Origin of the sequence: Microvirga pakistanensis (assembly GCF_004458765.1) — a bacterium.
In the GTDB taxonomy this organism is placed as follows: domain Bacteria; phylum Pseudomonadota; class Alphaproteobacteria; order Rhizobiales; family Beijerinckiaceae; genus Microvirga; species Microvirga pakistanensis.
Genome location: NZ_SPJX01000710.1, coordinates 286,621 through 374,687, shown reverse-complemented (window position 1 = coordinate 374,687; position 88,067 = coordinate 286,621). Strand labels below are relative to the sequence as shown.

81 protein-coding genes, 4 tRNA genes and 1 pseudogene (1 of these 86 running past the window's edge) are annotated in these 88,067 nt (G+C 66.7%); 44 read left to right on the top strand and 42 right to left on the bottom strand.

What is annotated here, in order from left to right:
* From E4K09_RS28435 to E4K09_RS28425, 3 genes are all read left to right on the top strand, one after another.
* Positions 1-3,121: tetratricopeptide repeat protein (locus E4K09_RS28435; protein ID WP_134500946.1), on the top strand; the 3,121-nt coding region annotated here is incomplete at its 5' end.
* Positions 3,122-3,123: 2 nt separating this feature from the next.
* A complete protein-coding gene (locus E4K09_RS28430; protein WP_244610736.1) occupies positions 3,124-5,100 on the top strand; it encodes a CHASE2 domain-containing protein in 1,977 nt (658 codons plus the stop codon).
* A gap of 112 nt (positions 5,101-5,212) precedes the next feature.
* Positions 5,213-6,100 (top strand): cation diffusion facilitator family transporter, encoded by an 888-nt coding sequence (locus E4K09_RS28425; protein WP_134500945.1) that lies wholly within the window; start codon positions 5,213-5,215, stop codon positions 6,098-6,100.
* Between the two features lie 630 nt (positions 6,101-6,730).
* Here E4K09_RS28425 and E4K09_RS28420 read toward each other — a convergent pair.
* From E4K09_RS28420 to hemC, 7 genes are all read right to left on the bottom strand, one after another.
* Positions 6,731-6,805: transfer RNA gene (locus tag E4K09_RS28420), tRNA-Gly, on the bottom strand.
* Between the two features lie 23 nt (positions 6,806-6,828).
* Positions 6,829-6,904 (bottom strand) — tRNA-Ala (locus E4K09_RS28415).
* A 107-nt stretch (positions 6,905-7,011) separates the two neighbouring features.
* Positions 7,012-7,087 (bottom strand) — tRNA-Thr (locus tag E4K09_RS28410).
* A gap of 82 nt (positions 7,088-7,169) precedes the next feature.
* Entirely contained in the window at positions 7,170-8,789 is a 1,620-nt protein-coding gene (locus tag E4K09_RS28405) for a heme biosynthesis protein HemY (RefSeq protein ID WP_134500944.1), read from the bottom strand.
* Positions 8,790-8,804: 15 nt separating this feature from the next.
* Positions 8,805-10,310, bottom strand: a complete 1,506-nt coding sequence (locus E4K09_RS28400; protein WP_134500943.1) for a COG4223 family protein — start codon at positions 10,308-10,310, stop codon at positions 8,805-8,807.
* Between the two features lie 191 nt (positions 10,311-10,501).
* Positions 10,502-11,200, bottom strand: coding sequence for a uroporphyrinogen-III synthase (locus E4K09_RS28395; RefSeq protein WP_134500942.1), 699 nt, complete (start codon positions 11,198-11,200; stop codon positions 10,502-10,504).
* A complete protein-coding gene (gene hemC / locus E4K09_RS28390) occupies positions 11,200-12,126 on the bottom strand; it encodes a hydroxymethylbilane synthase (RefSeq protein ID WP_134500941.1) in 927 nt (308 codons plus the stop codon). Before hemC ends, E4K09_RS28395 begins: the two co-directional genes overlap by 1 nt.
* A 125-nt stretch (positions 12,127-12,251) precedes the next feature.
* Between hemC and tsaD the strand changes: the two genes are divergently transcribed.
* The 6 genes from tsaD to E4K09_RS28360 all read left to right on the top strand — a co-directional run bounded on the left by tsaD (position 12,252) and on the right by E4K09_RS28360 (position 19,220).
* Positions 12,252-13,322 carry a tRNA (adenosine(37)-N6)-threonylcarbamoyltransferase complex transferase subunit TsaD gene (gene tsaD / locus E4K09_RS28385; protein WP_134500940.1) on the top strand — a complete coding sequence of 357 codons (1,071 nt, stop codon included), beginning with the start codon at positions 12,252-12,254 and terminating at the stop codon, positions 13,320-13,322.
* Positions 13,322-14,317, top strand: coding sequence for an NAD(P)H-dependent glycerol-3-phosphate dehydrogenase (locus E4K09_RS28380; protein ID WP_193557371.1), 996 nt, complete (start codon positions 13,322-13,324; stop codon positions 14,315-14,317). Before tsaD ends, E4K09_RS28380 begins: the two co-directional genes overlap by 1 nt.
* A gap of 14 nt (positions 14,318-14,331) precedes the next feature.
* Positions 14,332-14,745: an EVE domain-containing protein gene (locus E4K09_RS28375; RefSeq protein WP_134500939.1), complete on the top strand. Its 414-nt coding sequence runs from the start codon at positions 14,332-14,334 to the stop codon at positions 14,743-14,745.
* A gap of 453 nt (positions 14,746-15,198) precedes the next feature.
* Complete coding sequence (locus E4K09_RS28370) at positions 15,199-15,942, top strand: outer membrane protein (RefSeq protein WP_134500938.1); 744 nt, start codon at positions 15,199-15,201, stop codon at positions 15,940-15,942.
* A gap of 587 nt (positions 15,943-16,529) precedes the next feature.
* The gene (acs, locus tag E4K09_RS28365; RefSeq protein ID WP_134500937.1) at positions 16,530-18,488 is read left to right on the top strand and encodes an acetate--CoA ligase; all 1,959 of its coding nucleotides are present in this window, start codon (positions 16,530-16,532) and stop codon (positions 18,486-18,488) included.
* A 225-nt stretch (positions 18,489-18,713) separates the two neighbouring features.
* Positions 18,714-19,220 (top strand): L,D-transpeptidase, encoded by a 507-nt coding sequence (locus tag E4K09_RS28360; RefSeq protein ID WP_134500936.1) that lies wholly within the window; start codon positions 18,714-18,716, stop codon positions 19,218-19,220.
* On the opposite strand, the gene E4K09_RS28355 is transcribed toward E4K09_RS28360, so the two are convergent.
* On the bottom strand, positions 19,217-20,515 hold the full coding sequence (locus tag E4K09_RS28355) for a class I SAM-dependent methyltransferase (RefSeq protein ID WP_134500935.1): 1,299 nt from the start codon (positions 20,513-20,515) through the stop codon (positions 19,217-19,219). The two genes, E4K09_RS28360 and E4K09_RS28355, sit on opposite strands and share 4 nt — an antisense overlap.
* A gap of 87 nt (positions 20,516-20,602) precedes the next feature.
* On the bottom strand, positions 20,603-20,839 hold the full coding sequence (locus E4K09_RS28350) for a DUF1674 domain-containing protein (RefSeq protein ID WP_134500934.1): 237 nt from the start codon (positions 20,837-20,839) through the stop codon (positions 20,603-20,605).
* A 154-nt stretch (positions 20,840-20,993) separates the two neighbouring features.
* Here E4K09_RS28350 and htpX point away from each other — a divergent pair, with 154 nt between their 5' ends.
* From htpX to E4K09_RS28335, 3 genes are all read left to right on the top strand, one after another.
* The gene (gene htpX, locus E4K09_RS28345; protein ID WP_134500933.1) at positions 20,994-21,914 is read left to right on the top strand and encodes a zinc metalloprotease HtpX; all 921 of its coding nucleotides are present in this window, start codon (positions 20,994-20,996) and stop codon (positions 21,912-21,914) included.
* 2 nt (positions 21,915-21,916) lie between these two features.
* Entirely contained in the window at positions 21,917-23,230 is a 1,314-nt protein-coding gene (locus E4K09_RS28340) for an RsmB/NOP family class I SAM-dependent RNA methyltransferase (protein WP_425293893.1), read from the top strand.
* Between the two features lie 227 nt (positions 23,231-23,457).
* A complete protein-coding gene (locus E4K09_RS28335; RefSeq protein ID WP_134500932.1) occupies positions 23,458-25,218 on the top strand; it encodes a heparinase II/III family protein in 1,761 nt (586 codons plus the stop codon).
* 105 nt (positions 25,219-25,323) lie between these two features.
* Here the strand turns inward: E4K09_RS28335 and E4K09_RS28330 are convergent.
* Positions 25,324-25,719, bottom strand: a pseudogene (locus E4K09_RS28330) (YkvA family protein); the annotation flags it as partial.
* Positions 25,720-25,932: 213 nt separating this feature from the next.
* Here E4K09_RS28330 and purH point away from each other — a divergent pair.
* Together purH and E4K09_RS28320 are read left to right on the top strand one after the other, a co-directional pair.
* The gene (gene purH / locus E4K09_RS28325; protein ID WP_134500931.1) at positions 25,933-27,525 is read left to right on the top strand and encodes a bifunctional phosphoribosylaminoimidazolecarboxamide formyltransferase/IMP cyclohydrolase; all 1,593 of its coding nucleotides are present in this window, start codon (positions 25,933-25,935) and stop codon (positions 27,523-27,525) included.
* A gap of 42 nt (positions 27,526-27,567) precedes the next feature.
* The gene (locus tag E4K09_RS28320) at positions 27,568-27,888 is read left to right on the top strand and encodes a heavy metal-binding domain-containing protein (RefSeq protein WP_134500930.1); all 321 of its coding nucleotides are present in this window, start codon (positions 27,568-27,570) and stop codon (positions 27,886-27,888) included.
* 5 nt (positions 27,889-27,893) lie between these two features.
* Here the strand turns inward: E4K09_RS28320 and E4K09_RS28315 are convergent, their stop codons facing one another.
* The 3 genes from E4K09_RS28315 to E4K09_RS28305 all read right to left on the bottom strand — a co-directional run bounded on the left by E4K09_RS28315 (position 27,894) and on the right by E4K09_RS28305 (position 34,591).
* Positions 27,894-29,288, bottom strand: a complete 1,395-nt coding sequence (locus E4K09_RS28315) for an MFS transporter (RefSeq protein WP_244610742.1) — start codon at positions 29,286-29,288, stop codon at positions 27,894-27,896.
* A gap of 12 nt (positions 29,289-29,300) precedes the next feature.
* On the bottom strand, positions 29,301-34,130 hold the full coding sequence (locus E4K09_RS28310) for an NAD-glutamate dehydrogenase (protein ID WP_134500929.1): 4,830 nt from the start codon (positions 34,128-34,130) through the stop codon (positions 29,301-29,303).
* Between the two features lie 113 nt (positions 34,131-34,243).
* Positions 34,244-34,591 carry a winged helix-turn-helix transcriptional regulator gene (locus E4K09_RS28305; protein WP_134500928.1) on the bottom strand — a complete coding sequence of 116 codons (348 nt, stop codon included), beginning with the start codon at positions 34,589-34,591 and terminating at the stop codon, positions 34,244-34,246.
* 95 nt (positions 34,592-34,686) lie between these two features.
* On the opposite strand from E4K09_RS28305, the gene E4K09_RS28300 reads away from it, so the two are divergent.
* The 3 genes from E4K09_RS28300 to E4K09_RS28290 all read left to right on the top strand — a co-directional run bounded on the left by E4K09_RS28300 (position 34,687) and on the right by E4K09_RS28290 (position 37,566).
* Positions 34,687-35,703, top strand: a complete 1,017-nt coding sequence (locus tag E4K09_RS28300; RefSeq protein ID WP_134500927.1) for a zinc-binding alcohol dehydrogenase family protein — start codon at positions 34,687-34,689, stop codon at positions 35,701-35,703.
* A 285-nt stretch (positions 35,704-35,988) separates the two neighbouring features.
* The gene (locus tag E4K09_RS28295; protein WP_134500926.1) at positions 35,989-36,369 is read left to right on the top strand and encodes a DUF2794 domain-containing protein; all 381 of its coding nucleotides are present in this window, start codon (positions 35,989-35,991) and stop codon (positions 36,367-36,369) included.
* Between the two features lie 201 nt (positions 36,370-36,570).
* Positions 36,571-37,566, top strand: coding sequence for an SDR family oxidoreductase (locus E4K09_RS28290; protein ID WP_244610735.1), 996 nt, complete (start codon positions 36,571-36,573; stop codon positions 37,564-37,566).
* 66 nt (positions 37,567-37,632) lie between these two features.
* Here E4K09_RS28290 and E4K09_RS28285 read toward each other — a convergent pair whose 3' ends face one another.
* The 4 genes from E4K09_RS28285 to E4K09_RS28270 all read right to left on the bottom strand — a co-directional run bounded on the left by E4K09_RS28285 (position 37,633) and on the right by E4K09_RS28270 (position 42,569).
* A complete protein-coding gene (locus tag E4K09_RS28285; protein ID WP_134500924.1) occupies positions 37,633-38,169 on the bottom strand; it encodes a GNAT family N-acetyltransferase in 537 nt (178 codons plus the stop codon).
* Between the two features lie 97 nt (positions 38,170-38,266).
* The gene (locus tag E4K09_RS28280) at positions 38,267-39,049 is read right to left on the bottom strand and encodes a Bax inhibitor-1/YccA family protein (RefSeq protein WP_134500923.1); all 783 of its coding nucleotides are present in this window, start codon (positions 39,047-39,049) and stop codon (positions 38,267-38,269) included.
* Positions 39,050-39,278: 229 nt separating this feature from the next.
* Positions 39,279-41,864 (bottom strand): ABC transporter permease, encoded by a 2,586-nt coding sequence (locus E4K09_RS28275; protein WP_134500922.1) that lies wholly within the window; start codon positions 41,862-41,864, stop codon positions 39,279-39,281.
* A gap of 12 nt (positions 41,865-41,876) precedes the next feature.
* Entirely contained in the window at positions 41,877-42,569 is a 693-nt protein-coding gene (locus tag E4K09_RS28270; protein ID WP_134500921.1) for an ABC transporter ATP-binding protein, read from the bottom strand.
* A 72-nt stretch (positions 42,570-42,641) separates the two neighbouring features.
* Here E4K09_RS28270 and E4K09_RS28265 point away from each other — a divergent pair, with 72 nt between their 5' ends.
* The 6 genes from E4K09_RS28265 to E4K09_RS28240 all read left to right on the top strand — a co-directional run bounded on the left by E4K09_RS28265 (position 42,642) and on the right by E4K09_RS28240 (position 46,544).
* The gene (locus tag E4K09_RS28265) at positions 42,642-43,304 is read left to right on the top strand and encodes an arylesterase (protein WP_134500920.1); all 663 of its coding nucleotides are present in this window, start codon (positions 42,642-42,644) and stop codon (positions 43,302-43,304) included.
* A gap of 65 nt (positions 43,305-43,369) precedes the next feature.
* On the top strand, positions 43,370-44,413 hold the full coding sequence (locus tag E4K09_RS28260; protein ID WP_134500919.1) for an NADP(H)-dependent aldo-keto reductase: 1,044 nt from the start codon (positions 43,370-43,372) through the stop codon (positions 44,411-44,413).
* A 122-nt stretch (positions 44,414-44,535) separates the two neighbouring features.
* Positions 44,536-45,072: an RNA 2',3'-cyclic phosphodiesterase gene (thpR, locus tag E4K09_RS28255; protein ID WP_134500918.1), complete on the top strand. Its 537-nt coding sequence runs from the start codon at positions 44,536-44,538 to the stop codon at positions 45,070-45,072.
* Positions 45,073-45,111: 39 nt separating this feature from the next.
* Entirely contained in the window at positions 45,112-45,696 is a 585-nt protein-coding gene (locus E4K09_RS28250; protein WP_134500917.1) for a histidine phosphatase family protein, read from the top strand.
* Positions 45,697-45,828: 132 nt separating this feature from the next.
* Positions 45,829-46,131, top strand: coding sequence for a 4a-hydroxytetrahydrobiopterin dehydratase (locus tag E4K09_RS28245; protein ID WP_134500916.1), 303 nt, complete (start codon positions 45,829-45,831; stop codon positions 46,129-46,131).
* Positions 46,128-46,544 (top strand): GFA family protein, encoded by a 417-nt coding sequence (locus tag E4K09_RS28240; protein WP_134500915.1) that lies wholly within the window; start codon positions 46,128-46,130, stop codon positions 46,542-46,544. Before E4K09_RS28245 ends, E4K09_RS28240 begins: the two co-directional genes overlap by 4 nt.
* Before the next feature lie 138 nt (positions 46,545-46,682).
* Here the strand turns inward: E4K09_RS28240 and E4K09_RS28235 are convergent, their stop codons facing one another.
* Positions 46,683-47,468 (bottom strand): SDR family NAD(P)-dependent oxidoreductase, encoded by a 786-nt coding sequence (locus E4K09_RS28235; RefSeq protein WP_134500914.1) that lies wholly within the window; start codon positions 47,466-47,468, stop codon positions 46,683-46,685.
* Positions 47,469-47,586: 118 nt separating this feature from the next.
* Here E4K09_RS28235 and E4K09_RS28230 point away from each other — a divergent pair, with 118 nt between their 5' ends.
* From E4K09_RS28230 to E4K09_RS28215, 4 genes are all read left to right on the top strand, one after another.
* A complete protein-coding gene (locus tag E4K09_RS28230; RefSeq protein ID WP_244610740.1) occupies positions 47,587-47,937 on the top strand; it encodes a YkvA family protein in 351 nt (116 codons plus the stop codon).
* Between the two features lie 282 nt (positions 47,938-48,219).
* A complete protein-coding gene (locus E4K09_RS28225) occupies positions 48,220-48,909 on the top strand; it encodes an invasion associated locus B family protein (RefSeq protein ID WP_193557370.1) in 690 nt (229 codons plus the stop codon).
* Positions 48,910-49,056: 147 nt separating this feature from the next.
* On the top strand, positions 49,057-50,382 hold the full coding sequence (gene rlmN / locus E4K09_RS28220) for a dual-specificity RNA methyltransferase RlmN (protein ID WP_193557369.1): 1,326 nt from the start codon (positions 49,057-49,059) through the stop codon (positions 50,380-50,382).
* A 549-nt stretch (positions 50,383-50,931) separates the two neighbouring features.
* Positions 50,932-51,441 carry a hypothetical protein gene (locus E4K09_RS28215; protein ID WP_134500912.1) on the top strand — a complete coding sequence of 170 codons (510 nt, stop codon included), beginning with the start codon at positions 50,932-50,934 and terminating at the stop codon, positions 51,439-51,441.
* Here E4K09_RS28215 and E4K09_RS28210 read toward each other — a convergent pair.
* Complete coding sequence (locus E4K09_RS28210; RefSeq protein WP_134500974.1) at positions 51,413-52,054, bottom strand: LysE family translocator; 642 nt, start codon at positions 52,052-52,054, stop codon at positions 51,413-51,415. The two genes, E4K09_RS28215 and E4K09_RS28210, sit on opposite strands and share 29 nt — an antisense overlap.
* Before the next feature lie 145 nt (positions 52,055-52,199).
* On the opposite strand from E4K09_RS28210, the gene E4K09_RS28205 reads away from it, so the two are divergent.
* Genes E4K09_RS28205 through E4K09_RS28195 form a run of 3 tightly spaced genes read left to right on the top strand, consistent with a single transcriptional unit; the run spans position 52,200 to position 54,225 of the window.
* Positions 52,200-52,805, top strand: coding sequence for a LemA family protein (locus E4K09_RS28205; RefSeq protein ID WP_244610734.1), 606 nt, complete (start codon positions 52,200-52,202; stop codon positions 52,803-52,805).
* Positions 52,806-52,809: 4 nt separating this feature from the next.
* Complete coding sequence (locus E4K09_RS28200; RefSeq protein WP_134500910.1) at positions 52,810-53,616, top strand: TPM domain-containing protein; 807 nt, start codon at positions 52,810-52,812, stop codon at positions 53,614-53,616.
* Positions 53,617-54,225 (top strand): TPM domain-containing protein, encoded by a 609-nt coding sequence (locus E4K09_RS28195; RefSeq protein WP_134500909.1) that lies wholly within the window; start codon positions 53,617-53,619, stop codon positions 54,223-54,225.
* A 119-nt stretch (positions 54,226-54,344) separates the two neighbouring features.
* Here the strand turns inward: E4K09_RS28195 and E4K09_RS28190 are convergent, their stop codons facing one another.
* The 8 genes from E4K09_RS28190 to E4K09_RS28155 all read right to left on the bottom strand — a co-directional run bounded on the left by E4K09_RS28190 (position 54,345) and on the right by E4K09_RS28155 (position 61,552).
* Positions 54,345-55,082 carry a DUF1223 domain-containing protein gene (locus tag E4K09_RS28190; protein ID WP_134500908.1) on the bottom strand — a complete coding sequence of 246 codons (738 nt, stop codon included), beginning with the start codon at positions 55,080-55,082 and terminating at the stop codon, positions 54,345-54,347.
* A gap of 29 nt (positions 55,083-55,111) precedes the next feature.
* Positions 55,112-56,071: a lipid A biosynthesis lauroyl acyltransferase gene (locus E4K09_RS28185; protein ID WP_280177502.1), complete on the bottom strand. Its 960-nt coding sequence runs from the start codon at positions 56,069-56,071 to the stop codon at positions 55,112-55,114.
* 101 nt (positions 56,072-56,172) lie between these two features.
* Positions 56,173-57,195: a zinc-binding dehydrogenase gene (locus tag E4K09_RS28180; protein ID WP_134500907.1), complete on the bottom strand. Its 1,023-nt coding sequence runs from the start codon at positions 57,193-57,195 to the stop codon at positions 56,173-56,175.
* 176 nt (positions 57,196-57,371) lie between these two features.
* A complete protein-coding gene (locus E4K09_RS28175; protein ID WP_134500906.1) occupies positions 57,372-58,118 on the bottom strand; it encodes an SDR family oxidoreductase in 747 nt (248 codons plus the stop codon).
* 151 nt (positions 58,119-58,269) lie between these two features.
* The gene (locus tag E4K09_RS28170) at positions 58,270-59,544 is read right to left on the bottom strand and encodes a beta-ketoacyl-ACP synthase (RefSeq protein ID WP_134500905.1); all 1,275 of its coding nucleotides are present in this window, start codon (positions 59,542-59,544) and stop codon (positions 58,270-58,272) included.
* A 13-nt stretch (positions 59,545-59,557) separates the two neighbouring features.
* A complete protein-coding gene (locus tag E4K09_RS28165) occupies positions 59,558-60,676 on the bottom strand; it encodes a beta-ketoacyl-ACP synthase (protein WP_134500904.1) in 1,119 nt (372 codons plus the stop codon).
* Positions 60,669-61,136 (bottom strand): 3-hydroxyacyl-ACP dehydratase FabZ family protein, encoded by a 468-nt coding sequence (locus tag E4K09_RS28160; protein ID WP_134500903.1) that lies wholly within the window; start codon positions 61,134-61,136, stop codon positions 60,669-60,671. Before E4K09_RS28160 ends, E4K09_RS28165 begins: the two co-directional genes overlap by 8 nt.
* 134 nt (positions 61,137-61,270) lie before the next feature.
* Positions 61,271-61,552 carry an acyl carrier protein gene (locus tag E4K09_RS28155; protein WP_009490841.1) on the bottom strand — a complete coding sequence of 94 codons (282 nt, stop codon included), beginning with the start codon at positions 61,550-61,552 and terminating at the stop codon, positions 61,271-61,273.
* Positions 61,553-61,865: 313 nt separating this feature from the next.
* On the opposite strand from E4K09_RS28155, the gene E4K09_RS28150 reads away from it, so the two are divergent.
* The gene (locus tag E4K09_RS28150) at positions 61,866-62,588 is read left to right on the top strand and encodes a protein tyrosine phosphatase family protein (RefSeq protein ID WP_134500902.1); all 723 of its coding nucleotides are present in this window, start codon (positions 61,866-61,868) and stop codon (positions 62,586-62,588) included.
* Positions 62,589-62,626: 38 nt separating this feature from the next.
* On the opposite strand, the gene E4K09_RS28145 is transcribed toward E4K09_RS28150, so the two are convergent.
* Positions 62,627-64,411, bottom strand: coding sequence for an ABC transporter ATP-binding protein (locus E4K09_RS28145; protein WP_134500901.1), 1,785 nt, complete (start codon positions 64,409-64,411; stop codon positions 62,627-62,629).
* A 175-nt stretch (positions 64,412-64,586) separates the two neighbouring features.
* Between E4K09_RS28145 and E4K09_RS28140 the strand changes: the two genes are divergently transcribed.
* The gene (locus tag E4K09_RS28140; protein ID WP_134500900.1) at positions 64,587-65,213 is read left to right on the top strand and encodes a LysE family translocator; all 627 of its coding nucleotides are present in this window, start codon (positions 64,587-64,589) and stop codon (positions 65,211-65,213) included.
* A 9-nt stretch (positions 65,214-65,222) separates the two neighbouring features.
* On the opposite strand, the gene E4K09_RS28135 is transcribed toward E4K09_RS28140, so the two are convergent.
* From E4K09_RS28135 to E4K09_RS28125, 3 genes are all read right to left on the bottom strand, one after another.
* The gene (locus E4K09_RS28135; RefSeq protein WP_134500899.1) at positions 65,223-67,619 is read right to left on the bottom strand and encodes a transketolase-like TK C-terminal-containing protein; all 2,397 of its coding nucleotides are present in this window, start codon (positions 67,617-67,619) and stop codon (positions 65,223-65,225) included.
* A gap of 131 nt (positions 67,620-67,750) precedes the next feature.
* Positions 67,751-68,914, bottom strand: a complete 1,164-nt coding sequence (locus E4K09_RS28130; protein WP_134500898.1) for an AAA family ATPase — start codon at positions 68,912-68,914, stop codon at positions 67,751-67,753.
* A gap of 122 nt (positions 68,915-69,036) precedes the next feature.
* Positions 69,037-69,111: transfer RNA gene (locus E4K09_RS28125), tRNA-Gly, on the bottom strand.
* A gap of 151 nt (positions 69,112-69,262) precedes the next feature.
* Here E4K09_RS28125 and E4K09_RS28120 point away from each other — a divergent pair.
* Genes E4K09_RS28120 through E4K09_RS28105 form a run of 4 tightly spaced genes read left to right on the top strand, consistent with a single transcriptional unit; the run spans position 69,263 to position 71,687 of the window.
* Positions 69,263-69,790 carry a prolyl-tRNA synthetase associated domain-containing protein gene (locus E4K09_RS28120; protein WP_134500897.1) on the top strand — a complete coding sequence of 176 codons (528 nt, stop codon included), beginning with the start codon at positions 69,263-69,265 and terminating at the stop codon, positions 69,788-69,790.
* 51 nt (positions 69,791-69,841) lie between these two features.
* Positions 69,842-70,747, top strand: a complete 906-nt coding sequence (gene trxA / locus E4K09_RS28115; protein ID WP_134500896.1) for a thioredoxin — start codon at positions 69,842-69,844, stop codon at positions 70,745-70,747.
* 29 nt (positions 70,748-70,776) lie between these two features.
* On the top strand, positions 70,777-71,448 hold the full coding sequence (locus tag E4K09_RS28110; RefSeq protein WP_134500895.1) for an LON peptidase substrate-binding domain-containing protein: 672 nt from the start codon (positions 70,777-70,779) through the stop codon (positions 71,446-71,448).
* 8 nt (positions 71,449-71,456) lie between these two features.
* Positions 71,457-71,687: a Trm112 family protein gene (locus tag E4K09_RS28105; RefSeq protein ID WP_134500894.1), complete on the top strand. Its 231-nt coding sequence runs from the start codon at positions 71,457-71,459 to the stop codon at positions 71,685-71,687.
* Between the two features lie 69 nt (positions 71,688-71,756).
* Here E4K09_RS28105 and E4K09_RS28100 read toward each other — a convergent pair whose 3' ends face one another.
* Positions 71,757-72,251, bottom strand: a complete 495-nt coding sequence (locus tag E4K09_RS28100) for an HpcH/HpaI aldolase/citrate lyase family protein (protein ID WP_134500893.1) — start codon at positions 72,249-72,251, stop codon at positions 71,757-71,759.
* 102 nt (positions 72,252-72,353) lie between these two features.
* Here E4K09_RS28100 and E4K09_RS28095 point away from each other — a divergent pair, with 102 nt between their 5' ends.
* The 4 genes from E4K09_RS28095 (at position 72,354) to E4K09_RS28080 (ending at position 75,653) form a co-directional block, all read left to right on the top strand.
* On the top strand, positions 72,354-73,097 hold the full coding sequence (locus E4K09_RS28095) for a DUF429 domain-containing protein (protein WP_134500892.1): 744 nt from the start codon (positions 72,354-72,356) through the stop codon (positions 73,095-73,097).
* Positions 73,094-74,032, top strand: a complete 939-nt coding sequence (locus tag E4K09_RS28090) for a threonine/serine dehydratase (protein ID WP_134500891.1) — start codon at positions 73,094-73,096, stop codon at positions 74,030-74,032. The genes E4K09_RS28095 and E4K09_RS28090 overlap by 4 nt, the downstream gene beginning before the upstream one ends.
* Positions 74,033-74,049: 17 nt before the next feature.
* A complete protein-coding gene (locus E4K09_RS28085) occupies positions 74,050-74,730 on the top strand; it encodes a carbonic anhydrase (RefSeq protein ID WP_134500890.1) in 681 nt (226 codons plus the stop codon).
* A gap of 221 nt (positions 74,731-74,951) precedes the next feature.
* Positions 74,952-75,653 carry a hypothetical protein gene (locus E4K09_RS28080; RefSeq protein ID WP_134500889.1) on the top strand — a complete coding sequence of 234 codons (702 nt, stop codon included), beginning with the start codon at positions 74,952-74,954 and terminating at the stop codon, positions 75,651-75,653.
* Between the two features lie 77 nt (positions 75,654-75,730).
* Here E4K09_RS28080 and E4K09_RS28075 read toward each other — a convergent pair whose 3' ends face one another.
* Positions 75,731-76,762, bottom strand: coding sequence for an aspartate-semialdehyde dehydrogenase (locus tag E4K09_RS28075; RefSeq protein WP_134500888.1), 1,032 nt, complete (start codon positions 76,760-76,762; stop codon positions 75,731-75,733).
* Between the two features lie 387 nt (positions 76,763-77,149).
* Between E4K09_RS28075 and E4K09_RS28070 the strand changes: the two genes are divergently transcribed.
* Positions 77,150-77,941: a hypothetical protein gene (locus E4K09_RS28070; RefSeq protein WP_134500887.1), complete on the top strand. Its 792-nt coding sequence runs from the start codon at positions 77,150-77,152 to the stop codon at positions 77,939-77,941.
* Here E4K09_RS28070 and E4K09_RS28065 read toward each other — a convergent pair.
* Positions 77,919-79,040 carry a sulfite oxidase gene (locus E4K09_RS28065; protein WP_134500886.1) on the bottom strand — a complete coding sequence of 374 codons (1,122 nt, stop codon included), beginning with the start codon at positions 79,038-79,040 and terminating at the stop codon, positions 77,919-77,921. The two genes, E4K09_RS28070 and E4K09_RS28065, sit on opposite strands and share 23 nt — an antisense overlap.
* A gap of 139 nt (positions 79,041-79,179) precedes the next feature.
* On the opposite strand from E4K09_RS28065, the gene E4K09_RS28060 reads away from it, so the two are divergent.
* Positions 79,180-79,515 (top strand): hypothetical protein, encoded by a 336-nt coding sequence (locus E4K09_RS28060; protein WP_134500885.1) that lies wholly within the window; start codon positions 79,180-79,182, stop codon positions 79,513-79,515.
* A 62-nt stretch (positions 79,516-79,577) separates the two neighbouring features.
* Here the strand turns inward: E4K09_RS28060 and leuB are convergent, their stop codons facing one another.
* The 7 genes from leuB to E4K09_RS28025 form a co-directional block, all read right to left on the bottom strand.
* Positions 79,578-80,684, bottom strand: coding sequence for a 3-isopropylmalate dehydrogenase (leuB, locus tag E4K09_RS28055; protein WP_134500884.1), 1,107 nt, complete (start codon positions 80,682-80,684; stop codon positions 79,578-79,580).
* A 195-nt stretch (positions 80,685-80,879) separates the two neighbouring features.
* A complete protein-coding gene (locus E4K09_RS28050; protein WP_134500883.1) occupies positions 80,880-82,289 on the bottom strand; it encodes a serine/threonine protein kinase in 1,410 nt (469 codons plus the stop codon).
* Between the two features lie 2 nt (positions 82,290-82,291).
* On the bottom strand, positions 82,292-83,032 hold the full coding sequence (locus E4K09_RS28045) for a metallophosphoesterase family protein (RefSeq protein WP_134500882.1): 741 nt from the start codon (positions 83,030-83,032) through the stop codon (positions 82,292-82,294).
* Positions 83,033-83,101: 69 nt separating this feature from the next.
* On the bottom strand, positions 83,102-83,725 hold the full coding sequence (locus E4K09_RS28040) for a LysE family translocator (RefSeq protein ID WP_193557368.1): 624 nt from the start codon (positions 83,723-83,725) through the stop codon (positions 83,102-83,104).
* Between the two features lie 7 nt (positions 83,726-83,732).
* Positions 83,733-84,920, bottom strand: a complete 1,188-nt coding sequence (locus E4K09_RS28035; RefSeq protein ID WP_134500880.1) for a lytic murein transglycosylase — start codon at positions 84,918-84,920, stop codon at positions 83,733-83,735.
* A gap of 179 nt (positions 84,921-85,099) precedes the next feature.
* The gene (gene leuD / locus E4K09_RS28030) at positions 85,100-85,702 is read right to left on the bottom strand and encodes a 3-isopropylmalate dehydratase small subunit (RefSeq protein ID WP_134500879.1); all 603 of its coding nucleotides are present in this window, start codon (positions 85,700-85,702) and stop codon (positions 85,100-85,102) included.
* A 256-nt stretch (positions 85,703-85,958) separates the two neighbouring features.
* Entirely contained in the window at positions 85,959-86,906 is a 948-nt protein-coding gene (locus tag E4K09_RS28025) for a LysR family transcriptional regulator (protein WP_244610733.1), read from the bottom strand.
* A gap of 94 nt (positions 86,907-87,000) precedes the next feature.
* Between E4K09_RS28025 and E4K09_RS28020 the strand changes: the two genes are divergently transcribed.
* Positions 87,001-87,234 (top strand): hypothetical protein, encoded by a 234-nt coding sequence (locus tag E4K09_RS28020; RefSeq protein ID WP_134500878.1) that lies wholly within the window; start codon positions 87,001-87,003, stop codon positions 87,232-87,234.
* Positions 87,235-87,269: 35 nt separating this feature from the next.
* Positions 87,270-87,734, top strand: a complete 465-nt coding sequence (locus E4K09_RS28015) for a cupin domain-containing protein (protein WP_244610732.1) — start codon at positions 87,270-87,272, stop codon at positions 87,732-87,734.
* A gap of 181 nt (positions 87,735-87,915) precedes the next feature.
* On the opposite strand, the gene E4K09_RS28010 is transcribed toward E4K09_RS28015, so the two are convergent.
* Positions 87,916-88,067, bottom strand: the final stretch of a protein-coding gene (locus E4K09_RS28010) for a metallopeptidase family protein (RefSeq protein ID WP_134500876.1). Its footprint extends 253 nt past the window's final position; only the last 152 of its 405 coding nucleotides appear in the window; its start codon lies beyond the right edge, outside the window; it ends in the stop codon at positions 87,916-87,918.

Below are 88,067 nucleotides of genomic sequence, written 5' to 3'. Positions count from 1 at the left end.
GACGGTGCGTCAGGGCGAGGGCGCGGTGGCCGCCATCGGGCAGGCGCCGACCAAATTCGTGCTCGTGAGCCCGAACGACCGGGAGCAGATGCTGTTCTACATGAGCCTGCGCGACACATTCTCGTCGCTGCCGGTCTCGCCTCTGACGGGTCCGGCCCTGCGCGCCGAACGCGCACGGGTTGCCTCCCTCGCGCCGGAGAGGCGCAGCGCGGACGACTGGCTGAGCCTTGCCGAGACCGCCCTCGTCCTCGATGGCCGCCGTGTCGCCGCCCAGGCGCTCGCCGAGGCGCGCACCAGGGGCCTGAGCGCCGCGCAGCGCGCCCGCGCCAGCCTGGTGGAGGCGACCCTGCTCGGAGCGCAGCACCGCTGGTCCGAAGCGGCCGCTCTCTTTGCCAGAGCCGAGCGCGGCCTCGATGCGAAACGCCGCGTGATCGCCGGCTACGGCCGCTACATCGCCCGGTCTCTCGCCGATCCCGATCATGTCCATCCGGAGCCTAAAGGTTCTACCGACGATCCGCTCGCCGTGCTGGCTCATGCCTATGTGGTGGCCTTTCGCGAGGACCTGAAGGCCGCGGCCGAAGTCTTGAAGGGCGCGGAAAAGCGTTTCCCGAACGACGTGCGCATCGCGGTGATGTCGGCCCAGATCACCTACGCCCTGAACCGGCGCGAGGCGATGCGCGCCTCCCTGGCCCGCGCGAAGGCCATCGACCCGGAAGACCCGGAGGTGATCGCGGCCGACAGCAACATTCGCGGCGATGTCGACGGCGAAGTGAACGCCGCCGTGGAAGCCCTGCGCAAGGCAGCCGCCATCGCGCCGGGCAATGCCAACATCTGGAACAGCCTCGGGCTCTTCGAATCCGACCGCGACCGGCCTCTGGCCGCGGAGGACGCCCTGCGCCGGGCGATCGCGGAAGATCCTGGAAGCCCGGTATCCTACGCCAATCTCGCGTTCCTTCTGCTCGATCAGAACCGGGTCGAGGAGGCAGGCGCTCTCATCGACAAGGCGCTCGCCCTCGATCCCGGCTTCCACGTCGCCTTTGTCGCAAGGGGCCGCTATCTCCTGCAGAAGGGCGAGACCGACAGGGCGATCGAGGCGATTCTCGCCGGGTCTGCGGCCAATCCCGCCTGGTCCCAGGGCCTGCTGATGGCGGCTGCCGCCTATTACCAGAACGGGGACGAGGAACTCGCCGAACAGGCCCTCGACAATGCGGACCGCCTCGACCCCAACGATCCCGTCGTGTCGAGCGCGCGGACGGCCATCGCCATCGACCAATATCAGGCGGATCAGGCCGTGCTCGCCGCCCGCGAAACCCTGCGCCGCTACCGGCAGCGCGGGGGCGATTTCGCGGGGCTTGCGGTGAACAAGGACGGAGGCTCCTATCCGGCCCAGGCCTATCGTTTCCTGAACCTGAACGAGTGGTCGCGTTACTATGGCGACCGCGTGTTCGATCCGTTCAATGCCGCGAGCTATTTCGATCAGGCGGCCGTCGACCGGCCCAGCCTCTTCACGGCTCGGCCCGACATCGCCACCATCGAGACGGGCGCGAGTGCCGACCTCACGGCCCTCAACCTGACGCTCCAGGGCCTGTTCTTCGACCCGCTCGCGGTGTCCGGCCGCATCGGGCGTCTCGATCTCATCCGCCGCCCCTTCATCGACGCCGAGATCGGCGGAAGTCTGCTGGCCCGCGACGGTCATCTCGGCTGGGAGGCGGAAGCGAACGTCCAGGGCTATTCCAACGAGCCCGTTCCCACCTCCTTCTCCCTGACCGCAGGCCGGGCGCGGGCCGACAGGGGCGCCGCCATCGACCAGCAGGATGCGACCAGCGGCTCCTTCTTCGTGGGCTCCGCCCCCTCGGCGGCGGACCGCTTCGTGCTGTTCGGCGCAGCCTCGGATCAGGAACCCGGCATTGCGAGCATCCGCACGCCGACGCGGCTCTTCGACGGTGCCCAGGACGCCACCTCGATGCTCGGCGGCGCCGGATGGAGCCACAGCTTCAGCGACAGGAACGTGCTGACGGCAGCCGTTTTCGGCCAGCGCCTCGTCAACGATCAATCCTCGAACGAGGCCCTGGCGCTCTCCCCCACCCTGATCCTGGGCGGCCAGCAAAGGGAACGCATCCGAACGGAGGGCGTGGCGGCCGCCCTGGCTCACACGGTCGGGTTCAACGACTTCACCCTTCGCTACGGTTTCGAAGCCCAACGCGGACGCGTCGTCAGCAGCGCCGAGGGGCTGACCTATCTCTTCGACGCCGCCACGGGCCAGTACACCTCCACCACCATTGACGAGGAATCCGACGCCACCTTCAAGGCGAGCCGCCTCTATGCCGATCTCTTCTGGCGCCCCTCGGACTGGTTCGAGGCCCAAGCGGGAATCCAGCGGACGACGCTGGACACGGATGCGGGCGACGACAGCACAGTCTCCCCACGCCTCGGCATCGGCATCTCGCCTGTCGAAGGCCATTGGCTGCGGGCCGCCTATCGCAGCGACGGGATCGTGCCTCTCGCCTACACGCTCTCGCCCGTGACCACCGTGGGGCTGGTGCCGAACGCGCTGCCGGCCGCTCTCGGCGGAACGGTGGAGACGCTTGCCCTTCGCTGGGATGCGGAATGGTCGCCCTATCTGTTCACCGCGCTCGAGTATCAGCGGCAGGATGCGGACAACCTCGATATCGGGATTCCGAACACCTTCGACAGCATCGCGGTCGAGAAGGCGCGCATCGAACGGGTGTCGGCCACGGCCAATCTCTGGCTCACGCACGGCATCGGCGTGTTCGGCACCGTCGGCACGCAATCCTCGGAGGTGCGCGCTGGAGCCGGACGCGGAAACGACGTGCCGCTGATGGCCGAAAACTTCGCGCGTGCAGGTGTCACCCTCGTCCATCCGAGCCGGGTCAAGCTCACCATGGCGGCCACCTATGTGGGCGACTTCGCGGGTGGACTCGCAGGCGCCAGACTCGACGATTACTGGACGGCCGATGCGTTCCTGACTTGGGAAACGCCGGACCGCCGGCTCCTCGTGGAGTTGAGCGTGCTCAACATGTTCGACGAGGAGTTCGAGGTCGCGCGGGACATTCCGGGTCCGAGCCGCACCTTCGCGGCCGGCGTGAAAGCACGGTTCTGAGGGTGAGCCCGCCTGTCTCCGCCACACAGACGCAGACGGGAGAGCCGCTCTGGCGGCACTTCGTCATGGCAGGGCTGATCGCGGCTCTTCTGACACCGCTCGTCTTCTTTCAGCCGTTCACCCTCATCGAGGCGAAGCTGTTCGACATCCTGTCGATCATCGCGCCGCCACGCCCCCACGCGTCCAATGTGGAGGTGGTGGCGATCGACGAGCCCTCCTTCTCCGAGATCGGGCAGCGCTGGCCGTGGTCGCGGGAGCTCCATGCCCGGCTGGCCGAGAATCTGCGCGCGGCGGGCGCGAAGGTGATCGCCTTCGACGTCATCTTCTCCGAGCCCTCGACGGAAGAAGCCGATCAGCGTTTCGCTGCTGCCCTCGGGCCCGATGTCGTGCTCGCATCCGACGATGTGCTGACGAAGCTCGATCACGGCATTCAGATCACCCGCGTCAATCCCATCGATCCGTTTCTCGATGCGGGCGCCGTTCCGGGGCTCGCATCGGTCGCGCCGGACGGCGACGTGTATCTGCGCCGGATGCCCACGCAGCCCGACGGCTTCGCGGCTGAGATCCTGCGCCTCGCCGGAGAGCCGGCGCTCTCCCCGCCCGAAGGCGCTCTCATCCAGTATTTCGGCCCCGCTCATACCTATCCGACCGCGTCCTATTACCAGGCGCTCGACCCGGAGACGTTTCTCCAGCCGGGACGCTTCAAGGACAAGATTGTTCTCGTCGGTCTCAGCCTGAAGGCGGCGACCTCCGCCGATGCCGGCGCCCCCGACACCTTCCCCACGGCCTATACGCTGATCACGGGCGAACTCACCTCCGGCGTGGAGGTACAGGCGACGATCCTCGACAACCTGCGCAACGGCCTCTTCGTCACCCCCGTTCCGCGCCTGGCCGTCCTCGCGTTGCTCACGGCCGCCGCTCTCGGCGCCGCGGCCCTGTCCATCCGCGGCGTGACCTGGCGGACCGGATTCGCCGCCCTGTTCATGGTCGTGCTCCTCTTCACAGGCGCATGGCTCGCGCTGCGATTCGGGCGCATCTGGGCGCCACCTGCCCTGCCGGCCGCTGCGGCGCTCGCGGTGTTCGGCGCGCGCTTCGGCCTGGACTACGCCCGCGAGCGGCAGCTGCGGCACGCGGTATCCGAAGCCTTCTCGCGCTATCTCTCGCCCGATCTCGTCGCGGAGCTCGCCCGTGACCCGGGCGCGCTCAGGCTCGGCGGCGAGCGGCGCAATCTCTCCATCCTGTTCTGCGACGTGCGCGGCTTCACGAGCCTCTCGGAGAAATTGAAAGACCAGCCCGAGCGCCTGACCACGCTCATCAACCGCCTGCTCGACCCGCTCTCCGAAGCCGTGCTCGCGGAAGGCGGCACCATCGACAAGTACATGGGCGATTGCGTCATGGCGTTCTGGAACGCCCCCCTGCCGAGCCCGGACCACCCGCGCCGCGCCGTGCGCGCGGCGCTGCGCATGATGGACGCCGTCAGCGGACTTAACTCCGTCCTGCGGCAGGAGGAGGGCGACGACGCTCCGCAATTCTCGGTCGGCGTCGGCATCAACACGGGCGATTGTGTGGTGGGCAATGTGGGCTCGCGCTGGCGCTACGATTATTCGGTGCTCGGCGATGCGGTCAACCTCGCCTCGCGCTTGGAGAGCCTGTCGAAGGAATACAACGTCTCGCTGATCCTCGGTCCCGCGACGGCCGAGGCTGTGCGCGAGGATCACGTGCTGATCGAGCTCGACCGGATCGCCGTGCGCGGACGCGCGACGGAATCGGCCATCTTCACCGTCCTGGCCCCTGCCTCGCAACGCGAGGATCCGGCCCTTGCCGAACTCGCGCGGCTGCATGCCGAGGCTCTTGAGCGTTACCGCAAAGGGCAGCGGAAGGAGGCGCTCGCTCTCGTCGTGCGGTGCCGTTCGCTCGCTCCTCCTCTCGCCGGCTACTATCGCACGCTCATGCGCAAGATCGGTGAGATGCCAGGCTGAGGCGCCCGCTTTTGCGAGCGAATTGCAAGTAAAATGAAGGGCTTGCGCTCACAGGAGCAGTCACTATAACGGCGGCTCGCCCGTCTTGCCGCCCCGTTTGTCGATGCCAGCCATGAGTCGCATTCAAAAGCTTGCCATCGGCAGCATATTCATCGGAGCGCTCGTCTTCGCGCTCAAATATGCCGCCTATTATCTGACGGGCAGTATCGCGCTCTATTCGGACGCGCTGGAGAGCATCATCAATGTGGTGACGGCGATCGCGGCCTTCATGGCCATTCGCGTGAGCGCGGCGCCCGCCGACGCCAATCATCCGTACGGCCATCACAAGGTGGAGTATTTCTCCGCCGTTCTCGAAGGCGTTCTGATCATCGTGGCGGCCATGATGATCCTGCGCGAGGCCTATTTCGGAATCCTGTCGCCGCGCATGCTCGAAGCGACGGGCCTGGGCCTTGCCGCCAATGCGGCGGCGAGCGTCATCAACGGCGCCTGGTCCTGGATCCTCATCCGTCAAGGCCGCCTTCTGCGCTCTCCCGCCCTGGTGGCCGACGGGCGTCACCTGACGACGGATGTGGTCACCTCCTTCGGCGTTCTGGCGGGTCTCGTCTTCGTGCCCGTGACGGGATGGACCTGGCTCGACTCCGTTCTGGCCGCTTTCGTCGCGATCAACATCCTCTGGTCCGGATGGGGCCTGATCAAGGAAAGCGTCGGCGGCCTCATGGACGAGGCCCTGCCCGAGGCGACCCTCTCGCGGGTGCGTGAAATCATTTCCGGCAACGCGGAAGGCGCCATCGAGGCGCACGACCTGCGCACCCGGCACGCCGGCAAGATGACCTTCATCGACTTTCATCTCGTCGTGCCCGGCGCCATGAGCGTGACGGACGCGCACGACATCTGCGACCGCCTGGAGCGGGCGCTGAAGCACGAGATCGAGGATGCGCTCATTACGATCCATGTGGAGCCCGACAACAAGGCGAAGCACGCCGGGATCGTTGTTCTCTAGAGCATCGTGCGGACCCAGAGGGCCGCGTCAGCGAAAAGTGAATCCGGTTTTCCGCGCCCAACGACGCTCTTGATCTAAATGAGAGAAAGCACCGGACGTGAAAAGTGGAATCCACTTTGGGATCCGCTCCGATGCTCCACCCGTGGGAGAGCGCATCGTTCGACGCGGACCCGTAAAGCCCGGCAGCGCCCGGCTTTTTTCTTTCCCGCCACGCTGAAACAAGTTCCCCGGCAAACCTTTTTACCAGGGACAGGCCGATCTCCTCGCACAGAGGTGTGCCTGTCGTAAGCGGCGGAACGGCATGATGGCTCCCGGCGGGTTCCTAAATCAGCCGCCGACCGCGCGGATGGCCGGCCGAGCACCCGCCTCGGCCCTGAAGAGATGGAGGCTGAGATCGCGATAGCGCCTGAGCTGCACGCATCCTCCACTGTGCCCGATTGAGCATTGGTCGGGGATCCCAGCTCGACAATCTGAATTCCATGAACCGGTTGATCCGGATTGGCATCCACGATGCATGACCTGCGAGGTCACGACGGGCCCTCCGCACGATAACGAGGGCCCGTTTTCCGGCTGAATTTTACCTGGCTCAGAAAAGCAAAAAGCCGCCCGAAGGCGGCCTTTTTGAAAAATTGGAGCGGGCGAAGGGATTCGAACCCTCGACCCCAACCTTGGCAAGGTTGTGCTCTACCCCTGAGCTACACCCGCACGCTCCGTCCCGTCATCAGATTTGGTGGAGCCAGGCGGGATCGAACCGCCGACCTCTTGCATGCCATGCAAGCGCTCTCCCAGCTGAGCTATGGCCCCAAACCTGATTGGGCAGCACGTTCAAGCCGTGCCTTCCCCCGATCCCATAACGGCAACCTGCCGCGAGGGCAACCCACTTCCAAGCCCTTGAGTGTCAAGGAAGAAGATGGTGCCGCAAGAGGGATTCGAACCCCCGACCCCCTCATTACGAATGAGGTGCTCTACCAGCTGAGCTATTGCGGCGTGCCGATCATGCGATCGAAGAGGGCGACCTCATACCCTCTCCCCTGCCGCTTGGCAAGGGCAGGCGAGGGCTCAATGTCGCCTACCAGATGGAAAAAGCGCTGCGGCGTGCGGACGCTGGCTCCTCGGGCTTGGGCACGTCGGGCGGCGTCACCGGGAAAACCACCGGTCCCGCGCGCGGAGACGGCGGCTCCTCCTTGGCAGGCTCCGGCCAGGCTGCCTCGACCGCGGAGACCGGTTCCGCCGGAACGTCGGGAGCCGGAGTGGAGACGGGGGTGGGAGCCGGGGTGGGCTCGGGAGCGACCGGAGCGGCCGCGGCCGGCGCCTGCGCGGGCTCGGCGGGAGACACGGGCAGCGCCCGGGGCTCCTCGTCGAGATCGGCCGTCACGTCGTCGTGCATGCTGATTTCCGGTGCGATCAGCACATCCGGGGGCGCCTGCCACACGAAGGCGTCGAGCCGGCCGCTGACCGGAGAGATCGGCGCCCAGTGATCGGACACCACGCCATCGGCGATCCAGGCGGGATCGCGGGGCGCGCGCGTGGCGCGGGCGAGCCATTCGCGGCCCCTGCCGGTGGAGCCATGCTCCACCTGTTCGAGATCCGACATCAGCAGGCACACCCGCATGGTCGGCCGGTCCGCGAGCAGCGGCTCCAGGGCATCGCGGGCGCGGTCGAACTCGCGCGCTTCCAGAGCGGAGCGGGCGACCGCCAGACGCCCCTCGGGCGCGCCGCTCGAGAGCTTGAACAGGGTCTCGGCCCGTTTGAGCCGGTCGAGGCCCGAATCGCCCGGACGCAGGTTGAGGTAGACCTCGGCCAGATCGGGATGCGGCTGGCTGCGCCAGGCGGTCTCCACGATCTTGGCGGCCCGGCGCAGGTCGCCCCGGCGCGACAGGAGCTTGCCGGCGAGAGCGGCAGCGGGCACGAGGTCGGGAGCGAGCTTCACCGCATCCTGCGCGCTCCTGAGCGCGCCTTCGGGATCGCGCTCCGCCCGTTCCAGGGCGTCGGCCGTGAGCAGCACCGCCCGGTGGCGCCTGGCGGTCGCCTTGTCGAGGAGACCGAGCGACGTGCGCCGCTCGATGGTGTCCAGCGCCCCACGCCAGTCGCCTTCGGCGCAGCGCGCCTCCAGCACCGCGTCGCTCGCCCAGGCGGCGGAGGGGGCCAGGCGCACGGCCTCGGACGCGTATTCGCGGGCACCGCCCGCATCGCCGCGCCGGCGGGCTTCCACGAAGAGGCCGCGCAGGCCCAGAACCCGGGTTTCGTCCTCTTCCATCATCTGCCGGAAGGCGGCTTCCGCCGCTTCCCGGTTGCCGGACACCTGGGCCGCCTGGGCCTTCAGGAGAAGGGTCAGCGGTTCGCGGCCCAGAAGCCGCTCGGCCTCGTTGGCGTAGCGGCGGGCCGCGATGGTATCGCCCGCGCCCACGGCCACCATGCCCCGCGAAATCGCCTGGTATCCCCGGGAGCGGCGGCGCGCCCGGGACGCGAAGGTCAGACGCGACGGCAGCCGCAGGAGGCCGCTCACCGCCGACCAGAGAAGCGCGAGCGCAAGGGCCAGGCCGACGAGGGCGATGCTGGCCACCGCGACGGAGGTCTGCACCTCGTAGCCGCCGAAGGTGACCAGAACCGTTCCCGGCCGGTCGGCGAGCCACACCGCCCCGAAGGCCGCGACGCAGAGAAGACCGATGAAGAGTAGTGCGCGCCACATCCTGGGCTGTTCCTTTTACTGGGTCGAACGGTTGAGGGCGGCGAGAGCCTCGGTGGAGAGCTCGCGCGAGGCCTGCTGCGCCTCCGCCAGCGCCGTCACCTGCCGTCCCCACTCTTCGGAGATCCGCCGCGCGGGCTCGGGCAGCGCGGCCCAGGCAGCGGCCGCCGCCGGCATGTCGCCCGAGGCCAGGGCCTGCCGGATCCGGGCCACCGCTCCGGGAACGCCGCTCGCATCGGGTTCGTTCACCGGCCGCACGGTGACCACCTTGTCCAGCATGCGCAGCACCCGGTCGGACCATTCGTCGGAGGCCGCGCGCTCGTCCCGCAGGATCTGCGGCTCCAGGGCCTCGAAGCCTTCCAGCATCGCGGAGGCGGTCGGGGCGCCTTTCTCGGCGAAAGGCTCCAGGGGCCGCAGCCGCCCGGCCTCGGCGCCGGTTCTCCTCAAGCCCTCCAGCACATCGGCATAGGGGGCGCCGCTGCGCAGGGCGTCGTTCAAGCGTCCCGCGAGAACCACCCGCGTGCCGGTCTGGCCCGCCTGTTCGGCGGCCCTGCCGGTCTCGGCGACCTGCTGGGAGAGGGTTGCCAGACGCTGGTCCAGGCGTTGGTCGACACGCTGGCTCTGCTCGTTCAGGCGCTGGTCCAGATTCTGGTTCTGCTGGTCGAGCCGGCGGCCCAGATCCTGCACCGCGTTCGCCACCTCGGTTGCGCCCTGCGCCCTGGCCTGCACGTCGCTCTCAAGGGTTCTGACCGCCGTCTCGATGGCCGAGAGGCGGTTCGACAGATCGGCCAGCGCCGCGTCGTTCTGCGGCGGTGGGGCGGGCTGCGGAAGCGGCCGGTTGAGCGCCTCCTCGGCCATCGAGACGGCGCGGCTCGCCGTGTCAGAAAGCTCCTGGAGGCGCTGGTCGAGGGAGCCACGCGCCGTTTCGAGCGCCCGCAGCCGCTCCTCGAGGGGAGCGAGATCCACATTCTGGGGTCCCGGCTGCGCCGCCGGTCGCGGCTGGCCCAGCGCGGTCACGCGCTGTTCCAGCTGCGCGAGACGCTGATCGTCCTGGGTCGAGGGCAGCTGCTGCCAGGTTCCGAGGCCATAGACGAGGCCGGCACCCAGCAGGCCGCCCAGGAGGCCGGAACCGATGAGAGCGCCCGCCGGGATCCGGCGCTCCGGAGCCGGTGCCGGCGCGGTCGGCGCCTCCTGCGGCCCGTCCGGCTGCGGATCGGCCTGCGGTGGCAGCGGCTGATCGGGCGGCGGCACCTCGTCGGAGGCCGTGGCGGGTTCCGACGCGGCGGGCGCGATGGAATCGGCGTTGCGCCCCGAATCGAGCGTCGCTTCCGGAGCCCCGAGGGTGTCCTGCGCCGGAGCCGCGGCGTCCGGCACGATCGTGTCCTCAGGCTTCACGGCATCCCAGGCCTTGTCCTGCTGCACGCCCTCGTCGATCACGGTGGCCTTCAGATCGATGGTCGCCGGCTCGCGGGACGATTTCCGTCGGGAATTCTTGGGAGCTTTGGGATCGGATGAATTGGTCACAGGTCACTCTTGGTAGGGCCATTCGGACAATGGCAGACTGGAACGCAATTGAGGCAAGCTTGGGCGCAACACTTCGGTTCCCGGCAGGACTGGCTCCTCAGGGACAAGGAGAAATGGCGTGATCGGACCATGATCCCCTCCTCGGCAAAGATCCCTAGGCTACACCATCGTAGACGAAGCGGCGACCGGGGTCACGAAAGGCTCCGCACCAGTTCGAGAAGCGCATCCTCGTGAGGCTCACCGGCGATGCGCGTGGCGGCGCCTGCGGCCTCGAGGGGGGCCGAGACATCCGCCGACAGGCACAGATGAGGGCAGCCGAGGATTGCGGATTGAAGGCCTGCCTTCCCGGCCAGATGAACGAAAAGGTCGGCGCTCCGACGGGAATAATGGAGCACGGCCGCGATTTTGCCAGTCCGGAGGGCCTCCGCGGCGGCCTCGGGCAGACCCGGCAGGGCCTCGGCCTCGTAAGCCTCCCAGATCGGCACCGTGAACCCCGCCGCGCGCAGGGAGGCCGCGGGCTCCTCCTTGTGGTGGCGGGCGGTGACATGGAGAAGCGTGCGCGGCGGCCGGAGCGCAGTCCGGATCAGCCGGGACAGAGACCCCGCATCGCCCTGAGCCGTCTCGATGGAGGTGAAGCCCGCCGTCCGCAGCACGGCGGTCGTCCGCTCGCCGACGGAGAAGACCGCGATGCTCCTGTCCTTGAAAGTGGACAGGGCTTCCACCGCATGGGCGCTGGTGACGACGAGCGCGTCGCAGGCCCCGGCGGGCATCGGGTCGCCGGTCGGCACGATGCGGAGCACGGGCGCGATCACCGCCTCGTGGCCGAGGGCTGCGAGCTTCGTCCGCGTGCGCTCGGAATCCTCCTGCGCGCGTGTGAGGAGAATCCGCATCAGATGTCGAGAAACCCGGCCGGCATGCGGGTGCGAAGCTCGGTTCCGGCCTCGCGTCCGAGCGCCACGGCGTCATCCGGCGCTCCGCGCCGAACCGCCTCGAGGCATTCCGACCCGTCCGGGCGCAGCACGAGCCCACGGATTTCGAGCGCGCCGCCCACCAGCCGGGCATGGCCTGCGATGGGCGTGCGACAGGAGCCGTCGAGAATGGTCAGGAAAGCCCGCTCGGCGGCGAGCGCCTGGGCGGTGGCGGCGTCGAGGATCGGCCGCAGCGCCTCGCGCACCCGCTCGTCCTCGGCCCGGATGGCGATGGCGATGGCCCCCTGCCCCACGGCGGGGAGAAAATCGTCCGTGTCGAGAATCGTGGTCACGTGATCGGTCAGGCCGAGACGGCGCAGGCCCGCCATGGCGAGCAGGGTGGCGTCCACTTCCCCGCGCTCCAGCTTGGCGAGCCGGGTCTGCACGTTGCCGCGCAGCAAGGTCACCTTAAGGTCCGGCCGCAGGCGGCGAACTTGCGCCTGGCGCCGCAGGGACGCGGAGCCGACGACCGCGCCCGGCGGCAGATCGGCAAGGCTCCTGTAGCGGTGGCTGATGAAGGCGTCGCGCACATCCTCGCGAGGCAGGAAGCCCGCGATGGCGATTCCCTCCGGCAGGGTGGTCGGCAGGTCCTTGGCCGAGTGGACCGCAAGATCGATGGAGCCTTCGAGCAGGGCGATGTCGAGTTCCTTGGTGAAAAGCCCCTTTCCGCCGGCCTCGGAAAGGGGCCGGTCCTGAATGGCATCGCCTGTGGTCTTGATGATCGACAGGGGAAGAGTCTCGACCCGCCATCCATGGGCGGCGACCAGCCTGTCTTGCGTCTCGTGGGCCTGCGCCAGCGCCAGAGGGCTGCCGCGCGTGCCGATGACCAGGGTCGATGAGGAGGTCATTCCCGCTGCGTACTCCAGATTGAAGGCAATATCCGCGTTTGATCTTGTGCGGCGGAGCGGACTATAGGGGGAGGACAACCGGGCCGAAAGCCCGAAAGATCACTTGAGCCAACGGCACCCGACAGATGCGCATCCTAGGTATCGAAACCACCTGCGACGAAACCGCGGCCGCCGTGGTGGGCGTAAGCTTCGACGGACGGGGCGAAATTCTCTCCAGCGAGGTCCTGAGCCAGATCGCCGAGCATGCCGCCTATGGCGGCGTGGTGCCGGAAATCGCGGCCCGCGCCCATGTGGAGGTGCTCGACCGCCTGATCGCTCGCGCCCTCAAGAACGCCGGCTGCACGGTGAAGGACATCGACGGCATCGCGGTGGCCGCGGGTCCGGGTCTCATCGGCGGCGTCCTGGTGGGCCTCACCACCGCGAAGGCCATGGCGCTCGTCACCCGCAAGCCCCTGATGGCGGTGAACCATCTGGAGGCCCACGCGCTGACGGCGCGGCTGACCGACGGCATCGGCTTTCCTTACCTGCTCCTTCTCGCGTCGGGCGGCCACACGCAGCTCGTGGCCGTGAAGGGCGTGGGCGAATACGTGCGCATCGGCACCACCATCGACGACGCCATCGGCGAGGCGTTCGACAAGGTGGCGAAGATGCTGGGACTGCCCTATCCGGGCGGGCCCCATGTGGAGCGCGAGGCGGGACGAGGCAATCCGGAGCGCTTTGCCCTGCCCCGCCCCATGCAGGGGCGGGCGGAACCGAATTTCTCGCTCTCCGGTCTCAAGACCGCCGTGCGCATCGAGGCGGAGAAGATCGCGCCGCTCACTCAGACCGACATCGCGGACCTCTGCGCCGGCTTCCAGGCCGCCATCGTGGACGTGGTGGTGGACCGCACCCGCGTGGCGCTTCGCCGGTTCCGCGAGATCGCAGGCGCCCCGAAGGCACTCGTCGTGGCGGGCGGCGTGGCCGCGAACCAGACCATGCGCCAGGCCCTGCAGCGACTGGCCGTCGAGACCGGCCTCAAGCTCGTCGCCCCGCCCCTCGCCCTGTGCGGCGACAATGCCGCGATGATCGCCTGGGCGGGGCTCGAGCGCATGCGGCTCGGCCTGATCGACGACATCGACGCCCCCGCCCGCGCCCGCTGGCCGCTCGACACCAGCGGCCAGGCCGCGGGAGTGCAAGCCGCGGGAGTGAAGGCCTGATGGCCCGGGCGATGCGTCCCATCGGCATCGTCGGTGCCGGAGCCTGGGGGACGGCGCTCGCTAACGCCGCAGCCCTCGCGGGGAACGACGTGATCCTCTGGATGCGGTCCCCGGAGCAGGCGGCGGAGCTCGAGCGCACACGCATGAACGAGCGTTTCCTGCCCGGCGCGCGGCTCCTCGACCGCATCACGCCGACCGCCGATCTCACCCGGCTGGCCTCGTGCTGCGCCGTTCTTCTCGTGACCCCCGCCCAGACGACGCGGGGCATGACGGGAGCCCTCTCGCCCATCCTGCCGCGCGAGACTCCCCTTGTGCTCTGCGCGAAGGGTATCGAGCGCACCACCGGCGCCTTCCTCTGCGACGTGGTGGTGGAGGTTCGCCCCAGCTCTCCGGTCGCCGTGCTGTCGGGCCCGAGCTTCGCGCATGACGTCGCGCGCGGCCTGCCCACCGCCGTGACCCTGGCCTGCCGCGATGCGGCGCGGGCGGAAGACCTCGCCACCGCCCTCTCCGGCCCCACGTTCCGCGTCTATCACCGCACGGATGTGCGCGGCGTGGAAATCGGCGGCGCCGCCAAGAACGTGCTCGCCATCGCCTGCGGCGCGGTGGCGGGGCGCGGACTCGGCGAGAGCGCGAAGGCGGCGCTCATCGCGCGCGGCTTCGCGGAACTCCTGCGCTTCGCGCACGCCTATGGGGGCGAGCCGGAGACGCTGATGGGCCTGTCCGGGCTCGGCGACCTCGTGCTCACCTGCTCTTCCGCCCAATCACGCAACTTCTCGTTCGGCCTGCGCCTCGGCCAGGGGGCGACCGCCGAAGCAGCCTCCGCCGGAAAGCTGGTGGAGGGCGCCGCCACCGCCGGCGCCCTCGTGGCGCTGGCGCGGGAAAAAGGCGTCGACATGCCGATTGCCGAAGCGGTCGAGAAAATCCTGTCCGGCGCATGGACCCTCGATCATGCGGTCGCTGCGCTCATGAACCGTCCCATCAAGTCCGAACACTAAAAGCAAATCCGACAATGGCTCATTGGCTCTACAAGTCCGAACCCTCCGTCTGGTCGTGGGACCACCAGGTCGCGCAAGGCGACAAGGGCACGTTCTGGAACGGCGTCCGCAACCACGTCGCCAAGCAGAACCTGATGGCGATGAAAAAGGGCGAGCAGGGCTTCTTCTACCATTCCAACGAAGGCAAGGCCGTCGTCGGCATCGTGGAAGTGATCAAGGAATACTATCCCGACCACACGGACGAGACGGGCAAGTTCGGCATGGTGGACATCAAGGCCGTGAAGGCTTTTCCGCGGCCGGTGACGCTCGACGAGATCAAGGCCGAGCCGAGGCTCAAGGGCATGATTCTCGTCAACAATTCCCGCCTCTCGGTGCAGCCGGTGACGGACGAGGAATGGGCGATCGTCTGTCGGATGGGCGGGCTGTAGCAACTCCCGTGGCGTCGCCTGGGCTTCATTTTTCAAGGGTGCCTTAGCATCCTACCGGACGCCCTGCTTGACTGCCTCGCCTTCCAAAGCAGCAGACAGATCCGAACTTCGTGGAAATCCGTGGGTGAACGGCGTTCATAGAAGCAACTGGGTGTCAATGACACCTGCATAGATCTAGGCGGCAGCCCGACGCAAAGGCAGGTAAGAAAGGATTCCACCCCGACGGGCAGGATCTAGCGTTCTCCTCGTTGTCGGATGCGCTTCCGAAAGCACTCGTAGCTACCCATACGCCCCAGTTAGGGTAAACGCTGACACCGATTGCATCTTAGTACTTGTAATGTTATTTTAAAACTCAGATGTGATTGTCGGCTATTGTTGCAACTTGGCCATATCTTCCTTTACTACTTAACCATAGTCTGAACCAGCGAACCCCTCGCTTTTGGATTTTTTCTCATGAAACCCCGTCTTCTCGGCCTGCTGGCCGCGACTGCCCTCACCACTGCAGGTATCTCGGTGGCTTCCGCTGCCGACCTTCCTTCCCGCGCTGCTCCGGCCCCGATCATCGCTCCTGTTCCGGTCTTCACCTGGACCGGTTTCTACGTCGGTGGTCAGGTTGGTTACGCCTGGGGTGAGAGCGACACCGGTCTCTTCGTCGGCACGACCCCGGTTGTGTTCACCACTTCGGACGACTCGGACCTCGACGGCTTCGTCGGCGGCGTCCATGCTGGCTACAATGTCCAGTTCGGCTCCTTCGTGGTCGGTGTTGAGGCCGATATCGAGGCTGCTGGCATCGATAACGACGTGACCTTCACGACGGCTAACTTCTCGATTGCTCGCTCGAGCGAGATCAACTTCCAGGGCTCGCTGCGCGCTCGCGCCGGTGTCGCCTTCGATCGCGCTCTCATCTACGCAACCGGCGGTCTCGCCTTTGCGAACTTCGAGAGCAGCTACGAGATCAGCGATGCTCTCGGCGTGATCGGCACCGACTCCTTCGATGAGACGCAGTGGGGCTGGACGCTGGGTGCTGGCGTTGAGTACGCCTTCACCAATAACCTGACGGCTCGCATCGAGTACCGCTACACCCAGTTCGAGGAATTCAGCAACACCTCGACTGTTCTCGCAGACGCGGTTGCCGAGGAAGATCTCGACTTCCACACGGTACGCGTGGGCGTGAGCTACAAGTTTGGCACCTACTAAGATCCCTCATATCCGCGACAGAAATGGCCCGGGGAAACCCGGGCCTTTTGCTTGCCGAGTCGTCGATGCAGCTTTCCTCAGCCAGGGAGACCCTAAAGCTACTGCCTGAAGGCCGTGCCAGTTATCCGAATGCCGCCCTTGTCAGCTGTGAACTCGTATGACGCTGTGTGAGGCCCCTCACGGTCGAGCGTCACCTTCGCTAATCGGCCTTGGCTGCCGGCAACTTCCATGGAGAGGGCATTCCTCGACGAGGAACGGCCTACGAGAAGCCCAATCAGATGCAGAGCAAGCACAATCCGGGGCATTGGACAGGTTCCTGAGGGAAGCAACAGATGGGAGCGCGGCCATGGGGCTCTATGCGATCCAGGGGCTCAGACCGGGAAATTTCGGGTAAGGCTTTCGAAAGGGCTTAGGAAACGCGGCAGGATTCGCGGAAGCCCGCATCCCGGATGAAGCTCTCTCCTCGCTGGCCTCCAAAAGTAGCAACGACCAAAGTCCGATCCCGGCCCCGCTTGCCCGGACCCTCTCTCTTTCCGTAAACCTAGACCTAATTACCCCGGTAACGACTTGAGTTTGGGAGAAACGTCATGGAAGAGAAGATCTACGACGTGCCGTCCGAATGGACCCACCGCGCCTATCTGGACGATGCCGGCTACCGCGCGAAATACGAGGCCTCCGTGAAGGACCCGCAGGCCTTCTGGGCCGAGGAGGCCAAGCGCATCCACTGGTTCAAGGAGCCGACCCGGATCAAGAACACCCATTTCGGCCCCGGCGACGTCTCGATTCGTTGGTTCGAGGATGGCGTCACCAACGTGGCCTATAACTGCGTCGACCGGCACCTGCACACCCGCGGCGACCAGGTCGCCATCATCTGGGAAGGCGACGACCCGTCCGAGTCCAGAAAGATCACCTATCGCGAGCTTTACGCGCAGGTGAATCGCATGGCCAACATCATGCGCAACCGCGGCGTCGAGAAGGGCGACCGCGTCACGATCTACCTGCCGATGATCCCGGAAGCGGCCTATGCGATGCTCGCCTGCGCGCGCCTCGGCGCGATCCATTCCGTGGTGTTCGGCGGCTTCTCGCCGGATTCGCTCGCCAGCCGCATCCAGGACGCCAAGTCGGCCTTCATCATCACCGCCGACGAGGGCCTGCGCGGCGGCCGCAAGGTGCCGCTCAAGGTGAACGTGGACGCCGCCATCGAACGCGTCGGCGCCGGCGTCGTGGATCACGTGCTCGTCGTGCGCCGCACCGGCGGCGCGGTGAACATGGTGCCGGGCCGCGACGTCTATTACGACGAGGCCGCTGCACAAGTCTCCGACGATTGCCCCTACGAGGAGATGAACGCGGAGGATCCGCTGTTCATCCTCTACACCTCCGGCTCCACCGGCACCCCGAAGGGCGTGCTGCACACCACCGGCGGCTATCTCGTCTACGCGTCGATGACGCATGAACTTGTGTTCGACTACCACGACGGCGACATCTACTGGTGCACCGCCGACGTGGGCTGGGTCACCGGCCATTCCTACATTCTCTACGGACCGCTCGCGAACGGCGCGACCACGCTCATGTTCGAGGGCGTGCCCACCTATCCGTCGATTTCCCGCTTCTGGGAGGTTATCGACAAGCACAACGTGAACATCTTCTACACCGCCCCCACGGCGATCCGCTCGCTCATGCAGGCGGGTGAGGAGCCGGTAAAGAAGACCGCGCGCAAGTCCCTGCGCCTCTTAGGGAGCGTGGGCGAGCCGATCAATCCGGAGGCCTGGGAATGGTACCATCGCGTGGTCGGCGACAGCCGCTGCCCGATCGTCGACACCTGGTGGCAGACGGAGACCGGCGGCATCCTCATCACGCCGCTGCCCGGCGCGACGAAGCTGAAGCCCGGTTCGGCCACGCGTCCGTTCTTCGGCGTGAAGCCCGAAGTGGTGGACGCGGAAGGCAAGGTGCTGGAGGGCGCCTGCGAGGGCAATCTCGTGATCGCCGATTCCTGGCCGGGCCAGATGCGGACGGTCTATGGCGATCACGAGCGTTTCGTGCAGACCTACTTCTCCACCTATCCGGGGAAATACTTCACCGGCGACGGCTGCCGCCGCGATGCTGACGGCTATTACTGGATCACGGGCCGCGTGGACGACGTGATCAACGTCTCCGGCCACCGCATGGGCACGGCGGAGGTGGAATCGGCCCTTGTCGCGCACCCGAAGGTCTCGGAAGCCGCCGTCGTCGGCTATCCGCACGACATCAAGGGCCAGGGCATCTACGCCTACGTGACGCTCATGGCCGGCGAGCAACCGTCGGAAGAGCTGCGCAAGGAACTGGTGGCCTGGGTGCGCAAGGAAATCGGCCCCATCGCCTCGCCGGACCTGATCCAGTTCGCCCCGGGCCTGCCCAAGACCCGCTCGGGCAAGATCATGCGCCGCATCCTGCGCAAGATCGCCGAGGACGAGTTCGGCTCGCTCGGCGACACCTCGACGCTCGCGGACCCCACGGTGGTCGACGACCTCATCACCAACCGCCAGAACAAGCGCACGCAAGCGGCGTAAACATCGGCGCATCCCGGGATCTCAGACCGGAACCCGGAACGCGCTCAGAGACCTCCACGTCATGGCCGGGCTCGTCCCGGCCATCTCGCTTTGTGAGGCGCTGCACTCCCGGACGTCGAGATCACCGGCACAAGGCCGGTGATGACGTGAGCGATGTCATCCGGAACCGTAGCCTTGGCTCCTGCGTCTCACCCTCGTGGCCGTTGAAGCAGGAGGTTTTGGGACATGGGTGCGCGCGCCGCATTCGCCATTGCTGCCATCGTTGGCGTGACGCTCGGAACGAGCGCCGCATTGGCCCGCGAGGTGGTGCCGTTTCAGGACGGCGTGTCGCCCGGCACCATCGTGATCAGGACGGGCGAGCGGCGGCTCTACTACGTGCGCGGCGACGGCACGGCCCTGCGCTATCGGGTGGCGGTCGGAAAGCCGGGCAAGCAATGGTTCGGCGAGGCGCGGATCGACGGCAAATACGTGCGGCCCGCCTGGTCGCCGCCCGCGGAGATCAGGCGCGACAATCCCCGCCTGCCCGACGTGATTCCCGGCGGCGCGCCGAACAACCCCATGGGCGCGCGGGCGCTCACCCTCGATCTCGACGAATACGCCATCCACGGCACCAACCGCCCGGGCTCCATCGGCACTTACGCGTCCTACGGCTGCATCCGCATGCTCAACCAGGACATCATCGATCTCTACGATCAGGTGAGCGTGGGAACGCGGGTGGTGGTGGTGCCTTAGGCGTAAAGGTCCGCCCTTGTCGGCGGCAGGCCCGAGGGGCCGCGGATGCGCTTGGAGACGAGCGTTTGATTCACGCCCACGGCCGCGCGCTCGAAGGCCAGCGAGCAGCCGGCGAGGTAGAGGAGCCACATGCGGGTCTTCTCCTTGCCCACCATGGCCTCGGCTTCCTTCTGCCTAGCGCTCAAATTCTCCCACCACAGGCGCGTGGTGCGCTGGTAATGCTCGCGCCAGCCCTCCACGTCGTGCACCTCGAAGCCGAAGCGCTCCAGGTTGGCGATCGACATGCCGAGATGATCGAGCTCGCCGCCGGGGAAGATGTAGCGGGTGAGCGCCTTGTATTCGGGCTTGAGCTTGCGGAAGGCGCGCTCGCTCCTCTTCGCGCGCCGCGCGATGGTGTGGTGGAGATAGAGGCCGCGCGGCCTGAGCAGGCGGTGCACCGCCTGAAAGTAAGCGGGGTGGTTCCTGATGCCCACATGCTCGAACATGCCGATGGAGGAGATCTTGTCGAACTCGCCCTCCATCTGGGTGAAATCCTTCACCATGACCTCGACGCGATCCTGGAGCCCGAGCCGCGCGACCTTCTCGCGGGCGAGCCTCGCCTGCTCCTCGGCGAGGGTCACGCCGGTGGCTTTGACGCCGTAATGCTGCGCCGCGTGGCAGATCAGGGCGCCCCAGCCGCAGCCGATGTCGAGAAGGCGGTCGCCCGGCGTCAGCCGCAGCTTGCGGCAGATCATGTCGAGCTTGTCCTTCTGCGCGCGGGCCAGGTCGTCATGCCAGTCCGGCTGGAAATAGGCGCAGGTATAAACCATCTCCGGATCGAGGAAGAGGCCGTAGAACGCGTTCGAGACGTCGTAGTGGTAGGCGACGTTCTTCTTGTTCGTCTGGGGCTTGCCCTCCCGTGCGTTGGGATCCTCCTCGACCCGGCTCAAGGGGCGCGGCATGTCGGCGGGAGCGCGCAGGAAATGATAGGCCGTCTTGAGCGCCGTGAGCTTGCTGATCGTCCGAAGACGTCGCCCCGCCTTCTGCGGGCGCTGGGCCGCGAGATCGAAGAGGGTGCCGTTCCTGAGGTCGAGCAGGCCCGACACATAGGCGTTGAGGACCGTATCGAAGTTCGGGCGGCGCACGAGGCTTGCGACCACGTTCTCGTGGCGGATCACGAGGCGCATGGCATAGGAGGGAAGATCGGCGGGAACCGTGGAACCGTCCCACAGTTCGAAACCGAACGGCAGGTCGAGCACCCGATGGGCCTCCTCCAGAAGGCCCCGGAAAAGCTTCAGCCGCCCCGCTCCGTCCATTCCCCCGCAACCCTCAGCGTGCCACGTCGGCAAGGACACTAAGCGTGGGTCAGCCGGGAGACAATCCTTTTGGAAGCCGCTTGCCGTTCAGAAGTCGCTGGCGAGGCCTTTCACCTCCCAGTCCTCGTAGCGCACGGGCTCCAGGCCGCCCCGGCCCTGGTGCTCCTCCTGCCTGACGATCTCCGCGGCGCGGGCGTCGATCTCCTGCCGCCGCAGGGCCGCCTCCTCCAGGGCCCGCCGGGCTGCGGGCGAAAGGGCTTTCCCGGGCGCGGCTCCTTCGAGGGTGGGCGCCTGGGCGGTTTCAGGGGTGTCGTTGCTGCTCATGAGATGGTCTCTATCAGGTTCGAAGCCCCTGCGGGAGGGCTCGCCGAGTGGGCACAATGGGTGGCACATGGGCGCGGGCGCTCTTGGTGGCGAGCTGAACCATTCCCACATGAAGGGTCGAACGGATGAAGTCCTGCCCGAGGTGGAGACCCCGATGAACACCGTCAAGACCGGAATGCTGCTGGCCGGCCTCATGGCCCTGTTCGGCGTCGTGGGCTACCTGCTCGGAGGCGCGACCGGCATGATGATCGCGCTGGGCCTGGGTCTCGCCACCAATCTCTTCGCCTACTGGAACTCCGACCGGCTCGCGCTCGCCGCCCACCATGCCGTCGAGGTGGACGAGAGGACCGCGCCCGAGCTGGTCCGCATGGTCCGGGATCTCGCCCGCAATGCGGGCCTGCCGATGCCGAGGGTCTATCTCATCGAGAATCCGCAGCCGAACGCCTTCGCCACCGGCCGCAACCCGGAGAACGCCGCCGTGGCGGCGACCACCGGGCTCCTCGGCATGCTCTCGCCCGACGAGATCGCGGGCGTGATGGCCCACGAACTCGCGCACATCAAGAACCGCGACACCCTGATCATGACCGTGAGCGCCACCATCGCCGGCGCCATCGCGACCCTGGCGCAGTTCGGCTTCTTGTTCGGCGGGCGCGGCGACGACCGGCCCAACCCGATCGTCATGCTGGCGACTGTCCTCATCGCGCCGATCGCGGCCATGATCATCCAGATGGCGATCAGCCGCTCACGGGAGTACGACGCCGACCGGATGGGCGCCGCGATCTGCGGCCAGCCCCTGTCGCTCGCCTCGGCGCTCGCGAAGATCGCGGGCGGCGTGGCCCATGTGCCCAACATGGATGCGGAGCGCCATCCGGCCACCGCGCCGCTCTTCATCATCAACCCGCTCTCAGGGACCGGCATGGACAACCTGTTCTCCACCCACCCCGCGACGGAAAACAGGATTGCGGCGCTCCACGCTTTGGCGCAGGAGATGGGAGCGGCGCCGCGCGGCGGCTTCTTCGCGCAGAGTTCAACCAGTCCCTGGGGCCAGCCGCCCCGGCGCGGACCCTGGGGTTAAAGATCTTGGATCAATCGGACGAACAGGCGGGGCTCGGCCCCCGCCGCCTCGCCTGGACGGCGGTGACGGAAACCATGAAGCGGCGCGTGCCGCTCGACGACGTGCTGGACGAGCTCTCCCCCCAGGAGAACCTCTCCCCGCGCGACGAGGCCCTGGCCCGGGCCATCGCCATCGTGACCTTCCGCCGCCTCGGGACCCTCGGCCGCGCGCTCAACGAGCGCCTCAACCGGGAGCCGAAGGACGAGCGCCTGCTGCATCTCCTCGCCACGGGCGCGGCGCAGATCCTCTTTCTCGACGTGCCCGACCATGCCGCCGTCGACAGCGCCGTGCGGCTCGCTCAGGACGACGCGAAGCTTCATCACGCCGGCGGTTTCATCAACGCGGTCCTGCGGCGCGTCGCCCGTGAACGCGACATGATCCTCGCGCGCCAGGAGCCCTGGCTCGACACCCCGACCTGGCTCGAGGAGCGCTGGGTCGCCCAATACGGCGAGGAGCTCGCGGCGAAGATCGCGGAGGCCCATCGCTCCCTGGCTTCGGTGGATCTCTCCGTGAAGGAGGACGCCGCATCCTGGGCCGGGCGCCTCAACGGCGTTCTGCTGCCGACCGGCAGCATCCGCCTCGTCGAGCGCACCGCCATTCGCGAGCTTCCGGGGTTCGACGAGGGCGTATGGTGGGTGCAGGATGCGGCTGCCGCCCTTCCGGCGCGTCTGCTGCAGGCCAAGCCCGGCGAGCGCGTCGCCGATCTTTGCGCCGCCCCCGGCGGCAAGACGGCGCAACTGGCCGCAACGGGCGCCGATGTGCTGGCGGTCGACCGCTCGGCCAAGCGCCTGAAGCGGCTGGAGGAGAACCTCGCCCGTCTCGCCCTCAGGGCCGAAACCCGGGCCATCGATGCGGAGAAGCTCGAGGAGGCGCCGTTCGACGCCATCCTGCTCGATGCGCCGTGCTCCGCCACCGGCACGATCCGCCGCCATCCCGACGTCGCCTGGACCAAGAGCGAGGACGACATCCGCAAGCTCTCCGGCCTCCAGACGCGCCTGCTCGACAAGGCGGCAAGCCTGCTCAAACCCGGCGGACGCCTGGTCTATTGCACATGCTCCCTGGAGGCAGAGGAAGGCGAGCGGCAGGCTGCGGGCTTTCTCGCCCGTCACCCCGCATTCGCGCGCCAGCCGGTGACCGCTGACGAGATCGGCGGCCTTGCCGAGTGCCTCACCCCCGAGGGCGACGTGCGCACCCTGCCCTGCCATCTCGTCTCGCCGGAGCACGAGCGCAGGGGCCTCGACGGCTTCTTCGTCGCCCGCTTCGTCAAAGCGACCTGATGGGGCCTCCGATCCTGCCGCAGGTGCGCAGGAGCCACGGAGGCCGCGCCGCCTGTCCTGATCGGGAAGGGCGGGACGAGCCCGGCCGTGACACGGCGGCGGTTCCCGCAGGAGACAACGTCTGTTGAAAGCGATAACAAGTGCAGGCGCTTACGGGCTGTTAACCAGTCGGCAGGAACTCGCCCCTATGCTGGCGCGGCCGAGCATGACGTGAAGGAGCGCCACGGGTGGATTTCGGGCCAGATCGCTGGCGTCTGTACAAGCTTGCTTCATCCGAGGCGGGCCGCGCCATGCGTGGAGCAGCGGTCTGGAGCCTGTCGAAAGTGTTCTTCGGAACACCCGTGCCGACACGCCTGCTCTTCGCGCCGCAGGATCTTCGCACCGCCGACCCGACCATCGCAACCGATATTTATTCCGGCTTCTTCGCCTTTGCGGGCCGCGCCATCACCACCAGCGGCCGCTCGCCCTTTGCGTTCACCCCGCCGAGCCGGGCGTGGGGGGAGGCGCTCTACGGCTTCGGCTGGCTGCGTCACCTACGAGCCGCCGGGACGGCTCTCGCGCAGGCCAATGCCCGCTCCCTGGTGGACGAGTTCGTCTCCTCCAAACCTGGTGACAAGACCATCGCCTGCGAAACGCAGATCGTCGCGCGCCGTCTCATGTCGTTCATCAGCCAGTCGCCCCTGATCCTGGAAGGCGCGGATCACGCGTTCTACCAGCGCTTCCTGCGCCTCCTCGGCCAGCATGTGCGCGAGCTGGAGCGGCATGTGCGCTCCGGCGCACGGCTCCAGCAGCAGCTGATGGCTGCCATTGCGCTCTGCTATGCGGGCCTGTGCTGCGAGGGTCTCGAGCGGTCTCTGCGGCGCGCGAGCCGCCTGCTCGCGCGCGAGCTCGAACGCCAGATCCTGGCCGATGGCGGACATGCGAGCCGCAATCCGCGCATCATGGTCGAACTTCTCTTCGACCTGCTGCCGCTTCGCCAGATGTTCGCCAGCCGCGAGGTCGATACGCCCGAGGCCCTGCTCAACGCCATCGACCGCATGCTGCCCATGGTGCGCATGTTCCGGCACGGCGACGGCACGCTCTCGCATTTCAACGGCATGGGCGTGACGGCGGCGGATCATCTCGCGACGCTCCTCACCTACGACGACATGCGCAGCCAGCCGATCCAGCACGCCCCCCATACGGGCTACGAGCGGATGGAGGCCGGCCGCACCCTGCTGGTGGTCGACGTGGGCGCGCCTCCACCGACGGCGCTGTCGACGGAGGCCGGAGCGGGCTGCCTCTCCTTCGAGTTCTCCTCAGGGACGCAGCGCATCGTGGTCAATTGCGGCACCCCCCGGATCGCGGGCGAGGCCATCATCCAAGCGTCCCGCTCGACGCCGGCCCATTCCACCGCCTCGATCAACGATGTCTCGTCCTGCCAGATCCTGGGCGACAGGGGCAATTGGCTGAACCGGAGGATCGCGCGATGGCTCATGCGCCGCATCGGGCCCGTGGTGCTCTCGGGTCCCGAGCGGGTCACCTCCGAACGCAGCGAGCGCGAGCATGCGCAGATTCTCACCGCCAGCCATGACGGCTACCGCCCGCGCTTCGGCCTGACTCACGAGCGGCGGCTGCAGCTCGCGCCCAAGGGCAATCTCCTGGAAGGCGAGGACGTCTTCTGGGGCGAAGGCAGCGCCGCCGCCACGGCGGAAGCGGTCATCCGCTTCCATCTCGCCCCCGGGATCCGGGCAAGCCGCGCGCAGGGCGGGCGCGTGATCATGCTCGTGCTGCCGAACCAGGAGGCTTGGCAGTTCACGGCGATCCCAACCGAGGCCTCCCTCGAGGACAGCGTGTTCCTGGCCGCTCCCGACGGCATGCGCCGCACGGAGCAGATCGTGCTGACCATCCGCCCGGGCGAGACGCCGTCCGTCCGCTGGCGCTTCGAGCGCCTGGCCCGCACCTTCAACCCGAACCAGCCTGCCGGGACGACCGAGGAGCTGCTCTGAACGCAGGGCCGGAAGCCCGCCGGCTTCGCAGGTGTCAGGCCTCGTGCGTCGGCCTCCTTCCGTCAGGAAGCCGCGGAGTTCAGGAAGCAGGGAAGGCCAGAAGCTCCAGAGCAGAACCGCCGCCGCGACAACCCAGATCGCCACGATGATTCCGGCCGCCACGCGGCTCGTCGGGCGTTCGGACCGCCTCTGCGCCTCCGATCGGAACTCCGCCATGAGCGGTGCAGGGATCATCCGGATCGCAAGGGCGATGGCAACGGGCAGGATGATCACCTCATCGAGATAGCCGAGCACGGGGATGAAGTCGGGAATCAGGTCAATCGGGCTGAGCGCGTAGGCTGCAATTGCTGCCGCGAAGAGTTTCACGGACCAGGGCACACGGGGGTCGCGGGCGGCGATGTAGAGGGCGACGACGTCCCGCCTGAGCCGCCGGGCCCAGTCCCGCAGGCGTCCGCCCCGATCCTTTGTCGGCTGGGTTCTCGAGTCGTGGTCTTGTGTCATGCGATCACCGAAAGAGCCCCATGCATGGGCCGGGACAATGGCACGTTTCCGATCAGCCTTCGATGAAGACCACAGGGCGGAGGGGGGTGCCGGATCGTGCATCCCTGCGTTGCGTGGACGGCAGGCGGCCTGAAACCCTGGCCCGTCGGGTTCCCATCCCGGATCCATCGTGCTATCGCGCCCGCATTCTTACCCCTTCATGGAGCGGCCGCCATGCCGAGCGATCTGAAGCGCGTGTCCCGCGCTTTGCTTTCCGTATCCGACAAGACGGGTCTCGTGGACTTCGCCCGGGCGCTGTCCGAGCGGGGCATCGAGCTGGTCTCCACCGGCGGCACCCACAAGGCGCTCAGCGAGGCGGGCCTGTCCGTGAAGGACGTGAGCGATCTCACGGGCTTTCCCGAGATGATGGACGGGCGCGTGAAGACGCTTCACCCGTCCGTCCACGGCGGCCTCCTCGGCATCCGCGCCAATCCCGAGCATCAGGCGGCCATGCTCGCGCACGGCATCCAGGCCATCGACCTCCTGGTGGTGAACCTCTACCCCTTCGAGGCCACGGTCGCGGCGGGCAAGCCGTACGACGACTGCATCGAGAACATCGATATCGGGGGGCCGGCCATGATCCGCGCGGCGGCCAAGAACCACGGCGACGTGGCCGTGGTGGTGGATGGCGCCGATTATGCCGCAGTCCTCGCCGATCTTAGCCGATATGAGGGCGCGGTGACCTACACCCTGCGCCGCCGCCTCGCCCAGAAGGCCTATGCCCGCACAGCCGCCTACGACGCGGCGATCTCCAACTGGTTCGCCAGCGAACTCGGCGAGGCGACTCCGCCCTTCAGGGCCCTCGGCGGCGCGATCGCCGAGGTGATGCGCTACGGCGAGAACCCGCACCAGAGCGCCGCCTTCTACCGTACGCCCGAGCAGCGCCCCGGCGTCGCCACCGCTCGCCAGGTGCAGGGCAAGCAGCTCTCCTACAACAATATCAACGACACCGATGCGGCCTATGAGGCCGTGGCCGAGTTCAACCCCGAGCGCTCAGCTGCGGTCGTGATCGTGAAGCACGCCAATCCCTGCGGCGTCGCGGAAGGCGCAAGCCTCGTGGAGGCCTACGAGCGGGCCCTGCGCTGCGATCCCGTCTCGGCCTTCGGGGGCATCGTGGCCATGAACCGTGCGCTCGATGCGGAAGCTGCCAAGGCGATCACCGAGATCTTCACGGAGGTGATCATCGCGCCCGATGCCAGCGAGGAGGCGATCGCCATCGTGGCCGCGAAGAAGAACCTGCGCCTGCTGCTCGCAGGCGCCCTGCCCGATCCGCGCCAGCCCGGCCTGACCCTGCGCACGGTGGCGGGCGGCTTCCTGGCGCAGTCGCGCGACAACGCGGTGGTCGATGCCATGGATCTGAAGGTGGTGACGAAGCGCGCGCCCAGCGAGCGCGAGCTCGCGGACCTGCGCTTCGCCTTCCGGGTCGCCAAGCACGTGAAGTCGAACGCCATCGTCTACGCCCGGGACCTCGCCACCGTAGGCATCGGCGCGGGCCAGATGAGCCGCGTCGATTCCTCCCGCATCGCCGCCTGGAAGGCCGCGGAGGCCGCCAAGGCGGCGGGCCTGCCCGAGACGCTGGCCAAGGGTTCGGTCGTGGCCTCGGACGCATTCTTCCCCTTCGCGGACGGCCTGATGGCGGCCGCCGAGGCCGGCGCCACCGCCGTGATCCAGCCCGGCGGCTCCATGCGCGACGACGAGGTGATCAAGGCCGCCGACGAGGCGGGCCTTGCCATGGTGTTCACCGGTCACCGCCACTTCCGCCACTGAGAACCAATCCCCACATCAGGGTCTCCAGCCATGGAGACCCTGATGATCGTCACCACCACGCCTACCATCGAAGGACGCCGGATCGCCGCTTATCGCGGCATCGTCTCGGGCGAGGCCATTCTGGGCGCCAATGTGTTTCGCGATTTCTTCGCCTCGATCCGCGACGTGGTCGGGGGACGCTCCGGCTCCTATGAGCGCGTGCTGCGCGACGGGCGCGACACCGCCATTCGCGAGATGATCGAAGAGGCGCAGCGCCTCGGCGCCCATGCAGTCGTGGGCGTGCACATGGATTACGGCGCCATCGGCAAGAACGAAGGCATGATGATGGTGACGGTGAGCGGCACCGCCGTGACGCTGGAATAAGGCTTTCAAGCCTTCTTTACGCCCCTCAGCAGGGCAAAGCCCGCGAGCAGGAACAGGATCAGCACCGCCGGTCCTGCCGCTTGCGTCCGGAAGATCGCGGTGGCCGTCGCGACCGCGAGCGGGGCGAGAAAGGACGTGACTTTCCCTGAGAGCGCCAGCAGGCCGAAATAGCGCCCGGCCTCGCGGGCCGGCACGAGCCGCGCGAGCATGCTGCGCGAGGAAGCCTGCAGCGGACCCGCCACCGCGCCGATGACGAGGCCGAGCCCGACGAAGAGCTTCTCCGGCGCGCTGGCATAGAGACCTTCACCGGCAGGCGCTGTCGGAATCACGAAGAGAATGTGCTCGCGGCCCAGCGAGAGCACGCCCACGCAGACGAGGGCAAGGACGAGGATCGATCCCAGGATCACGGGCTTCGCGCCGAAACGGTCGTCGAGGCGCCCGCCGACCAGCGCCCCCAGGGTTCCGGTGATGGTGAGCAGGACGCCGAAGAGGCCGAGTTGCGTCGCCTGCCACCCGAACACCCCGGCCCCGTAGATCCCTCCGAAGGCGAAGAGCGCCACGAGCGCATCCTGATAGACCATGTTGGCGATGAGGAACCGCAGCACGCCCTCGTGCCGCCGCGCGTCCACGAGCGTGTCCCCGACTTGACGGATTCCCTGCCTCACCGCCTCGCCCAGCCGCAGCCGGGAGCGCGCGACGTCCGGCGTGAAAAGGAACAGCGGCAGCACGAAGACGAGAAACCACAGGGCCGAGAACGGACCGGTGATCCGGTCGCCTTCGCGTTGCGCGGGATCGAGCCCGAACAGAGGCGTGAGCCCCAGAACGGTCTTGCCGCTGCCCGCATCGGCGGCCAGGAAGCCGAGCACGATCACGAGCGAGACGAGCCCGCCGAGATAGCCGATGGCCCATCCGGTGCCGGACAGACGGCCGAAGCGCTCCGGCGGCACGAGATGCGGGATCATCGCGTTGTTGAACACCGCCGCCACCTCCACGGCCACCGTCGCGAAGGCGAAGCCGATCAATGCGACCGCGATCGCCTGGGGCTGGCCCGGCGCGGCATACCAGAGGGCGAAGGACGCGGCGAACAGCACGAGGCCGCAGGAGGCGATCCACGGCTTCTTCGGCCCGGTGGCATCCGCCACCGAACCAAGAACCGGCGAGAGAATCGCGAGGGCAAGCCCCGCCGCCGCGGTCGCATAGCCCCAGAGACTCTGCCCCGTCACGGGATCCGGCGCGAGCGAGGCGGCGAAATACGGCGCGAACACGAAGGTCGTGACGAGCGTGAAGAAGGGCTGGCAGGCCCAGTCGAACAGGAGCCAGCCGAGAATGGCGGGACGCGACGCCGTGGCAGGACGAACCTGCGGCCCGGACCCGCTCAACGGGCCGTCTCCGTCGACGATCCGTACCACGCCTCAGCCTGTCCTCGCCAGATCGCCGAGCAGGCTCGCCGCCACCGTGATCTTGGACAAGGTAAGGCCGGAGGACACGATGCTGTCGACCGCGCTCCTGATGCGGCTGACATCCGCGCCGCGCCTCTCGCTCCAGGCCTGGACCGCATCGGCGCCGGAGACATCCTGCGCGGCGACCTCCGCCGTCAGGCCGCGATGGGCATAAGCGATGCTGTCGATGGCGCGGTCGAGCGCGAGACGATCGAAATAATCGCTGACCGCGATCTCCTGTGCCGCGCCGATGAGCGACCCGAGACGGAAAGTTGCTTCGAGCGCGAAATGCGTGCACGCGATGTCGCCGACGGGCTTGCCCGTCTTCTGTGCGGTGAGCACGACGTCGGGAGCGGCCACAAGATCCGGCAGGGCGGCGATGCGGCGCGCCAGATCCTCGGGCGTGCCCTGATCCATCAGCGCTTTCGCGCGGGCGTTCAACGCCGCGAGCGCCTCGGGCGACAGGGTTTCGGGCAGGCTGCGCTCCACCTCGGCGATGCCGGCCCGATAGGCGCCGATGATCGTATCGAGGGAATGGCTCGAGAAATCCACGTTGCGGATGAACCAGACGATGCGGTTCATCAGCAGGTCCTGGAGCTCGCCGTAGAGTCGCAACTGCAGCTTGCCCGGCACCACGCCGTCGAGAGCATCGATGGCGACGTTCATCTCGGTCAGCCCGAAGGAATCGCGCGTGGCCGCATAGGCTGCCGCGATCGTCGGCGCGTCCGCTCCGGTCTGATCCACGAGACGGGCCACCATGGTGGGGCCGCCCCGGTTGATGATCGCGTTGGCGAGCTGCGTCGCGATGATCTCGCGGCGCAGACGATGATGGGCGATCGCATCCGGAAAGCGCTCGCGCATGGCAGCCGGGAAATAGCGCTCCAGCTCCTTGCCGAGATACGGATCGTCGGGAACGGCGCTGTCGAGCAGCTCGTCATGCAGCGAGAGCTTGGCATAGGCGAGCAGCACGGCGAGCTCCGGCCGGGTGAGCGCTTCGCCCCGGCGGGCACGCTCGGTGAGCGTCGCGTCGTCGGGCAGGTATTCCACCTTGCGGTTGAGACGCCCTTGAGCCTCCAGCATCTGCATGAGACGGCGCGCGAAGCCGAGATCGGCAAGGCCGCGCTGCTCGGAGAGCGAGAGCGCCAGGGTCTGCAGGTAATTGTTGCGCAGAACGAGGCCGGCGACCTCGTCGGTCATATCGGCGAGAAGCGCGTTGCGCGCGTCTTCGCTCAGGCGGCCGTCCCGTTCCGGGATGGTGAGCGCGATCTTGATGTTCACCTCCACGTCGGAGGTGTTGACGCCCGCCGAGTTGTCGATGGCGTCGGTGTTGAGGCGGACGCCGTGCTGCGCCGCCTCGATGCGTCCACGCTGCGTGGCGCCGAGATTGGCGCCCTCGCCGATCACCTTCGCGCGCACATCGGCACCGGTGATGCGGATGGGATCGTTCGCCCGGTCGCCCACCTGCTCGTCGGTTTCCGCCGAGGACCGGATATAGGTGCCGATGCCGCCGAACCAGAGCAGGCCCACCGGCGCTTTCAGGATCGCGGTCATCACCTCCGCCGGCGTCGCCTGGGTCTTGTCGAGACCGAGCAGCGCGCGCACTTCCGGCGAGAGCGGGATCGATTTCGCGTTGCGCGGGAACACGCCGCCGCCGGACGAGATCAGCGACTTGTCGTAATCCTGCCAGCTCGAGCGGGGCAGGTTGAACAGGCGCTCGCGCTCCCTGTACGAGTCCTCCGGATCCGGATCCGGATCGAGGAAGATGTCGCGATGGTCGAAGGCCGCCACCAGCCTGATCGACCGCGAGAGCAGCATGCCGTTGCCGAAGACGTCGCCCGACATGTCACCCACGCCCGCCACCGTCACGGGCTCCTTCTGGATGTCGATGTCCATCTCGCGGAAATGGCGTTTCACGGCCTCCCAGGCGCCGCGGGCGGTGATGCCCATCTTCTTGTGGTCATAGCCCTGGCTGCCGCCGGACGCGAAGGCGTCGCCCAGCCAATGCCCCTTCTCGATGGAAAGCGCATTCGCCGTATCCGAGAAGGTGGCCGTGCCCTTGTCGGCGGCGACCACCAGATAGGGATCGTCCGCGTCGTGGCGCACCGTATCGGCCGGCGCCACCACACGATCGCCCTCGATGTTGTCAGTGAGCTGCAGGAGCGTGCGCACGAAGATGCGATAGCTCTCGATGCCCTCCGCGAGCCAGGCCTGACGATCGCTCGCGGGCGGCAAGTGCTTGGGCACGAAGCCGCCCTTCGCACCGACCGGCACGATCACGGCGTTCTTCACCTGCTGCGCCTTCACGAGGCCCAGCACCTCGGTGCGGAAGTCCTGCGGACGGTCCGACCAGCGAAGCCCCCCGCGCGCGACCTTGCCGTAGCGCAGATGCACGCCCTCGACGCGCGGGGAATAGACGAAGATCTCGTAGAGAGGCTTGGGCAGCGGCAAGCCTTCCACCTTGGCGCATTCGAATTTGAAAGCGATGGTCTGGCGCGGCAGGCCGTTGCTTTCGAGCTGGAAGAAGTTGGTGCGCACCGCCGCTTCGATGAGGTTGATGAAGCGGCGCAGGATGCGGTCGTCATCGAGGCTCGTGACATCCTTGAGCTGCTCCTCGATGACGGCGCGAACGGCCGCCTCAGCCTCCGCCTCGCCGCCCTGACGCGGATCGAAACGCGCGTAGAAGAGCTTGACGATGGTCTTGGCGATCTCCGCATGGCGGGCCAGCGTATCGGCCAGGTAATCCTGCGCGTAAGTCACCTGGATCTGACGGAGGTATCGGCCGAGGGTGCGCACCATCGCCACGTCGCGCCAGCCGAGACCGGCTTCGAGCACGAGGCGGTTGAAGCCGTCCGATTCCGCCAAACCGCGGAACAGGGCGAGAAGCGCCGCCTCGATGAGAGCCTGGATCTCGTCGATCTCGATCGCTCCGCCCGCCGCGCGCTCCAGGGCCATGTCGTGGAGCCACACCCGGTCCATGCCGGTGACGCCGGTGGAGACCACGCGATAGGTTCGCTCGTTGACCACGCGGAAGCCGAGATTCTCGAGCAGCGGCACCCGGTCGGACAGCGGCAGCGCCGCGCTGCGCGAGAAGACCTTCAGGTTGACCCGGGTCTCGTCGTCGCCCTCGCGGCGATAGAGATCCACCGCGCGGGGACGCGCCTCGGAGAGCTGTTCCAGGAGCGCGATGTCCTTGATGGCGTGCTCGGCCCCGAAGGCCTCGCGATAGGCCGCGCTGAAGGCCTCGGCGTAGCGGGTGGCGAGCGCACGGGCGCGCGCGCCGCCAAGGGTCTCGTCGAGCCGATCGCGCAAGGAATCGCCCCAGGTGCGCACGATCGACACGATTCCCTTTTCCAGCATGTCACGGGCGACCTGCGGCGTCCGGCCTTCGTCGCGTCCGATGATGTAGTGGGTGCGCGCGAGCGGACCCTCCGGATAATCGGGGTAAGACGCCGAGATGCGCCCCTCGTAGATGCCCGCGAGGAATTGGCCGATGCGGTGACGCACGCTCGTGTCGTAGCGGTCCTTCGGCACGAAGACGAGCACCGACACGAAGCGGTCGAACTCGTCGGCCCGCGCCAGCGCCCGCACGCGCGGACGCTCGGACAGGTTCATGATGTCGATGGCGAAGCGATAGAGCGTGTCCTCGTCGATCTGGAACAGCTCGTCGCGCGGATAATTCTCGAGAACGTTGAGGAAGGAGCGGCCGGCATAGCTCGCCGGATCGAAGCCGGCCCGCGCGACCACCTTCGCCACCTTGTGGCGCAGATATGGCACCTCGGCCGTGGTGTTGGTGTAGGCGCTCGCGGTGAAGAGACCGACGATGCGCAGCTCACCTTGCAGCCTGCCGTCCATGTCGAAGAGCTTGACGCCCACATAGTCGAGATGCGCGCGGCGATGGACGCGGGACTTGACGTTGGCCTTGGTGATGATGAGCGCCTTGGGCTTTTCCAGGAAGGCCCGGATCTCCGGCGTCATCGCCACGAGCTCGTGACCGCGGCGCAGCACGCGCACGCTCGGGTCGCGCAGAAGTCCCAGGCCCGATCCCTCCACGGGGTCGGCGGCGGTGTCGGCCGCCGGCAGGCGGTATTCGCGCAATCCCAGGAACGTGAAGTTGTCGCGCGCGATCCAGTCAAGGAACGCCACCGCCTCCCGCACCTCGTCGTCCGGCAGCGGCGGCGGATTGAGGCGATAGGTCTGAACGATTTCGGCGATGCGGGCGCGCATGCCGGGCCAGTCGTGCACGGCGAGAGACACGTCCTTGTGGACGCGGCGCATCGACTCGATCAACCGGTCGCGGGTCTCGGTATCGTCGATGCGCGGCAGATGAACCTGAATGAAGCTCTCGCGCTTGACGCCATGACGGCCGGTGCCGGTGGCCTCACCCACGAGACGCACGAGACCGCCCTGGGAATCACGCTCCACCGCGAGGATCGGATGCGCCACGAGATACGGCTCGTAGCCCTGGTCGACCAGCTCGGCGAGGGTGGAATCGAGCAGGAAGGGCATGTTGTCGTTGACGATTTCCAGAACCGTCACGTCCCGGCGGCGGCCCTCGCGCTCCACTTCCAGGTCGACGAGGCGGATATCCTCGTTGCCTCCGATGCGGGGAGCCTTGAGATGCTCATAGGCCGCTGCCGCAAGCTCCGCGAGCGCCGCGGGCGAATAGGCCGCCAGATCCTCGGGCGGAACCCGCCCATAGAGGTCGCGGACGAAGGTGGGCGGAATGGCTTTGTGTCCGGCTTCCAGAACCGCAACGGCCTCGGCCGTCAGTTCGCTTCCGCTGGTCGGCGTTTCCAGCTTCATGCGCGTACCCTCTTATGATCGTTGCGGGAGCGTTGCCACAGAGTATCGGACTGCGCAACACGGCCCCGAGGTTCTTTCCGTGGCAGGGTTAAGTTTCTGCGGACACGGCAACTTTATGCCGCTTTCGCCTCCAAGGACGACAGATTCGTGTCACCCCAGTGCTTCAGGGCCATGAGGACCGGCTCCAGGCTCCGTCCACGGGCGGACAGCGAATATTCGACCCGGGGCGGAACCTGCGCGTAAACCATGCGCACGATGAGGCCGTCCGCCTCCAGCTCGCGCAGCTGGTGGGTCAGCATGCGCTGGGTCACGCCCGGAATGAGGCGGCGCAGCTCGTTGAAGCGCAAGGTTCCCCGGAGGAGCTTGTAGAGGATGACGATCTTCCACTTGCCGTCGATGAGGTTGAGCGCGCGCTCGACGGAGCACCCGGTGGAAGCCTGCTGTTTCGGAACGCGCGGCATAACGGTATCCTTTTTGACACTAGGGGCGTTTATTGTGCGTTCTTGCGATGCTAGCTCCTATGCTCAACTATGTCTTCAGCAAAAGGAGACAAGCCATGCGCGCCGTCGGGTACCAGCAATCCCTGCCCATCGATCAGGAAGGCTCCCTGTTGGATATCGAACTGTCCCGCCCCGAGCCGGGACCGCGGGACCTTCTGGTGGAGATCAAGGCGGTTTCCGTGAACCCGGTCGACACCAAGGTGCGCCGGCGCGCCGTGCCCGAGCCCGGGGGCTACAAGGTTCTGGGCTACGACGCGGCCGGCATCGTGCGGAGCGTGGGATCGGACGTGTCCCTGTTCAAGCCGGGGGACGAGGTGTTCTATGCGGGCGCCATCACGCGCTCCGGCACCAATGCGGAATTTCATACAGTCGATGAACGGCTCGTGGGCACCAAGCCCGCAAGCCTGAGCTTCGAGGAGGCGGCCGCCCTGCCGCTGACGACCCTGACCGCCTGGGAGACCCTGTTCGACCGCCTCGACATCCGCAAGCCAGTGCCGGGAGCCGCCAACGCCATCGTGATTGTCGGCGGCGCGGGCGGCGTCGGCTCGATCGCCGTTCAGCTGGCGCGACGGCTCACGGACGTCACTGTGATCGCCACCGCCTCGCGGCCCGAAACGCAGGACTGGTGCCGGACGCTCGGCGCGCATCACGTGATCGACCACACGAAACCCCTCGCCGCGCAGGTCGAGGCCCTCGGCATCGGCGCGCCCGCCTTCGTGTTCTCGATCACGCACACGGATGCCCATTTTCCGGAGATCGCGAAGGTCATCGCGCCCCAGGGCCGCTTCGGCCTGATCGACGATCCCGAGAATCCCCCCGATATCCGGCTCCTGAAGAGCAAGAGCGTGTCGATCCACTGGGAATCCATGTTCACCCGCTCGACGTTCCAGACGGCGGACATGCAGCGGCAGCACGAGATCCTCAACGAAGCCGCGCGCCTCGTGGACCAGGGCACGATCAGGACGACCCTCGCCGAGGTGATGGGACCGGTCAATGCCGCCAATCTCAAGCGCGCGCACGCCGTCGTCGAGAGCAACCGCGCCAAGGGCAAGATCGTGTTGTCGGGATTCTGACAAAAAGAAAGGCCGCCTGGAAAGGCGGCCTGTGTCTCGAGGGTTGGTGGCCCGGCTCTCCAAAAGCATGGAGGGCTGGGGGGCTGACGTGTCCAAGCCGATGGTCGAACCGGGCCGTCGAGGCAACTTGAGTATTTAGCTCAGCCAGTGGGGCGCCTTAGGGGCGCGATTGCGGCAGGAATAAGATTTGCTGAGAAAGCGGTGATTCATTTGGCCGTCACGGCTTGATCCGATCTTTCAGCGGACCCATCATCAGAGTCACATGAAGCAGTCATGGGAGTATTCATGAGCGAAGGTGACATCTCAGAGCCGCTGCGCGGCGGCTCGATGCAGGGTTCGGCTCGTATCCTGCCCTTCCCCGCCGCGCCGAAGCAGGTGTCCTTCGACCGCGCTGAACTCCAGGCCATTCTCAATCTCTACGGCCGCATGGTGGCCGCAGGCGAATGGCGCGATTACGCGATCGATTTCACCCCCGACAAAGCGGTCTTCTCGATTTACCGGCGCACATCGGAAATGCCTCTATACCGCATCGAGAAGGATCCGAAGCTCGCCAAGAAGCAGGGCGCCTATGCGGTCGTCGTGTCGACGGGTCTGATCCTCAAGCGCGGACATGAGCTCGCCCGCGTCCTGCGCGTGCTCGACAAACCTAAAGTGGTCTCGAACTGAGATCCTGCTCTCTCCGCACCGCCTGTTTCCCTGATGCTGCGCGCTCGGGAGCGCGCATCGCGCAGAAAATCAGGCCCACTTTTCACTGACGTGGCCCTACGGGTCACTGACGCGGCCCTTCGTGCCCGCACGATACGCTCTCCGGAACACCCGTCCGATCCTCGCGTTGGCGCTTGGTCATGCAGCAGCGATGAGGGTCCCATGGCACGCGAGATGGCCGGTCTTTCCGTCGTGATCACGGGCGCGTCGAGCGGCATCGGCCGCGCCGCGGCCCGTGCCTTCGCGCAGCGCGGAGCCCGTGTGGCGCTGGCCGCGCGCCGCGGGGACCTGCTCGAGGAAGTGGCCAGCGAGTGCCGGAATCTGGGTGGAGAGGCCATCGCCGTGCCCACCGACGTGACCGACGCCACGGCGATCGCCGAACTGGCGGAGGAGGCGCAGCACGCCTTCGGGCGCATCGACGTCTGGATCAACAATGCCGGCACGGGCGTGTTCGGCCCCTATCAGGATGCGGACCTCGCGCTGCACCGGCGCACGATCGAGGTGAATCTGCTCGGAGCGATGCACGGCGCCTATGTGGTCCTCCCGATCTTTCTCGATCAGGGACACGGCATTCTGATCAACACCATCTCGGTCGGTGGCTGGGCGCCGGCGCCCTTCGCGGCGGCCTACACGGCCTCGAAATTCGCCCTGCGGGGCTTTTCGGCCAGCCTGCGGCAGGAGCTGAAGGATTGCCGGGACATCCATATCTGCGGCGTGTTCCCGGCCATCGTCGACACGCCCGGCCTCGATCACGGCGCCAATGTCTCCGGCCGGCAGATCGACCCCGGCCCGATCATCTACGCGCCCGAGGACGTGGCGGAAACCTTCGTGTCGCTCGTGCACTGGCCCAGGGACGAGGTCGCGGTGGGCTGGCCCGCCCGCGCGGCGCAGATCGCCTATGCCCTGGCACCCGGCCCGACCGAGCACCTGATGGGCGCAGCCATGCGGCGCGCCTTGAAGCGCGCATCCCCCGCCCGCCGGACACGCGGAGCGCTGCTCAGGCCCGTTGCGGCGGGCCGCGACGTGAGCGGCGGATGGCGCGAGCGGAAGGGCCTGCCGTTTTCCGCGCGGCGCGCCAGCAGCATCGTCGGCATGATGGCCCTGACGGGCCTGGCCCTGCTGGCCGGGACGAAGGCGGCCGCGCGCGTGCGGCGCTAGAGCATCGTGCGGACCCAGAGGGCCGCGTCAGCGAAAAGTGGGTCCGGTGTCCCGCTCAACGATGCTCTAGACGATGGACCGCGTCGGCGGCTCGCTCATGCCGCGCCCGAGGGTCCGCTGCATGAGCACGGTGGAGAGCCAGCGACCGTGCTTGTAGCCGATCCCCTTGAGAACGCCCACGGGCTCGAAGCCGAGGCTCCTGTGCAGGGCGATTGAGCCCTTCGATTCCTCGTCGCCAATCACCGCCACCATCAGCCGGAAATCGCAGGCCTCGCATTCTGAGATCAGGGCTGTCAGCAGCACCCGTCCGACACCCTGCCCCTGGGCGGCGGGCGCGACATAGATCGAATCCTCGACCGTGGAGCGATAGGCGGGGCGGGTGCGATAGGCACCCGCATAGGCATAGCCGAGGATGTGACCGCCACGCTCCGCCACGAGATGGGGATAGCCGCCCTCGAGAATGGCCGCACGACGGCGGGTCATCTCGGCCTCGTCGGGCGCGGAGAGCTCGAACGAGGCCGTGCCGTGCAGCACCGCATGGGCATAGATGGCCGTGATGGCGGGAATGTCGGCTTCGGCCGAAGGGCGGACGAGAAGGCTCATGCGCCATTGGTAGGACGAAGCCGGGCCGTAGGCAATCGGCCCACAAAAAAAGCCCCGGCTTCGGGCCGGGGCTCGTGAGCGTCTGATCCGTTCGCTCTTACTCGTTGCGGTTGCCCAGCAACGCCAGGAGGAACTGGAACATGTTGATGAAGTCCAGGTAGAGCTGAAGCGCGCCATAGACCGAGACCTTCGCGGCAGCCTCGGTGTCGAAGTTGCCGTACAGGTACATCTCCTTCAGCTTCTGCGTGTCATAGGCGGTCAGGCCTGCGAAGATCAGCACGCCGATCACGGAAATGCCGAACTGCAGCGCGCTCGACGCGACGAAGATGTTCACGATCGAGGCAATGATCAGGCCGAAGAGACCCATGATCAGGAACGAGCCCATGCCGGACAGGCTGCGGCGGGTGGTGTAGCCCCACAGCGACAGCGCGCCGAAGGACGCCGCCGTGATGAAGAACACTTGCACGACGCTCGCGCCGGTGTAGCGCAGCAGCAGCGTCGAGAGCGAGGCGCCCATCACCGCCGCGAAGGCGAAGAAGGTGCCGCGCGCCGTGGCCGCCGACATGCGGTCCATGCGGAACGAGAAGAAGAAGATGAAGGCCAGAGGCGCCAGCGCCACAACCCACATCAGCGGCGAGCCATACAAGGCCACGCCGAACTGGGTCAGGCCGACGCCGCCCATGCGGGCGACAGCTTGAGACGGATCGCTCGTGGTGGCCAGCATGTTGATGCCGAGCGCGACCAGCGCCGAGATCGCCAGACCCAGGACCATGTTGTTGTAGACGCCGAGCATGAAGGCGCGCAGGCCCTGATCGACCTGTGCCGCCGTCCGGGCAAAGCCGGTGCCATAGGCGGTTTGGTTTTGCTCATACGGTTGCATCGGAGCCCTTTCTCGCGGTGTCCCGTGTGTTCCCTCGAAAGGCTGGGGAGTCAGCCCTCGGTCGCCACTATACCACGGCGACAGAAGAAATATGAGGGGGCGGCCCTTGCTTCGCAAGAGGCAACGCCAAGCTTCAACTTTTCGTGAAAAGCATTTCGGGGGCAGAGCAGCGCCCCCTCTCCGAATACGATATGCTCGTCCCGTCATAGCGTCGCCGTTCGGAGCAGGGTTAAAGATTTCTCAAGTATTGCGCCGGCTTTTGACTCAAGATCCGCCAGGTGCCCATCAGGCCTAGACCCACCGTCACCAGGACAGCCAAGGCCGAGGCGAGGAGCGCGCCCGATAAATCTAAGCCAAAGCTTAAGTTCATGAGGCGGGTGACGATGAAATAGGATGCGATTCCGCCGGCCAGGAGCCCGAAGAGCGCCGTGGCCAACCCGAGCAATCCGTATTCAAGGGCATAGGCCGAGAGCAGGCGGGCGCGGGTGGCGCCCAGGGTCTTGAGCACCACCGCGTCGTAGAGGCGGGCGCGATGACCCGCGGCGAGAGCCCCCGCCAGGACCAGAAGGCTTGCGATGAGGGCGATTGAGCTTGCCCCACGGATCGCCATGACGAGCTGGGAGATCACGTCGTTGACGGCCTCGAGCGCATCCTTCACCCGCACGCTCGTGACCATCGGGAAGGTCTGCGCCGAGCTTCTCAGGATCCGGGCATCGGTGGCCGCATCGGACCCGTTCGGAAACGTGACGGTGGCCAGATGCGTATGAGGGGCCCCCGCGAAGGTGTTGGGCGAGAACACCATGACGAAGTTGATGCCTAGCGAGCGCCATTCCACCTCGCGCAGATTGGCGATGGTGGCCGTGATGTTGCGGCCGAGCACATTCACGGTGATCTCGTCGCCGAGCTTGAGCCCCAGGCCTTCCGCGATCTTGCTCTCGAAGGAGACGAGCGGCTTGCCGCGATGGTCCTCGGGCCACCATTCGCCCTGAACCAGCTTCGAGCCCTCGGGCGGCGTTTTGGAATAGGTGATGCCGCGATCCCCTTCGAGCACCCAGGCAATGTCCTCGGGAGCCTTGACCTCGGAGACCGGACGGCCGCCCAGGGTGACGAGGCGCCCGCGCATCATCGGGACACGCTCGATATGCGCATCGCCTGCCTGATCCTTCAGGAAGCCCTCGAAGGCATCCGCCTGCTGGTTGGGAATATCAAGGAAGAAGAAGCTCGGCGCGCGCTCCGGCAGGCTTTGCGTCAATTGCCTGGTCAGGTTCGCGTCGATGAGCGAGAGCGTCACGAGAAGCGTGATGCCGAGCCCCAGCGAGAGCACTAGGGAGGGCGTGAGCGCTCCGGGCCGGTGGATATTGGCGAGCGCAAGGCGCGCGGCCGTGCGCCGGGGCCGCGGCAGGCGCCGGGCGAGCGCCATCAGCCCGAGCGCCACGAGGCGCAGGAGCAGGAAGGAGCCTGCCGCCGCAGCCACGAACATGAGGGCGATCCGCCGGTCATAGGCCGCGATCACCGCCAGCGCCACGAGCGCGGCCACGGAGAGCCCCAGCGCCAGGAGATAGCGGCGGCGCGGCCAGCGCCGCTCCGGATCGATCTGGTCGCGGAACAGGCCCGAGACCGGCACGTCATGCGCCCGGCCGAGCGGGGCAATGGCGAAGACGAGCGCGGTGAGCACACCGTAGAGAAGCGCGGTGCCGAGCTCCCGGAACGCGATCACCGGCTGGATCGGGATGGGCAGGAGATGGCCGAAGAGGCCCGTCACGGCGAACGGCAGGGCCGCGCCGACGGCCAAGCCGATGGCAATGGCGACGCCCGCGATCAGCATCACCTGGGTGAGGTAGAGCATCACCACCTGCCCGCCCGGCGCCCCGAGGCTCTTGAGCGTCGCGATGGAGGCCCGCTTGCGGTCCACGAAGCCGCGCACCGCATTGGCGACGCCGACGCCGCCGACCAGCAGCGCGGTGAGGCCCACAAGGGTGAGAAACTGGGTGAACCGCTCGATGTTCTTGGCGAAGCGCGGGTCCGCGTTGAGCCGCGTGCGGATTCTCCACCCCGCCTCCGGCAGCACGCGATTCGCCTCCGCCTCGATCCGTGCCAGCCCCTCCTCGTTGGACAATGAGGGCGGCAGGATCAGCCGATAGGTCCAGCGGACCAGGCTTCCTGGCTGGACGAGGCCGGTTGCGGCCAACGCCTCCTGGGAGATCATCAGGCGCGGGCCGAAGCCGATGCCATCGGCGATCTGGTCCGGCTCGGTCACGAGACGCGCGCGCAGTTCCACATTCGCGGAGCCCACCGTCACGCGGTCGCCCACCTTCAGGTCGAGCCGCGCCAGCAGCGCCGGATCCACGACCGCCCCGAATGCGCCGTCGCGCTCGGCGAAGAGATCGGCGGGCGCAAGCTGCGGGTCGGTCTCGAGGGTCCCGACCGCGGGATAGCCGGAATCGACCGCCTTCATCTCGACGAGGCCGGAGCCCTTCTCCCCGGCGACCGCCATGGCTCGAAGGGACGCGATGACGTTCACCTGCCCCTTCGAGTCGAGGAAGGCCCGCTCGGGCCCGCTCGCCTCCCGCTGGATGAGAGAGAAGGCCATGTCGCCGCCGAGGATCCTGCGGCCCTCGCGGGAGATCCCCTCGGTCAGCGAGCGCGACAGGGAGGACACGCTCGCAATCGCCGCCACTCCGAGGGCGATGCAGCCGACAAAGATGCCGAAGCCCTTCAGGCCTCCGCGCAGCTCGCGCAGGGCCAGGCGCAGAAGGAGAGGCCGGCGCGATGCGGGCGCTTGACGCCGCCGCGGCGTGGACAGGGTGCCGTGCATGAGTTTTCCCCCTTACGCGACGACCGAGGCCGCGTCGGCCTCGACCTGGCCCGAGCGCAGGCGCACCATACGGTCGCAGAGGCGGGCGAGATTGAGATCGTGGGTGACGAGCACCAGGGTCGCGCCCCGGTCGCGCTTGAGGGCGAAGAGCAGGTCGATGATGGACTGCCCCGTGGTCTCGTCGAGATTGCCGGTGGGCTCGTCCGCCACGAGAATCGCCGGATTGGGCACGATGGCGCGGGCGATGGCCACGCGCTGCTGCTCACCGCCGGAAAGCTGCGCCGGGTAATGGTGCAGGCGAGCCCCGAGGCCGACCGCCGTGAGCTCGGCCTTCGCCCGCTCGAAGGCATCGTCCTCCCCCGCCAGCTCCAGAGGCAGCGCCACGTTCTCGAGCGCCGTCATGGTGGGAACGAGATGAAAAGACTGGAACACGATGCCGATTCGCCGCCCGCGAAAGCGCGCCAGCGCGTCCTCGTCGAGGCCCGACAGATCGGTGCCGTCGACGATCACCTTGCCCGCATCGGGGCGCTCGAGGCCTGCCATGGTCATGAGAAGGGTGGATTTTCCGGAGCCCGAGGGCCCCACGAGGCCGACCGCCTCGCCTCTGGCGACGGTCAGCGAAATCCCCTTGAGGATATGCACCCGCGCGGCCCCGCGCCCGAGGCTCAAATCGACATCGTGCAGCGCGATGGCCTTGTCCTTCATGCCCGTTCACCCGATCTGTTGGAGACTTGTCAGAAACCGCTGTCTAGTCCGGCATAGATGGGAAGCCTACTGATGAAGCGCCAATCAGGCCCGTTCATGACGATCATTTTTGCGTGTGCGGCGGCTCTTGTCGCCATGATCGCCCCCTCCTCCACGCCCCTGGCACAGGAGAGGACCCTGCGCCTCGTCGCCTTGGGCGACAGCCTGACGGCCGGCTACGGCCTGCCTCAGGAGGCCGCCTTCCCGGCGGTGCTGGAGCGTGCGCTCAAGGCCAAGGGCTATCGCGTCGAGATCGCCAATGCGGGCGTCTCGGGCGACACCTCCTCCGGCGGGCTCGACCGCCTCGACTGGTCCGTTCCCGACGGGACGGACGGGGTGATCGTGGAGCTCGGCGCCAACGACATGCTGCGCGGCCTCGACCCCGCCGTCACGCGCAGGAGCCTCGAAACCATCGTGGAGCGCCTGAAGGCCCGCAACATCCCCGTGATGCTCGCCGGCATGTATGCCTCGCGAAATCTGGGTGCGGATTACATCCGCAAGTTCGATATTCTCTATTCCGACATTGCGAAGAGGCACGACCTCGTGCTCTATCCCTTCTTCCTCGACGGGGTGGCCGGCGAGCGATCCCTCAACCTGCCCGACGGCCTGCACCCGACGGTGAAGGGGGTGGAGATCATCGTCGAGCGCATTCTGCCCAGCGTCGAGGCCTTTCTTGCCCGTCTGACCCAGCGCTGATCCCTTTCGGCGCTTTGAATCCCTTCCAGCCGCGGCTGGCCTGCCCGCCGCGAGGAGCCTCGACAATGCACTATCGCCGGCTTGGCCGCACCGACCTCAACGTGAGCCTGATCTGCCTCGGCACGATGACCTGGGGCCAGCAGAACACCGAGGCCGAAGGCCATGAACAGATGGATTACGCCCTCGACCAGGGCATCAATTTCTTCGATACCGCCGAACTTTATTCCATTCCCCCGCGGCCCGAGACCCAAGGGTCCACGGAGCGGATCATCGGCTCCTGGTTCAAGGCGCGCGGCACCCGCGACAAGGTGATCCTGGCGTCGAAGGTGGTGGGCCGCTCGCAGAACACCTGGTTCCGCGACGACGGCTCTCCGGCCGAACTCTCGCGCCAGCAGATCGAGGAGGCCGTGAACAAGAGCCTCAAGCGGCTCCAGACGGACTATATCGACCTCTACCAGATTCACTGGCCCGACCGCCCCATGCCCTGGGGCGCGAACCCGACCGTCTACCGGCATCTGGACGGCGACTCGCATCCCATCGCCGAGACGGTGGAGATCATGACGGACCTGGTGAAGGCCGGAAAGATCCGCCATTTCGGCCTCTCCAATGAGAGCGCCTGGGGCACCATGACCTATCTCAGGCACGCGGAGGCCACGGGGCTCGCGCGGGTGCAATCCATTCAGAACGCCTACAACCTGCTCAACCGCACCTACGAGGTGGCGCTGGCCGAGGTCAGCATGCGCGAGAGCGTGAGCCTGCTGGCCTATTCGCCGCTCGCCCAAGGCTATCTGACGGGCAAATATCTCGACGGGGCGCGGCCGGCGGGGGCACGTACCACGCTCTTCAACCGCGGCCAGCGTTACGAGAACCCGACGGCGGAGGCGGCGATCCGCAAATACGTCGCGCTCGCCCGGGAATTCGGCCTCGATCCGGCCCAGATGGCGCTGGCCTTCGTCAACTCGCGGCCCTTCGTGACCTCCAACATCATCGGCGCCACGTCCATGGCGCAGCTGAAGACGGACATCGCCTCCGTCGAGGTGACCATTACGCCGGAGCTGGAGAAGCGTATCGACGCCATCCACGTCGAGCATTGCAATCCCTGCCCGTAGGAGCCTGTTCCTCGTCATGGCCGGAACACGTGCGGCCATGACGACGGAGCTGCGCGGCCGGAACAAAGCCCGCCGTCTGTCGTCTGTTTCGTCAAGCATCAGCAAGGCTCGGGAGGTGCCGCATGCCACGTCTTTTCACCGGCATCGAGATTCCCTCCGAGATCAGCCTTGCCCTGTCCGCTTATCGCGGCGGATTGCCGGGGGCGCGCTGGATCGATCCTGAAAACTATCACATCACCCTGCGCTTCATCGGCGACATCGATGCGCGCATGGCGGACGATGTGTGTTCGATCCTCGGCGATTCCCGCTGGCGGGAGCCTATCGCCATCACCCTCGACGGGCTCGACACGTTCGGCGGGAGCAAGCCCCGTGCGGTCTTCGCCCGCACCTCCGGCAACGGCGAGCTCACCGATCTCCAGGCCGAGCAGGAGCGCATGATGCGCCAGATCGGTCTGCCTCCCGAGACCCGCAAATTCATCCCGCACGTGACGCTGGCACGCCTGAAGAACGCCTCCCCCATCGATGTCGCGGATTACATGGCCACCCGGGGGCATTTCCCGAAGCTCACCTTCACGGCCCGGCGCTTCGTCCTCTATTCGTCGCGCGCGTCCGTGGGCGGAGGCCCTTACGTGATCGAAGCGGCCTACCCCTTAAGCTGATTTGACGGCCGAGCTTGCCCGGGTCTACGTCTGTCGATCATGACATCCCTGATTTTCCTCACCCACCCTGAGGTGGTGATCGACCCGCTCGTGCCCGTGCCGCAATGGCCCCTCAACGAGACGGGGCGCAGACGCATGGACCGGTTCGCCGCTGCCCTTGCGGGCGTTCGCCTCTCATCGGTCCATGCCAGCGCCGAGCGAAAGGCCATGGACGGAGCCGCCATCGTGGCGGAGCGTTTCGGCCTGCCCTATCGCACCCACGAGGATCTGGGCGAGAACGACCGGTCGGCGACAGGCTACATCGCGCCGCCGGAATTCTGGGAGGTGGTCGGCGAGTTCTTCGGTCGGCCGCACGAGAGCATCCGCGGCTGGGAGCGCGCCATCGACGCGCAGACGCGCATCGTGAACGCCATGAAGCGGATCGCGGCCGAGGAGACCGGCGACGCTCTCATCGTGTCCCATGGCGGGGTCGGCAGCCTGCTCATGGCGCATCTGCAGGGGGTCGAGATCGGCCGGGAAAGCCGGCCGCAGCATCCCGGCGGCGGCTGCTATCTCGTGATGGACCGGGAAACGTTCTCCCTCCGGGAGGACTGGCGCAGCATCGAGGAAGCCGCCTTCCCGTAAAGAGGCGACCCATCGGATTTCGAGAACGCTCCTTCCATCCCGCGGGGGCTTGAAACGTCGCGCTCGTGCTTCATCACTAAGTGATCACTCTTGGAATCATCCTTGGGATCACTCTTGGAGATGGCGCAGCCCATGCCCCGCTTGACCGATTCGGAACGCCAGGATCTTCTCCCCGGCCTTGAGGGCTGGGCCCTCGTGGAGGGCCGGGACGCCCTTCACAAGCGCTTCGTGTTCGACGATTTCAACGCGGCCTTCGGCTGGATGACCCGCGTGGCGCTGGTGGCCGAGCCCATGAATCACCACCCGGAATGGTTCAACGTCTACAACAAGGTGGATGTGACGCTCTCCACGCACGACGCCAAGGGGCTCACCCGCCGCGACATCGAGCTGGCGCAGCGCATGGACCAGCTGGCCGCCGGGCTGGTGAAGGCATGACCGCGGACGATACGGAGAAGACCCTCACGGGCGGCTGCGCCTGCGGTCAGCTGACCTTTCAGGTGCGCGGAGCCCCGAAGCGCGTGGGCCTGTGCCATTGCATGACGTGCCGCAAGACGAGCGGGAGCGTCTTCACCGCCTTCGCGATCTTCCCCGCCGACAGGGTGACGGTCTCGGGCGGGAGCCGGAGTTGGGAGGCGTCTCCCGGAGGCCAGAATCGCTTCTGTCCGCAATGCGGCTCGAAGGTGTTCTATTCGGACGGCGGGGACGAGATCGAGATCATGCTCGGCGCCTTCGACCGGACGGACGTTTTCAGGCCTACCTACGAGGCTTGGACCAAGCGCCGGGAATCCTGGCTCTGCACCCCGGATCTGATCGGGTATTCCGAGAACCGGGGTGAAGTGACCTCCTAGAGCATCGTGCGGACCTAGAGGGCCGCGTCAGCGAAAAGTGGTTCCGGTGTCCCGCTCAGCGATGCTCTCATTCAAGAGAGGAAGCATCGGATGGGCCCTAATAGTGCAAGTTCACATTTGGGTCCGATGCTGTAGCCCTTATTTCGGCTGCATGCGCAGGGCGCCGTCGAGGCGGATCGCTTCGCCGTTGAGCATATCGTTGGCAATGATGCTCTCGACGAGCCGGGCATATTCCTCGGGCCGCCCGAGACGTGACGGGAACGGCACATTGGCCTCCAGCGCCTTGCGGTAATCCTCCGCAATGCCCTCGAAGAGCGGCGTGTGGAAGAGCCCCGGCATAACGGTCATCACGCGGATGCCGAAGCCGGACAGATCGCGGGCGACCGGCAGGGTCATGGCCAGCACGCCGCCCTTGGAGGCGGAATAGGCGGATTGCCCGATCTGACCGTCCTGGGCCGCAACCGAGGAGGTGTTGACGATCACGCCGCGTCCGCCGTCCGGCGTGACCGGCTCGAGGGCCGCCATGGCGGCGGCGCATTTCGAGATCATCGCATAGGTGCCGACGAGGTTGATCTCCACGGTCTTGCGGAAACTCGCGAGATCGTGCGGGATGAGCTCGCCCGTCTCGCGCTTCTTCGTGACCGTGCGGCGGCCCGGCGCGACGCCCGCGCAATTGACCAGAACGCGCTCGACGCCGTTCGCTTCACGAGCCTTCACCAGGCCGGCATCGATGGAAGCTTCGTCCGTCACGTCCACTTGGGCGAACAAGGCGCCCATGTCGCGGGCAACCGCCTCGCCGCGCTCGGCGTTCATGTCGAAGATGGCGACGTTTACCCCGTGAGACGCGAGCATGCGCGCGGTGGCCTCCCCGAGGCCCGAAGCGCCTCCGGTGACGATGGCCGCCATCAATTTGTCGAGCTTCATCGGTTTTCTCCTCTTTCGAGGATGCTACTATGCGATCCTCGTGCAGGCGAACACCTAGACCATCGAGGAGTAGAAGAGCATGAGCGAGCCTGTCATCAAGCCTTTCACCAAGGCCGAGATGGACGCCATGCGTGCGGCCACCCGCGACGAGGAGAGCCTGAAGCGCCGGTTCTGGGACAAGCTCAGGCGCGTGGCGGGCAAGATCCCCTTCGCGGAGGATCTGGTGGCCGCCTTCTACTGCGCCATGGACCCCAAGACGCCGAGCCGCGTGAAACTGATTCTGCTCGGCGCCATCGCATATTTCGTCATGCCGCTGGATGCGGTGGGCGACCTCCTGCCGCTGATCGGATTTGCCGATGATGCGGCCGTGCTGGCCGCCGCCATCACGCAGGTCGCGAGCTCCATCACGGACGAGCACCGGGCCAGAGCCAGGAAATCCCTAGGGGAAGATTTTCAGCAGCAGGATTAACCCAGGCATTCCCTCTGGAATTTCTTCAGGCAAAAATGAATATAGACTTGTTGCAACATTATATTTTTTCGTTTACATAATCTGTGTTCATCAGAACACATTTTCAGTCCGCCTTTTGAACAATAAAACTTTTGGGAACGGTAACTCGATGGGCCACTCCTCCGGCCCTTTTATTTTGCCCATCCGCGATCATGCCACGTTTCGACGCATCGCCAAGCAACAGGGCTTGAGGCTACGGCATGGTGAAGACTTCTTAACCATCCGCTCTTATTCTTCGCCCCCATGACGACAGCATCTTTCCAACGCGGCCTTGCCGCGGGCATCCTTTCGGCCATTCTCATAACCGGAACCGGGCCTGCGGCTCTGGCCCAGAGCCAGCGCACGACGGGGCAGAAACCTGCTGCCGCAGCCACCTCGAAGGCGAAGCCGGCGACCGGCAAGGCCGGTGCGGCTGCAAAGCCTGCGGCAGCGGCGGCCGGCGCGGCCACGGCAACCGCCGCCAAGCCGGCGCAGGCGGCCACGGGACCGGGCGGCGCATCCCTCGTGAGTTCCTATGGCGACTGGGGCGTCTACACGGCCCAGACCGGGCGATCGAAGATCTGCTATGCGCTCAGCCAGCCCCAGGAACGCCTGCCGAAAAACCTGAATCGCGATCCCGCGTATCTCTTCGTGTCCTTCCGTCCGGCCGAGAACGTGAAGAACGAGGTCGCCCTCGTGCTGGGCTTCACGGCCAAGGAGAACGGCCTGGCTTCGGCGGCCGTCGGCAACGCCTCCTATGCGCTCATCACCAAGGCCGCCAACGCTTGGCTGAAGAACCCCGCGGAGGAGAGCCAGGCCATCGCCACCATGGCCCGCAGCGGAACCATGACCGTGAAGATGCAATCGGCCCGCGGGTCGAGCCTGACGGACCGCTATTCCCTGAGCGGCTTCAGCAAGGCCCTGGAGCAGGCCCGCAAGGAATGCGGGGTTTAGAAAAGCACCGCCGGGCCTTGCAAATCGCACCCCGAATGAGCATTTTCCGGGCCTCGCGCCCGGAATTTTGCTTTTGCGAAGCTCACGGTTTCGGCGCAATTGTGTTATAGCTCGCTGCGGCTCCCAACAACAAAGGCGTGATTTCCCATGGCGACGGCGCTCGACATCGCCAAGCGTAACCCCAATGCGGCCTCCCTGGCCGTGAGCGATGCCGCGCGCGCGGCGGGGCAGACCGCTTTGTCCATCGAAAAGACGGCCGAGACGACCGTGGTGGCAGGGGCCGCCCCCGGCGGCGCGTCGCTCATCGGCCTCACCCGCGACCAGCTGAAGGACTCGCTGGCCGCCATCGGCGTGCCCGAGCGCGAGCTCAAGATGCGCGTGGCGCAGCTCTGGCACTGGATCTATTTCCGCGGGGCCAAAGACTTCTCCGAAATGACCAACATGGGCAAGGAGCTGCGCGCCAGGCTCTCCGCCGCCTTCACGCTTGCCCGCCCGCAGGTCGTCTCCGAGCAGGTCTCGAAGGACGGCACCCGCAAGTGGCTGATCCGCATGCCCTCCACGGGCCCCCTCGACAAGGGCGCGGAGATCGAGTGCGTGTACATTCCGGAGGTCGACCGCGGCACGCTCTGCGTGTCGAGCCAGGTCGGCTGCACGCTGACCTGCTCCTTCTGCCACACGGGCACCCAGCGCCTGGTGCGCAACCTGACCTCGGCCGAGATTGTGGCGCAGCTCATCGTGGCGCGCGATTCCATCGGCGACTGGCCCGACGCCACGCCGCCGGACGGCGCCTTCGTGCCGAGCGACGGCGGACGCTTCGTGTCCAACATCGTGTTCATGGGCATGGGCGAGCCGCTCTACAACACCGACAACGTGATCGCCGCCATCGGCGTCCTGTCGGACAACGAGGGCCTCGGCCTCTCGCGCCGCCGCATCACGGTCTCGACCTCCGGCGTCGTGCCGCAGATGGAGCGTCTCGGGGCCGAAGCCAACACCATGCTGGCGATCTCGCTCCACGCCGTGCGCGATGAGTTGCGCGACGTGCTGGTGCCGATCAACCGCAAATACGACATCAAGCAGCTCCTCGACGCCTGCCGAGCTTATCCGGGCCTGTCGAACGCGCGCCGCATCACGTTCGAATACGTGATGCTGAAAGGCGTGAACGACTCGGACGCCGATGCGCGCGAGCTCGTGCGCCTGCTCAAGGGCATCCCGGCGAAGATCAACCTGATCCCGTTCAACCCCTGGCCCGGCTCGAAATACGAGTGCTCGGACTGGGAGCGGATCGAGCGCTTCTCCGAGATCGTGTTCCGCGCCGGCTACGCCTCGCCGGTGCGCACCCCGCGTGGCCGCGACATCCTTGCGGCCTGCGGCCAGCTCAAGAGCGAGACCGAGAAGCTGCGCGCCCGCGCCCGCATGATGGCCGAGCAGGGCATCGGGGCCGAAGGTGTCTATGCGGTAGGGAACGGGGAGTAGATCTCCGTCCCGGCAGCCGTCTTCAGTCGGCCGGCATCAGACTGGACTTCTTCCCCGTCGCAACGTACGTGCTATCGTTGCGGATACGCGGGGACTCTTGCTTGAAACGTCGGCTTCTGGGAGCGATCGCCTCGGCTGCGGCCTCTCCCTTTCTGATGATGTTCTTCCTAACGTGGGTTGATCTCGTGGTCCGGGGAGACGGCCAGCCGATCTGGGGCGCGGCGGGTTCGCAACCATTCCGCTGTTCGGAATACTCGCCCTTTTGCTGCTCTGGGCACCTCTTCTCCTCCTGGCAGCAATCGCGTTCGTGCTAGGCAGCATCCTGCAGCGAGCGGGTTTCAGGTCCGCAATGCGCTATGCCACCTCGGGTGCACCTATCGGATTTGTCTTCCTGTTCTTGCCGGCGACCTCTGGTCCACCTGAACCGTTTTCCACCTTTAATTGGCTTGCCTTGTTGAGTGGTGCGGCCTCGGGCACCGTATGCGGCTGGATCTACTGGCGGATTGCCATCGGGCGGACACCTGCAAACGGCCATGCTATAGAGGCGGAATGATCCGCTGGCTGCTCCTTGTCCCCTTTGCGCTCCTCATCGCCATCGGCATGAGCAGCATGTTCTTCTTCATCGCCTCGATGGTCGATCCGCTCATGGCGACGCTGACGGGGGAGACCCTGTTCGTCGGGTTCTGGAACCTGGTGGATGCGGTGTTCTCCAGCGACGACCCCGGCCCCATCGTGGCCGAGGCCATGCTCGCTGTGGGCCGCATCATGTTCACGCTGCTCGTGCTGCCGCCCCTCGTGATCGCCGTGACCGGCGAGGCGCTGAAGATGCGAAGCCTCCTCTGGTACGCGCTCGCCACCGGGGTTCTCACCGCGTCCGTGCCGTGGATCCTGCGCGGGGCGGCGCGCGTCGCCAACCCGGCCGAGCTGCACGTGAGCGCGATCCTCGGGCTCACCGGTGCGGTGGCGGGCTTCGTCTACTGGGCCATCGCGGGCCGCGACGCGGGTGGGCGCGGCGCTCCCCCGCCTTCGCCTACCGGGCCGACGCCGTCAGGATCTTGAGCGCGAAGGCGCCGAAGAGGCCCGCGAACGAATAATCGATGCCCCGCATCACCTTCGGATGGTTGCGCAGGAGCACGATCAGCCTCTCGGCGCCTAGGATCATCACGGCGCCCATGGGGGCTGTGAGGGCAATGAAGTAGAGGCCGAGGAACAGGAGCTTGTCCGAGGCGTGCGGATCGCCCGCATCGACGAATTGCGGCAGGAAGGTCACAAAGAACAGGACGATCTTCGGGTTCGTGAGATTGATGCCGACGCCCATCAGGAAGGTCTTCCAGAACGAAACCTCGACGCGACCGTCCTCCTTCAAGGAGAGCGCCGAGCCGTGGCGCACCGCCTCGAAGGCCATCCATAGAAGGTAGAGCGCGCCCACGATCTTCAGAACCGTGAACGCGGTAACGGAGGCCGCCAGCAGGGCCGAGAGGCCTAAGGCCGCAAGCAGCGTGTGAACGCAGCAGCCCGTCATGGCGCCCAGCATCGAGGCCATTCCGGCCTTGCGCCCGCCCGACAAGGTCTTGGCCAGGAACAGGCTCATGTCCGGTCCTGGCGTGATGAACAGAACGAAGCAGGCGAATGAATAGGCAAGCAGAGTGCTCAGGTCGGGCAGAAAGGTCATGGAATTGGCCTCGGTCAAGGGCTGGCGGATCATGCCCGAATCGCCCCTTCGCGGCCAGAGGAAAACGCCTTGTTGAAACGCCAGGCTTGACCCATCTCTTGAACCCGGCGACGGTGCCGGACGCTTCAATCGCGAGAGGATGCACATGACGGCTTCGCCCCTGGGGACACGGATCAGGATCGCCTTGGCCGGAATGGCTCTCGCCCTCGGCCTCTCCGCCTGCGGCATCAACAACGTGCCGACTCTCGAGGAGCAGGCCAAGGCGGCCTGGAGCGAGGTGCAGAACCAGTATCAGCGCCGGGCCGACCTGATCCCCAACCTGGTCGAGACCGTGAAGGGCTTCGCCCAGCAGGAGCGCGAGGTGCTCACCCAGGTCACCGAGGCGCGGGCCCGGGCCACGCAGGTCCAGGTCGACGCCTCCACGGTCACGGACCCGGACAAGTTCCGCCAGTTCCAGGAGGCGCAGAACCAGCTCTCCGGAGCGCTAGGCCGCCTGCTCGCCACGGTGGAGCGCTATCCGGAACTGAAATCCAACGCCAACTTCCTGGCCCTGCAATCGCAGCTGGAGGGCACGGAGAATCGCATCGCGGTGGCGCGCCGCGACTACATCACGGCGGTGCAGGCCTACAACACGGAGCTGCGCACCGTTCCCGGTCGCTGGATCGCGTCGGTCGTCTACCCGGACGCCAAGCCCATGGAGACCTTTACGGCCACCGCCGGCTCCGAGCGGCCGCCCGAGGTCAAGTTCTAAGCCGATGGCGAAGCCCGGCGCCTTTTCCTCCCGTCTCGGAGGACGGGTGCGGCTGCATCAGGCTACCGCGCTTCTTCTGGCGATTCTTGCTGTTTTCGCGCTCGCGGCCGTCGCCCAGACCTTCCCCTCCCTCACCGGACGCGTGGTCGACGCGGCCAACCTCCTCAAGCCCGAGGAGAGGGCCTCCCTCGAGGCGAAGCTCAAGGCCCATGAGGACAAGACCTCCGATCAGGTGGTGGTGGCCACCATCCGCTCCCTCGAAGGGACGAGCATCGAGGATTACGCGAACCGTCTCTTCCGGGCTTGGCAGCTCGGTCAGAAGAAGACCGACAACGGCGTTCTGCTGCTCGTCGCTCCCATTGAGCGCAAGGTGCGCATCGAGGTGGGCTACGGGCTCGAAGGCGCTCTCACCGATGCGCTCGCGAAGGTCATCACCACCACCGCGATCGCCCCGCAATTCCAGCAGGGCGACTTCGCGGGCGGCATCGATGCGGGGATCGACGCGATCCTGTCGATCCTCACGGGCGATGCGGAGGAATGGCAGCGCCGGGCCACCGTGCGCGAGGATCAGACCTCCGCCGTCGACACCCTGATCACCTTCCTGATCATCGCCTTCATCCTCTTCCAGCTCTTCCGCGCGATGCGCGGGAGCGGCAGGCCGGGCCTCCATCGCCGTCGCGGCTCGGGGCCGTGGATCATTCCCACGGGAGGCGGCTTTTCGAGAGGCGGAGGCGGCGGCTGGTCCGGGGGCGGAGGCTTCTCGGGTGGGGGCGGCTCCTCGGGCGGCGGCGGAGCCTCGGGGAGCTGGTAGATGATATCGGAACACGATCAGAACCGGATCTCGCAGGCCATCCACGAGGCCGAGACGGCCACCGCGGGCGAGATCGTCGTGGTGGTCGCGCGCCAGGCCAGCGCCTATCGGGCCTTTCCCGCTCTCCTGGGCCTCTTTCTGGCGCTCCTCGTGCCGTGGCCTCTGATCTGGCTCACCGAGCTCGGGCCTTCACGGATCTTCCTGATCCAGCTGATCGTGGCCTGCAGCCTGAACGCCGTGTTCGCCTGGCCGCCGCTGCATCTGGCGCTGATTCCGGGCACCATCAAACGGGCGCGGGCGCACGAGGCGGCCGTAAGGGAATTCGTCAGCCACGGGCTGTCACGGACGCAGGGGCGGACCGGGGTGCTGATCTATGTGGCGGCGGCGGAGCATTATGCGGAAATCATTGCCGATATCGGGGTCGCGGACCGCGCCGGCCCGGCGGTGTGGCAGGACATCGTCGCCGAGCTGATCGCTGCGATCCGCCAGGAACAAGCGGGCGACGGGCTCGTCCGGGCCGTGCGGCGTGCCGGCGCCATTCTGGCCGAGCATGCGCCGCCGGGAACGCGCAACGCGAACGAGCTGCCGAACAAGGTGGTGCTGCTTTAGGACCGCAGCCGCCCTTTTCATGAAGGCTAGAGCATTTTTCGGCGAAGTGGATCCGGTTCGCCGGCAAAAAATGCGGCACACCCCAGAAGAGAGATGATTCCACGCAAGGTGAAACAGCTCTAGAGGCCGGGGCTCTTGGCGGCTCCCAGGATCACGCTGGGCTTGTCACCCTCTTGGGCCTGAAGGAGCACCACATAGCCGTCCGCGCCGCTGCGGGCGGTCTCGGCCGACACCTCGAAGCGGGCCGGGCCGCCGCGCCATTCGCCGATGCGCTTGAGACCCCGCACCACATTGGCATAGGTGACCGTCCGGCCCTTGTTCTCGCCGCGCTCGATGGGCACGGTCTGCAACCGCAGGACAGGCAGCACCCAGACCTCGGCCTCCCGGTGCTGGACCTCCGCCATCTCCGTGAGGGAGACCGTGACCATGCCGTTCTGCTCGGCGATCGCGACATCGACCGGAAGGGTCGAGCGGCCCTTCCCGGTAGCCTGGATCGCCTTCTCGATCTGCGCCCGGTCGGACCCGATGCAGGATTTCTTCCCGTTCACGATCATCTGGGGCGTGAAGACCTGACGGTCGTTGCGGGCATGGGCATAGTTCTTCTGCCGGTTCGTGAACTCGGCATGAGCCAGGGTGTCCTTCCAGCCGAGATAATCCCAGTAATTCACCGGGAAGGAGAGCGCCACGATGTCGGGTTTCTGAGAATATTCCACCAGCAGCGCGTCCGCCGGCGGGCAGTTCGAACAGCCCTGGCTGGTGAACAGCTCCACGACGGCGCGCGGAGGTTCCGCGAAGGCAGGCTGGAGAAGGACGGCCAAGCCGGCAGCCGCCAAAAAGAGTTTCAATCGAGACGCCATGATGCCCGCCATGAAACACCAAGGCCGGTTCAATGGGAACTCACTTTACCTTGAACGTCGGTGCCGGTTTTGGCGGGAACCCGCCAGCGGCGGTGCATCCAGAGCCATTGCTCCGGGTACTCCCGGACCCAGGCTTCCACCACCGAGGTCATGGCCTGCATTGCGCCCTGGACATTCACCTGCCCATCGGGATCGCGCGGCAGGTCGAGGGGCGGCGTGAGCTGGAGGCGGAAGCGGTGGCCCGGCAGGCGGATGACGCGCACCCCATGGACCGGGCAGTCGAAGCGGCGGGCGAACTTGCCGAGAATCGGGTTCACCAGGGCCGGGCGGCCCATGAAGGTCACGATCACGCCTCGGGTGAAGTGCTGGTCGATGAGCATGCCCAGGTGCCCGCCCTTCTCCAGCGCCCCCTGCATGGCGAAGGCGGCGCCCTGGCGGGCGGCCTCCAGATTGCCCATGGTTTCGCTGCGGACCTCGTGAACGACGCGGGCGACGGCCGGGTCGTTGGGCGCGCGGAACACCGCCGTGGTGTCGAGCCCGAAGCGCGCGGCGCAGATGGCGGGCAGCTCCCAATTGGCGAGATGGGCGGAGAAGACGATGCCAGGCCTTCCATCGTCCCGAAGCGCGAGGAAGTGCTCGATGCCGTCGACCTCGGTCCGGCCCGGCACGGGGCTGTCGGGATCGAAATCGAACAACTGGCCCAAATGGGGATATTCCCCGCCCGTACGGCCGAGATTGTCCCAGGCGGCGCGCGCGAGCGCCTTCACCTCGGCTTCGGACTTGTCGGGATAGGCGGCCCGGATATTGGCGAGCGCGGTGCGGTGCGCCTTCAGGAGCGGTCCGATCGTGCGGGCCAGGGCGGCCCCGACCGCGCCGGAGCGCTCGGGGCCGATAGCCCATGCGAAGGCGAACACGCCGCGTACCACGCCCACCATCAGCGTCTCCGAAAGACGCGAGAGAAGGCTGCGGGGGCGATGGCTCTGCTGCACGATGAGGACATCCGGTGGAGAAAGGAAAAAGGCTCCGCGTGTTTTTCGCCAGGAGCCCGTTTCGTCAAGATCTATGGTCGGGAGGCGGTCCTTACCAGAGGTCAGAAGGTCACGATGACCTTGCCGAACACCTTGCGGCCCTCCAGGCGCTCCAGGCCCTTCTGGAAGTCGTCGAGGGGAAAGACCGAGTCGATCACCGGGCTCATCCCGGCCGCCATCTTCTCGAGGGATTGGCTGATGTTCTCGATCCGGCAGCCGAAGGAACCGAAGATTCGGTACTGCTGCTGGAAGAGCTGCATCAGGTTCATGGTGGTGGACACGCCGGAGGTGGAGCCGCAGGTGACGAGGCGCCCGCCGCGCTTGAGACAGAGCAGGCTGCCGTTCCAGGTCTCCGCGCCCACGTGCTCAAACACCACGTCGACGCCTTTGCGCTTGGTGAGGAGGCGCACCTCCCCCTCGAAGCGCTCCTTGCGGTAGTTGATGACGTAGTCAGCGCCGAGAGCCTTCGCCTTCTCGCCCTTTTCGTCGTCGCCCACCGTCGTATAGACCGTGCAGCCGATGGCCTTCGCCATCTTGATCGCCGCCGTGCCGATGCCCGATCCGCCCGCATGGACGAGGATCGACTCGCCCGGCTCCAGCTTGGCGTTGTCGAAGAGCATGTGCTGCACCGTGCCGAAGCCGATCGGCGCGCAGGCCGCCTGTTCGAAGGTGACGCCCTGCGGCACCGGGATCACGAGGCGCTCGGGACGGTTGATCAGCTCGCGGGCGAAGCCGTCGATATGGAAGCCCATGATGCCGGCGACGTTCTCGCAGAGATTGTCGCGGCCCTCGCGGCAGGCCTTGCAGTGGCCGCAGGTCTCGGCGCCGTACATGGTGACCGGGTCGCCCGCCTTGAACCGGGTGACGCCCTCGCCCACGGCCGCGACCTCGCCAGCCGCCTCCACCCCCACCGCCTGCGGCATCTTGCGCTTGGCGAAGGCCATGCCGCGAAAACCCCAGACGTCGAGGTAGTTCAGCCCGAGCGCCCTGACCCGGACCTGCACCTCGCCGGCGCCGGGAGGCGGAGGAGCGTCCATCTCGGTGATGCGAATGTCACGATCGCCGAAAAGCTGAAGGGAGCGCATGCGTCAAATCCTGTGCGGCGTCACTCCGGGCCGGTCCCGGGGATCCACGTTTCCGGTTCGCGGCAAGACGTGGATGGCCGGGACGAGCCCGGCCATGACGGAAAACTTTGATTGCGCGGCTTAAAGGGCGAGCGGGGGAATGGCAAGGTCCAGAGCCGATCCCGGGAGGTCGGAACTTACCGATGCACTCCGAGCATCGACGTGAGGCCGCCGTCGATGGGCAGCACTGCGCCCGTGATATAGGCGGCAGGCTCGCTCAGGAGGAAGGCGGCGAGGCCTGCGATCTCTTCCGGCCTCGCGAAGCGCCCGGCAGGGATCTGCTTTTCCATGCTGTCGCGATAGGCCGCGTAAGGGGCCATCATGTCCGTGTCGATGAAGCCCGGCGCGATCACGTTGACGGTGACGTTGCGCTTGGCGGTTTCGACGGCGAGTGTGCGGCAATAGGAGATCAGCGCGCCCTTCGAGGCGGCATAGGCCGCATTGCCCGGGTTACCCTGGAGCGCCGCCACGGAGCCGATGGCGACGATGCGGCCGGCCTTCGCGCGGATCATGCCGCGCATGAGCGACTTAGCGATGCGGGTGAGCGACCAGTAGTTCACCTGCATGGCGGCTTCGGCCTTGTCCTGCTGCATCATGGCGGCGAGCGCGTCGTAGGGCTGGCCCGCATTGTGGATGAACCCGAAGAAGCTCTCGGCCTCGAGCGTCTCGCAGAAGGAGTCCAGTGCCGTCTTGTCGGCGAGGTCGAGCTCATGCGCCCTGACGGTGCGGCCGGGGCTGGCCTGCATCAGCTCGTCGGCCAGCGCCTTGGCGGCCTCGCCCGACGAACGATAGGTGAAATCCACATCGTGTCCGGCCGCCGCGAGCGCGCGCACGATGGCCGCGCCCACGCCCTTGGCCCCCCCCGTGACGAGAACGCGCGTCATGGATGCAACTCCGATAATTCCCTCCCCCTTGTGGGGAGGGCTAGGGTGGGGGTGTAAGCGCGCCGCTCTGGGATGGTGGCGCTTGCACCCCCACCTCCATCTCCTCCCCACAAGAGTGGGGAGGGCTTTGTCGCACAATCCTCGATCAACATCACTTGGGCTCGGCCCCGAAGACGAGGCAGGTGTTCTGGCCGCCGAAGCCGAAGGAGTTCGAGAGCACGTATGTCACGTTCGCGTCGCGCGCCACGTTGGGCACCACGTCGAGCGGGATCGCGGGATCGGGCACCTGGTAGTTGATCGTCGGCGGGATCCGGCCCGTCGCGATGGTGAGCAGCGACATCACGGCCTCGACGGCGCCCGCGGCGGTGAGCGTGTGGCCGATCATCGACTTGTTCGACGAGATGGGCAGGCTTGCCATGCGCTCGCCGAACACGGCGGTGCAGCTCATGGCTTCCATCTTGTCGTTCTCAGGGGTCGATGTGCCGTGTGCGTTGATGGTGTCGACCTCGTCGGGCGTGACGCCCGCGTCGTCGAGAGCCTGACGGATCGCGGCGATCGCGGGAGAGCCGTCGGGCGAGGAGCGCGTGCGATGGAAGTTGTCGCCCTTCTCGCCGCAGCCGAGCACGAAGCCGAGAATCGTCGCGCCACGCGCCATCGCGGTCTCGGCGTTTTCGAGGACCAGCGCGGCCCCGCCCTCGCCCATCACGAAACCGTCGCGGTTCTTGGAGAACGGCTTCGATGCGCCTTCCGGGTTCTCGTTCTGCGTCGACAGCGCCGAGAGCAGGGAGAAGCGGATGAGGGATTCAGGGTTCACCGAGCCGTCGGTGCCGATGCAGAGCGCCGCGTCCGTCTCGCCGCGCCGGATCGCCTCGACGCCGAGCTGGATCGCGGTCGCGCCCGAGGAGCAGGCAGTGGAGAGCGAAATCGGCGAGCCCTTCGTGCCGAAACGGTCGGCGACGCGGTCCGCCACCGTGCCGAAGATGAAGAGATCGTGCCAGGGCTTGAACCGGCCCGTGGCCGCGGCCCTCAGCAGGTCCTTGTAGGTGACCTCGCCATCCTGCTCCGAGGCCTTCGCGAGGGCCTCGCGCTGCGGCCATTCCATTTCGACCGGCGGCACGGCGATGAAGAGCGCACCGGGGAAATCGCCCGATGCCAGCCCGGACTGGCCGACGGCCTCTTCGGCCGCCAGCACGGCGAGACGCTCGGAGAGCATCGGCGCGCAGAAGGGCTCCACATCGATGAAGTCGATAGTGCCCGCGATCGTGGTGCGCAGGCCCTCGGTGGGGAAGCGGTTGATGCGGTGAATGCCGGATCGTCCTGCAGTCAGCGCGGCCCAGGTGGCGTCCTTACCCTGGCCGAGGGAGGTGACCACGCCCATGCCGGTGACGGCAACGAGCGGACGGCCCTGTCTGTCGCGAAGCGCCATGCCGTTCTCCTGTTCAAGCCTTGATGAGCCGCAAGGCGCCTTCGCCGCGCCAGTGACCGACCGAGGTCACGAGGGCGTCGCTCGCCTTTTCCTGCGCGATGAGACCGGCCGCGAGCGCCACGCCGGCCGCCGCCTGGGCCTCCATGGCGTGGCCGATCACGTCACCGGTCGCATGGACAGGAGCCCCCGGGGCCATGTCCTTCAGGGTGGCCTGCTCTTCTTCCGTGATGCCCTTCACGCCGGTCGCCCCCGAGATCACCAGGTCGGGCTTGGCCTGGAGGCGTGCGGAAAAGCCGTGGAGCGCCTGCTCGACGCTGCCGGGCTTGCGGCGGGAGCGGTCGGAGACGACGCCCGCGAGGGCGGCGAGCGGCTTTGCGCCACGGGCCGCCGCATGCTCGCGGGATTCGAGCACCAGGAAGCAGGCGGCCGAGCCGAGGATCATGCCGCCCCCATCGGCGGGGCGGCTCCAGACCGGCTGATACGGTTTCTTCCAGAGGAAACCGCCCATTTCGTAGATCAGGAGCACGTCGGGACGCTCGGCATTGTAAGCGCCGCCGACGAGGAAGATCTCGTCCTGGCCGGACGCGATGCGTTCGCGCGCGATGCGGATCGCGTCCACGCCGCTCGATTCCTCGCCCATGAAGGTGCGCGACCCACCGGTGACGCCGTGCACGATGGAGATGTTGCCCGCGAGCAGGTTGGAGAGCTGCGCAAGGAACAGCGTCGGACGCAGGTCTCCCATCAGGCGCTCGTTGAGGAACACCCCGGGATCTTGAGCCGTGCGCAGGCCCGTGAGGATCTGGCCGTCGACCGCGTAATCGCGCTCGCCGCCGCCGGCGGACACGATGAGCTGCATGCGACCCTTGAGGTCCGCATCCTCCTTCGCTCCGGCCGAATCGAGCGCCAGACCCGCGGCATAGCAGCCGAGCCTCTGCCAGGCTTCCATCTGCCGCTGATCGGACTTCTTCGGGATCTGGCGGTCCCATTCCAGCGCTTTCGCCGGATGAACCGGATGGGGCGCGAAGGTCTCGTTGTCCGTGGGCGGCGCGCCCGACAGCGCCGCTAGATGCGCGTCGAGCCCCTCTCCCGCGCAGGAGACGATGCCAATTCCGGTGATCACGACGTCACGCATCCGCTGCCTCCCGTATCAGGCCGATGCGCTTGGCCTGGGCCCGCATCTGGCCGTCCATGCCTTCCGGAAAAGGCATGATCCTGAACCGCAGCTCAGCATCGCAGATCGGCTTGCCCTCGGCCAGGATCTTGGCCTTCGTCACCGCATAGCCCGAGCCCTCGTGCTCCAGCCGTGCCTGGATGGTGAGCACCGTGCCTGGCCCCACGAAGCTGCGGAAGCGCGCCTTGTCCACCGCCATGAGGAACGGCATGTGGGTGAAGCCCATGAGGCCGAGCACGAGGTAACCGGAGGCCTGGGCCATGGTCTCGGTGAGAAGGACGCCGGGCACGAGAGGATGACCGGGGAAATGCCCCTCGAAGACGGGGCTTTCCTGCGGAACGGCGGAGGTCGCCTCGATCCGCTTCGCATCGCGGTCGAGGGACACCACCTGGTCGATCATTTCAAAATATTCGAGGCGCATCCCGATCCTGATCTCTCTCGCTCCCGGCGGGCGGCGCAAGAGAAGAAATCCATGAGGCGGGGCTCTTGAATGGATCGCCTCTCCGGACGGGTCCCGAGAGGACCGGCCCACCGGGATGAAACTCTTTGGGTGTTTTAGGCCTGCTTGGCGGCCACGAGCGCGTCGATGCGCGCCACGAGGTTCTTGAGAACGAAGTACTCCTCGGCCGGAGCCTTACCCTCGTTCACTTCCTGGGTCCATTGTTCGAGGGGCAGCTTGATCCCGAACGCCTTGTCGATCGCGAACGCGATGTCGAGGAAGGCGAGCGAGTCGATGCCCAGATCCTCGATGGCGTGGCTCTCGGGCGTGATCTGCTCGCGCGGGATGTCGGCGGTCTCTGAAATGATGCCGGCGACGGTCTCGAAGGTAGACGACATGACGCCGCTCTCCTGAAATGATGGGCTCTCAACGATTCCGCCGCCGTCGAACCTCATCGGGCCCGGGTCCAGCCGCTCGTCTCGTCAAGGAGGGTTGTATTGGAACGCTCCCCTTACACGACGGGGGCCTCAGCGGCAACCGATTGGTTGCAATTCGGCTTCTTCCGGCCCGCCGCACGGGGAGGGGAACCTGGGCGGAGGTCAAGCGGCCGGCCCGATTGATTATTCCGCTCTCATCGTCGATAAGGGCCGACCCGACGCCACAAAGGCTACTGAATTCACCTCCAGAATACGCCTTCGAGACTGGATCAACGTGCTCAACAGGTTCCGCAGACCTGCCGTCCGTCGCGCACGACGCATGGCCCGCATCGCCAGATGGGACAAGCCCGTCCAGGGCACGTTCGGTCGCCTGGCCGCGTGGGTCAACATGCTGCTCGTCGACCACGGGGTCTTCCGGCTGGTCTACCTGAACAAGCACCGGGTGACGGACCGGCTGTGGCGCACGGCCCAGCCCGCCCCGCACCAGATCGAGGCGCTCAAGAAGGAAGGCGTGCGCACCATCGTCAACCTGCGCGGCGGGCACGAGCACGGCTCCTGGCAGCTCCAGAAGGAGGCCTGCGACCGTCTCGGCATCAATCTGGAGGAGTTCGTCATTCGCTCCCGCGGCGCCCCCGACCGGGAAACCCTGCTCAAGGCCAAGGATTTCTTCGAACATATGGAATATCCGGCCGTGATGCACTGCAAGTCCGGCGCCGACCGGGCGGGCTTCATGGCGGCGCTCTACCTCATCCTGCACGAAGGCCGCAGCGTGGACGAGGCTCAGCGGCAGCTCCACATGCGCTATGGCCATTTTCGGTTCTCGAAGACCGGGATCCTCGACGCCTTTTTCGACGCCTATCGCCGGGACGGCGAGGCCAACGGCATGCCGTTCCTGACCTGGCTCGAGACAACCTACGACGCGGAGGCTCTGGAGCGGGAATTCCGTCCCGGCTTCTGGTCGAATCTGCTCGTCGACAAGATCATGCGGCGGGAATAGCCGACGGCCGACGGGGCATCTCGAGCTGACGGCCGGGATCAGGAATTTGCCGCCCAGCTCGGCTCCAGATCGTCGGACAGCTGAAGCCGGTGCAGGCGGGCATAGGTGCCCTTCTTGGCGATAAGAGCTTCGTGCGGCCCCATCTCGATGACCCGCCCCGCCTCCATCACCACGATCTTGTCCGCATCGCGCACCGTCGAGAGGCGATGGGCGATGACGAGGGTCGTGCGTCCCTTCATGAGCTTGCCGATGGCGGCCTGCACCAGGCGCTCGGACTCCGAATCGAGGGCGCTCGTGGCCTCGTCCAGCAGCAGGATCGGGGCGTTCTTCAGGAAGGCGCGGGCCAGCGAGACGCGCTGGCGCTCGCCGCCGGACAGCCTGCCGCCGCCTGGGCCGACCACCGTGTCGTAGCCGGCCGGCTGCTTCAGGATGAAGTCATGGGCGGCCGCCGCCTTGGCGGCCTCGACGATCTCCGCCTCCGAGGCGCCGGGGCGCCCAAAGGCGATGTTGGCCCGAATGGTGTCGTCGAACAGCACCACGTCCTGGCTCACCACGGCGATGGCCTGGCGCAGGCTCGCCAGCGTCACGTGGCGGATGTCCTGGCCGTCGATGAGGATGGCGCCGCCGGTCACGTCGTAGAGGCGCGGCACCAGGGAGAGCAGGGTCGACTTGCCGGAGCCGGAGCGGCCCACCAGCGCCGTGGTGCTGCCTGCCTCCGCCACGAAGTCCACGCGGTCGAGGGCAGTCGCTTCACCGGTATAGGAGAAGGAAAGATCCGAGAAGCGGATTTCGCCGCCCTTGAGGGCCAGCGGCTTGGCATCCGGCCTGTCCTGGATCAGGGGCGGCTCGTCCATGATCGAGAAGGTGCGCTGCAGGGCGGCGGCGGCTTCCTGCACGATGGCATTGAGGTTGCCGAGCGCCCGAATCGGCTGAGCCGCCAGGAGAAGCGCGCTGACGAAGCCGGTGAAATCGCCGACCGTGCTGCTGTTGGAGAGGATACGCTGGCCGATCAGCACGAGCACCGCCGCCACCGCGACGCCGCCGCCGACCTCGAGCAGCGGATCGAGCCGCCCGCGGGCATTCGCGCCCTTCATGCGAAGGCGGCGGATCTCGTCGAAGGTATCGGCCGCCTTGTTCTTCAGGTATCCCTCCAGCCGGTAGGTCTTGGCGAAGCGGGTGCCTGCGAGGCTCTCCGTGATGAGGCCTGCCATCTGGCCGGTCTGCACCTGGGTGGAGGTGGCGACCTGGCGCAGCTTGCGGCCGATCTTCTCCACGGGATAGATGAAGAACGGCATGGTGATCCCCGCCACCAGCGTCATCATCGGGTCGATCCAGACCATCGCGCCGACCAGGGCGATTACCGTGGAGATCTCGCGCAGGAACACGGTGGAGAGGCGGGTCAGCGCCTCCTTGATGAACATGAAATCGGTGGTGAAGCGCTGGGTGAGCGCCGCCGGGCTCTCGCGTCCGATCTGGGCGAGGTCCGCCTCGATCATGTGGCCGTAGAGCTTGGTCTGCATGTCCGCCTCGATGCGCGTCACCACCCTGTTGGTCAGGATGGTGAGCGCGAGCAGGGAGAAGCCCTTCACGGACGTGACCGCGATCACGAAGAGCGGCGCGAGGTAGATCGCCGTGATATCCTTCGTGTCGAAGGCATCGAAGGCCGCCTTGATGAGCACCGGATAGAGCCCCGTCGCGCCCGAGACCAGGCCGACGAACACCAGCACGGCCACCAGCGTCTTGGAATGCGGACGCATCCAGTCGCGCCAGAGGCGCTTGACCAGGGGAAGGGTGCTGCCGCTGAGAGGGCTTTTGCGGGCCATGGTGGTGCTTGGGACTCGTGTGGTGACGCCCCGCGAGTTAGCACGTGAAGCCCCCGACCGGCAAACGCTTCCGCTGCACCGGCGCTTCCGTGTCGCGCCCGGCAGGCTCGGCCGTTGTCTCGACAGGCCGGACGATCTGTGGCTGAGTTCTGGCCTCTGGAGAGGAAAAAAACCCATGCCCTTCGAGACCTGGCTCGCCTTTACGGCTGCTGCCGCCGTGCTGCTCGTCATTCCGGGCCCGACCATTCTGCTGGTCGTGTCCTACGCCCTCGGGCAGGGCTGGCGCACCGCCCTGCCCATGGCCGTCGGCGTCGCGCTCGGCGACTTCACGGCCATGACCCTGTCTTTGCTGGGTCTCGGCGCCCTGCTGGCCGCATCGACGACGGTGTTCACGATCCTCAAATGGATCGGGGCGGCCTATCTCGTGTGGCTTGGCGTCAAGCTCTGGCGGGCCGGCAAGAACCTCGATGTCGCACCCCGCACGGATACGGCCTCATCGCTCAAGATGCTGGCTCACGCATGGCTCGTGACCGCCCTCAATCCGAAGGGGCTCGTGTTCTTCGTGGCCTTCCTGCCGCAGTTCATCGATCCGGAGCTCGCCTTCCTGCCCCAGGTCGGCCTGTGCGCCGCAACCTTCCTGATCCTGGCCTTCGCGAACGCCCTCACCTACGCGCTTGTGGCCGCCCGGGCGCGCCAGGCCGTGCGCAATCCGCGCATGATCGGCCTCGTCAACAGGACCGGCGGCACCCTTCTGATCGGCGCGGGGCTCGCGACGGTGGCCTTCAGGGCGGGGCAGCCCTGAGGCTCCGCCTCACACGGCCCGCAGGTACCGCATGGGCTTGCCGGGCGCGATCATCTCGGCGGCCGCGATGATGCCCTGCGCGTCGATGCCGAAGTGGCGGTAGAGATCCCTGATCGTGCCCGTCTGGCCGAAATGCTCCACGCCGAGCGAGCGGGTGCGGTGGCCCATGACGGAACCCATCCAGGCGAGCGTCGCCGGATGCCCGTCGATCACCGTCACCAGCCCGCAATGGGGCGGCACCTGGCCAAGCAGCCGCTCCACGTGGGATCGCGCATGGACGAGGCCGCGCTCGCGGGCGCGCTGCGCCGCCGTCCAGCCGGCGTTGAGCCGGTCCGCCGAGGTGATGGCGAGCAGCCCGATGTCGCGCCGGTCCTCGGCCATGAGGCCCACGGCCTCGATCGCCTCCGGCGCGACCGCGCCCGTATAGGCTACGACGACCTGGGCATTCGGTCCGGGCTTCCGGAGCCAATAGGCGCCCGCCATGATGTCGTCGGCCATGCCCTCCGTCATGGCGCGCTGCGGCTGCTCGAGAGTCCGGGTGGACAGGCGCAGGTAGACCGAGCCGCCGGTCTCGTCGCGCAGCCACGTGGTCTCGTTCGGCTCGCCCTCGCCGTTGCGCTGCATGTAGTCGAAGGCCCAGCGCATGATGATCGCGAGTTCGTCGACGAAGGCGGGCTCGAATGATGCCAGGCCGTCCTGTGCCAGGCCCACGAGGGGCGTGCCGATGGATTGATGCGCGCCGCCCTCCGGCGCCAGCGTCACGCCCGAGGGCGTCGCCACCAGCATGAAGCGGGCGTCCTGGTAGCAGGCATAATTCAGCGCGTCCGCGCCGCGATAGATGAACGGGTCGTAGAGCGTGCCGATGGGCAGGATGCGCTCGCCGAACAGCGAATGCGAGAGGCCCAGCGCGGAGAGCAGGATGAACAGGTTCATCTCCGCGATGCCGAGCTCGAGATGCTGGCCCTTAGGCGAGAATTCCCAATTGTAGGTCGAGGGAATCCTTTCCTTTTTGAAGGTATCGACGAGGCTGTTGCGGGCGAAGAGCCCGCGCCGGTTCACCCAGGCCCCGAGATTGGTCGAGACCGTCACGTCCGGCGCGGTGGTGACGATGCGGTCGGCCAGCGCCTGATTCGAGCGCGCCAGCTCGTTGAGGATGAGCCCGAACCCCTGCTGCGTGGACATGGCGGGATTCGCCGGGAAGGCGAGCGTGTCCGGGACCGGCACTCGCGGCGCCGAGTAGCGCCGCCGCCCCTTCTGCACGAAGGGCACCTTCCTCAGGAACTCCTCAAGCTCGGCCTGTGGGATCGTCACGCCCTCGAACTTGTCCCATTCGTGCCCCGGGCGCACGCCCTGAGCCGCGCGCCAGGTTTCCATCTGCCCAGGGGTCAGAAGGCCTGAATGGTTGTCCTTGTGGCCGGCGAGCGGTAGGCCGAAGCCCTTGATCGTGTAGGCGATGAAGCACACGGGCCGGTCGTGCTCCCGCGCCCTTTCGAAGGCTTCCAGCAGGCTCGGCAGGTCATGCCCGCCGAGATTGGACATGAGCCGCGCCAGCTCCTCGTCGCTGCGGCTCTCGATGAGGCGCGTGACGGGGCCTTGATCGCCGAGATCGTCGAGGAGGCGCCTGCGCCACGCGGCTCCGCCCTGGTAGGTGAGCGCCGAATAAAGCTGGTTCGGGCAGGTGTCGATCCAGGCCCTCAACCTGTCGCCGCCGGGCTCGGTAAAAGCCTCCTGCATGAGCGAGCCGTATTTGAGGATCACCACGTCCCAGCCGAAATTGCGGAACAGCGCCTCGAACCGCTCCCACAACCCTTCGCGGATCACGGCGTCCAGGCTCTGGCGGTTGTAGTCGACGATCCACCACGTGTTGCGCACGCCGTGCTTCCAGCCTTCGAGCAGCGCCTCGAAGATGTTGCCCTCGTCCATCTCCGCATCGCCCACCAGCGAGATCATGCGGCCCTCGGGCCGGTCCTTCGCCCAGCCGTGGGCCTTCACGTATTCCTGCACGAGGCTCGCGAAGAGCGTCTGCGCGACGCCTAAGCCCACCGAGCCCGTGGAGAAATCGACGTCGTCGCCGTCCTTGGTGCGGGAGGGATAGGATTGCGCGCCCTTGTAGCCGCGGAAGTTTTCCAGCTTCTCGCGGGTCTGGTTGCCGAAGAGATACTGGATCGCGTGGAAGATCGGGCTCGCATGGGGTTTCACCGCCACCCGGTCCTCGGGCCTCAGGCTCGCGAAGTAGAGCGCCGTCAGGATCGTGGAGAGCGACGCCGAGGACGCCTGATGCCCGCCGATCTTCAAGCCATCCTCGTTGGGGCGCAGGTGATTGGCGTTGTGGATCGTCCAGGTCGATAGCCAGAGCACCTTGCGCTCGAGTTCCTCCAGAATGCTCAGGTGCCGCGCGTCGACCATGAAATCCTCCCGGGTGGTGCCTTGATTTTAGAACCTCGCCCCATGCCTTTCGAGGCCAAGGCGAGATCGCATCGGAATTCCCGTCCTGCAAGCGTTAGCAGAGGCCTTTCGGCTGCGCCATAGGATCGCCTTCATACAGACTCTGGATCTTCCTCCACGAAATCTCCGCTCAGCCGAAGACCGTCGATCCAGGTCTCGCCCTTTCGTTTGATGACCCGCCGCGACGAGACGCCGCCATGACGCGCGATTGCCTCGGCAAGCGGCTCGGAATGGGTGACGAGCCACACCTGCGTGCGTTTCGATGCGGAGACGATCATGCGCGCGAGCGGCTCGAGCAGATCGGGATGCAGGCTCGTCTCTGGCTCGTTCAGGGCAATGAAGGGAGGCAGACGATAGGACAGGAGCGCACCGGCGAGCGCCAGGAAATGCAGCGTGCCGTCCGACAATTCGGAGGGCTGGAAAATGCGCTTCGGATAATCGGGAAAGACGACACCGAACGTGGCGAAGCGGTCGGGCTCGGGGATGACGAGCCGCGCGCCGGGGAATGCATCGTCGAAGGCCTGATCGAGATCGGTGGTATCCTCGCGGATATGAGCCAGTGTCGCGAAGACCGCTGCCAGGTTTGAACCGTCGGAGGCGAGCGTCGGCGATGTCACCGCAAGGCACGGCTGGCGCAGAGACGAACGGACATCAGTGCGGAAATCGTGAAAAAATCGCCATTCCAGCATGGTGCGCCGCGCGAGATGCAGATCGGGAAAGGCGGCGGCGTCCTGCAGAGAGTTCAGGGCGGTCTCGGAGGGCAGGATCTCGCCGCCTAGCAGTCGTTTCAGCCCCTCCTGGTCGAGGCAATGACCATGCGGGCCTTGCCGGTCGAGGAGCTTTTTTTCACGTCGAGGCCCCTCGTAGACAAGCGTCTCCGCCTTGATTTGCGGCTCCAGCAGAAAACCCGCTCCATAGATTACGCCGCCGGCGGATCTAACTAGTCCCGTTTCGACTGCATATTCGAGGTTGTAGCCGCCGTCCCCGTCCCCCGACAGGCGTACGCCCAGCCTGACCCGCACCGGTTCCTTGGCGCTGCGTTGCCCTGCCCAATAGACGGAATCGAAGCCGCCTTCGGCGGCAAGGTCGTGGGCGAGCGTACCGGCGGCGGCTGATTGCAGGAGCTGGAGCGAGCGGTAGAGGTTCGTCTTGCCCGTTCCGTTCGCTCCGACGAACACGGAGAGGGGCTCGACCGGGAAGCGGATATGCCTCAGCGAGCGGTAGCCTGCGGCGAAGACTTCATTGATGACGAGCATGGGCTGAACGGATCAGTGGGCCAGAAGGAAGGATGTGACCTTATCCACTTGAAACGTCGACCGCAAAAACGAAAAGCCCGCCTGACGGCGGGCCTTCGTGAAACTCTCAGAATTTGAGAGAATGGAGCGGGCGAAGGGATTCGAACCCTCGACCCCAACCTTGGCAAGGTTGTGCTCTACCCCTGAGCTACACCCGCGCTCCGCGATGCTCGAGGCATCGTTGCGAGGCCGCTGATTTGCCCCAAATCGATCCGCTTGGCAAGGGGTTTGCGCCAAACTTTTTGACGCGGCGCTTGAGCCCGGGTGCCAGGGTGGGTAGAAGCCAGCCATCAGTTGGAGTTGTCAGTCTTGGCCCATTTCTCCCCCAAAGAGCTCCTGGACCGCCTGGATGCGCTGGGCATCCCGTCCGAGACGATCGAGCACGCGCCGGTCTTCACGGTGGCCGAATCGAAAGCCGTCAAGGACAGCATTCCGGGTGCCCATTCCAAGAACCTGTTCGTGAAGGACAAGAAGGGGCGCTTCTTCCTGATCTCCGCCAAGCACGACACCGCCATCGACCTGAAGCGAACCCATGAGGTTCTCGGCGCCTCCGGCCGCCTCTCCTTCGGCTCCGCCGAGCAGCTTAAGGAGCTGCTCGGGGTCGAGCCGGGCTCGGTCACGGCGTTTGCGGTGGTGAACGACCCGCAGGGCAAGGTCACGATGGTGCTCGACGCCAACCTCATGGACCACGAGCGGGTGAACTTCCATCCCCTGGTGAACTCCATGACCACCGGCGTGTCCCGGGAGGACCTGTTGAAGTTCCTGCGCGCCACCGGCCACGACCCGCTGATCCTGAAGCTGCCGGAACCGCCCCCGGAATTGCCAGACAACGGTTAAGCTCCCATCTAGGGAACAATCTTCTTCTCACGCTCACCCTTCGAGGATCGCATGTTGACCGATAACCCCTCCCCCGGAATGCCATCCGACGATCTCGTGAAGGACACCACCACGGCCGGTTTCCGCCAGGACGTTCTGGCCGAATCGATGAACCAGCCGGTTCTGGTCGATTTCTGGGCCCCCTGGTGCGGCCCCTGCAAGCAGCTCACCCCCGTCCTGGAGAAGGTGGTGCGCGCTGCGGGCGGCAAGGTGAAGCTCGTGAAGATGAACATCGACGAGCATCCGCAGATCGCGGGCCAGCTCGGCGTGCAATCGATCCCCGCCGTCTTCGCCTTCCAGCGGGGTCAGCCGGTCGACGGCTTCATGGGCGCACTGCCGGAAAGCCAGCTGAAGGGCTTCATCGAGCGCCTCGTCGGCCCCTTGGGCCCTGGCGCGGTGGAGGAGCTGCTCGCGGAGGCGGACCAGCTCGTGGCCGCCGGCGACATGGGAGGCGCGGCCGAACTCTATGCCGGGGTCCTGTCGCAGGAGCCCGACAACGCGGCGGCCCTGGCCGCCCTCGTGAAGCTCCACGTGGAGGTGGGCGACCTGGAGGGGGCGAAGCGTTTCCTGGCCATGGCGCCGGCCACCAAGGCCAACGATCCGGCGATCGCCGGCGCGCGGGCGGCCGTGGAGCTCGCCGAGCAGGCCGGTTCGCTCGGCGATGCGGCCGAGCTTCAGCGCAGGGTCCAGGCCGATCCGCTCGATCATCAGGCGCGCTTCGATCTGGCGATCGCGCTCAACGCGCGGGGAAAGCGCGAGGAAGCGGTCGATCACCTCCTTGAAATCGTTCGGCGCGACCGCAATTGGAACGACGACGGCGCGCGCAAGCAGCTCGTCCAGTTCTTCGAGGCCTGGGGCCCGATGGACGAGATGACCATCGCGGGAAGGCGGAGGCTTTCCTCGCTCCTGTTTGCCTGACGCCTCTCGACGTCAACGGGGAGATCGGCATGGGAATGAACGCGGTATACCGGGGGCCGGACGATTGCCCATCGGTCATCCCGGTCTTTCCCCTGCCCGGCGCGCTGCTGCTGCCGCGCGGACAGATGCCGCTCAACATCTTCGAGCCGCGCTACCTCTCCATGGTGGACGAGGCGCTCAAGACCGACCGCGTCATCGGCATGATCCAGCCGGATGCGGACAGCGATCCCCATTCCGTCATTCCGAAGCTCTATTCCGTCGGCTGCGCGGGCCGGATCACGCAATTCGGCGAGACCGGCGACGGGCGCTATCTCATCACGCTGACCGGCATCGCGCGTTTCCGCGTGGAAGAGGAGCTGCCGCCCGTCGATCTCTTCCGCCGCTGTCGCGTGAGTTTCGAACCCTTCACGGACGACTTCACCGCCCGCGCGGGCGAGAACGAGGTCAACCGGGAAGGCGTCGTGAAGGCGTTGCGCGATTTCGTCGATGCGGCGCATGTGAAGGTGGATTGGCGCGGCATCGAGGAAGCGCCCAACGAGGCGCTGGTGAACGCGCTGTGCATGATGAGCCCCTTCGGCGTCCGCGAGAAGCAGGCTCTCCTCGAAGCGCCGACCCTGAAAACCCGCGCGGAAGTGCTCATCGCGCTCACGGAGATCGAGCTCGCCCGCGGCGGCATCAGCTCCGATTCGACGCTGCAATAGGATTGGACATGTCTGCAGAAACCACCGTTCCACACCAGCCTGACGCTCCCCAGCCCGTCGAGGCGACCCGCATCGACCCGAAGCTCCTGGAGCTTCTCGTCTGCCCGCTCACCAAGGAAACACTGGAATACGACGCCGCGCGCCAGGAGCTCGTCAGCCGCCGCGCGAAGCTCGCCTATCCGATCCGCGACGGCATCCCCATCATGCTGCCGGAGGAGGCGCGGCAGCTGACGGATTGAGGGTCGGGTTCTCTTGAAGCGGCTTGTCATGGCCGGGCCTGTTCCGGCCATCCCGATGGAAAGAGCGATTCACCGGCTCAAGGCCGGTGATGACGAAGAAGCCGCAATCGCCTCGGCCAGCGCCAATGTCCGTTTGGCCATCTGCGCATGAAGCCGCTCGACCATGCGGCCGTTGTGGCTGACCGCGCCCTTGGCCAGGTTCTCCGGCTGCTCGAACAGCGCCGCGATGGCGCGGGCGCTTTCCACCTCCTCTGCCGAGGGCGCGAAGACCTCGTTCGCCACCGCGATCTGGCTCGGGTGGATCAGCGTCTTGCCGTCGAAGCCGTAATCGCGTCCCTCGATGCACTCCGTGCGAAAGCCCGCCTCGCCCCAGGCCGTGTCGAGCCCGTTGATGCGGATCACGCGCTCGCGCCTGCCGTAAACGCCCGTCTTAACGGCCGCGCAGACGGCATCGCGGGCCTCGGCCTTCGCCTCGGGCGCGACCGCATCCTCCAGGTCGAAGATCACCGCATCGGCCGGAAGGGTCTTGGCCTTCTCGATCGCGCGGGCATGGGAGCCCGGCATGTAGAGAGCGCTGCGGGGGGGCGGATCGCGATCATGATGGTTCCTCGACGGCTCGACCGGTTTTAATCAGACGCGGGACATCAAGCAAAGGAGAGCGAGGCCATGTGGGTTGCGGGCGTGGACGGCTGCCGGGCCGGGTGGATCGCGGCGCTCATGAAGGTGGGTAATCCGGCTTCCGGCCGGATCGCGGTCGTGCCGGATCTTGCCGCCATCGTCGATGCCCCGGAGCGACCCGCCATCGTCGCCGTCGACATTCCCATCGGGCTGCCCGACCGGACAAGAGGCTCCGGCCGCGTCCCCGAACAGCTCGTGCGTCCGCTTCTCGGGCAGCGGCAATCCTCCGTCTTCGCCATTCCGTCGCGACGGGCGGTGTATGCGGCCGATTACGGGCAGGCCTGCGCCCTGGCGCTCGCCACGTCCGACCCGCCGCGAAAAGTGTCGCGGCAGGGCTTCGGTCTCTTTCCGAAGATCCGGGAGGCCGATGCGCTGCTGCGGGCAAGGCCCGCGCTGATCGAGAGGGTCGTCGAGGTGCATCCCGAGCTCGCCTTCTGGGCGCTCAACGGCGGACGGGCCCTCGACCTGCCCAAGAAGGTGAAGGGTACGCCCTACGAGCCCGGCATGCGCCTGCGCCGGGCGCTCCTGAAACATTCGGGGCTCCTGGCGGATTCGCTCATCGCCTCCCCTCCTCCCAAGGGCGCGGCGGGCGACGACCTTCTCGATGCGTTGGCGGGGTTGACCGTGGCGCTCGATCTCGCGACAGGTGGAGGGCAATCCTTTCCCCACCCGCCCGGCCGTGACGCCCACGGCCTGCCGGTCGCCATCTGGACGCTCGGAAGCCCGCCATGACCATCACCCGCGCCGATATCGAAGAAGCCCATGCCCGAATCGCTCCCCATATCCGCCGGACCCCGGTGATGAACCTTCAGGGGGCCTTCGGCCACGCAGGACCGGTGAGCCTGAAGCTGGAATTCCTGCAGCACGCGGGCTCCTTCAAGTCCCGCGGCGCCTTCAACACGCTCCTGTCGAATCCCGTCCCGGCCGCCGGCGTCGCGGCCGCCTCGGGGGGCAATCACGGGGCGGCGGTGGCCTATGCGGCCCGCCAGCTCGGCGTGAAGGCCCGCATCTTCGTTCCCGAGATTTCAAGCCCCGCGAAGATCGCCGTCATCCGCTCCCACGGGGCCGAGGTGGTGATCGGCGGCGCGCGCTACGCGGATGCGCAGGAGGCCTGCGACCGCCATGTGGCCGAGACCGGGGCGCTACGCATCCACCCCTTCGCGGCCGAGAGCACCATGACCGGCCAGGGCACGGTGGGCCTCGAATGGGAGCAGGATGCTCCCGATCTCGACACGGTTCTCGTGGCGGTCGGCGGCGGCGGCCTCATCAGCGGTATCGCGAGCTGGTGGGCGAACCGCGTGAAGGTCGTGGGCGTGGAGCCGGAAGGCTCGCGCGCCCTGCATGCGGCGCTGCAGGCCGGACGGCCCGTCGACGTGGAGGTCGATTCTGTGGCGGCGGATTCGCTCGGCGCCCGCAACACGGGGGATCTCGTTCACGCCATCTGCAGCCGGAATGTCGACCATGTGGCCCTCGTCACCGATGCCTCCATCCGCGAGGCGCAGGCGATGCTCTGGCGCGACTACCGCATCGCCACGGAGCCCGGGGGCGCCGCCGCACTGGCGGCTTTGATCTCGAGCGCCTATAAACCCCAGCGTGGCGAGAGGGTCGGCATTCTCCTGTGCGGGGCCAATGTCGAACTCGCCAAGCTCGCCCAACTGACGCATTGACAGCGAAGGAACCACGCATGTTTCCCCAGCGCCTGACCGACGGCTACCGCTCCTTTCTCGACGACCGCTTCCCGCGCGAGAAGAACCGCTTCGAGGCCCTTGCGGAGAAGGGTCAATCCCCTGAGGTGATGGTGATCGGCTGCTGCGACAGCCGCGTCTCGCCGGAGGTGATCTTCGATGCGAGCCCGGGCGAGCTGTTCGTGGTGCGCAACGTGGCCAACCTCGTGCCGCCCTTCGAGACCGGCGGCGATTATCACGGCACCTCGGCGGCGCTCGAATTCGCCGTGCAGGCGCTTCGCGTGAAGCACATCGTGGTGCTGGGCCATGCCCGCTGCGGCGGCGTGCGCGCCTTTGCGGACGAGACCGCTCCCCTCTCGCCGGGCGATTTCATCGGCCGTTGGATGAGCCTGATCAAACCCGCGGGCGAGCGCCTCGGGCCGCACGACGGCAATCTCGACGCGTATCTGCCGCGCCTCGAACTGGCGGCCATCGAGAACAGCCTGAAGAACCTGATGACCTTCCCGTGCGTGCGCATCCTGGTGGAGCGCGGCAAGCTCCAGCTCCACGGCGCCTATTTCGGCGTGGCGACCGGCGTGCTGCTGGTGCGCGATCCGGAGACCGGAGAGTTCAAGCCGGCCGTGGAGGACGTGCCCCAACGCGTCTCGATGTTCTCCGCCCGCGATGCGGGACCGCTTTAGAAGATAAGGGTTTCAACATGGCGTGATGCGAAGGCGGCACGGCCGCCCAAGCGGAACGATTCCGCTCACACAGGGTTCAACGACAACACGGATGTCGTGTTGGGAGTCGATCCGTGTTGGGTCGCGGCAAGGCTCATTCTGGCACTTGTGCCGTCGCAGTCGCCAGTCTCGTCTGCGGATTGCACGCCGCATCGCTGCCACTGGCTGCGCAGCCTTTGTCGATGCCCGCTGATCACTCGGCACCGGTCGCCGGCTTCGACGAGCGCTTCTCGCCCCAGCTCCGGGCGCAGCCGGTTTTCATGCGCCCCGAGATTCAGGAATTGATCGCATCCCTGCCGCCGTCGACGGATACAGCCGAAGCCCTTGCGTTCGATGCGGAAGCCGAATCTCAGCCTGTGGAGAATACGGCCTCCGTCGAAGTCCGGGAGCCTGAGCCTGAGGCCGCCGCATCCCTTCCGAACGCCGAGATGCCGCTGCCCGAGTTTCCGCCGCCGCCGCAGCCTGCGGATGTGGTCCTGCCATCCGCCGAAGAGCTCGCGCTGGCAGCCCGGCCTTCATCCCCTGCGAACACGTCCAGCGTGGCGCCACCGGAGCAGGATCGCCGGGTGCAACCGGCGAAGCCGGCGGCCTCCCAATCAAGGGCCGAGAAGAAGCCGGTCCCGAACAGGCGCGCAGGGCAGAGACCCACCCCTGCGAAGAAGCCGGTGACGGGCCGGAACAATCCAGCCGTCACCGGCTCCGTTCCCACCTGCACGGCGGGAACGACCTGCGTCTCGCAGCAACAGACCTTCGCGATTTTCTTCGGATTCGTCGTCGGCGCCCTCCTGGGAGGTCCGGTCGGGGCCATTGCCGGCGGAACCGCAGGAGCCATCATGGCGTCCGAGCCGCCGAAGACAAGTCCGGCCCCTGCGCCGCGGCGTTAGGACCGGCGCGGGATCTCCCCTCAGAATCGCGCAACGAAAAGGCCGCCGAAACGGCGGCCTTTTTGCTTGCGGGCGCGTTACGCCGCCTGCTTCTTCGCCTTGAGGAGGCCGCGATTGGCCATGGCTTCCGCGATCTGCACGGCATTCAGCGCCGCGCCCTTGCGGAGGTTGTCGGAGACGCACCAGAAGGCGAGGCCGTTCTCGACCGTGATGTCCTCGCGGATGCGGGAGATATAGGTGGCGTCCTCGCCCGCCGCCTCGTGGGGCGTGATGTAACCGCCGGGCTCACGCTTGTCGACGACCATGATTCCGGGAGCGGCCCGCAGGATCTCGCGGGCCTCGTCCGCCGTGATCGGCTTCTCGAACTCCACGTTCACGGCTTCGGAGTGACTGATGAAGACCGGCACGCGCACGCAAGTGGCGGTAAGCTTGATCTTCGGGTCGAGAATCTTCTTGGTCTCGGCCGTCATCTTCCACTCTTCCTTCGTGAACCCGTCCTCCATGAACACGTCGATATGGGGGATCAGATTGAAGGCGATGCGCTTGGGAAACTTCTTCTCCTGCACGTCCTGCAGCGAGTAGAGCGCCTTGGTCTGGCGGTCGAGCTCGTCCATGCCGTCCTTGCCCGCGCCGGATACCGACTGGTAAGTGGCGACGACCACGCGCTTGATGGTGGCGCGGTCATGAAGCGGCTTCAAGGCCACGACGAGCTGCGCGGTCGAGCAGTTGGGATTCGCCACGATGCCCTTCTTGATGTCGCGCAGGGCCTCGGCGTTCACCTCCGGCACCACCAGCGGCACCTCCGGGTCGTAGCGCCAGGCGGAGGAGTTGTCGATCACGACCGCACCCTGGGCCGCGATCCTGGGCGACCATTCCTTGGACACCTCGCCGCCGGCGGACATGAGGCAGAGATCGACGTCCGAGAAATCGTAGGTGTCGAGCGTTTTCGTCTTCAGGGTCTTGTCGCCGTAGGACACGTCCGTTCCCTGGCTGCGGCGCGAGGCCAGAGCCACCACCTCGTCGGCCGGGAAGGCCCGCTCCGCGAGGATGCTCAGCATCTCGCGGCCTACATTGCCGGTCGCACCCACGACGGCGATCTTGTAACCCATTGGAATTCTCCTGTTGTCGCGCTCTCCCCGGGGAAATTGAAGAACCCTTTTCGGGTGTCGCCTCTCGCCCCGACGGGAGAGAGGACCGGGGACGACGAGGCTTATTCGGCCGTCGTTTTCACGGCCGTCGTGGCGGTTTTCGTTTTGCTCGTCGTGAGGGTGAGCAGCGCCATTGCCTTCGTCCATTCGCAAGCCCGGTCTGGGCCGCGATGCGCCCAGCAACACACCAAAGGCGCGCTTTCGTCAAGGGTTGTCTGCAAGAATGCGACGATGGGCGGCCAGGCTGAGCAACAACCTTTCGTTTACCTTGGCGGGCGAAACCTTTCGAGATGCCGGTCCTGCTACGCTAGAACATGCCAAGGCAACCCAACCGGGATGTGAAACGCGATGGCACGGGCCGGCTCTCCCGCATGGGACGAGGACGAGGCGTTCGTCGACGAACGCCCGATCCGTCGCGTGCGCAGGAAGCGACGCTCCTGGCTGCGGATGACCCTGATTTCCTGCCTGATGATCGCAGGACTGGTCTATTTCGCCGAGCAGGACAGGGACGAGGCACGGATCGCCGCTGGGACCGACGTTCCGTCCTCCGTCCTGATCGCGCCCGCTCCCCTGTGGAGTGCCGTCGCTGCGACTCCGGCGCTCTATACGCTCGAGAAAGCTCCGGGCCCCCTCGCCGTGGAGGCGCGTCAGCATACGAGCGGCGCCCGGGAGGACACGGTCACGATGGGTCGGTTCGGGGAAAGCCGCCACGCAAGGCTCATCCTCGTCCAAGGCTCGTCGGAGCCCGCACGCAGCTTTTTCGTCGACATCGTGCGTCGCGCCGCCCAAGCCGGGCTCGCGGTGTCACGCAACGCGCAGAGCCGAGTGATCGCCACGAAGTTCGGGGCCGTGGAGGCTGCTTCCATGACCCTCGTCGGCAGCGGCGAACAGGAATGCCAGGCCTTCCGCTTCTCCGACGGCGATGCTGGCTTCGGCTTCCAGGGCTGGATCTGCGAGGCGGGCGCGGGCCCCCTGGACGACGCCTGGCTCGCCTGCTTCATCGACGGCATCGGCCTCTCCGGTTCGGGCAGCCCGTTCCTGAGGGCCCTGTTCGCGCGCGCCGAACGCAACCGCACCGAGGCCTGCGATATCGCCGCCCGCACCGCTTCGACCCGCGTCAGCCCCCCTCCCCGACCCTGATCGCCACCCGGTGCATGAGGTTGCAGCCATAGCCGTTCGGATTCCAGTTGACGACCCGGAAGGGCTGGGCGCGGCCCTGCGAATCCGTCGCGCGGGCAACGATCTCGTAATAGCCGTCTCCGGGTAGCGCGATCTCCGCCGTCCAGCGGACCCAATCGTAGCGGTTGCGCGGGGGCGCCATCCGCGCGGGCACCCAGGTGGCCCCGCCATCGATGGAGCACTCCACCCGCGCCACGGCATCGTCGCCGGCCCAGGCGGCGCCCCGGACCGCGATGCCGCGCGTGCCCGCCCCATAGCGTGAGCCATGGGCCGGAGCCGTGATGATGCTGCGGACCGGCATGGATTCCAGGATCCGTGTTTCCACGGATTGCGCGTCCGAACCCGGCGGGAGCGGATGGACGGGTACACGGTAGGACAGGCCCGTCATGCCCGGGCCGTCATGCTCCCGGTCGCGGATCCAGATCCGGGTCAGCCATTTCTGGCTCAAGGAGCCGGGCCAGCCCGGCACCACGAGACGCAAGGGACCGCCATGGACGAACGGCAGGGCCTCGCCGTTCATGGCCCAGACGAGCAGGGTGTGCTCCTCCAGCGCCTTCGCGATGGGCATGCCCCGCGACATGGCCTGTTTCTCCCGGCTCCCGGTCTTGTCCGGATCGGCCCCGAAATGCCCGGTGAACCGTGCCGTTCCTTTGAGGCCCGCCGCCTGCAGGACGTCGCGCAGCGAAACGCCCGTCCATTCCGCGCAGCCGGCACCGCCGTTCGTCCAGGGATTGCCCTCCGCTTGCGGCTCGAAGAAGGAGCGCCCGTTGCCGCCGCATTCGAGCACCATGCGGAAGGTCCTGGCGGGAAAGTGGCTCTTCAATTCGGCAAGCGAGAGATCGAGCGGATGCTCCACCTCTCCGTCGACGGTGAAGCGCCAGGCGTCCGGATCCTCGACCGGCGCGGGCAGGAGGCCGTTGTTGCGGATGAAGAAGCGCGCGATCGGCGTCGTTTCATCGTCGAGCAGGGCTTCCGGCGTCTCGGCCACAAAGGGCGTTTCGCTCAGAATTGTGAGGCGATCCTTCCCGAATCGCCCAAGTGTGTCCGTCTGATCCTGCATGCGGTCTGCCCTTCACCCTTTGGCGAGCGCTTCGATTCGAAGGAACCAATTTAGGCAGGTCGCCCTTTTTCTGACAGCCTTCGAAGTATCACCAAGGCCCGGCCGGGAGCGCTGGGGCCGAACCCTGGAGATTTGCAAGATGCGCCGCTTCACCCTTCTCGGCCTGGTCTCGCTTGCAACGCTCGCGGCCGTCTCGGTCGCGGCCGAAGCGCAGGCTCAGGATCGCCCGCTCGTCCTGCGCGTGCAACCCCGCAGCTTCCTCGATCCCGGCCGCGTGGCGCCGGTGGGCTCCCTCAACCGCTACGCCACCCAGGGACAGCTGTCCTACCTGACAAATCCGCCCTGGGGCCACCAGCGCGACCGCTTCGGCGAAGGGGTGCTGCCCGATCCCATCGGCGGGCCCTTCGTGGGCGCACGCAATCCGTTCCCGACCTTCGGCGTTCCGGATGTCGAGGCGACAGGCTCGATCCGGTAAGGGCCAGCAAAAAGCCCCGGCATAGCCGGGGCTTTTTCTGTTTCATGGGCTGCGTCGCGTATTCAGGATTGAGCGTTCAGCTCCTTGATGATCGCTTCGCCCACGTCCTGGGTGCCGACCGCGTTCGTGCCGGGAGCGGCGATGTCCTTGGTGCGGACGCCGGAGGCCAGCACGTTGGCGATGGCCCTTTCCAGACGGTCCGCCTCCTCGACGAGGCCGAAGGAATAGCGCAGGGCCATGCCGAAGGAGCCGATCATGGCGATCGGGTTGGCAAGCCCCTTGCCGGCGATGTCGGGAGCCGAGCCGTGCACCGGCTCGTAGAGCGCCTTGCGCCGGCCGGTGGCCGGATCCTCCATGCCGAGGGACGCGGACGGCAGCATGCCGAGGGAGCCGGTGAGCATGGCGGCGATGTCGGACAGGATGTCACCGAAGAGGTTGTCGGTGACGATCACGTCGAACTGCTTCGGGTTGCGCACGAGCTGCATGGCGCAGTTGTCGGCGAGCACGTGCTCGAGCTCCACGTCGGCATAATCCGCCTTGCCGATGCGCGAGACCACCTGGCGCCAGAGCACGCCCGTCTTCATCACGTTCATCTTCTCGGAGGACGACACCTTGTTCCGGCGCTTCCTGGCGAGGTCGAACGCGACGCGGGCGATGCGCTCGATCTCCCCGGTCGTGTAGACCTGCGTGTCGACGGCCCGCTGCTGGCCGTTCTCCAGGGTCACCAGCTCCTTCGGCTCGCCGAAATAGACGCCGCCGGTGAGTTCGCGCACGATTACGATGTCGAGCCCCTCCACGATCTCGCGCTTGAGCGAGGAGGCGTCGGCGAGCGCCGGATAGCAGATGGCCGGGCGAAGATTGGCGAAGAGGCCGAGATCCTTGCGCAGGCGCAGCAGGCCGGCCTCGGGGCGTACGTCGTAGGGAACGCCGTCCCATTTCGGGCCGCCGACCGCGCCGAAGAGCACCGCGTCGGCCTCCTGCGCCCGGCCCATCGCCGCCTCGGAGATGGCCTTGCCATGGGCGTCATAGGCCGAGCCTCCGACGAGATCCGTCTCGGTCTCGAAGCCGATGCCCCGCTGACGGAACCAGCCCACGATCTTCTCGACCTGCGCCATGACCTCCGGACCGATGCCGTCGCCGGGGAGAAGGAGAAGCTTGTGCGTTGCCATGTTGCGGTTCCTTAAGCGATCGGCCTCGTCATCCCCGGGCCCGTCCCGGGGATCCACGTCTTGATCGCTGTGAGTTTCGAAGACGTGGATGGCTGGATCGAGTCCGGCCATGACGGCAGGGTTTAGGCGTCCTAACCTTGCCTTGGCAAGCACTTCCGCCTTGGCCGTTAGGCGTAAGGACCCCGAGATGCGTTCTCACTCCTCCTCGGCTCGACGCTCGCGGGGAGTGCGCACCACCGTCACCGAGCATGGGGCCTCCGCCACCACCCGCGACGAGACGCTGCCGAGATAGCGCCGGAACGCCGAGGAGGCCCGTGCGCCGATGACGATGTGGTCCACGTTGTTGTGGCGGGCGTAGTCGACGAGCGCGGCCGCCGGGTCGGTGGCCTCCAGCACGCTGTAGGTGATCCGCTCCTTCGGGATCTCGAGTCCCGCGCCCCAGTGCCTGAGCTGGATGAGTCGCTGCACGTGCAGGCTGCGGCCCTCCTCGTCCTCCAGAACGTCCACGCCGATGCGCGAGAGCCTGAGGACGTTCACGCAGGCCACGCGCGCCTCCATCTCCATGGACAGGATGCGCCCGAGGAGAACGCGTTGCGCCTCGCTCAAATCCTCGCTGCCGGGCGTCAGATCGATGGCCACGAGAAGGATCGGCGCCTGCGCGAGCTGGCGCACGATGTTGGGCGTCTCGAGCGGCTGCGCCTTTCGCGCCTTCAGCCAGCGGCGGAAGGTCTTCATGCCGCTGTCGCGTTCGAGCCGCTCCGCGCGCTCGGTGAGCGCGACCTGACCGGGGTTCTCCAGATCGAGCGCGAGCTGCGCCGCCGTCGCGTAGCGGTCGTTCGGGTCGACCTCCAGGCAGCGCAGGATGATCTCCTGCAGCCAGGGCGGGCATTCGGGATTCCTGGCCCGCGGCGGCACCGGATCGCGCCACAGGCGACGGCGAATCTGGCCGCCTTTCGGCGTGCCGAAGGGGCGCTCGCCTGTGATGAAGAAATACAGCATCACGCCAAGCGCGAAGAGGTCGCTGCGCGGATCGGCGCGATCCTCCAGCACCTGCTCGGGCGCCATATAGGGCGTGGTGCCGAAGGGCTCGCGGAATTCCTCCGCCAGGAGGTCCGGCAGCTGCTCGTGCCGCGCGAAGCCGAAATCGACGAGCACCGCCTCCCCGGTCTCGCGGAACATGACGTTGCTGGGCTTCACGTCGAGATGGATGACCTTCTGGAGGTGGAGGTCGTGAAGGGCGCGGGCAACCTTCGCGCCGATCCGAACCACCTCGGCCCAGGGCAGCGGCACGCCGGACAGGCGCGCCTTCAGCGACGGGCCCGGGATGCGCTCCATCACGATGTAGGGCTGCGGATCGAGCGGCCCCGCGGCGATGAAGCGGGGCACGTGCGGGCCGGAGAGGCGCGGCATGATCATCTGCTCGGTCTCGAAGCAGACGATGGGGATCGGATCGTCGCTGTCGATGAGCATGGGAAACTTCATGACGAGCGGGGTCGGGTCGTCCTCCCGCTCCACCGACCAGATCTGGGCCATTCCGCCGGTGCCCAGATGCTCCTTGAGCGTGAACCCGTCGATCACCATGCCCGGCGAGAGGCGAAGGCGCATGCTCAGCGACCCTCCTCGAGACGCCGGGCGAGTTTCTCGGGCAGGCCCGCCTCGCGCACCTTCCGGGCCGCCGTGAGATTGTCGTAGGGCACGCGGAAATAGCGCAGGCTCTGGCGCGCGGTGTCGAAGACCGCGTAGTTCGCGGCCGGAACGCCGTCGCGCGGCTGCCCCACCGCGCCGATCACGGCAAGCCAGGAGCGGGTTGCGAGAAGCGGAATCTCGTTGTCGCCGACCGGCGAGAAGGAGCCCACCTTCGCGGTCGTGCTCATGTGGTAGAGCATGGGCACGTGCACATGCCCGCAGAAGGTGATGTGCGCCTCCACCCGGCTGAAATGGCGCGCCGCCTCCAGCGTGTCGGTGATGTAGTGCCAGCCGCGCGGCGCATAGCCGTTGGCGTGCACGTAGAGGACGCTCCCCTCCTCGTGGATCAGCGGAAGATCCGCCAGGAAGGCGCGCTGCTCCATGCCCAGCTGGCCGCGGGTCCAATGGAGCGCTTCCCGGGCCAGGCTGTTCATGTCCTCGTCGGAGCCGTCGATGGCGGCATCGTGGTTGCCGAGAAGGGCAACCGCGCCTTCGCTCACGAGCATCCGCACCGTATCGACCACCCAGGCCGGATCGGCGCCGTAGCCGACATAATCGCCGAGCAGGATGAACCGGTCGACCGGAAGCGCACGCGCATGGGCGAGACAGGCCGAGAAGGCCTCGCGGTTTCCATGAATGTCGGTCAGGAGCGCGATGAGCATGCGCGCACTAAACCCCTAACCATTCCTTAACGCAACCTCGGCAAAGCGGCCCTGCAACGGGTTTCCCCCTCAAGCCGCTTTCCTGGTAAACAGCAGCGCAACCCCGAAGCCGATCATGGTGGCGCCCGAGAGACGGTTCAGCCAGCCGAACACGGTCCTGTTGCGGGAGAGCCGGTTGAGACGATGGCCGAGCACCGCGTAGAGGAGGACCGCGACGACTTCGAGCATGAGGAAGACCATGCCCAGGATGGCGAAGCTGAGCCAATAGGCGCCGGGCTCGACGAACTGCGGAAGGAAGGCCGTGAAGATCAGGATCGCCTTGGGGTTGCCGATGGCGGTCCAGAACTCCTGCAGGACGAGGGCCTTCAGGGGCCGCCGGCCGTTCTCGGCGGCTGGCGCATCGATGGCTGTGCTCCCCTTGAGGATCCTGATTCCGAGCCAGATCAGATAAGCGGCCCCCACCCATTTCAGGATCGTGAAGGCCATCTCGGAAGCGGCCAGCACGGCTCCGACGCCGAGCGCCGTCAGGGCGATCATGAGGGCGAAGGCCACGAGGCGGCCGGACGATGCCGCCACGGCGGTGCGCACCCCCGCCTGCAATCCATAGGTCAGGGACAACAGGTTGTTGGGCCCGAACGCCATGTTGAGCGCGAAGCACGCAGGAACGAACAGGAGCAGCGCGCTGACCGTCACGACATCTCTAGCCCCGCAGCGCTTCCAGCACCTTGCCGCCGGGACGTCCGCGCGGTTCGAGGCCGATGCGTCGCTCCACATCCTTGATCGCCTCGCGGGTCTTGGAGCCGATCTTTCCGTCCGGCTCGCCGACGTCGTAGCCCCGGGCCGCCAGCAGGCTCTGCAGCTCGCGCCGCTGCGCGCGCGAGAGCGGCGGATCGTCCGTCGGCCAGGCGGTCTGGATCCCGGGCAGGCCCTTCATGCGATCGCCCAGAAGCGCGATGGCGAGGCCGTAGGATTCGGCGGCATTGTAGGAATAGACCGCGTCGAAATTCCGGGTGACGAGGAAGGCCGGGCCGTCCACGCCCGCCGGAATGATGATGCCCGCCTGATAATCGCCCGAGAGCGGACGACCATCGACGCGCGTCACGCCCATGGCGGCCCAGGAGGACACGGGACGCTTGCTCTTGCGGCCGGCGAGCTTCGGATTGAAGCTCCCGGGCAGGCGCACCTCGTAGCCCCAGGGCAGGCCCTTCACCCAACCAGCCTTCTTGAGGAAGTTGGCCGTGGAATGAACCGCATCCGGAACGGACGCCATGATGTCGCGCCGCCCGTCGCCGTCGCCGTCGACGGCGAGGCGCTGGAAGGTGGAGGGCATGAACTGCGTATGGCCGAAGGCGCCGGCCCAGGAGCCGCGCAGGGACGCGGGATTGATGTCCCCGTCCTGCACGATCTTGAGGGTCGCCATCAGCTCGCCCTTGAAATACTCGTTGCGGCGCGGCGCATGGCAGACGAGGGTCGTGAGCGACTGCACGAGGGGCCGCCCGCCGATATCCTTGCCGAAATTGGATTCCACGCCCCACACGCCCGCGATCGCATAGCGGTCGACCCCGAAGCGCGCCTCGGCGGACGCGAGCGCCTGCCCCCACTGGCGCATGGCGGCCTTGCCGTCCTGCACGCGCTCGTCGTCCACCAGCGCCGAGAGATAGTCCCAGATCGGGGTCTTGAACTCCGGCTGGTTGTTCATCAGGTCGAGGATCGACAAGTCCGGTTGGATGCCGCGGGTGGCGACATCGAAGGCTTGGCCGGAAATCCCTTTGGTGGCGGCTTGAGCGCGCAGGGACGACAGGCAGGAGCGGAAATCGGCTTGGGCGAGGGCCGACGTGGCGCCCAGGGACAGGACGCCGAGGATCGCGGGAAGAAGGATGCGTTTCATGCCTGCGACCTTGCAGGCAATTTGGTTAAACTTATGGAAACGGGGCTGCAGCCGCCTCGTCATCCCGCCCTCCGTCCTTATCCCTGGCCTTGTGCCGGAGTCCCGTCTTCGAGTCGCTGAACCGAGGAAAACATTGATGGCCGGGACGAGCCCGACCATGACGACAATTCTCGAAAAGGTCAGGCCCAGGCCCGCGCGGAGAGCTTTTTCTCAAAACTGTCGATGGCAGCGCCCTTTTCGAGGGTCAGGCCGATGCCGTCGAGGCCGTTGAGCATGCAGTGCTTCTTGAACGCATCGATGTCGAAGGCGATCCTGCCGCCATCGGGGCCGCGGATCTCCTGGTTCTCCAGGTCGATGGTGAGGGTGGCGTTGGCGCCCCGGCTGGCGTCGTCGAAGAGCTTTTCGAGGTCTTCCGGGCTCACCTTGATCGGCAGAATGCCGTTCTGGAAGCAGTTGTTGTAGAAGATATCGGCGAAGCTCGTGGAGATCACGCAGCGGATGCCGAAGTCGAGCAGCGCCCAGGGAGCGTGCTCGCGTGACGAGCCGCAGCCGAAATTGTCGCCGGCGATCAGGATCTTGGCATTGCGGTAGGCGGGCTGGTTCAGCACGAAGTCCGGGTTCTCCGAGCCATCCTCCCGGTAGCGCATCTCCGAGAAAAGCCCCTTGCCGAGCCCGGTGCGCTTGATGGTCTTCAGGTACTGCTTGGGGATGATCATGTCGGTGTCGATATTGATGATCCGCAGCGGCGCCGCGACGCTTTCCAGCACGGTGAACTTTTCCATGGTCTAAACTTCCTTCAGGCGGCAAAGGTTTTCGTTGTGAATTGCCTCTTATCAAAGGCGCCGCGAAACGACCAGCCTCACGATGGTCGCGCCCGGCGATGATTTTGTCGTAGAACGGGGCCTTGGCGCAACATTCGAACCCATGCGTGATGCGAAGGCTCGGTCAAGATCAGGCAGCGGCCGCTGTGGGGCTTCCATGCCCATGCCTGAGGGAAACCCCAGGCCCTTGCGCTCGCAGCTTGCCGCTCCGTGGTTTCTAGGATCGGAAGACCTCTGTCGCGCTCATGATCTGCTCCCGCAACCAGACATGGGCCGGATTCCTGTCATGCCGGCTGTGCCAATAGAGCTTGATGTCGGGCACGGAGACCGGAAGAGGAGGGTCGTAGAGCGCAAGGTCGAGGCTGGAGGCCATGGCCCTGGCGAACTGCACCGGGACCGCCGCGATCAGCCGGCCGCGCGCCACTGCGAGCGCCACGCTCTGGAAATGCGGGAGAGCCAGCGTCACCCGCCGGCGACGGCCCATCGCTGCCAGCGCATCGTCCATATGACCCGTCATGCTGCCGTCAATGGACCGCATGGCATGAGGCAGCTCGCAGAAAAGATCGAGGGACAGTTCCTTGAGCGCCCGTGCTTCCTGTGGGATCCCCGGATGGTTCCTGGCCGCGATGATGGTGAAGGGCGAGCGGAACAGAACCTCGGTCGAGACCCATTCCGGCACGTCGAGAGGACGTTCCAAGGCGGCGTCGATGGCATCCTCCTGGAGCAGACGGACCACGTCGCCGCGGGCGCTGTCGAGGAGCCGTAGGGAAATCCGAGGCGCCTTCTGAGCCATCCGCTCGCTCAGCTCGGGCATCAGCAGGGTCGAGAAGAAGTCGGCTCCGATCAGGGTGAAGGTCCGATCGGCGGCAGACGGATCGAAGCGCATGTCTCCGGCCAGAGCGATTTCAAGCTGGCTCAAAATCTCCCGGACCGGCTCATGGAGGGCCTCGGCCCGCGGGGTCGGGATCATATCGTTGCCCCGGCGAACGAAAAGCTGATCGTCGAGCAGATGCCGCAGCCGGTTCAGGGCCGCGCTGACGGCGGGCTGACTGAGGCCGACGGCTTCGCCGGCACGGGTGACGCTTCGCTCGCGCATGAGGGCGTCGAATGTCCGCAGGAGATTGAGATCGAAGGCGGCGAAATTCATCCTGTCGATAGACCCCATACAATCATTCGATTTCCATTTTCCAAGTCACTGCCGCAAACACAAGAGGTGACACCCACGAAAGCTCGACAGAGATGATGCAATGGTGGCTCATATGAACTTCCGGATCAAATGGACGGCACCCGGGCTGAAAGCGGGTCTGAAGGCCATCCTGCCTTTGAAAGCGATCTTCGACGACACCCCGATGCCCGAGCATGCATGGCTGCGGACGGTGACAGCACGCGAACGGCCGTTCGGAGCCGCCAGCAACACCACGACGAATGGCGCAATGCTTGAGAACAGACTGAACTGGGTGGAGCCCGCCCTGCGATGGAGGGAGAGACTTTGACTTTTCCGAACAGGATTGAGCCGGCGGAGAGAAGATTGAAACAGGCAGAGTCGCTCTGGTTCAAGGGCACGCTGGCGAAGATTCGGCTCGGCCTGGCCCAGGGGCGCACGGATCTTGCCATTATCGAGCAGTGGTTGCCCTATGGTGAGTCGCCTCCCCTGCACATCCACCGCAACGAGGACGAGATCTTTCTCATGATCGAAGGCACGATGCGGTTCGTGGTGGGCGGCAAGGAGATCGTGGCCCGGGCCGGTGATACGCTCCTGGCTCCGAAAGAGGTCCCTCACACCTTTCGAGTCGAGTCGCCCGAAGGAGCTCACTGCTTCACGATCACGACCGGATCGGATTTCGAGAAGCTGGTCCGCGCCTTCGGGTCCCCTGCCCTCAGCGACGAACTGCCGCCGCCAATGGAGCCCACGCCCGAGATGATCGAGGCATTGACGCGAACCTGCCGGGAGAACGGCATCGACATCGTCGGTCCTCCGCTCGCGGGGACGTGATCGGCGGAGTCCGAGGGAGCATTCTTGGCCACAGCATTCTTGGCCACAATGGGCTGAAGCCAGTCCAATTCAGCCCCAAGGACCGGGGGCGTCCTTGCCCGCCAAGGAAGTCCCGGCAGCCGAAGTTATGAATTTCGGCTGCCGGGTACCAGTTGAAACGCATCCATGGATCAGGTGGGGGTTACGACGCGGCCTCAATGGCCTCCATGTCCTCGTCGGAGAGGCCGAAATGGTGGCCGATCTCGTGGACCAGCACGTGGGTGATCAGCGCCCCGAGGCTCTCTTCGTGCTCGGCCCAGTAGTCGAGGATCGGACGGCGATAGAGCCAGACCA

Bases quoted from the DNA above. Each gene is read 5' to 3' on its own strand.
- E4K09_RS28425 (WP_134500945.1), top strand. From the start codon at position 5,213: ATGAGTCGCATTCAAAAGCTTGCCATCGGCAGCATATTCATCGGAGCG.
- E4K09_RS28405 (WP_134500944.1), bottom strand. From the start codon at position 8,789: ATGTGGCGCGCACTACTCTTCATCGGTCTTCTCTGCGTCGCGGCCTTC.
- E4K09_RS28395 (WP_134500942.1), bottom strand. From the start codon at position 11,200: ATGCGGATTCTCCTCACACGCGCGCAGGAGGATTCCGAGCGCACGCGG.
- hemC (WP_134500941.1), bottom strand. From the start codon at position 12,126: ATGACCTCCTCATCGACCCTGGTCATCGGCACGCGCGGCAGCCCTCTG.
- tsaD (WP_134500940.1), top strand. From the start codon at position 12,252: ATGCGCATCCTAGGTATCGAAACCACCTGCGACGAAACCGCGGCCGCC.
- E4K09_RS28380 (WP_193557371.1), top strand. From the start codon at position 13,322: ATGGCCCGGGCGATGCGTCCCATCGGCATCGTCGGTGCCGGAGCCTGG.
- E4K09_RS28375 (WP_134500939.1), top strand. From the start codon at position 14,332: ATGGCTCATTGGCTCTACAAGTCCGAACCCTCCGTCTGGTCGTGGGAC.
- E4K09_RS28370 (WP_134500938.1), top strand. From the start codon at position 15,199: ATGAAACCCCGTCTTCTCGGCCTGCTGGCCGCGACTGCCCTCACCACT.
- acs (WP_134500937.1), top strand. From the start codon at position 16,530: ATGGAAGAGAAGATCTACGACGTGCCGTCCGAATGGACCCACCGCGCC.
- E4K09_RS28360 (WP_134500936.1), top strand. From the start codon at position 18,714: ATGGGTGCGCGCGCCGCATTCGCCATTGCTGCCATCGTTGGCGTGACG.
- E4K09_RS28355 (WP_134500935.1), bottom strand. From the start codon at position 20,515: ATGGACGGAGCGGGGCGGCTGAAGCTTTTCCGGGGCCTTCTGGAGGAG.
- E4K09_RS28350 (WP_134500934.1), bottom strand. From the start codon at position 20,839: ATGAGCAGCAACGACACCCCTGAAACCGCCCAGGCGCCCACCCTCGAA.
- htpX (WP_134500933.1), top strand. From the start codon at position 20,994: ATGAACACCGTCAAGACCGGAATGCTGCTGGCCGGCCTCATGGCCCTG.
- purH (WP_134500931.1), top strand. From the start codon at position 25,933: ATGCCGAGCGATCTGAAGCGCGTGTCCCGCGCTTTGCTTTCCGTATCC.
- E4K09_RS28320 (WP_134500930.1), top strand. From the start codon at position 27,568: ATGATCGTCACCACCACGCCTACCATCGAAGGACGCCGGATCGCCGCT.
- E4K09_RS28310 (WP_134500929.1), bottom strand. From the start codon at position 34,130: ATGAAGCTGGAAACGCCGACCAGCGGAAGCGAACTGACGGCCGAGGCC.
- E4K09_RS28305 (WP_134500928.1), bottom strand. From the start codon at position 34,591: ATGCCGCGCGTTCCGAAACAGCAGGCTTCCACCGGGTGCTCCGTCGAG.
- E4K09_RS28300 (WP_134500927.1), top strand. From the start codon at position 34,687: ATGCGCGCCGTCGGGTACCAGCAATCCCTGCCCATCGATCAGGAAGGC.
- E4K09_RS28295 (WP_134500926.1), top strand. From the start codon at position 35,989: ATGAGCGAAGGTGACATCTCAGAGCCGCTGCGCGGCGGCTCGATGCAG.
- E4K09_RS28290 (WP_244610735.1), top strand. From the start codon at position 36,571: ATGGCACGCGAGATGGCCGGTCTTTCCGTCGTGATCACGGGCGCGTCG.
- E4K09_RS28285 (WP_134500924.1), bottom strand. From the start codon at position 38,169: ATGAGCCTTCTCGTCCGCCCTTCGGCCGAAGCCGACATTCCCGCCATC.
- E4K09_RS28280 (WP_134500923.1), bottom strand. From the start codon at position 39,049: ATGCAACCGTATGAGCAAAACCAAACCGCCTATGGCACCGGCTTTGCC.
- E4K09_RS28275 (WP_134500922.1), bottom strand. From the start codon at position 41,864: ATGCACGGCACCCTGTCCACGCCGCGGCGGCGTCAAGCGCCCGCATCG.
- E4K09_RS28270 (WP_134500921.1), bottom strand. From the start codon at position 42,569: ATGAAGGACAAGGCCATCGCGCTGCACGATGTCGATTTGAGCCTCGGG.
- E4K09_RS28265 (WP_134500920.1), top strand. From the start codon at position 42,642: ATGAAGCGCCAATCAGGCCCGTTCATGACGATCATTTTTGCGTGTGCG.
- E4K09_RS28260 (WP_134500919.1), top strand. From the start codon at position 43,370: ATGCACTATCGCCGGCTTGGCCGCACCGACCTCAACGTGAGCCTGATC.
- thpR (WP_134500918.1), top strand. From the start codon at position 44,536: ATGCCACGTCTTTTCACCGGCATCGAGATTCCCTCCGAGATCAGCCTT.
- E4K09_RS28250 (WP_134500917.1), top strand. From the start codon at position 45,112: ATGACATCCCTGATTTTCCTCACCCACCCTGAGGTGGTGATCGACCCG.
- E4K09_RS28245 (WP_134500916.1), top strand. From the start codon at position 45,829: ATGCCCCGCTTGACCGATTCGGAACGCCAGGATCTTCTCCCCGGCCTT.
- E4K09_RS28240 (WP_134500915.1), top strand. From the start codon at position 46,128: ATGACCGCGGACGATACGGAGAAGACCCTCACGGGCGGCTGCGCCTGC.
- E4K09_RS28235 (WP_134500914.1), bottom strand. From the start codon at position 47,468: ATGAAGCTCGACAAATTGATGGCGGCCATCGTCACCGGAGGCGCTTCG.
- E4K09_RS28230 (WP_244610740.1), top strand. From the start codon at position 47,587: ATGGACGCCATGCGTGCGGCCACCCGCGACGAGGAGAGCCTGAAGCGC.
- E4K09_RS28225 (WP_193557370.1), top strand. From the start codon at position 48,220: ATGACGACAGCATCTTTCCAACGCGGCCTTGCCGCGGGCATCCTTTCG.
- rlmN (WP_193557369.1), top strand. From the start codon at position 49,057: ATGGCGACGGCGCTCGACATCGCCAAGCGTAACCCCAATGCGGCCTCC.
- E4K09_RS28215 (WP_134500912.1), top strand. From the start codon at position 50,932: ATGATCCGCTGGCTGCTCCTTGTCCCCTTTGCGCTCCTCATCGCCATC.
- E4K09_RS28210 (WP_134500974.1), bottom strand. From the start codon at position 52,054: ATGACCTTTCTGCCCGACCTGAGCACTCTGCTTGCCTATTCATTCGCC.
- E4K09_RS28205 (WP_244610734.1), top strand. From the start codon at position 52,200: ATGACGGCTTCGCCCCTGGGGACACGGATCAGGATCGCCTTGGCCGGA.
- E4K09_RS28200 (WP_134500910.1), top strand. From the start codon at position 52,810: ATGGCGAAGCCCGGCGCCTTTTCCTCCCGTCTCGGAGGACGGGTGCGG.
- E4K09_RS28195 (WP_134500909.1), top strand. From the start codon at position 53,617: ATGATATCGGAACACGATCAGAACCGGATCTCGCAGGCCATCCACGAG.
- E4K09_RS28190 (WP_134500908.1), bottom strand. From the start codon at position 55,082: ATGGCGTCTCGATTGAAACTCTTTTTGGCGGCTGCCGGCTTGGCCGTC.
- E4K09_RS28180 (WP_134500907.1), bottom strand. From the start codon at position 57,195: ATGCGCTCCCTTCAGCTTTTCGGCGATCGTGACATTCGCATCACCGAG.
- E4K09_RS28175 (WP_134500906.1), bottom strand. From the start codon at position 58,118: ATGACGCGCGTTCTCGTCACGGGGGGGGCCAAGGGCGTGGGCGCGGCC.
- E4K09_RS28170 (WP_134500905.1), bottom strand. From the start codon at position 59,544: ATGGCGCTTCGCGACAGACAGGGCCGTCCGCTCGTTGCCGTCACCGGC.
- E4K09_RS28165 (WP_134500904.1), bottom strand. From the start codon at position 60,676: ATGCGTGACGTCGTGATCACCGGAATTGGCATCGTCTCCTGCGCGGGA.
- E4K09_RS28160 (WP_134500903.1), bottom strand. From the start codon at position 61,136: ATGCGCCTCGAATATTTTGAAATGATCGACCAGGTGGTGTCCCTCGAC.
- E4K09_RS28155 (WP_009490841.1), bottom strand. From the start codon at position 61,552: ATGTCGTCTACCTTCGAGACCGTCGCCGGCATCATTTCAGAGACCGCC.
- E4K09_RS28145 (WP_134500901.1), bottom strand. From the start codon at position 64,411: ATGGCCCGCAAAAGCCCTCTCAGCGGCAGCACCCTTCCCCTGGTCAAG.
- E4K09_RS28140 (WP_134500900.1), top strand. From the start codon at position 64,587: ATGCCCTTCGAGACCTGGCTCGCCTTTACGGCTGCTGCCGCCGTGCTG.
- E4K09_RS28135 (WP_134500899.1), bottom strand. From the start codon at position 67,619: ATGGTCGACGCGCGGCACCTGAGCATTCTGGAGGAACTCGAGCGCAAG.
- E4K09_RS28130 (WP_134500898.1), bottom strand. From the start codon at position 68,914: ATGCTCGTCATCAATGAAGTCTTCGCCGCAGGCTACCGCTCGCTGAGG.
- trxA (WP_134500896.1), top strand. From the start codon at position 69,842: ATGTTGACCGATAACCCCTCCCCCGGAATGCCATCCGACGATCTCGTG.
- E4K09_RS28110 (WP_134500895.1), top strand. From the start codon at position 70,777: ATGGGAATGAACGCGGTATACCGGGGGCCGGACGATTGCCCATCGGTC.
- E4K09_RS28105 (WP_134500894.1), top strand. From the start codon at position 71,457: ATGTCTGCAGAAACCACCGTTCCACACCAGCCTGACGCTCCCCAGCCC.
- E4K09_RS28100 (WP_134500893.1), bottom strand. From the start codon at position 72,251: ATGCCGGGCTCCCATGCCCGCGCGATCGAGAAGGCCAAGACCCTTCCG.
- E4K09_RS28095 (WP_134500892.1), top strand. From the start codon at position 72,354: ATGTGGGTTGCGGGCGTGGACGGCTGCCGGGCCGGGTGGATCGCGGCG.
- E4K09_RS28090 (WP_134500891.1), top strand. From the start codon at position 73,094: ATGACCATCACCCGCGCCGATATCGAAGAAGCCCATGCCCGAATCGCT.
- E4K09_RS28085 (WP_134500890.1), top strand. From the start codon at position 74,050: ATGTTTCCCCAGCGCCTGACCGACGGCTACCGCTCCTTTCTCGACGAC.
- E4K09_RS28080 (WP_134500889.1), top strand. From the start codon at position 74,952: ATGCCCGCTGATCACTCGGCACCGGTCGCCGGCTTCGACGAGCGCTTC.
- E4K09_RS28075 (WP_134500888.1), bottom strand. From the start codon at position 76,762: ATGGGTTACAAGATCGCCGTCGTGGGTGCGACCGGCAATGTAGGCCGC.
- E4K09_RS28070 (WP_134500887.1), top strand. From the start codon at position 77,150: ATGGCACGGGCCGGCTCTCCCGCATGGGACGAGGACGAGGCGTTCGTC.
- E4K09_RS28065 (WP_134500886.1), bottom strand. From the start codon at position 79,040: ATGCAGGATCAGACGGACACACTTGGGCGATTCGGGAAGGATCGCCTC.
- E4K09_RS28060 (WP_134500885.1), top strand. From the start codon at position 79,180: ATGCGCCGCTTCACCCTTCTCGGCCTGGTCTCGCTTGCAACGCTCGCG.
- leuB (WP_134500884.1), bottom strand. From the start codon at position 80,684: ATGGCAACGCACAAGCTTCTCCTTCTCCCCGGCGACGGCATCGGTCCG.
- E4K09_RS28050 (WP_134500883.1), bottom strand. From the start codon at position 82,289: ATGCGCCTTCGCCTCTCGCCGGGCATGGTGATCGACGGGTTCACGCTC.
- E4K09_RS28045 (WP_134500882.1), bottom strand. From the start codon at position 83,032: ATGCTCATCGCGCTCCTGACCGACATTCATGGAAACCGCGAGGCCTTC.
- E4K09_RS28035 (WP_134500880.1), bottom strand. From the start codon at position 84,920: ATGAAACGCATCCTTCTTCCCGCGATCCTCGGCGTCCTGTCCCTGGGC.
- leuD (WP_134500879.1), bottom strand. From the start codon at position 85,702: ATGGAAAAGTTCACCGTGCTGGAAAGCGTCGCGGCGCCGCTGCGGATC.
- E4K09_RS28025 (WP_244610733.1), bottom strand. From the start codon at position 86,906: ATGGGGTCTATCGACAGGATGAATTTCGCCGCCTTCGATCTCAATCTC.
- E4K09_RS28020 (WP_134500878.1), top strand. From the start codon at position 87,001: ATGAACTTCCGGATCAAATGGACGGCACCCGGGCTGAAAGCGGGTCTG.